Source organism: Aquimarina algicola (genome assembly GCF_006443095.1).
Classification (GTDB): domain Bacteria; phylum Bacteroidota; class Bacteroidia; order Flavobacteriales; family Flavobacteriaceae; genus Aquimarina; species Aquimarina algicola.
Window position 1 is genome coordinate 57,672 of the sequence record NZ_VFWZ01000002.1, and the last position, 115,343, is coordinate 173,014.

Sequence of the window (115,343 nt, forward strand, 5' to 3'; positions counted from 1 at the left end):
GATCTATCTTTTTGTTTTTGCAGTTCTTCTTCAAACGCTTTTTCATCTAATTCATATCCTTGCTCTCCAAGAATAAGAGCTGTAAGATCTATCGGAAATCCATAAGTGTCATAAAGCTCAAAGGCTTTTTCTCCAGAAACTGTTTTACCTTTTGTTTCTTTTATTACATTATCCAAAAGTGTTAATCCTTGATCCAATGTCCTTAAAAAAGACTGTTCCTCCTCTTTAATTACATTGATGATAAGGTTTTTTTGAGCTTTTAACTCTGGAAAAGCTTCACTCATCTGATTACAAAGCGTAACTACTAATTTATATATAAAAGGTTCTTTAGTATCTAAAAATGTAAAACCATATCGAATTGCTCTTCGCAGTATTCTTCGGATCACATATCCTGCTCCTGTGTTACTAGGCAATTGACCATCTGCTATAGAAAAAGCCACAGCTCTAATGTGATCTGCGATTACTCTTATTGCGACACTTACTTTACCATCTTTATCAGAAGGCAAGCTATTTTTGTCATACTTTGATTTTGTGATGGTTTCGATCTCCCTAATTAATGGTGTAAAAACATCTGTATCATAGTTTGATTTAACTTTCTGCAATACCATACACAGACGTTCAAATCCCATACCTGTATCTACATGTTGTGAAGGAAGTTTCTCTAAAGTTCCATCGGCTTTTCGGTTATATTGCATAAAAACCAAGTTCCAGATTTCTACCACTTGCGGATGATCAGCATTCACAAGTTCACGACCGGGTTTTGCAGCTTTTTCTTCTTCAGATCTAATATCGACATGTATTTCTGAACAAGGCCCGCAAGGCCCTTGATCTCCCATCTCCCAGAAGTTATCTTTTTTATTACCCATAATGATACGATCTTCAGGAACTATTTCTTTCCATAAATCATATGCTTCCTGGTCCATATCAAGATTTTCGTCTTTTGCTCCTTCAAAAACTGAAACATAAAGTATATCCTTATTTATACCATATACTTCAGTCAATAACTCCCACGCCCAATGGATCGCTTCTTTCTTAAAATAATCTCCAAAACTCCAATTACCCAACATTTCAAACATTGTATGATGGTAGGTATCCATCCCTACTTCTTCAAGATCATTATGTTTACCACTTACTCGCAAGCATTTTTGAGTATCTGTTATTCGATTATTTTTTGGAGTTCCGTTTCCTAAAAAGAATTCTTTAAATTGATTCATTCCGGCATTTGTAAACATCAATGTTGGATCATCTTTGATTACCATAGGCGCAGATGGCACTATACTATGTTTCTTTGATTCAAAAAATTCTAAAAAACGTTTTCTTACTTCTTGGGATCTCATGAGTTATAAACTACTATGGTTATACAAAGACTTTACAAACTAACAATCAGCAACTTGACTCATTCATTGTGATTTTAAGGCACATTGATATTTGTAAGTTTTTTCTGGACTTTGTAACAATTTACTATATTTGTTGCCATGTTGCGATTTTAATTGAACCGCAGCTTTTTGGTATCCTGCAAAAATAGTATATTTTATATTATGTCAAAGGTTAAATATTACTATGATAGTGACACTCTTTCTTATCGCAAAATAGAGCAAAAGAAAGGGAGAAAATTAGGTATAGCAGCTATAGGTATTTTAGGTGCCTTTTTAGCTGGCTTTATCTTGTTATTAATCTATTTAAACATTCCTCAACTAGAAACTCCTAAAGAAAAAGCATATAAGAGAGAGCTAGAGAATATGCAATTGCAATACGAGTTAATGAGTAAAAGACTCGAGCGTGATGAAAGTATTTTAAAAGAAATTGCCGAACGCGATGACAACATCTATCGATTGTATTTTGGAGCTCAAGCAATCCCTGAAGAACTTCGCAATGCCGGATTTGGTGGAGTAAATCGATATAAAAATTTAGAAGGTTTTGATAATTCTGAAATGATTATTGAAAGTAATAAACGAATTGACAAATTAACAAAGCAAATTGTAGTCCAATCCAAATCCCTTGATGAAATAGCAGAGTTAGCAGAGCAAAAAGAAGAATTACTAGCTACAATACCTGCAATTCAACCTATACAAAATTCTGATCTAAGACGTATGGCATCAGGTTATGGTTGGCGAACCGATCCTTTTACCAAGGCTAGAAAATTTCATTATGGTATGGATTTTTCTGCTGCTACTGGCACACCTGTCTATGCCTCTGGAAACGGAGTAGTAACTCGTGCAGATGCCAATTCTTCGGGGTACGGAAATCATGTTCGTATAGATCATGGCTTTAACTATGTAAGTCTTTATGCTCACCTAAGCAGATATAACGTAACGAAAGGTCAAAAAGTAAAACGAGGCGATATTATTGGTTTTGTAGGAAGCACAGGAAGATCAGTAGCTCCTCACTTACATTATGAAATATTTAAAGATGGCGAGCGAATTAATCCTCGTAATTTTTATTATGGAAGTTTGACTTCTGAAGAATTTAATGAAATGCTCAAGGCTTCGAATCTTATCAATGAAACTTTAGATTAAAATTTCTATGCAAAAAACCCTTCTTTTTGTCTCGATATTTGTGTTATCGTATTCGATACAAGCTCAAAAATATTCTAAAGAGGCAATAGATTCGATGTATAGCATCACAAAAATTACTCAAGAAAAATTAAAAACTCCTGAGTTTATCAAAGTAATGGCAGTCGGAGATATTATGATGGGAACAGATTTTCCTAATAATAGCTATTTACCTCCAGATGGCAAAGGACCTTTTGATGACGTAAATGAAATTCTCACTCAAGCAGATCTCCTATTCGGTAATCTTGAAGGTACATTAACTGACGAAGGTAAAAATGCTAAAAGTTGCTCTGATCCCTCAAAATGTTATTCTTTTAGATCACCAGAACGTTTTGGAAAATATCTCGAAGAAACTGGCTTCGATGTTATGAGTATTGCTAATAATCATATAGGAGATTTTGGTGCTAAAGGAATTAAAAACACTGCCAAAACACTCGAAAAGCACAATATTGCTTATGCAGGGATATTTGCGCAACCTTCTACTATTTTTGAAAAAAATGGAATTACTTATGGCTTCTGTGCTTTTGCGCCTAACAAAGATTGTATCAAAATACATGACTTGAAAAACGCAAAAAAGATTGTAACTGAACTTAAAGAAAAAGCAGATATTGTAATTGTTTCTTTTCATGGTGGTGCAGAAGGACATAAACACACTCATGTACCTAGAAAAACAGAACGTTTTTATGGCGAAGATCGTGGTAATGTGTATCTTTTTGCTCATACTATGATTGATGCCGGTGCAGATATTATACTAGGTCATGGCCCTCATGTTTCCAGAGCTTTTGAAGTATATAACAATAAATTTATCGCTTATAGTTTAGGTAATTTTTGCACCTATTCCAGATTTAATCTAACGGGTATAAAAGGTTATGCTCCTATTGCAGAAATAGAAATAGATAAAGAAGGAAACTTTATAAAAGGAAAATTACATTCTGCAAAACAAATCGATGAGATATATCCATTTATGGATAAAAATAAGAAAGCTTTATTTGAAATTAAACGTCTTACTGAAGAGGATTTTCCAGAAAGTCAACTTATCTTTAATGATGACGGAAGTTTTTTTCAACAAAAAGAATAAGTATGCACGTAGACTTACCCAACAAAATGTATTATGGTATTGGCGAGGTTGCCGAAGCATTTGGTGTAAATACATCTCTCATTCGCTTTTGGGAAAAAGAATTTGACATACTTAAACCGAAGAAAAATGCAAAAGGTAATCGTAAGTTTACTCAAGAAGACATCAAAAATCTTGAGCTTATCTACCACCTTGTTAAAGAACGTGGTTTTACCCTGGAAGGTGCTAAAACTCACCTAAAAGAGCAAAAACAAGAGTCTCTTAGTAGTTTTGACATCATTAGAAAACTAGAAGCTATCAAAGGACAGTTGATTAAAATTAAGGAGCAATTATAAGCTGAAATTAAAAGTAAAACTATCCTGATGAAAGCAAAAATGCAATGGATAGAAGAAGGGTACAAAATGTTCTCTCATCGAGGTCCTGAAGGAATCAAAATTGAAAAATTAGCTAGAGAAGTAGGGATAAACAAGTCCTCATTTTATCATCATTTTGCTGATGTCGAAATATTTACAGAACATCTTTTAGAACATCATTTAGGACACATCATACAATTAGCAGAAAAAGAAAAACAAGCTACCAATCTAGACGAACTGATCGAAATTTTTATTCAACATAAAACAGACCTTCTTTTTAATCGATATTTGAGGGTACATAGAAATAACCCCAGATTTTTAAAATACTTAATTACAACCAACGAAATCGCCGGTAATGCCATTTTAAATATTTGGGCACAAATACTAGAGCTAGAAGAAAATTCTTATCTCGCTCGTTTGGTTCTAAAACTTAGTGTCGAAAACTTCTTTCTTCAAATCACGGACAAAACAATCAATCAAAAATGGCTCAAAGATTATTTTAATCAGCTGAAAACAATGGTCAGGGAATTCAAAAAAAATAATCATAAATAGTTCAACAGACGGTACCGTCTAAAATTTAAACCTCACATCTTCTATATTTATGGTTTATAATACAGAGATTTAAACCATATGAATATTTATCTGTTCCTAGCCGGTATGTTATGTCTTTTATTAGGAATAGCACATTCTATTATAGGAGAACGTAACATTTTTAGTAGTAAAAGAACCAAAGGAAACATCGTACCTACACAGGCAGGGACATATATAACAGAAAAACATTTACAGATTATTTGGGTTGTGTGGCATTTTGTCTCAGTTTTTATCTTTTTTATTGGAGGAATAGTACTAAACATAAGCTTAAATAAAAATAAATACTATCAGGACAGTAATGAATTTATCATTCAGGCGATTTTATTGACATTAACAGCAACTTCAATTCTAATACTCCTTGGTACCAAGGGTAAACACCCTGTTTGGATAGCTTTTTTGATCATAATCTCATTATTACTTATCGGAATGTAAAACAAAAATAAATGTCTATATACAAAAAAATTGCACGGATAGGACCAAAATATATTGGTAAAAATAAGCTTTTCAAATACGGGTTTAATTTTTCGCCAATGTATCGAAGAAGTACTGCCAAAATTATTGAAGCATCAAAAGATTTACTACATATTAGAATTAAACTTCCTATCAGCTATAAAAACAAAAACTATGTAAATTCTATTTTTGGAGGAAGTATGTTTTCTGCGGTTGATCCAATTCCCATGGTACAACTAATAAACTTAATTGGAGAAGATTATGTGGTTTGGGATAAATCAGCAAACATTTTCTTTAAAAAACCAGCAAAAGAAAACTTATATGCAGACTTTGAATATAACTTAGAAGAACTTGAAGAGATCAAACATAAGGTTGCTCAACAAAACGAGATAGAAATTACAAAAACAACAACACTTACAGACAAAGATCGTAAAAAAACATACTGTGAAGTTCATAAAACTATCTATATCGCCGATAAATCATTTTACAAAGAAAAAATGAAACACAAACTTAAAACTGCATAGCTCTATTAGACGTTGGAGCGTATTTAAAGCATTTGCATTGCCATTCTATATATTACCTCCTCTTCTATTTAGAAACAGTGAGGGTATCAATAATTTCAAGCATCTATATTCTTCGTGATATTGGAGGAATTAGAGTGATTGTTATTTATTTTTTCCTTAAATATACTGAAACAGGCACCCCATTAAAATCAAATTCTTTGCGAAGCTGATTTTCTAAAAATCTTTTATATGGGTCTCTGATGTATTGAGGTAAATTACAGAAAAATGCAAACTGCGGTTGTGGTGTTGGTAATTGCGTGATATATTTAATCTTTACATATTTACCTTTGTATGCAGGAGGAGGGTTATGTTCTATAATAGGCAACAAAACATCATTAAGCTCGCTGGTTTTAATTTTTTTAGAACGGTTTTTATAAACTTCTACGGCAGTTTCTATAGCTTTAAAAATACGCTGTTTGGTTAAAGCAGAAATAAAAACGATAGGCACATCAGTAAAAGGTTCTATTTCTTTACGAATCATTTTTTCGTAATCTTTGAGCGTATTACTCTCTTTATTAGCAATCAAATCCCATTTATTCACCAAAATAACAATACCTTTTCGGTTACGTTCGGCTAGCCAAAATATATTCTGCACCTGCCCATCAAAGCCTCTATTGGCATCGAATAATAATAGACATACATCACTATGCTCTATGGCTCTTACAGAACGCATTACAGAATAAAACTCAAGATCTTCTTTGACTTTGGATTTTCGTCGGATTCCTGCAGTGTCTACAAGATTAAACTCAAACCCAAAACGATTATATTGTGTATCAATAGCATCTCTGGTAGTACCTGCAATATCAGTAACAATATACCTATCTTCTCCAATCAAAGCGTTGATAAATGATGATTTACCTGCATTAGGCCTTCCTACTACTGCAAATCTTGGTAGTTCTTCTTCGGTTTTTTCTTCTTTCTCAGGAAGCACTTTGACTAATTCATCCAAAAGTTCTCCTGTACCACTTCCGTTTATACTGGCAATCGTGTAGTATTCTCCAAGTCCAAGACTATAAAACTCTACTGCATCAGATGCTCTTTGCGAATTATCAACTTTATTTACAACCAAAAAAACAGGTTTATCTACTTTGCGAAGAATATTGGCAACATCTTGGTCCATGCCGGTTATCCCTGATTCTACATCTACCATAAAAATTATAGCATCTGCTTCATCTATTGCTAATTCTACCTGTTTATCAATTTCTGCTTCGAAGATATCATCACTACCTACTACATACCCACCTGTATCAATCAATGAAAATTCAACCCCATTCCAGTCACTTTTTCCATAATGACGATCGCGAGTTACACCACTTACAGCATCTACTATCGCTTCTCTTCTTTGAATTAATCGATTGAAAAATGTTGATTTTCCTACATTAGGTCTTCCTACGATTGCAACTATACCACTCATTAATATCTATTTCTAAAATTTGTGCAAAATTAGACTTTTTATTTTAGCAATACTATATAATATTCTGATTTGACAAGAAATAGGAGAGTCATAAAAATAAAAAGTCCAAAGGCCGATGTTTCAGGCCGATGGAACTTTTCATAATTGATAGTCAGTCAGTGAAATAATTACTTATATCAAAGATAACAAGTATTCAATCTAAGTTGGTTACTGTTAAACAACAAAGTTTTTATGGATGTCTTTTAGTTTTGATCCGGCTAATTCTTTTCTGTTGTTTATCAAAAGTTATTCTTATTGATTTTAATGTTCACAATTACAACACTTTATTTAATCATCTCCCTTACGGATCTCATAAATAGCGACGGTATTAGATACTTCATTGGTAGCAATAACCAAATCATTGCCTGTTGGACTATCTTCATCTTTTACTACAATAAGTCCTTCTGGAGAAATATCTTCTGTATCTCGTAACCACTCTAAAAACCTAGGGTGTGAAGGATTAGAGATATCATAGACCAAAATCCCTCCTGTTCTTTCTAAACCTACAAACAGCAATGTTTGTTTTCCAACTTTTAGGGTTGTAACTGCTTCTGGTTCTGCCCCTTTATCATCTGATCTTTTATCAGCCTCACTACCTTCATTATTATTAAAAGCATCTGGATCTAAATCAAAAATTGTTTTTCCGATTTCATCTCCACTATCATAGATTAAAGCCCCTGAAGTTGACCATATACTAAATGATCTCGCTCCATAAGCATAAATTACTTCGTGATTACCATCGCCATCTATATCTCCATTGGCAGTAGTAGTTTTTAGCCTTCCAAGATTCTCATCAAGTTGTAATGTTGCTGCGTTTGGAAAAATATCAGGATCAAGTGTTAAATCTTTGACTCTAGTTTCTTCAGAAAATCCATCATAATCTCTCGCATCACCTTCATTAGCAGTAATCAAATACCTGCCTCCATTTATTCTGGCAAAAGCAATGGCATCCGGATGATAAAATCCAAATACAGGCCAATTCTTAAAATTACCTACGATATCATCTTTATCACTAGCATCTATTTGATTGGCGGGTAGAGAATAATCTTTTACACCAAGACCAACAACATTTTCTATAGTTTTTGTTTCTAGATTTACAATAGCAATTCCATTATTTTCTTGTAAGGTGATATATGCTTTTTTTGAATTATTGGATATAGCTACATATTCTGGTTCTATATCTTGTGCGAGCGTTGCATTTGGTCCAAAAACCCTAAAATCGTTACCAATATTTCTACCATTGAAAGCTGTAAAACCAAGAGTAGAAACTTGTCCTGTAGCTACTTCTATTATTGTAACCGAACCTTCGGGGTCATTAGTATATAAATCATTGGGTTCTCCTTCGTTTGCCGTTACAATATATTTTCCATTTGGACTAAAGGTTACCATATCTGGCAGTGCTCCTGCAGGATATGTATTTAGAAGTGTCTGTGTATCTGAATCGTATGTTACTACAGTACCATTGGCTTGTTTGTTTGCTGCATTTTCTAAAGCGACTGCTACAACTCCATCATAAACAGCAACGCTATTAGGTATTCCTGTTAAAGTGATACCTGCTCCTCGTACCGGTTGAGCCGGGTTAGAAATATCCCAAACCGATAGTTCTGAATCATTAGGATTAACTATAAATAATTTACCAGTATTAGGGTCGAAAGCAGAAATCTCTGCAAAGCCTTCGTCTCCAGTACCATTGGTAAAGCCTCCAATTTTACTAAAAGTAAGTTTGTCATTGTCTCCTCCGCCTCCGCCTGTATAATCATCAGGTTCACAAGAACTTAAAATTAGTGAAGCCGCTAAAGAACAAAGAATAAATTTGTTGAAAATTTTCATTATAAGTGATTGTTTATGAAGTTAAAACTTCAAAAATTAACAACCCATATTTCTTTAACGTTATCTTAAGAATAAAAAATAACTATCAATGCAACGTATATGTTAGAAAATTAACAACAATAGAGGTAAAATATTTTTGCATTTAGTTCCGGAAAGAGAATTTACTGATTATATCCAAAACGTTTTAGTTGTTTTTGATTGCTGCGCCAGTTTTTATTTAATTTTACATACAACTCCAAATGAATCTTTTTTCCAAAGAATTTTTCTAGCTCTATTCGTGCCTCTGTCCCCACTCTTTTTAGCGCAGTTCCTTTATGACCAATTATGATTCCTTTTTGTGAGTCTCTTTCTACCATAATAACAGATCGGATTCTGATGATATTTTCGTCTTCAAAAAACTCTTCAGTTTCAACTTCTACTGAGTATGGTATTTCTTTTTTGTAGTGTAGTAATATTTTTTCTCGTATGGCTTCATTAACAAAAAACCGCTCCGGTTTATCTGTTAATTGATCTTTTGGATAAAAAGCAGGAGACTCTGGTAGTAGCTTTACAATTCTATCAAATACTTCTTTAACATTAAAATTCTCTAAAGCAGATATTGGATATACCTCTGCATTAGGTACTTTTTCTGCCCAAAAAGACACTTGCTCCTCTAAAGTCTCTTGATCAGACCGGTCAATTTTATTGATTAACAAAAGAACAGGGATTTGGGTTGTAGTAATTTTGGTAAAGAAAGCCTCGTCTTTTAATGCTTTTTCTCCTATTTCTACCATATAAACCAGTATATCTGCATCTTCAAAAGCTGATTTCACAAAATCCATCATAGATTCTTGCAATTCATAAGAAGGCTTGATAATACCTGGAGTATCTGATAAGAGAACCTGAAAATCTTCTCCGTTTACAATCCCTAGTATACGATGCCTAGTGGTCTGCGCTTTAGAAGTTATAATAGATAATTTTTCTCCAACAAAGGCATTCATCAATGTAGATTTTCCTACGTTGGGATTACCTATAATATTTACAAAACCTGCTTTGTGTGCCATAGCAACTATTTTAAGGCGTAAAAATAATGTATTCTATAGTATTACTCCTCATCATACTTCAAACTAATGTTAAAACCCAATCCAAAAATAAATATTTGTTTAATCATTTTGTAAATTTGTTAAACAATACTATATTCAATACATGAAAAAAACACATCTTCCTACAAAAGTTTGTAAGGTCTGTAATCGTCCTTTCACATGGAGAAAAAAATGGGCAAAAGTTTGGGAAGAAGTTCAATATTGTAGTGAACGTTGTAGAAGAAATAAAAATAGATAAATGCAAAAAACAGGTTTAGTTTGGTTTAGAAATGATCTAAGAAGTCAGGATAACGCTTCTATTACTGCTGCCATCAAAGAAAATGACAGAGTAATAGGTGTTTTTTGTTTTGACCCGGATCTATTCAAAACAAATACATATGGTTTTAAGAAAACAGAAAAATACCGAGCCAAATTCTTAATCGAGACGATAACACAGCTAAGAGATCATCTCGAGAAGCTCAATATTTCACTGCTTGTTTATTACAAAAAACCAGAGCATATTATTCCTGAAATTGTACAGCAACATCAAATACAACATATTTACCTTCAAAAAGAATGGACACAAGAAGAAGTAGACACTTGTAATCGTGTAAAGAACTCAAAAGACATGTCGCATATCCGCTGGGTTGAGAATTATGACCAATTTCTTTTTCATCCTGATGATGTTCCTTTTGAGATCGAGAATATTCCCAAAGTGTTTACCAATTTTAGAAAAAAATGTGAAAAATACAGCAGTGTAAAAGATGTGTTGCAAACCCCTGTTTTGTCGTCTGAAAATAAAGTTGACCACAATACAAAAATTCCGGAGCTTGCTGATTTAGATTTTGAAGATTTTACAGTAAGTACTAAATCCGCTTTTCCATTCAAAGGAGGAGAATATGAAGCTCAAAAAAGAATTCAATCTTACTTTTGGGATACAGAACGTCTTTCTTACTATAAAAAAACACGTAATGGATTAGTAGGCGTGGATTACAGCTCTAAACTATCTGCTTGGCTTGCTAACGGGAGTATTTCTGCAAGAAGCATTTATCACGAAGTCAAAAAATATGAACGTAATATCAAGAAAAATGATTCTACGTATTGGCTCATTTTTGAATTGATTTGGAGAGATTTTTTTAAATACATCTCTCTACAACATAATAACTCTATATTTCTTTTAGGAGGAATTCTAGAAAAAAAATACGAATGGAAAACCGATTCTAACCTAATAAATCAATGGATGAATGGCGAAACACATGAACCTTTTGTGAATGCAAATATGATAGAACTCAAAGAAACAGGGTGGATGAGCAATCGAGGAAGGCAAAATGTAGCTTCTTTTTTTGCAAAAGATCAAGAATTAGATTGGAGAATAGGAGCTTCTTATTTTGAATCACTTTTGATCGATTATGATGTTCATAGTAATTATGGTAACTGGATGTATGTTTCGGGTGTGGGTAATGACCCCAGAGATCGAAAATTTAATATTAAAGTACAGGCAGAACGCTATGATGCCAATCACAAGTTTCAAAACATGTGGTTACAACAAACATTATTTTAAATTATGATTTTAAGACTTATCCTTGGTGACCAGCTTAATGCGCAACATTCTTGGTTTGATGAACCAAACGATGATGTTTTATATTTTATGGCAGAAATGCGCCAGGAAACAGATTATGTAGCTCATCATATTCAAAAAGTAGTTGCTTTTTTTATGAGCATGCGCAATTTTAAAGATACACTTATAAAACAAGAATTTAATGTCAAATATTATACGATAGATGAAGTAGAAAACACTCAGGATTTAGCTGACAACTTATTACAAATCATTTCACAAAACAACATCACAAAATTTGAATATCAGCTTCCAGACGAATATCGTCTAGACCAACAACTACAAAAATTCTGTACTACTCTTGGTATTGATACAGAAGTTTTTGATACAGAACACTTTTTAACTTCAAGAAAAGAACTCACTGATTTTTTTGAAGGTAAAAAGCAGTACACGATGGAGTACTTTTATCGCTACATGCGCAAGAAATATGATATCATGATGATTACCGAAAAAGATCCCGAAGGCGGAAAATGGAACTTTGATCAAAGTAATCGCAAAAAATGGACTGGCAAAGATGCTATTCCTAAAGAAAAAAATACTGTAAAAGATGTCAAGAAAATTGTTGATCTCATCCAAAAACATGATATCAAAACGATTGGAAACATTGATTACAAAAGCTTCAATTGGCCAACATCAAGAGAAGAATGTTTATCAATCCTCAACTACTTTTGTAAACACTTATTAGTACATTTTGGTGACTATCAAGATGCTATGCATACCGAAGAAAAATTCTTGTATCACAGTCGGTTATCATTTGCCATGAATAGCAAAATGCTTCATCCTATGGAAGTGGTGCAAACTGTAATTAATTATTGGAGAGAACATAAAGAAAATATAGATATTTCTCAAGTAGAAGGCTTTGTGAGACAAATCATAGGTTGGAGAGAATTCATGAGAGGTATTTATTGGAAAGAAATGCCAGACTATCAAAAAAGCAATACCCTAGACAACACGAATACATTACCTGATTTCTATTGGACGGGCAAGACCAAAATGAATTGTATGCATCATGCAATTAAGCAAAGTCTCGATCATGCCTATGCACATCATATCCAGAGGTTAATGGTCACCGGCAATTATGCATTACTTACACAAACGCATCCAGATGAAGTTGATAATTGGTATTTGGGAGTCTACATAGATGCTATAGAGTGGGTAGAAATTACCAATACAAGAGGAATGAGCCAATTTGCCGATGGCGGTATCGTAGCAACCAAACCTTATGTTTCTAGTGGGAGCTATATTAATAAAATGAGTAATTATTGCAAAAGCTGTCATTATAAGGTAAGTAAAAAAACAGAAGATGATGCATGCCCATTCAACTCATTATATTGGAATTTTCTAGACGAGAAACGTTCTTATTTTGAAGGAAATCAGCGTATGTCGATGATGTTAAACCTATTGAATAAGATGGACAAAGAAAAATTAGAGGCTCATAAAAAGAGAGCTGATCATATTATACAAAACCCCAATGAATACTAAAAAAGAACAGGTAAATATCGTTTGGTTAAAAAGAGATCTCAGGTTACAAGACAATGAGGCTATTTATAATGCGCTGTCATCTGATATGCCTGTTCTTTTATTATACGTTTTCGAAAATTCTCTAAAAACTGATAAACATTACAGTCAACGACATTGGAATTTTATAAAACAATCATTAGCATGTCTCAATACCCATCTTTTATCGTATAATACAAAGGTAGTTACGGTATCTTCAGAAGTTATTCAGGCATTTAGCACCTTACAACAGTTTTGGAAGATTAACACCGTATTTTCTCACCAAGAAACCGGATTACGTATTACATATAATCGGGATAAAGCATTTGCCCGATTTTGTAAAAATAATCTTATCGAGTGGCAAGAATCTGTAAACAATGGTGTCTTCAGGGGTCTTGAAAATCGAAAAACATGGCGCAACGATTGGGAAGAGTATATGCAAAACCCTTTATTTGATTTTCAACCAAAATCAAATGTCTTTATCAATTTAGAGACGATCTCAAAGTTAGAGGAACTTTTTAAAGTGGAATCTTTAGAAACAGATACAGCTTCTACTTTTCAAAAAGGAGGAACAGATATTGGTTTAAAATATTTACATTCCTTCTTCAATGAACGTTACAAAAATTACAATCAACACATTTCTAAACCCGAATTAGCCCGAAAAGGTTGCAGTCGACTCTCTCCGTATCTGGCATGGGGAAACTTATCAGTACGACAAGTATGGCAATATGCAAAAGCTTTTAGAGAAACAGCAAAAAACAAAAGGGCTATAGATGGGTTTACTTCTAGATTACGTTGGCAAGCCCATTTTATCCAAAAGTTTGAGATGGAAGATATTATGGAGTTCGAAAGCATCAATAAAGGGTATCGAAGACTCAAAAAACAAATTTCTGAAGGATACCAAACCGCATGGCGAGAAGGAAAAACAGGGTATCCGCTAGTCGACGCCTGTATGAGATGTCTAAACGAAACAGGATATCTTAATTTTAGAATGAGAGCTCTGGTCGTATCCTTTTTTACGCATAACTTATGGCAACCCTGGCAAGAAGCTACGGCTCATTTATCACAAATGTTCCTTGATTTTGAACCCGGTATACATTTTCCTCAATTACAAATGCAAGCAGGCGAAACCGGAATCAATATGTTACGCATTTATAATCCGATAAAAAATAGTATTGAACATGATCCAGAGGGTATCTTCATCAAAAAATGGGTCCCTGAACTACGAAATATTCCAATAGCCTTTATACATGAGCCTTACAAGATGACACCTATGGAGCAAAAGTTTAATAATTTTACATTAGATAAAGACTACCCTTTACCCATAGTTGATATGATCAAAACAAGAAAAAAAGCAAGTGACACACTATGGAACATGAAGGACGATCAATTAGTGCTTAGAGAAAGCTATAGAATTCTAAAAAAACATACATTACCCGATCGCAATAATTTTGACTAACAGAATTAGATCTGAATTATGCATCTAGAAAATAAATAAAAATATGCAACATAAACTATCGATAAGAGACATCGACCGTATTATAGAAATGGCATGGGAAGACAGAACGCCCTTTGATGCAATTTTAATGCAATTTGGTTTAAAAGAACAAGAAGTAATAACTTTGATGCGTAGAGAAATGAAGCCCTCTAGTTTTAGAATGTGGCGTAAACGTGTACAAGGTAGAAAAACCAAACACAGTAAACGAAGGGATTTTGAAGAAGGAAGATTCAAATGCAGTCGCCAACGCCAAATTACTCATAATAAAATATCAAAAAGATAATGTCTGAAAAAAAGAAGCCCGATGCCGTTGTATTTGATGAAGAGCACCAAAAATATAATGCTTCCCTAAAACCATACAGTACTAACCTTGGCGCACCAAAGATCACAACAACAGACACTGTTGCATGGAAAAATGTGAGTATTCACAAAGTAAACAAACAGGTAAAAGCCAAATATGATGAGTTAAAGGCTGAATACGATGCTCTTATGGAACAATTTGAGTATAATAATCTCGTGTATAGTGCCAAATTTAATTTTGAGCCTATAGTAGGTGAAACGTATCACTTATACAAAGATAATGAGCAGCAACCTTTTTTATCTATAATTTCACCAAACGAATGCAATTTTAATCATATTGGAACATTCAGACTTAATGCAGAGAAAATGTGGGAAAAATTATAGAAAACTCTATTATTAACCAATACAAGTATATTTAGCAATAGATTTACATCTATTTCAGCATTATTTGTATTTCTATATACCGTTGGGTATATTTGTGACATGATAAGATCAGAAAAGACAAGACAATTTATTATTGAGAAGACTGCTCCTATATTTAATAAAAAAGGATATGTAGGAACGTATTTATCCGATCTTACCATTGCAACCGGGCTTACTAAAGGAAGTATTTATGGAAATTTCAAAGATAAAAATGAAGTAGCTTTAGAAGCTTTTAGATATAATTATAAATTTCAAACAGAAAACATTATATCTAAAATAGAAGAAGAAAACAAAGCTGTTGACAAACTATTAGCATTTTTGAATCATTATAAAACTACATTCAAAGCTATCTTTAAAAATGGTGGTTGTGCGATTCTAAATACTGCTACAGATGTAGACGACGGAAATGATTTACTAAAAAAAGAAGTTGTAAAAACAATTTACAACTGGCATCATAGAATTGTTTCTATTTTATTACAAGGGATACAAAACGATGAGTTTGATGAATATCTTGATACTAATGAATATGCATATAGAATGATAGCGCTAATCGAAGGCAGTATACTTCTTGCCAAAACATTAAACAAACCCGATATATTATTGAATAACATCATATTTCTAGAAAAAGAAATCAAACAAATATCATTAGAATAAAAAAATTTAAATCGCCATATACCTTACGGTATATAAAATAATTTAATAAACGATATGAGAAGAGTAGTTATAACTGGCTTAGGAGCAATAACCCCAATAGGAAACAATGTCAAGGTCTATTGGCAAAACCTACTTAAAGGGATATCTGGAGCAGAGAAAATAACCCGTTTTGATCCAAGTAAATTCAAAACTCAATTTGCTTGTGAAGTTAAAAATTATGATCCTTTGGTTTATTTTGACAAAAAAGAGGCTAGAAAACTTGATAGATTTAGTCAATATGGATTAATTGCTGCAGAAGAAGCTATAAAAGACGCAAAACTTGAATTTTCAAAGTTAGATACCAATAGGATTGGTGTAATTTTTTCAAGTGGAATTGGAGGGTTTGAAACATTTGAGGATGAAATAGTACAATACACTCAAAACAACTTCCGACCAAGATTTAATCCCTTTTTTATTACCAAAATTATACCTAATGGATTATCTGGTGCTATTGCTATCAAAAATGGATTAAGAGGAATCAATTATACTCCTGTAACTGCTTGTGCTTCTTCTACACAAAGTATTATTCACGCTTTTAACTATATTAAATTAGGGAAAGTAGATATTGTAATTACAGGAGGGTCTGAAGCTCCCATTACAGAAGCTTCAATTGGAGGTTTTACTGCAATGAAAGCTATGTCTACAAATAATGAAAACTATAGTATTGCATCAAAACCTTTTGATAAAAATCGAGATGGTTTTGTAATTGGTGAAGGTTCAGGGGCTTTAGTTATAGAAAGTCTAGACTCTGCTATAAGAAGAAATGCTACTATATATGCTGAGATTACCGGAGGTGGAGAAAGCTCAGATGCATATCATATCACAGGAACACATCCTGAAGGACTTGGGGCCTATCTCGCAATGGAAGGTGCCTTAAAAGAAGCTAATATTCTTCCTGAAAAAATCGATTATATTAATGCTCACGCAACCTCTACCGGAATAGGAGACTTATCAGAAATAAAAGCAATCGAAAAACTTTTTGAGCACAATCCAGAAAAACCACAAATTAATGCTACTAAATCTATGACAGGACATCTACTAGGAGCGACTGGAGCAATAGAAGCTATTGCAACTACTCTATCTGTAAAAACAAATATGATTCCACCAACTATTAATACTATAGATATTGATGAAAATATCTCTAAAGATTTCAATTTATCATTGCACAAAAAGTCAATAAAACAAATTGAATATGCGCTTAGTAACAGTTTTGGATTTGGTGGCCATTGTGCCACAATAGTATTCAAAAAATATAACAATTAAAATACTTAAAGAATAAGTGACACACATAAAAATTATAAAAAAATAAAACAGCATATTTTTTCGACTTTGATTTGTAATTTCATAGTTTAGAGTATGATGAACACATTCTCAGATTTTTTTGCTACATACGGCTTTCTCTCCAAAGAAGTCATTTCTGATATCGACAATATTTCTGTTAATATTTCATTTCCTGCAAATGAACTTATACTTACAGCAGGTAGTACTTCAAAAGATATATATTTAATAGTAAATGGAGCTGCAAGACTTTATTACTACAGCGAAGGAAAAGAAATTACAAATCAATTCTTTTTTGAAGGAGAAATCATTGCCGATATGGAAAGTATGTATTCAAAAAAAAGAAGTAATTACAATATTCAACTATTAGAACATTGTGATTTGATCAAAATCAGATATTCGGCATTAGAAAAATTATATCAACAATATCACGACCTGGAATCCATAGGTAGAAAGTTAGCTATAGAATGTTTTCTAGAGGAAAATGAACGTAATCGGTCTTATCAAATACAAACTGCAAAAGAAAGGTATCAAAGTTTAATCAAAAAACACCCTAACATATTAAATAGGATCAATCTTGGTCATATTGCATCATATATTGGGATTACTCAAGTACAATTAAGTAGAATTAGGTCAGAACTTTTTTCTTTTTAACAAATGTAAAAAGAAAAGGCTTTTTGGTTTTAGACATTTGGACCAACGAATAAAAATCTAAAAAAATTATCATGTCTAAAACATCAATTAATCCCAAAGAACTATATGACGGTTCTATATTTGGAATGTCACAATCTGTAATTGAAACTGATTCAAAACTTGTATTTATATCCGGTCAAGTCGATTGGAATCATCAACTTGAAACAACATCGCAGACAGTAGAAGAACAATTTAAGAACGCTCTAAAAAACCTTAGTATAGTGTTAAAAGCTTCAAAATCATCAATTGAAAACCTATTACAATTACGAATCTATATAAAAGGTGAACTCAATGATCATTTGAATGCAATCGGTCCTTTATTAACAGATTACTTAGGTACATCAAAACCTGCTATAACGGGTGTAGGAGTAACTTCTCTGGCTTCGCCAAGTACTCTTGTCGAAATAGAAGCAATAGCATCCTCAAAATAAAAATTTGATTAAAAATTTGCAAAAACATCTATAGGGTTATTTATAACAGCCAATTATCTTGATTTTTATCATTACATTTAAAAATCAGGTTTAGAAAAATGATAACAACTAATAGCATAATACAAAAAGAATATAATGACAGGATGAATCGGGTTTTTGAATATATTGACAAAAATCTTGATGCTGATTTGTCATTACAAACCGTTGCACAAGTTGCATTTTTCTCCCCCTTTCATTTTCATAGAGTATTCAAATTTATAACACAAGAAACACTAAATGAATACGTAACCAGACAAAGAGTAGAAAAGTCTGCATCAGACTTATTACATAAAAATAGTAGTATACAAGAAATAGCTATCAAATATGGATTCAATGATAACTCTTCTTTTACAAGGGTATTCAAAAAATATTATAATGTAAGCCCTAGAGAGTTTAAAAAACAAAATCCGAATAGATTTAGCAAGATTTGCCAACTTCAAAGCAAGAATAGCCAAGAATATCTTACCTACGACAAATACATTTGTGTCATTAATAATCTAAAAAACTGGATAAAAATGAACGCAAAAATCGAAGTAAAAAAACTTCCAAAAATGGATGTAGCTTATGTATCAAGTATCGGATGTCAACATCTAGAATCTGCTTATCAAAAATTAATACAATGGGCGACTCCAATAGATTTGATGAATGAACATACTAAAATGATTACTATTTATCATGATAGTTTTAAAATTACAGAAGCAAATAAAGTAAGAATGAGTGCTTCTATTTTACTTCATAAACCGGTCGACGTAAAAAAAGAAATAAGTCTCACAACTATCGAAGCAGGAAAATATATTGTGGGCCATTTTGAAATTGGACTCGACGAATTTGAAAAATCATGGACAGGGTTATTCATTTGGATGAACGAGAATGGATATCAAAAAGCAGATAATAATCCTTTTGAAATCTATCATAATGACTTTAAGAACCATCCGGAAAAAAAAGCAACTGTTGATTTTTGCATCCCAATCATATAAAGCATTTCAAATAATACAACCCAATGAAAAAAATATTAATAACAGGAGGTTTTGGAAAAATAGCAACACACTTTATTAAAAACTTTAGCGATCAATACGACATAACCGTTGCTGATTTGGTCGTTAATCATCATACTTTTTCAGACAAGGTTCAGGTGCAAAAAGTAAACTTATCAGATGCATCTGCATGTATAGGTTTATGTAATGATATAGATACTATTATACATTTGGCAGGAATAGCAAACCCAAACGCTACGTTTGATGAAGTGCTTAACGCTAATATTGTTGCTACCAGAAATATTTTTGAAACTGCGGTTCAAGCTAACTGTAAGAGGGTCATCTATGCGAGTAGCACCCAGACTATAGAAGGATATAAAGAAGACATTCAAATCAATAAAAATATGCCTCTAAGACCAAAAAATATATACGGTGTCTCAAAATGTTTTGGGGAAGCGTTAGGGCCATATTATGCATATCAAAAAAACATTTCTGTAATTTGCTTGAGGATTGGGGCATATGAATTTCCAAAAGACTTTACAGAAATGAATGCTCGGGATTTAAGTGCTTTTTTACATCCGGATGATTGTAACCAATTATTAACCGGATGCATCGAAACAGAAGGCATTCAATATGAAATTTTAAATGCTATATCAAACAATAGATATAAGAGACTTGACATAACCGAATCTATAGAAAAGTTTGGTTATCAACCAAAAGCAGATGCATTTGAATTATTCAAATTGGCTAAACCTTAAATCAATACAGATCAACTTTTCAGTTTTTCAAAATATATTTTTGCTTTAGCATTAACTTTTGGAGCCAACAACAACCCAGAAAATACTGTAGGGATAGCCATAAGTGCGAATGCACTGTCGATTAGGTTTATCGCTATATCAATCTTTACCCTTGCTGCTATAATTATGGAGAGGATATAAATATAATTATAGTATTTTCCATACTTGGGTTTGGTTAAAAAACCAAGACATGTCGTACCATAATACGAATATGAAAACAATGTAGATAAAGCAAATACCAATACCATAACAAGCACTACTGCATCTCCTAATCGATAAGGTAAGACAGCGTTAAAAGCTTGTAATGTAATAGAGATCCCATTATCATCTGTACTTTGCCAAACTCCTGTAGATAAAATCGCAAGGGCAGTAAGTGTACATATTAATAATGTATCTATGGCAGGACCTATCATAGCGACCAACCCTTCTCGTATTGGTTCATTTGTTTTTGCCGTACCATGCATCATAGGAGCTGTTCCTATACCTGCCTCGTTAGAAAATGCAGCTCTTTTAATTCCTGTTTTGATCAAATACCCTAATACTCCTCCTGCAGCGGCTTTACCCGAAAAAGCATCTTTAAAGATCAGCATAAACATCTCTGGTAATACTTCTATTTGGATGATTAAGACTGTAATGACCGTTATAAAATATAGTATCACCATAAAAGGTACCAACCTACTGGCAACAACTCCTATTCTTTTGATCCCTCCCAGAATAACCAAAGATGCAATAATAGATAACCCTATACCAATAAACCATTTGCTATCTTCTTCCCAATGCAGAACATCGACAAGAGTTTGAGTAAGTTGATTTGCTGTAAAAGCTGGTAGTGTTCCTACCAATCCTGCTAATGCGAATAGTACGGCCAAGGGTTTCCATTCTCTACCCAAACCACGAGTAATTACATACATTGGACCACTTAATGATGTTCCTTCACTATCTTTTGATCTATACATCACTGCAAGAGAGCATGTATAAAATTTGGTAGCCATACCAATAATAGCACTTATCCACATCCAAAATACAGCACCTGGACCACCAGAAACAATTGCAACTGCTACCCCACTGATATTGCCCATACCAACAGTAGCGGCAATTGCAGAAGATAATGCCTGGAAATGACTAAGCTGCCCGGGAGCATAATCTTGATCATATTTGCCACGCAATACACTAATAGCATGTGTGAAATACAAAAAAGGAGTAAATCGTGAATACACCAAAAAGAAAACACCTCCTCCTATAAGTAATATAAGCAATGGCCAATCCCATACCCAAGTACTAAAACCGGCCAGCAACCTATCTATAATATCTAACATACGATTATCTTGTTGTATAAATGTAATAACAAAAACTGTATTTTAACTACATGATGGTCAGATTAAATAATTCGAGTTTCCTATTTTAAATTATCTGTTTCATCTAAAAAGCCATTACAAACAAGATCACTATCAATATACATCTATTAGTGATAGCTACATATATATCCAAGCAAAGCATTTATCTATTAAAAAAAGTGGTCAACACCCAAAAAAGGTAATTGTAGGCCTTAGAAAGGTAGTTATAAGCCTTACTTTGATCCTTCGAACTACCTATACAGGTGCTCGAAGGATCAGAAAGGTGCTTCTAGGCCGCGCAAAGGTAGTTCGAACCACCTCTTTTTGGATCAGAACCCCTAATTTTATCAAAAATAACCCTTGACATAAGCCCTAGAAGCCGCAAAGGATCAAAAAAAAGTGTCAATCGATGGCTTCGAAGCGATAAAATATGGGTAAAAAGAAGTAAAGTGCGGCCTCGAACTACCTTTGCGTGGCCTCGACCCCTTCTTGGTAAGGGGGTACCCCCTACTTGATAATGGTATTTGACTTGCATTAAAACCTTTAATCAGGATAGAAACTATACATTCATGATACTAAAATGGAAGTCACGAAATAAAGAACTTTGAAGCAACCCCCAGAGCATTTACATCTCGATTATCGAGTAAATCATTGAATAAAAGTTTATTAAAAAAATGTTAGGTTTATTGTGACCTAATAAATCTTGGCTTATCAATTCCTCGATCATACATCACTATACTTCCCGCAACAGCCACATTTAGACTTAACTCCGAAGAAAATTTAACTAAAAAATGAGATTTTTCTATGGCTAATTGTGATAATCCATGATCCTCTGCTCCTAGCAGATATACACAACGTTTAGGATGTTTAAAAGTTTCTAGAGATGCTGCATCATCAGTAAGTTCTACTCCTACCAACATTGCTCCTTTAGGTAGGTGTCTATAAAAATCATCAAATGTATCATAGTGAAAATAGGGCATTGATTTTACAGCATTATGCGTATCACTAGCTTGTTTTGCATATCTGTTTCCTATTGTAAAAATAAAACTAGCCCCCATATTCTGTGCAGAACGCCAAAGTACTCCTAAATTTTCAGGGGTTTTGCCATTTTGAATACCAATACCGAAAAATTCATTTTCAAAATTATCTATCATACAGCAAAAATAGCAAAACCAAACCTGCAAATCCATACCTCTCTACATCGCACTATATTTTTGATATGCCTTACTCAATTTTGTATCGTATTTATTTTTTCGATATCCGGGACCGTTATATCCTTCTGCGAATCGAGCCCAGTTTTTTTCTTTGATCCAATCCAAAAGCTTTTTACCTCTAAAAGAAGTATTGGCTATAAATTTTCCAAAAGCGACAAGGTGTTCTCGTTCATGCTCATGCATCTTTGAAACAAATTGATCTACCGAAGAGTACCCCAGAGATTTATAATGAAATCCCATAATCTGAAAAGAACCCCATGATGCCGAAGTATGAGCTGCTTCATGAAATTCAGTCCGATCAGCAATTGCAACTGCTTTTGCCAATCTATCATACTCACCCGCTCCCCCTTTATAATGTACCTTAGTCCATTTTTTGTACAAAACATCCTTATTACTCTGATTAGCATGTTTTTTGGGGTCAATCCCTCTTTTATCTAATTCTCTCCAGAATACGTGTCCTTCAAATAATATTCTAGGTCTTCCATCAACCAAAAAACCTCTCCCATTACTCTCTATCTCATTTACTGCTTTTACCATAGCCAACTCTAGGCCAAACAAATTTGCAAAGTCTATCACGTCTTGTTCTGATAATAACTTGGTATTATGCGTTGTAAGATCATTTTTTGCTTCAATAAGCTTAGACCAGGTTTTTAATCCAACGATTCCATCTACTACCAGATTGTTTTTGCGTTGAAAATCTTTTACCGTCTGATCTGTATCTTTGCCAAAAAAATCAGAGACAAAAACAGTATAATCTAATTGGTTTAAAATTTCTTCTAGGTAGCGAACTTCTCTTCCTCGAGATCTGTAACGTATTGTCCTCATTTATAAAGTATATTTAGGTTTTAATTTATGTTTCTATAGTACTTGTTGGGCTTGTATATCTATAAAACACATGCGCCCGTAAAAAATTACCAGCCATTCTACCTTTTTGTAAAAAGCTTAACAAAAAACAATCTATTTTAACAGGGTATGTAAGGGATAAGTACTACATAATCGGGAAAACAAGTTTCAATCCCTTGATTACGTTAATCAAAGCTGAAGATACAAAAAATAGTTGATTAAGCCTCTTTTTTAATCTCGGATACTCTTGATTAGTTATCATGGGACATCTTATGATTTCAAATAGGACATACTTGGCTTATAATCGGGGATTTTTCAGTCTACAAAAAAAGATAAAATGCAGATTAATTCGATAAAAATCAAGCTGTTTTTGTATTCAAAAACGAATTCTAATTCATCCATTACGAATTCTAAAATCTGATTTTTAAAACATCAGTTTGAATGTACTTTTATATGAAATAGCCAACCTCAAAATAAAAATTGCTATGAAAAATATTGCTATAATTATTATCGTGTTTCAAAGCTTTCAATATTTGTACTCACAAAAAAGTTTTGCTAAATCAAATAAGTTTTTAGTAACAACTCAAATCGCTCACCAAGATTTAGAACGTTCCCCATATGTTTTGAATTTAGTGAATTCGGGTGATGCAACTAATGTTATATCTACCCTTACAATCGAGGATACTGAGCTTTTTGAGGATGTTTTTATTACTACCTTAGAGAACCCTGGACTTGAGGGGATCTCTGAGGTAGTTAAACTAGAAGTAGAATATTTGGCTTGTTGCGCCCATGTAGATGCTTATTATTATCTTATTAAAGAAGATAATACCGTTGTAGCTTTGCCTGAGCTCAAAAATGTATATTGTGAGGGTTCTGATACCGATTATCAATATACTTTTCCTAATCAAGAATATGGAATCAAAGGTAATATTCTAGAAACACAGACCTATTATAAAGAAGATATCGATGATACTATTAAATATGTGAACCTTAAACAAAGTTTCACATGGAATAATGGAGATGTCGACAAAACAAAAATGAATTCAAGCGCCTTAACAGGGTACTAAAAGTGAAGAATGTATTTTTTTTAATCTGATAAACAAAAAAGGGGGAAACTTTTGTTTATTATACCGATCTGTTTTAGAACAGATCGGTTTTTATATTTTAAAACATATAGCAATATCAAGTAAAAAAAACAGTTTAACTATATTTGTTCTTAACCCAGATTCTCTATTTCGTGAATTCAAAATACACTCTTCTCTACAGTATTTATTTCCTAGTCTTAGGATACACCACATCATCTCTGGCTCAAAATAGTCAACTTAGAGCATATACACTAGAAGACGGTCTGCCCCAATCTCAGGTTTATGATATTGTGCAAGATCAAATAGGATATTTATGGCTTGGTACTCAAGGAGGAGGATTATGTAGATTTAATGGCGATGAATTTAAGGTTTGGAACGAAAATGATGGTTTACAATCTAATTATATTCACTCACTAGCATTTATAAGAGATAGTCTTTTTATTGGTACCAAAAGTGGACTAAGTATCAAAACAAAATACAAGTTCACAAATATTGATGGCCCGAGAATTAACAAAATTTGTCAGTTAAACAACAAAACATACTTAGCAACAAATATTGGTCTATATGAGTATAAAAAAAGTAGAGGACTTGTTAAAATCAATCTGAATTCAAAAATCAACACCAGTATTATAAATGATATTGTTTTTGATGGAAAATTATATTGGATCGCTACCAACAGAGGATTATGGAAACTAAATGATATTAAACAAGATGCGAGTATCATAGTTAGGCATAGTGCTTATGATTTCACTTCCGCTTTTTTTTATGAAGACAAAGTATATGCCGCAGCATTTAATCGTGGAGTATTAGTATTAAACACCAATGCAAAAACATATGGAAATAATTGGGTTAGAACTCCTGTTCGCGTAACTAATATTGCTTTGCACAATAATGAAGAATTATGGTTTTCTACTGATAATGAGGGCATCATAATTCTAGATTCAGAATCAAATTCGCAAAAAAAGAGAATTAACCGCAGTAATGGTTTGGCGGTATCGCATATCCGAAAAAGTATCCTCGATCGACAATCTAATATCTGGATAGCTACGTCTGGAGGAGGGTTTTACAAATACTTTCAAAACAACTTTATGCATTATGACCAGTCAAATGGTCTTAAAGGAAATCGCGTATATGCTGTGCACAGTACAGATGATGAGATATGGGCTTCTAATTCTGAAGCCGGATTAATCAAAATAGACTCTCTCGGAAGCATTAAACATATCACACAAGATGAACGATTGTCTGATATCAAGATTAAATCAATAACTAGTGATCGATCTGGTAATATTTGGGTCGGCACAGATGGTAAAGGGATTTTATTTAAGCAAAAAAAACAAATAGATACCGTTATTGCAGATAGTACTACGTTACAAATTATTGGTAAAGATACTATTGTACAAAAAGATAGTATTGTAATAGATATTTATACCAATCACATTATAGATAGCGATAAAGGATTACCATCTGATTGGATCAATACTGTACTGATCGATAAAAATACGCAAGCTATCTGGGCTGCTTCGTACTCTACAGGAATTGTAAAATTCATGTACAATACTAAAAAAAAGCGTATTGCTCGTTTAAAGAAATTTCATCTAAGAAATGGTATAAAGGATCTACAAATAAGTTATATCACACAAGATGTAGAAGGAACAATTTGGTATGCTACTCAAAATGGACATTTAGGCTATATAAAAGATGATCTCGTCACGCATCTTGGCAAAATTCTAAATCAAAAAACAGCAATTAGAACATTACTGTTTCATAAAGACAAGTTATATATTGGTACAGAAGGACGAGGTATATGGTGGTCTTTGACCGAAAAAGAAATATCCTTCAAAAAACTAAAGGGAAGAAAAAGACCTTATTCTGATAATATTTATCAAATGATATTTGATGACAAAGATAATCTATGGGTAGGTAGTGAAAGAGGTGTAGACAGGATAGAAATGAACCCATCTTCTAATGAAATTGTAGATGTATTTCATTTTGGGCGTAATGATGGATTTCTAGGAATAGAAACATGCCTTAATGCAGTAACTAAAGATCCTAACGGTAACTTATGGTTCGGAGCGATCTATGGATTGACAAAATACCAGCCTACTACTACTACCAAAACTACAATAAAACCAAGTATTCATTTTGAAGAAGTAGAAGTAGATTATCAAAGTATTGATACTATTAGCCTAAGCGCATGGACGAATAGTAATCATGTCCTGCAATTGAATCCAAATCAAACCGAATTATCATTTAACTATAAAACAATTGATCTCGATCATCCCGACGATGTACAGTACCGCTGGAAACTTAATAATTCTGAATGGAGTCCGTGGTCGTCTGATCATAAACAAAACCTTGCTGGATTAGCGTTTGGTGAGCATATTTTTACAGCACAATCTCGAAACTACAGATGGCAAGAAAGTGATCCTATTACATTCAATTTTTTTATTGATAGTCCTATGTACGAGAAACCCTGGTTTCAAGTTGCCGTATTAGCAGGAATTCTGATTTTATTAGGAGGATACGCTTTATCATATATTCGTAGAGTTAAACGAAAGAATCGTGAAGAACGCAAACATCTGGAAATGCAAAACCATTTGCTATCGCTGGAACAAAAAGCATTACGCCTACAGATGAATCCACATTTTATATTTAATGCTCTAAATGGTATAAAAGCAATGGGAACGCGTAATCCGGCTCGGATGAATACAACCATTAATACATTTGCAACATTATTACGAGAAACTTTATATAATTCTCGAAAAGATTATATTACTTTAGATCAAGAAATGCAAACGTTAAAACATTACATAGAAATAGAGCAGTTAATGGCCAGCAAACCATTTACGTATCATATAGATGTAGATTCAGAGTTTGATCCCGAAGAAATCCTGATCCCACCTATGTTGATTCAACCGTTTGTAGAAAATGCAGTACGACATGGTATCCTAAAAGGAAACAGAGAGGGTGAATTGACTATAAAGTTTAACACCACAGAAGATTATTTATATTGTACCGTGCTGGATAACGGCATGGGGATTTTTCAATCACAAAAGGCAAAAACAAAAACAGATCATCAATCTATGGCGCTCACAGTAACTAGAGAACGACTTGAATCTATTTCAGGTAAAGATGCGTTAACGATAAAAGAGATCATGGCAAACGACAATAGTGTTGCCGGAACTGAGATTGCCTTCAAAATACCTTTACAAACCGATTATTAAAATTACTATGCTCACCGCGATTATTGTAGAAGACATGCCCGATGCACTCCAGCTTTTAAAAAGTGACCTAAAAGCAAATCATCCTGAAATAAAAGTTGTAGACACGGCTCAAAGCGTAGTAGAAGCTGCCAAATCACTTAGAAATACACAACCGGATATTCTCTTTCTTGATATTATGCTGGGAGACGGAACCGGTTTTGATATTCTGGAAATTTTTCCTGACTTAAAATCAAAAATCATCTTTGTTACCGCAAGTGATGAATTTGCCATTAGAGCTTTTAAATTTGCTGCTATTGATTATGTATTAAAACCCTATTCTAACGAAGAACTTGCACAGGCTATTGCTAGAGCAAAAGAACAGATACAACCAAATAAAGAACGACTTAGCATTCTCAAAAACACCCTATCTGCACCAGAACAAAAGCCTGATAAAATATCATTACATACATTAGACAAAATCATTATTGTAAGTCTTGATGATATTATACGTTGTGAATCTGATAGTAACAACACTATTTTTTATCTTCAAGATGGTCAAAAAATATTTGTGACGAAAACTTTAAAATATTTTGCCGATATGCTCAAGAACTATCATTTTCTTAGGGTACATCAAAGTCACCTTGTTAACTTACAATGTATTAGCGCATTTATTAAAACAGATGGTGGATATTTGATGCTAAAAAATGGAGAAAATATTCCTGTATCAGTACGCAAAAAAATAGAAGTCATGGAAATTCTAGATCATTTGCATAGATAAGAATTTTATTCCTTTATAAATTATTTTCTACTTTTTAATGCTTTAGCTTATCATTAATATTAGAGGTATTAGTTCTTTTCTGTCAAAGCAGAAAAAATTAAAATGGCCAAATTAAAGGCACAAGCAATAATGTTATAATAAAAAACAATAAAAGTAGCGGTACTCCTACCTTTAGGTAATCCATAAATTTATATCCTCCAGAAGACATCACCATTGCGTTGGTAGTTGTACCTACAGGGGTTAAAAAAGCTGTAGAAGCACTTACAGCTACTGCAATCATAAATGGTTGAGGAGAAATCTGCAAAGATGTAGCTGCCATAATTGCTATTGGTGCCATCAATACAGCAGTTGCAGAGTTATTGATGGTTTGGCTAAAACCTGTAGTTAATAAGAAAATACCTGCTAGTAATATAACAGGAGGCATTGTTCCTAAACCATCAACCAAACCATCTGCCGCTATTTTGGCAATACCTGTTTTTTGTAATGCTACTCCCATAGGAATCATAGCAGCAATCATAACCACACTACTCCAGCTTATACCTTTGTAAGCTTTTGCAACAGGTACGCATTTTGTAATTAAAATAACTCCGGCACTAATTAAAGCTGCAATAGCACCGGGAATTATATCAAACATCAAGAAAACAATCATCATTAATAGCGAACCAAGTGCGATATAAGACTTATAAGTAAGCTTATCAACATTCTTAGACATCTCTTCTGGACTTCCTGAAATTACTAAGTTTTTATGCACATTCTTTAATCCTTCAATCCGATCCCATGATCCTCTTATGATAAATGCATCGCCTGCCTTAATATTAACAGTTTTATCAATCAGTGGTTTATTATTACGAGAAGCTCCTAATAATTGTATTCCTGCTTGTTCCAAATACAATCCCATGGGTACTTTATGCCCTAAAAGCATAGATCTGGGGGTTACGACCATTTCTGCCATACCTACTTCTTGATTGATAAATTCTTTACGTAATTCTCCATTAGTTGGCCGTATAGGGATTACACCTAATCGAAAATCAAGGATCAACTTATCCACATCTTTTGTTTCTCCTTCTACTGTAATAATATCATGATATCGTAGCTCAGTATCCGGTTGCGGAAACTCTACAAAAGGTTTGATCCCTTTAAGGATATTTGGATGTCTTCTACGCAGTCTTATGATACATACATTATATTTTTCATCAAACTGCCATTGCTTAATATACGTATCTATCAAAGGAGACATAGAACGTATTCTTAACCTATAGATATTTTTCCCGATACTGTAATTCTCTATCCAGTCATGCATTTCTGAGTCTATATTTACAGGACGGTTTTCTGTAGTATTAGCAGGTAATATCTTATACCCTATATATTTGAAATATACGATTGAAGTTAACAACAAAGGAATTCCTATAAGAGAAAACTCAAAAAATGAGAATCCTTCAAACCCTTTTTCTAACAATGCATTGTTCGCAATAATATTAGGTGGTGTGCCGGTTAGCGTTAATAACCCACCTGTATTTGATCCAAAAGCAAGAGGAATCAGTAATTTTGATGGTAGTGTACCGATGTTCCAGGCTGCAGAAACTGTAACTGGTAACAAAGTAGCTACTGTACCTGTGTTACTAACAAAACCTGATAATAGCCCTGACCCCAATGTCACTAGAATTAGTAATTTGGTACTACTTTTTCCTGCCCAGTACACAAACTTCTGTCCTATAAGAGCTGTCCATCCTGTTTGCGAGAGCCCCTCTCCAATTATAAAAAGAGACGCTACCATAATTACAGTTGGGTTACTAAAACCGCTCAGCGTTTCTGTGACATCCAAAACCCCAAATAGAAACAAACTGAGCATCGATAGTAATGCCACTACATCTGGAGTAAATTTTCCCCACATGAATAAAACAATGGTTACGACCAGAATAACTAGTACTATATTCATACTACTTTTTATACATTGACATTAATAAAGATCAGAGTTGTCTTTTTTAATCCAATGTTAACAGAGGTACTTTGGTATGTAATGTTAACAATTTTGTAAGTCTTCCTTCTGATGGTTGTTGTTGTTTTGAATGATTAGAAGGTAAAATTGCTACCATATCAATCTTTTGATCTCTTACATAATCAAAAATACCTTGTTCTACATCTTGATTTTCTCTAAATGTATGATGTGAATAGAATTTTTCTAAATAATAAGCAATAGTATTTTCGTTTTTTTCATCGGCAACAGAATATCCATAGGTACCATCTTCATTTACAATTGTCAATACATGAACCTGGGCCTTAAATCTACGAGCGACTTCTAATAATACTGAGAGTACAGATGGATCATCGATCTCTTCCTTACCTAATACCAAAGCAATTTTATGAACTTCAAAACCTTTAGTTTGTTCTGGTACAACCAATACCGGGCAATTTGCTTCTAGAACCAATTCTGCTGTATTTGTTATGTGACCTTCATCTTTGGCAATACTCCCTTTTGTACCCATGATAACAAGATCTACACCATATTCTTTCTGTTCGTTTATAATGGTATCTATCAATACTTCATGTCTTAAAACCAATTCAACTTTTGATTTGGATACATACGGAAATTCATCTTTAATTACTGATATTTTCTCTTTTAGTGTTGTTACTAAAGTATTATCCTCTATAGCATTAGAAGAATGTACGATAACAATCTCGGGAGCATCATCTTTGGTGATAAACCCAAGAGCAAACTTAAGTGCCTGTTCTGAAGCGGCAGATACATCAAAGGGAACCAGAATTTTCTTTATATCATTCATAATATTCATGTTTTTTTGTTACTTAAGAGGATATTAAAGCATTATAAATCAGAATTTTCATGTAACAAAGTTTATATTATTATCAGTAGGATAAAATGATATTAATCATAGTTAAGACACAATTAATCAGGCATCTTTGATAGTAGTATGTAGTTACCTATTTTTTGTTGATAAGGGTACATACATTTTTTTAAAATTACTCCTCCTTATTACTGATATAATGTTGTATTTTGGAGGTAGCACAATCATGAGATATTAAAAATTTTGTAAATACATATTAAGTTAAAAACTATACTTGCATGGATATAGTAGTAGGAATTGATATAGGAGGTACAAAAACTAAAATAGGGCTTGTAACTCAAGATGGAAATAGTGTTACCCAAACATATTTTAGAACCAAAGAATATCCTGACTTAGATGACTTTCTTAACAAAATAACAACTACTATAGAGGAGTTAAAACAACATGCATCTCAAAAAATAAATGTATTGGGAGTAGGGATTGGTGCGCCAAATGCTTCTAGCAGAAGGGGGACAATAGAAAATGCTCCTAATTTGTTATGGAAAGGTAGTGTGCCATTGGTACAAAAATTAAAAGAACGTATTAAAAGCCCCATGAAAATGATGAATGATGCCAGTGCTGCTGCTTTGGGAGAAATGTTATTTGGCAATGCAAAAGGGATGAAAGATTTTATCGTTGTAACTCTTGGTACTGGATTTGGTGGTGGTATTGTAGCCAATGGTCAACTTATAGACGGTTTTGATGGATTTGCGGGAGAACTGGGACATATTGATCTAACTCTTGGAGACGGAAGACTAACAGGACTAGGGGTTCGTGGTGGATTAGAAGCTTATGTTTCTGCTACAGGATTAAAAAGAACCATTCTCTATATGCTTTGTAAATATATGGACGAAAGTAGATTTAGAAATATTGCATATACAGATTTACATGGAGAGGACATCACTAAAGCCGCAGAAGAGGGTGACCCTATTGCAATTAAAGCTTTTGAATATACAGGAAAAATATTAGGTTTTGCTCTGGCAAATTTTACCGCATTTACACAACCTGAAGCATTTTTTTTGATGGGTGGATTAACAAGCAGTGGGAAATGGATTTTTGAACCTACTCAAAAATATATGGAAGAAAACTTATTAGAAGTTTACAAAGGGAAAGTAAAACTCCTACCTTCGGGAATGGTTGGAAAAAGTGCTGCAATCTCTGGGGCTGCAGCATTGATATGGTCTGATCATACTTAATGCTTCAAGAGTATCTATCATTAAAATATGTATGTAAATGTAGAGAAGAATTTTATCCTTCTCTACATCACAAATTAATATTTAGTCTTTTACAAATGTAATTTCAAAGATTTCTGAAGCTCCAAGTCCATCTAAATATAAGTTTTTATTGCAAGTCATAGGACCTTCTCCATTTTCAGAACTTACTATATTTCCTGATGCAGGGCTTCGAATATATACATCTGTTGCTTCAAAAGGAATATAAAATCTTTCATAAATATCTATTTTATTTTTATTAAATCGCAAAAAAGACTTCCCTCCCGTTCCTAAACTTAAATATTTACCGTTATTACCTTTAATAGCTACGAATCCTTCTGATGGACCTACATTGATAAGTTCAAAACGTTCATTATTCCCTACAGTTGAACTATTACAAGTAATAGCATTGCCGTTGTTGTCGCTAACATATTTGCCATTATTACATTTAATTGTAATAATCCCCAAGGATTTTGATTCTGATTTTTGCTCTGATAAAGATCGTTCAGACTCTTGCGAATCATCTTCTATTGTTTCTTTTTCACAAGATAAAAAGCATAAGGAAAGTGCTAAGACAAAAAATAGTTGGTGAATTTCAAATAGTGTTTTCATGAGTAATATAATTTAAATTAATTCTATGTTCAGATATGTAATTGCGCAAGTAAAATTTGTTGGTTCTATTGGTGCAATAAAATTCAATGAATGAAGGCTAAGAAGCAAAAATGAAGCGTTACAATTTGGTTACAAAAGTATTTTTAATTGGATACAATAGGTATACAAAAGGTAGGATGTAATCGTTTGGGTTACATCTATTATCATCTAAATCCTTATTTTAAAATAAGATGAAGTAATATCAGTTAATCCATTTTTCTAATTTTATAGAACGAAATGTATGTTGTGTCTTTGTTCTATACTTTTTCGAAGTTGTCATTAAACAAATATCTAAAAAAAGCTTACAAGGAATTTTATTTATAAAAATTACAAATCAAAGAAGATATTACCTTAATAATTTTGCTTTGGTGTGACGAGCATTCATTTCTGCTATATTTAAGATTGAAATATTTTCTGGACATTCTACTTCACAAGCTCCTGTATATGTACAACTCCCAAATCCTTCTTGCTCCATTTGTTTTGTCATTTTGAGAACTCTGTTATTTGCTTCTGCTTTTCCTTGAGGTAAATTATTAAGGTGGTTAATTTTTGCAGAAGTAAATAGAGCCGCAGAAGAATTCTTGCAAGTAGCCACACAGGCTCCACAACCTATACATGCGGCAGCATTCATTGCTTTATCCGAAATCTCTTTAGGGATCAAGATAGCATTAGCTTCGGGTGCTGTTCCCGTTTTTGCGCTGATATAAGCGCCTTGTTCAATAATACGATCAAAAGCAGAGCGGTCTACAATTAGATCTTTAATCACCGGAAAAGAAGCAGCTCGCCAAGGTTCTACTATTATTGTATCTCCATCTTTAAAGCTACGCATATGTAATTGACAAGTGGTAATATGATCATGAGGACCATGAGCACGACCATTAATAAAAATCCCACATTGACCACAAATCCCCTCTCTACAATCATACTCATAAGCAATTACTTTTTCACCTTTGAGAACCAATTGTTCGTTAAGATGATCCAAAGCTTCTAGAAAAGACATATCCTCTGTGATACCGTCTACTTTGTATGCTTCAATCTTACCTTTTGTTTTTGGAGAATTCTGTCTCCATATCTTAAACGTAATTTCCATCTTTACTTTTGTATTACTTATAACTACGAACTGTAGGTGTTACATTTTCGAACTGTAATTGTTCTTTGTGTAATTTAAAATTACCTTCATTATATTCCCATGCTGACACATAAGAGTAATCTTTATCTATTCTGAGGGCCTCACCTTCATCTGTTTGATATTCTTCTCTAAAATGTGCTCCACAAGATTCCTCTCGTTGTAAGGCATCTGTACACATTAATATTCCTAATTCTATAAAATCTGCAAGGCGATAGGCTTTTTCTAACTCTGTATTCAATTCTTTATCATGGCCAGTTACTCTTACATCTTTCCAAAATTCATTTTTTAATGCTTTGATTTTATCAATTGCTTGCTCTAATCCTTTTTTATTTCTACTCATTGCGCACTCTTGCCACATAATTTCACCTAATGCCCTATGAAAATGATCTACAGTCTTACTTCCCTTAACATCCAATATTTGTTGGATACGTTTTTTTGCCTCGTTTTCAACTTTTTCAAATTGTGGATGGTCAATAGTCACAGTTTCTTCTTGTAGCGCATTCGCCAGATAATTATTTATTGTATTTGGTAAGACAAAATATCCATCAATACTGGCTTGTAATAATGAGTTTGCTCCTAAGCGATTCGCACCATGATCAGAAAAATTACATTCACCTACAGCATATAATCCCGGGATAGTTGTCATCAATTCATAATCTACCCATAGTCCTCCCATAGAAAAGTGTGCTGCCGGAGAGATTTGCATAGGTTCTTTATAAGCATCTATACCTGTAATTTTTAGATACATTTTAAATAAATTACCATATCGATCTTTTATTGTTTGTAAGCCAAATGTATTGATGGCATGCTTAAAATCAAGATACACTGCATTTTTAAGTCTTCCTACACCATACCCGGCATCTATACGCTCTTTTGCTGCTCTTGAAGCGATATCGCGTGGAGCCAAATTACCAAAACCGGGATAACGACGTTCTAGGTAATAATCTCTGTCTTCTTCAGGAATATCATTTGCTTTGCGTGAATCTGCCTTTTGTTTTGGCACCCAGATTCTTCCATCATTACGTAACGATTCTGACATCAAAGTAAGTTTAGATTGAGACTCGCTAGTTTGTGGTAATGCTGTTGGATGTATTTGTGTAAAACTTGGTCCTGCAAAAAAAGCTCCTCTTTTATGTGCTTTCCAAATTGCGCTTCCATTACAACCTATTGCCAATGTTGATAATCTAAATACTCTAGAGTATCCTCCTGTAGCCAACACAACGGCATCTGCTGCGTATTTCTTAATCTCTCCGTTACGTAAATCTCTAACAATGATCCCTTTTGCCTTACCATCAATAACCACCAAATCCATCATTTCACTACGTGGGAACATTTTTACTTTATTCAAATTGATCATTTTGTAAAGCTGAGAATATGCAGCCAATTGTAATTGCTGTCCTGTTTGCCCTCGTGCATAAAATGTTCTTTGTACTTGTACCCCACCAAAGCTTCTGTTTACCAAAACACCTCCATATTCTCTCGCAAAAGGAACTCCTTGTTGTACATAATGATCAATTAGTGGAGCAGATAATTCTGCTAGTCGATACACATTGGCTTCTCTAGACCTAAAATCACCTCCTTTTAGTGTATCGTAAAACATGCGCCAAACGCTATCACCATCATGCTGATAATTTTTAGCCGCATTGATACCACCTTGCGCCGCAACAGAATGGGCTCTTCTCGCAGAATCCTGATAACAAAAACATTGTACATCATAACCTAGTTCTGCCAGAGTAGCAGCAGCACCTGCACCAGAAAGCCCTGTGCCTACGACAATTACATTGAGTTTTTTCTTATTTGCAGGATTGATCAATTTGGATCTGATCTGATAGTTTCTCCATTTATCTTCTAATTTCCCTTCAGGTATTTTTGAATTTAATATCATAAACCTTTGTTATTTAAAATATACAACCAGAGGTATTATACCAAAACCTATAGCCATCAAAGCGCTATAAACAAGGGATATTCTTGCAATAATGCGTGTCCACTTTTTATGATAAAATCCCAGAGTTTTGAAACCACTTTTAAGCCCATGGTTAAGATGTAATCCCAACGGAATCATTAAAACACTGTACAATAACACATAATATATATTCTGAAACAAGCTATATGTGACCTCATATACATCTAAATGACCAGATGAATCAAGTGCTACATCTTCTCCTATCCCTAACTTAATTCTTGCCCAAAAATTAGCCAGATGTATTACAATAAACAGTAGAATAACAACTCCTATTAGTCCCATATTTTGAGAAGTCCAGGTACTGTTTGCTTTGGTATTATTGACAATATATTTCTGTGGTTTTGCTTTTTGGTTACGAATCGTAATCAATAAGGCATAAATGGTATGAAATATAATAGAAGCATATAGCAAATAGGCAACTATCTTAATCAACGGACTTTCTCTAAGAGTTGTAGAATATGAATTATAGATTTGTCTGGCAGTTTCTTCCGGTAGTACTAAAATACAATTTGCAGAAAGATGTACTATTAGAAATAAACATAAAAAAAGTCCTGTACTTGCCATAATCGTTTTCCTAAAAAACAATGTATTTACGGCCATGTTTTGATTTCTTTTATTGGTTGTATATGGTATATAAATTTAGCTCTTCAGAAAATAATGTTGTAAGAAGAAAAGAATAATTTTTTGTTAAAACACTATCTTATAATCAATACAATAAAATCCATTTTAAATCGATTTGTACGAATACTTTTTAGAATATTTATCCATAAAAAATTATTTATATAGTTTTGAATATATTTATTATACTGTTGAAAGTACGAAACTATTATGATAGAAAAATTATATCAGTATCGTTTTGAAATTTTCTTTTCCAGTCAAATTTCAATTCTTTTTGGGTCACTACTATTTTATTCTCCTTTTTTTGAAGGAGTTGTTACTTCTCTACTACTTTTGGTTAATCTTATTTCAGGAATATTATTGATATCGAATAAGAAGCCATTGATGTGGTTTTTTATTATTTTATTGGCCTCAGCCGGTTTAGTTTTTAGTGCAAATCTAATTGATCAAAAACACATTAAACCTCTTTATTTTTTAGATATAGCTATACATTTTCTTTTTTATATTGTAGTCACTATCGAAATTATCAAACAAATTTGGGAGACCAAAAAAGTTAATAGGAGTACTATTCTGGGATTAATGAGTGGTTATATATCTTTAGGACTAATCGGTTTTTTTATTTGTATTAGTATAGAAATATCTTCTCCTGGGTCTTTTCAAGGCATTAATACTGCTCTAGAAAACCCAGAATTACTTACCGAAGAACTACTATATTACAGTTATGTAACACTTTTGACTATCGGATATGGTGAAATTGTACCTGTCACTCCTTTATCTCAAAAAGCTGCTATCTTGATTAGTTTATTGGGGCAGTTCTATCATGTGATCCTTACCGCCATTATTGTTGGTAAGTATTTGAATAGTAAAAATGAGAGCGAATCAAAATAGTTAGTTTTTTTGAACTAGCTTGTCATTATATATTGTATTCGCCATATCTTTTGCCCAGGTTTGATATGCCAATTTTGAAGGATGTACACCATCGCTAAAAAATGCAGACTTTGGTGCTTCTATCTTCATTTTTTTTATCCATCTCTGTAATGTGATAACCTCATCAATATAATATACATTATCATACTTTTGTACTATCTCATTTAATTCTTTTCCTAAAAGTTCTACCAAATTACCGATTACAAATTTGATTAAGGGTGTAAATGCAGGAAACTCTTTGATTGGAGGCATATTACAAAATACAATAGTCGCAAATGGAAATTTTAATTTTAAGGCAGTGATAAGCATAGACATATCTTTTCGCCATGTATTTGGTCTATTCAAGGTAAAAGCATCATTGCCTCCTAGTCCTACAACGATTATATCTGCATGAGATTCTTGTATTTTAGGAATAATTTTTTGGTGCACTCTTCTAGCTGTATAGCCACTACGAGCATATACTTTCCAATCGACATTTGTACTCAAACGACTTGATAGTTCTTTTGCCAAAGTACCGGTAAAACCTTCTTCGTGAGTCTTAACTCCCACACCTGCGATTGTACTTTCTCCAATAGTGAGTAAATTAAGCGTCTTTTTTGAATTTGCATTAGTAGTACTACCCTTAATGCCCTTTGCTTCTGGCAATTCTGGCACACTAGCTTTTATTTTTTTTCCTTGAAAATACATCAAAGGTAAAAGAGGTATCGATAGTATTACGCCAAAAATGTATTTAAAATTCATATCCAAAAACATCTTTAAAATTGACAATTATAATTTTCATAATGAAATATTTTTGATTCATCAACAGTATACTATTTTGAATACACAAATCTTAGACCGTTAGTGAAACCAACTCCAAAAATAGTTCTATGAGTTTCATTATCTATAACTTCGGATTTTATATCTAAATCTTTGAGTTTTTTTGCTTTCAACAATGCTATAAAAGTAGTTTGAAGGTCATCTATTCGCCCTTCAAGCTCTCCTGAACCCATATACAGTTTGGTTTGATTAATATTTAATTCTTTGTGCTTTACCTGAGATATGAGCAGATTACTTTTATACCATAAAGAAGATCCCAGCAAAATATATTTATTAAATAAATGAGATTTTTCTAAAAGCACATATGATCCAAATAATCCACCATAAGAGTGTCCATACAAAGCTCTGTCTTGTTTTTTTACATTAAAATTTCCTTCAATAAAAGGAAATAATTCCTTTTCTAAAAAATCACAAAATTCTGAAGCCCCTCCTGTAGGGTCTGGCTTTTTAGCTCCTCCTATTTTTAATTTATTGTCTTCTACAGGGGTTAGATCTCTACTTCTTAATTTATAAAAAGTTTTATAATCGGTATCATAAGCTATCCCAACCACAATTATTTGGGGAATTAATTTGTCTTTAATTAATCTTTGCACAATATACCCTACGCCTCCAAAATTTGTCTCTGCATCAATAACATAGAGCACGGGATATTCTTCTCGACTATCATCTTTATACCCTCTGGGAAATTGAATTTTTATCTTATACTTCTGCCCATTAAATTTTGAAGTAATCTCTTTTACTGTTGTATTGGGTAATGCAACACTAGTGTTATTTTTCTGATATTCAATGGTTTTGCTTTGCTCTTTTGCTTCTTTTAATTGTTTTTCAAGAAGTTCATTTTTAATTCTCAATGCATTAATTTCTTTACTATCATTTTTACAGCCAGTAAATACTAAGACAAGGAATAGTATTATGATATGTTGGTATTGTATTTTCATATTTAAATTACATCTGCTTACATAAAATACATGAAGCTTCTTTAACTACTTTCTATACTAGCAAAAACTCTTGAAAAATCTTTTATTGCTAAATCTTTTTTATGGATACAATAGGTTAATGTTCCCGCATCCCAAAAATTAAATTCACCGGTACTTTCCATATTCAACAATACTATCCATTCTGAAGGTTCTCCTCCAAATCTTGCTGCTGCAAGTTCCTGTGGAGATTCATGTTGTGTAAACACATGACTATTGATACTATGAAAATGTAATGGTATGTTTGGATCACCTGATGACAAAGGAGAATCAATCACATTTTCTAAACTTTCTATACCATATTCTAAGTCATCAATTATATCTTCGTTACTCTCGTCTTCAAAAAAATCAGCATACTTTGGATACCGTTCACTACCATGATTATACAAATTATAAAATATTGGTATAGAAATTCCATTCTTAAAACTTATACGCACCGCTTCTCTAATATTGTTATCCAAATTACTATCTGTAAATTCAGTATTTTCATCATATTGGTAGCGTAATAAATCTTTTACATTTTCGGTATATAGTACTATTGGTTTTTGGGCATATTCTTCATCATTAACAAAAAAATATAGCATCCCTTTTCTTGGCAAATATTTTTGATATGAAGAAGCCTCTTCGCAATTGATCTGTGCATGAAAGACATAAAGACTACCTTTATTACTTTTGGGATGTTCCCATGTTTTTGGTAAATCAGGGTTACCGCCCACTTTTGATGCACCAACAGCTATATTTTTATCTTCTTTATCAGGCATCAAATAGGTAGCCATAGTAGTGTAATCCAAAATCAAATCTGAACATTCTGTTACTTCCGGAATACTCTCAATCGCATTTTTGAGTTTTATCTTTTCTTCCGGATAATAACTCAAATCAAATAATGATTCATCTATTGGATCAGGATTATTACTTCTATAACTGGTATCCATAAAAAGTTTTTGATATTTTCGATCAACTTTTATACTGGGAACAGCAGTAATACTTTTAGGAATCTTTTTAAAGTAATTACCTTCTATATTTATCATTTTTAAATTAGGTGTTGTTCCTATACATTCTGGTAATTCTATCAATTTATTATATCTAAAGCTTAAATCAGATAGAAGTGGTAACTCACAAATTGAATCCGGTATTGTTTTTAGTTGGCTGGATTCTATACATAGTTCTTCTAGGTTTTTAAGCTGGTTGACTTTATCAGAAATCTGATGAATTGAACTACCGTAAATCCTAATGGTATGTAATTGTACTAAAGAAAAGAGAGTATCGGGTAGTTCTTTTACATTAAATTGTGTTTGACCTCCTATCCAGAGGTCTTCCAGATTTTTGAACGTTAATAATTTTTCTGGAAATGCATCAAAAACGCCTTTACCAATAGCTAACCCGTATACTTCTAGAGGATTTTGTTGTAATGCTTGATTCCAGGTATATTGTGTACGAGGCGGTAACAAATCTTTCGGAATAAATTTTTTCAAAATATCTATAGGAATACTACAATCTTCGCTCCGGTATTCGCTTCTTAGCTCTCCTTTGATATGCACATATCCTTTTTGAACATCTATAACTCCATAAAATTTAAGGAGTTCAGGAAAACCATATACTTCAAACCCAACAGCAGTATCACCATAAGGACATTTAATTTGCGTATTATACTTTCCTTCAGGTATAACCAAGTCGTGATATGTAGTGAATCTAAGCCAGTCAATATGGTGGTTATTATCAACATCGGGATTGTTTAACATCCCATTGTGTAAATCTTCAGTAAGCTCCAAAGATGGCGTAAGTATATTGATCCTTAATTTACCTTTACGTATTAATACCTCAGTATCTAAAGCCCCTTTGAGATAAATAGTTCCTTCTACAGAATGGTTTGCAAAACCTACATTTATAGTATTAACCTTACAGTATTCTTTCATGATATGAGTTTAATTTTACAATACCTTTCTATGTCATGCTTATTCATTAGAAACTAAAGCCGTTTCAAATTCTTGAATCAAAGTTGTAACATCATCTTCTTTGTATCTTCTAGAAAAATGAACGGGTATGGCCTCTACAACTTCTGATAGCTTCATGATTTGTGCAGATATAGAAGCATAGCTATGATAATTTAATTCTGCTTGTTCCTTATCTTCATTTTTATAAAAACTTTCTATGTACACTTTATTACACTGATAAAAATGCTCTTTAATTTTAGTATGATTTGGCTCATTAGCTGCATGATCCATAATGATTCCAAGAGAATCTCCTTTTTGTACATGCAACATATGAAACAACTCTTTTGCGATATAACTTTTATCTCTTATTATAATCTCTTGATGTGCCGCATTAGTTAAGAAAGCTTCTTTGAGTGCCGCTATCCATTTTCCACCAGTGAAATCTGTAGTACTGATATCTATTTTTACAGTATCATTTTCTACAAACTTGTAGGCTATCGAAGGTATTTTATGATCTAATATAACTGCTGATACTACAAATGATTTTTCTTTAAATATTATGTTATCTTGAATTTTTGTAATCTTTTTTAACTCCCAATATGGTGGTTTGATTTCATAAACAAGAATATTATTTTCTGATAATATTTCTCTGATTTCATAAGTGATTGCATCTTCATTGATCAAATTCCAGGTATATCCTTTTATTTTTAACTGCACATGTTCTGCAATCCCTTTTGGCCCACAGATTACTACTCGTCTTTGTATCCCAATTTGATGCCTTAAAATAGTATCAAAATTCACAAAATGATCTATATGGGTATGACTTATAAATATTGCATTAGTATTCTGAATCTCTTTTACTGTTAAATCACTAGCATCACCACAATCACAAATGTAATTATAAGGGTGATTATCAATTTTGATCAAAATTGAAATATCTTCATATGTTTTACTTTTTATTTCTGATTTAAACATTAGCTATTTCATATAATAGAGTTATTACAATCCTTATTATTCATCTTACTAGTTTATTTTCTTTTCTTTTGGCTCAAAATAATATTGATCTCTATGATAGCTCCCACCCGCAAAGATGAAAATATTACCTCCATTTTCATATAGCTTGTCAATGACTAGTTCATTCTTTTTGGTCATACCTATTCTTACTCTGTCAATGTGTACATTACTGTAGAGAATTGAAAAAAACGGAGGAATTTCTATTCTTTGTTTTATAAGATACGCTTCAAAATACCCTCTTTTTGTGAATTTCCCCTCAAAATAGCTTGTTTTTGCCCCAGTCTCGTCAACATAAGATAGTTGCATTTGATTTTTTTTGGGAAAACTTATGCTAAATGAATCGGTGTTTGCATCGTATATATTAAATAGACTTAATATTCCTATCTCACTTTTAGCTTTCTCTTTGTATTGAAGTATATAAGATGTATTAGCAAAAGTGCCTGAAAAATTAGAAGTTATCTTTTGTTGGTGTTCTGAACTGATCTTTAATCCTGTTCCGCAAGAGCATAATAAAAATAGGCAGGATAAGAAAAAAATATGTGTCGTTTTCAATATCAAAAATCTTAATAGCAAACAATTTTTGTATGCTTTTTGTTTGTTAAGTTACTAAATAACGAATTGATCTATGATTCTCAAACAACATTCGATTATAAATTACTTTTTAAATACTTTTATCAACTACTTCTTCAGAAGTTAATCCAAAAATCGGTGGGGTTTGTACACCAAGAATTGCTAAGTACATATATAATTGTCCTCTATGGTGTACTTCGTGCTCTACCATTGCCCGTAACCATTTCCAGATAGAAATTTCAATCCCTGCTGGTGTCATACATTTTTTCATTAGATCTTGTTGAGGGATGTCCAAAAATATTTTTGCAGATTCTTGATGCATATCTTTATAATACTCTATAACATTTTTATGTCCTTCTGCAAATTCTATCCCACATCCGTTGTATTTACTTTCTTTGAATTGTACATTTTCTGCATACATATATCTTTCAATATTTGCCAAATGTCTTATAATATCACCAATTGTAAACTTATTGTCTTGATAAGACCATTCTATTTGATCTGCCGGTATGTAATCAAATAGCTTTACTGTTCTTGCTTTTATCTTTGAGTAATACCTCATAAAACTTTGAACATCTATAATTTCCATCTTTGCATTATGTTTTAAAATGATGATTTGAATTACGTGGTTACATTTATCGATAGATATCCAGATTCATGGGTTTGCCATCTGCGATAAACGTTTATTCGTCATTTAACCTTTAATAAGGTCTTACTTCTATAAAAATACAATAACGAATTGATTTGCAAGACAACTAATGTTCTTAAATCAATATCATTAAAAATATGTAATTGTTTTCAGCTATATAAATTCACTTTATTATTCATTATTTTCTTCAAAAAAATTATACCTGTTATAATTTATATATTGCTTCAAATATTTTTTGCACTGATGATATTAAAAGATTTATGAAAAAGAAAAAGAAGCCTTGGCCAACTAAAGATGCAATGAAACAGATTTATGAAATGAAACTTTGGGGTGGTAATACCTTTGATTTCTACTCTGGGACAGGATCACATGATCCTGAGATTGTGAGCCCATATCTAGAAGTTGTCATCTCATTTTTAACTTCTTTTAACTCCCCTATTACTGTTTGTGATTTAGGTTGTGGAGATTTTAATGTCGGAAAAGAATTAGTAAAATACACCAATAGATATATAGCTGTAGATATAGTACCTAATCTTATACAATACAATAAAGAAAAATTTAAGATCAAAAATCTAGAGTTTCATTGTTTGGATATAGCAACAGATTCTTTGCCTAAAGGAGATTGTGCGTTGATAAGACAAGTATTACAACATTTATCAAATATTGAAACACAAAAGATAGTCCAAAAATTAGCTGATTTCAAACATATCATCTTGACAGAACATGTACCCGAAGGGGATTTTATACCTAATAAGGATATTATATCCGGACAAGGGATTAGATTAAAAAAACAAAGTGGTGTCAACTTATTAGCTCCTCCATTTAATCTTGAAGTTAAAAAAGAGAGACAATTATTATCGACCACTTTACCTAATCATAAGGGAATAATCGTTACCACGCTTTATAATCTTTAAGACTTTATTGATGAATGTATAAAATGATTGAGTTAAACTAACCAGCTTTCAAGTTTTCTATTTTTATTTTGTATTCAGAAATAGTATCTAAATAATTTTTTGATTTTTCTGACTTTTCTATTCTAGATAACTCAAAAGAAGCTTTATCTACATTTTGTAAATCGATATAAGCTTCTATTTTATGAAACAAGTATACTATATCCTTAGTTTTATTGTACTGTATTTCTGTATTTTCAAGAAACATCGTATACACTTCTGCTTTACTTTTTTTATCTCCTTTCTTATCATATAGTTTAGCCTTGTGTGTGAGTAAATAAGAGTTTTCTGAATCTTTTTCAATTGCTTTGTCTAAAAAAATCAATGCGTTATCAAGTTCGCCAATTTTTTCATATGATTTTGAAATACTTAGATTAATCGTTGCATATGGATTAAAAAGATCATCTTCAAAATCTTCATCACTATTATCTAAAATTTCTATTGCCTTTTTAAGCACTTTTATACTATCATTATATTCTCCTAAGTTTGATAAAAACGTACCGATATCTTCATATACTTCATGAATATCTTCTTGCTCAGGAAAATTGTCTATTTGAGTATAAAGATGTCTTATATATGCCTCTAAAATTTCATTTTTATTTTTGAATGTATTAATCTCATAAAATCCATCCGAGCGTTCGTCAAAATATTTTGATCCATCATACAGTAATCTATTTAACTCGCTAAACAACAAAGATTTTTGTTTTGTGATTCTAATATTTTTAGGATCTAGTTGTATCGCTTTATCAATAGATACTAAGGCATCATCAAAATCTTTATTAGCTGATTGCATCGTTGATAACATTGCCCAACCTTTGATATTTTCTGGATATTGCTGTAAAAGTTCTTTAAATAACTCAATGGCTTTAGGATATCTATCTTCATTATATTGATGATAGATTTTTTCTGCCTTTTCTAATAGTTCTTTTTCTGTTTTTTTGTTGGACATAAACTATGAATGATATGGATTCGTGATCATTCAAATATAAATATTCTTATATTTTTAAGCTTGTAAACTTACAATACGATAATACTACAAAAACACATGTGCTTACTATACACTTTCTAATTATTTTTATGATGTTGATGATTTAAAAACAATTAATCATATCATTTCTGTTTTATATTCCATACCATATTTTTTGATTTTGCAAATTCTTGAATAGAACTTAATCCGATTTCTTTTCTCCGTTTATTAATCAATTCAGGATCTTTTATATCATAAAACTGTAACTTATTTTCATCATCAGACTTAATTGCAGTGCCATACATTTGTAATCTATTTGAATTAATTAACATCCAATCAATTAGACTAGCATAGTGATTTGCCCGAGACTCTTTATGAAGCACAGATTCTTTAAGTAACGGGGCATACTTTTCTTTAAGGTGTAAAGGCCCGTGTTGTAATACTGCCCATTGTGCGGTATTTGCCAAACGTCCTACTTGAGAAATTCCGAGCCAACCATAAGTATCTATAATAAGAGAAAGTTCTTTTTCTAATACTTTATCTTGGCCTTCTACAATTTGCCAGAAATATTCCATTTCGAAAGAATCTTTGCCTAATTTTTTTTCTGCTTCTTTATATATTTTTCTAAAGGCCTGATCTTTTTTAAAGAGGGTCTCTAATTGAATTTTCAGTGTGTCTAACTGTTCTTTAGATGGTATCTTATATTCTGAATTGATTTGAGAAAATATTGGTAGTGTTACGCAAAAACATATTAAAAGAAATGAATATTTCATATCTAAATTTTTAAAGTGAATTCAAATATAACTAAATTTTTAGTTAAAACTAAGAATTTAGTTATATAAGATATATCAAATCTGTTAAGTGCATTAATTTGTGATCAATTTTATTCTGATTTATCTTCTTTCCAATAAAGATCTACAATGTCAAATGTTTTATTCTTTTGATTGAGTTGAAATTTGATTGCATTTCCCTTCAAACAGTGTTCTGATTCATTTTTAGACAACAACCAGGAAGAAACTAAAACTATCTGGTCATCACTAAAATCATAATCATAACCTAGTTCACTTTCTTTTAATAGTTTAATACATTGTTTGGAAGTATTCGAAAGTAATTTTTGATCAAATTCACTAAACCAATTGATCATTTTTGTGGGAGTAAGTCTACCATTTTTGAGGCTAAATGTTCTAATATCATTACCATCCCCTACAATATCATTTGTAACTACAAAGTAGTCATCCTCACCAAAATCGTACGCAGACAATGTCCAAAACCCATCTACAACTTGAATTCCGATCGTATTTGGTTTAATATATTTAATCGTATTAAACATTTCGGTCGAATCGACTAAATGATCATACTTTTTTATATATTCAACGGTCTTTACCCTATCTTTTTTGCTCCATCCCCAACTTCCCATCGTTTCGTCTGGTACTATTTTTAAAATCTCAAGTATATTCTTGTTCTCAGAATACTTTATTTGTACTGTATCTCTGTATTGAGATTGACTAGTGCTCTCTGTATTCGACGAATTATTTTCTGAGGTTATTTCTTTGTGAGAAGCATCCTTGTTTGACTCATTAGTTTTTGTTCCTAACTGACAAGAATACACAAAAACTGAACATAAAATTATTTTTAAATACTTCATTATGTTAATGTATTTATGAGTATACTATTAAGTGAATATAAATAGCTTTTTTATTCTGTTTGATATTGTAATCCTACGTTTTCAGGCTTTTTTAAGTCAATCCAAAAAATATCAATAGGTTCATTTGATTCTATTTGTCCATTCTTGTTTTTATCTGCTTTGGCAAATACATACATAAAATCATTTGCAGAATCATATTCTGAACCTATAACAGAATATTCTTTGGGAATAAGGTTCCTTTTGTTTTTTCCGTCGATATCAAAGTAATAGAATCTCCTTAAATCTTTTACATTTATAAACCCATCTTTATTTGAATCTTCGTCATATACTGAAACCATATAGTATTTTCGATGTACGGGCTCAAAATTTAGAGTATCTTTTGAAAATGCAGGATAATAAAACGTTTTTATCAAAACAGGTTTATCGAATAATTTATTTTCTGCTTTAGTTTCATTATTGTAATGAGAGACATTTACAAAATTATATCCATAGACAGCCTCAAACCCCGGCATAAAATTATTATTCCAATTATTGCCTTCTTCATCGTTGTCTCTCCATTTGGTATGATAAGCGTTTGAACCGGTAAAAGGTTTTTTGGTTTTTTTATGGTAATTCACCTTATATATAGGTGTTATTCTATGTGTAGGGTTTTTTGTTAATAAAACATTTCTAGGTCTTGTTTCCAGTTTTAACGAATCAATATTGAGCCCAACAATTTTATTTCCATTTTCGTCTTCTGAAATTTCACTTACTTGAAATCCCTTTTTTTCTATTTTGTCATTAGAGCAACCTATCAGAAAAATCGCCAAAGTAAGTATTGTAATTATCTGTTTCATTGATATGATTCTATTTTTATATATGGTTATTTTACAATGTGTTCTTAGAAAGTTTACTTGATAATCGAGATGTAAATGCTCCGAGGTTCTTTACTTAGCCTCTATCTTCATTGATTGTTTTGTATTTCTTTTTACTTTCTGCTGTAAGATAAGAAATCGAAAGATTTTCAAGACTATTAACTGCTAAAAGAAATAGGTTCAATCTTCATCAATTATAAAGTTAATAGATAAAGTGCTTTTTCTATTTTTGTTAATATGCCGGAAGTGTCGAGTTTATTAGTTATGCCTCTATAAATGACTTTAATTTTGACTTCCCTTTTTTTATAAATTCTTCAAAGTCTCCTTCTAAAATTAGTACATAATTTAAAAAGTTTGCTAATCTTGCCAACATTAATATTTCTATATCACTATCCTTATATTCTTTTATTGGATTCACCTGAAGATAACCTTCCAGAACTCTATCTTTTACCAATTTATATGAGAATCTTTTATCTTCTTTATAGTAATATAGCATTATGGCCAGCTCATGTATTCGAGGTCCATATATAGCATCTTCAAAATCAAGTATGGATAATTTTTCTTTTTCTAATTTAATATTCCATGGATTGATATCTCCATGAAGTAATTGTGGGGGTTCTTGTATATAAATTCGTTTTAACTCAGTATCTAGTATTGGTATTGCATGCTCTATTACGTCTATAAATTCTTCATCTACCTTTTTACTATTTTTCTTCTTTTTATAGTTTGGTTCTTCATCTCGAAAATATAAAACTTTATCCCATTTTTTTGGTGTTATACCTTCGGGTAATTTAATATTTTTCAATATGAGATGTAATTCTCCCATCAATTTTCCCAAATTAATAAAAGCTAACTCACTTTCATTATCATTCAAATCCTCACCTTTTAACCATTTAGTTACGCTAATCCTTCTAGGGTTTGTAAATACAGCATCTTGATAATACGTAAGCTTTTCTCCTAGTCTATTTGTTATTATTTCGGGCGCTTGAATTGTTCCTTTTTCTTTTATCGCATCTAGAATTAATATTTCTATTTGATTATCATCTTCATTACTTGATGCTTCTTCATATATTTTTAAAGCATATTCCTGTTGATGAGAATCAACAACCTTATATATAGTTGATGTTTCTTTTGCGAAGAAATTTATAGACGAAAAAGTTCTTTCATATTGATGTAGTGCTAATCTTGCAAGTTGATCCAATTCCTTTTGTTCCACTTTTATCGATTTAGATTTTAGAGAATGTGTTGTATATATGAGTTGTAGTTGAACAAATCGTTACACAACTTTTAGTTTTTATATTGAGATCATGGTATTATGTGTAGCTATTGCAAGTTTCAAAAATTTAAAAGTTTTTATTTCTCAAACATCTCTTTTACTTATTTAAAAACAAACCAACATAAGTCAAACATTTAATCAAATTCTTATTCTAATCTATTCAATCTTTCTTCTAGTTCTCTTTTTCTTTTTAAAAACTCTTTTAAATGTATTTTCCCGAGGCTTTTGTCTTTTTTTAAAGTATCTAGTTGCTGTAAAAGTTCAGTTTTTTCTTTTTCTTCTTTTGATAATGTAGGAATTTTAATAGTTCCATTTTTCACCTGATATTCATAAATATCATCATCTATGTCATATGTTTTATTCAAAACCTCATCAAGTGTGTTTCCTAAAAAACATGTGTCTTCTTCAAAACCGATACAACTTGCATGAACACCACATATTATAGGTTTTTTGTCATTTCCTGAAAATTTGTATCCATAAAAAGTTCCTCCACCATTAAATGCGATAGGTAGTATATTGGGTGCATTTACTAAAAAACCATAATTGATATAAAACTCTCGTATGGTATTGATATCAAAAAACCCAAATTCTCTGTCTTTATTTATAATAGCACCCCCATTAGAATAGCGTAAAAGTTCGATATATTCATTTGGTAATTTGAGATCATCAGGTATTTTGAAGTCTTTATGAGTTTTACTATCATCATTATACTTCTTGTAGAATTCAAATTCTTCTTCTGTACAAGGTTTTGTAAAAAAATCAAATGGAATATCCTGATCCAATCCTTCATTTTTTGATTGTATATCATACTTATCAAACCACATTACAACCTATTTTAATTACTTTTTACTAGTTTTATTATCAACAACTTTCACTCCAAAATTCTTACACAAAACAAGTTTTCTCACCTACACAGCTTTAGCTTATAGTATTTATTTTCTCTTGTTCTTCATTTTATCTCTATGTTCATAATACAGTTCTGAACATCTTTCTGCATAATTAAAATAGACTGCTTCTTCAAAGTTGTCTAAATATATTTTATCAAAATACATTTTTGTTTTTATTGTAGGGATTTTAATCAATTCTCCTTCTGAGTTATTACTCTCAAGATCAAAATAATTCCAATCCCCCAGATAATCTCCTGTCAATAAGTTCACACTAGATTCTCCACTACCATCATTGGCAGCATTGCCAAACTCATATCTACTCATCCCAATAAGTCTAATTTTCTTTAACCGCTTATCATATCTAAATTGATTTGAATAGCCAGCACGCATCCAATGGTTCTCAAAATAAAATCCATCTCTTGCATCTTTTATTGCAGATTCTAGATTGAGTATTTCTATAGGTTTACTCACTATTTTTTTGAACTTTTCACTAGATAAAACACAGACAATAGTTGCGTTATCATGATCGACAAAGACAGTATCGATAATACCATCAAAGTCAATGTCTTTTTCGAGTTTATGTTGAGCAGAAACAGTAAAATTTATTACAATCAAGACTATCCAAAAAAAGTGTTTCATTAAGATTTTGTTTTAATTAATACCAATTTCTGTATCTCTCCAAACTCATTCCATCTCTTAAAGAGTCTTATATTTAAGAAATTTCAAAAATTCTCTTTTAATATCAGCAATATAAGAAGTGGTTTGAAAAAACCTAACAGTTTTGTATCTGAAAAATAGCATTTTTAGGAAACTATCTTTTCATTATTAAAACTAAAATAATAAAAAAGTGCAAAATGTTGAATCTTGCACTTTTTTAGCAATTTTTTGATTATTATACTATAACTTATGACAGGACGAACAGATTAAAAAACACCTATCCTATCAATAGTGGATTAACATTGGTTCCCCCATCTACATTAAATTCGGCACCTGTAATAAAAGAGGCTTTATCAGAGGCTAGAAAAGCTACCATTTCTGCAATTTCCTCAGGCTGTCCATATCTTTTTAGAGGAATTCGATTTTGCATCATATCTCCCAGTCCTTTGAGTTGCTCTTCTGACATTCCTGTTTTGCCAAAAATGGGTGTAGCAATTGGTCCGGGATTAACAGCATTTACTCTAATCTTCCGGGGCGCCAATTCTGTAGCTGCTGTTCTCGTATATGAATTTAATGCAGCTTTTGAAGCGCCATAAACAGCCGTATTCGGCATACCTGTATAGGCATTGATAGAGGATAAATTAATGATGCTACCACCATCATTAAGTATGGGCAAAAATTTCTCAATTGTAAATACTGCTCCTTTAAAATTAATATTCATGAGGTTATCAAAGATATCTTCTGAAATTTGTCCTATCGGTATCGGAGAGAAAATACCGGCATTTACAAATAAGACATCAATCTTCCCAAATTCGCTTTTTATTTGAGCAACCGCATTATCAATAGCAAATAGGTCTGAAACGTCTGCTGTAACTCCTTTAACACCAAGTTCTGTTGCTGCAATTTTAATTTTTTCTGTCGAACGGCCTATAATAATTACAGTTGCACCATCTTCTTTAAATTTTTTGGCTGTTGCGTAACCAATACCACTATTACCACCTGTAATAACAGCTATTTTCTCATGTAATGTACTCATCTTTATATTTTAATTTATTCAAATGTTATTTGATACAAATATCTGAGCAGATCACCTTTGTATAATTATCAATTTATTTTTTAAGATAGTCAATCTCTAATCGAGTTGATTTTTAATTTTTCTTGAAATTGTAGTGGAGTCATTTTGGTATATTTTTTAAAAAAGCGAACAAAGTTAGAAGGTTCTTTGAATCCCATTTTAAAAGCAATTTCTTGTGATGTATATCTCTTTTCTGAAATGTTTCGTTTAATTTCTAATAATAACCAGCCATCTATAAATTCTTTGGCTGTTTTATTTGCAATTTCTTTGCAGATCTCGTTCAAATAATTATAAGATACATTTAACTTTTCTGCATAATCTTTTGCATTATGTATTTCACTATAATGTTTACTAATTAGCTCTTTAAATAGGTAGAAGTTTTTAAATTTTTCACTGTCAAAAAAAGTATGTTGCTTACAAGCAAGTCGTTTGATTTGAAATAACAACGTCATAAAGGTAGAATGAATAATTTCTGACTTTAAATTAACATCTGTATCCTCAAGTAAATTTTCGATTAACTGTAAAATAGGGGTTAACAAAGCAATACTTTCTACACCTATTTGAATAGTTGCAGTGTGAAAAATCTGAAGAAAATGAAATAGGTTTTTATCGCTTATATTTTGAGTAATAAAGTGCTCTTCAAATCCAATCACACAGCCTTTTACAACCAGGTTTTTATTAAATGAATGAATTTGTCCTTTTCTTACCGGTAGAATTGTTCCGGGAGATAACACTTCCTCCTTAAAGTCTATAGTATGTTTGCTTTCTCCCTCAAATACAACAATCAATGCATGAAAATCAATGCGGTGTGGTTTTGATACATCAAAATTACCTTCAGAAACCCGTTGATACAACTCTTGAATTGAGATGTACTCAAAAGGAATATTTTGCGTTGCGAAGCGTGAAAAAAGAATATTTTCTATTTCATTTTGCATAAACTATTTCTGTTTATTTACACAATGCTTTGTCTATAGTATTACAATTATCCATTTTAAATCAAAGGTTTTAAATGTATTGTTACCTCTTGGACTTGATGATCTTGTTTAAATTTGATAGTAATTACTTTCCCATCCTGATGCAATAACTTTCTTAACTGTGTTAAAGATGTATTTGATGTTTTTACATTATCGATTTCTATAATTTCATCGCCGACTTTGAGCTTAGAGTTTGCTACCTCAGATTTTGGAATTATATAATCAACTATAATTTTTGATCTATCAGAATTCAATTTTAATTTCAATCCAGAATGTGAAATTTCAAAAGCTTCATTCAAAAATCTATCATTCAATTCCCAATAGCTCCTTTTTCTTTTATAATCAAAAGTAATATTGAATTTTTTAAGGATTTCATTTCCTATAACGCCGGCTATTACTTCATTAGCGAACACTCCAACATCAGTATTATATATGCTTGCCGGTATGTTTGCATATTCATAATCTAAAATCTTTAGCTTATGAATTTTTCCAACATATACATTCGCCACATTAGAAGAAAAACCGCTAGCATTATTAGGATATGTTTTACCTATACTACTTCTTAAATTATTTCTTTTTGAAAAAGGTGATGTAAATGCCAAAGCAAGACCGGCTCCATTATCTAAAATGAATTCTTCTTTTATATACCTTCCTTCTTTTAAAGCAATTGGAAAAACCGCCGTAGGAACATTACCCAAATCAATTTTAACCATTTCTCCATCACCTTGATACTTAAAGTTTTTAGCTTTAAAAACGACTAACTCAAAATCGTCATAATCAATTTCAACGACATACTTTTTTAAAAAATCATACCCAATTATGCCGTCTAAATTTCTACCAAATTTTTCCTCTAAATGACTAAGTGGAGCACTTTGCAAATCAATTTTATCCAATTTTATGGTCTTGATTCTTATTTGACTATTCTTAATTATTTTTGTTATTACTTTTCCTGATGCTCCTGTGTTTTCTGAGGTCTTACTCGCAATTAAGCCAAGTTTTTCTGCCGTTGTAGTATTGATAACTGTTCCTCCGGCGCCGGTATCAAATACAAATTCTAATGATTCTGATTCTTCTATTTTCAGTTGAATAAAAATATGATTTCCTTCAAGTTCAAATGGGATTTTGGTGATAGGTTCGGTATCTTTTTGTGCATGCATAAACGGCATAAAACAAAATATGCTTACTAGTAATATTATTTGCTTCATAACTCCTTATAATAATTTAATAACACTAAATTTTACTTTGTTTTTCAATTTTTCTGAATAATTAGTTACCTACTAACTTCTTTATTTCAATCCTTCTATTTTGATGAATTCTATATTTTCAGTATGCTTACCTAATTTACCATATTTATCACTGAAATCGAATAATTGAATTTTTGTTAGGTTTTTATTGAATTTACCTAAAAAATTAATCCCGTCATTTCTTGAAAATTTTATTAAATTATTCTCGATTGTATACTTACCTATTGATCCTTCTTCTTTGCTAAGCTCTACATTCTTTAAATTAATTATATCTATAAAATCCCAGATTGTTGTTGTACATGTTGCTGTAATTCTAATAAACATTCCGTTTGAGTAAAATCTATAATAATTTTTTACCTTATTACAAGTATTATTTTTATGATCGATTTTAATTTTCGTTGTTACATAAACCCCATTTTGACGACAGCTATTTTTAGCTTTTTGATTCGATATTTTCCAATTATTTCTAAGCTTTTTGCCTAAATGTCTAATCGTAACATTTTCTTGAAATTTATTTGAAATTTTAACAAGCCAATAGCCTTCAAGGTTTTTAAAAAGATAATAATCAAAATCTTCGGGAACACCACCTACCCCACAAAACAATCCATTAAATTTATAGATTCCTATTAACGATATGTCTTTACTGCTAATTATTTTTTTATTATAGTAATAAATATAATTTTTATCCTTCAGAAAAATATCGAATACTATTCCTAAGGTTTTATTATCAATACCTTCTACTTTAATTAAGCCTTTATTTTGCTTAAAGTAATATATATTTTCAATATCTTTAAACAGATATATAGACGATTTTTCATCTACTCTTTTAAATGTATCTGCATCTGCTATTGTTTCTTGATCTTGAAAATAAATTTTATCATTGTTTTTATATAATAGATCGGAGTAAAATTCTTGATCTAAGACTTTTTTTTCTATTATTACATGATTACCTCCTTTTTTGATGTTTAGCTTACTTTCTTTTGCTAACTGAACTTCTTTTGGAGTTAAATTTTCAAAATAAAACTCTAAATAATGGCCCAAGCATGCTTGTTGTTCATAAATCACATTTCCATAATCATCTAAAAATATACTAGATTCACTTATAGGTATTTTATAATTAAATGGGATTTTTCTGAAACCTACACCATTTGTATTTCTTCTATAAGTTCCATCATAAACACCATTTTTGTCATAGAAATATTTACTCCCTTCTAATACTCCAAAAGTTTTGGCGTCAATACCTTTTAATATATGGTCCCTAAAAAAAACATGTTCACCATCTGATACATAATATGCTCTACTATGACCGCTCCAAACCTTAATATTTTTTAATTTTTCTTTTTTTATGGGTAAGGGTACAGTAGGTGTTTCCAAATAAATATGATTTTTATCCATCATATAACAACCACGATATTCTTTAGTCCCCAAAAGTTTAAAGGAGTTAACATCTAACTGTGATAGATTCATGAATACACTATCATTTAATCTTAAAAGATGTTTGGCAGTTCTAAAATAATTATAATGCCCTATAGGAATTATTTTTTCGTTGTCATAAGTAATAATTTCTCCTTTCAGATAAGAATTGTTTTTATCATAAGCGAAATCATTATAATATTCATTTTTTATTGTTTTGGGGTCTGCTTGTTCTATTTTTGTTTCTTTATAATAAACATTGTTGTCGTCTTTAAAATAAACATTATATTTTATTGAGGTTAGATTGATTAATGTTGATGGGTCAGAAAAAACTTTTAATTTTTTAGTGTTTTTATAAACTGCATTTTTTGTTTTCCAATACACTTTTTTATTTTCGTCTAAATAGCTACCATCAAAGCCTATAATTTTAAAATCCGTAGAATTTGTTTTAATTTTTTTTCCTCTAAAATAAACAGCATCTTTATCTAAGGCGAAATAATTTTCTACGTTATCTTCTGGGATATGAAATGAATTCATATCTGGATATAGTTTTTTTTGTGTAGTGCAATTTGTAAATAAAACGAAATCTTCATTCACTGTATAAGTATCTTCACGAGTATATCTACATAATGTTGAAGAAGGTACTTTTATGTTATTATTTATAGTAGGCTCTTCTATTTTTAAAACTTTATTTACTTGCGAAAAAGATATAATGGGAAGTATACATAATATAATAAGATATTTTTTCATTCCATAATTTTAATAATGACTACTCTATTAAACATTTACATGTATTTACAATTGCTTGTGTTAGATTATTTAAAACTACAATATCCATTCGTTTTATCAACTAGTCATTATTACTTTACACCCTCTGTTTTAATTATTTTTTATTCCCAATAGTGATGCGCTATTTTCTCAATGATTTTCTGAGGAGAACTGCCTGTTAAATTTGTTAAAAGAATGATTGTCAACTTGTCTTTTGGATAAATAATTACAGATGCTCTTCCTCCACCAATAGGTGCAACACTCGAATGATTTTCTCGCATCATAATTGGCCATCCATAGCCGTAGCCATTTAGAAACCCACCGAAACCTCCATACTGACCATTATTCAACGGTACGGCAGTCCACATTTCTGCTATACTCTTTTTTGTAATAAATGTTTCATTTTCTAAAGCCATTATCCACTTTGTCAATGCTTCGGTTGTTGCAAATGCGCCAGCATCTGCCCAAACAAGAGGCGAAAAATCTTCTGAAATTTCAAATAACTTTTCTCCTTTTTCATATTCATTGGTCTGCTTGTTTTTTTTGTAGTAACTATAAGTAGAACTTTTGTTCTTTTCAACCTCAAAAGAGCTACCAAAAATAATCTCTTTGGATATCCCAATCTTGTCAAATTGTTTTTTTTGCAAAAATTGTACGTAATTCATCCCACTCATTTTTTCAATCAGTTTTAGAATCAACACGTAATTTGTTTGTATATAATCAAAGTTTTCACCTGCTTTAAATCGGATGTTGGCTTTTTTTACTTCTTCCCATGCAAATGCTTCTCCTTTGCCTCCTATGAGTCCACCATTCTCAATATCCTCAATATCAGGTAGTCCAGAAGTATGGCTCAATAGTTGTCGAATCGTAATTTTTTGCCACTCTGAGGGCAAGTCATCCAAATAATGTGAAATAGGGTTTGACAACTTCACTTTTTTACTTTCCACCAATTGCATTACAGCTGTACCTGCAAATATTTTTGAAAGTGAATTGATAGAAAAAATCGTTGTATTATCTACAGGAACGGAAAATGCAACATTAGCCAGACCCAAAGATTCAGAAATTATTGTTTTTCCATTTTTAATTACTACTATTCCGCAGCCTGGTATTTTTTCCCGTTGAATTTCTTGTTTTAATTCGTTTAAGAATTTTTTCTCTTTTTCTTGAGCAGTTAGTGCACTAACCATCACAAAAAAGACTAGCAAACCCCTGAGTGATTTATTCATATATTTTGGTTCTTTTTAAAAATAAATAGATTTTTTTTGGTTTGATATTTAACAGCTATATTTTATATGGCATTATATTAAAGTAGTTTTCATTTAATACAACCCTTTTTCATTTAGAATTTTCATGACTTTATCATTTTCCTTAATTCTTTTTAGTCTTTCTCTTTCTGTTTTTTCTGGATTATTTTCATAAACCTGATAGCCAAATTCCCATAAATTCTCTAATCCTTCTAAGCTTCCATCTGGCTTCAATCTCATATGTCTGCTATTTGTCATTCTGTGTACTGCAAAAAAATCGATATGATAAAGTTCTTGAGTTCCGTAGATTCTGGCTTTAATACTCCATCCCCCAATCCCTAAATCATATATTTTTTCGGTTTCCATTATTTCAGGAAGCTTAATTTCATTCTCAGAAAAGTAGTTTTCAAAACTAATTTTAACTTTTTTTGAAATTGTGATTATCACTTTTATGTATTAAAACTTCAAATTTTATTTTTGTCAATTGGTTATTTGCTATAGAATCCGAATCAAATAATTCCATATTTAACATGCAAAATTGCTGTCAACGATTCATATAACTATCTATTATGCCAAGGTATGCCTTGTTTTTGGATCTGGCAAAGATTTTAGCATTTCCAAATAGATGTAGATTTAGTAGAATTTGTTACAATTATTATATAGTATTGTTTCTAAATTTTTCAAAATCCAATACATTTAGAATAGGCTTTTAATATTCAATCTTTAATTATATTTTGTGATTAATTAAACTTAGTACAGTTTATTTAACTTTTTCAATTAATTAGACAACTATCTTTTAAGGTATAATATAAGATTGACATAGTCTATTATCGCATCTCCTTTTGTCAACACATCAGCACCTATGACACCATCTATTTTTTTAATACCCAAGGTTTCAAAGGCATTATTTACATATCCTAAATCCATAAGTGTAAGCGACTTATTTTCCATCTTTAAACTAGACAAAATAAGTTCGTTATTTTTAGAATCTTGCATTGCAATACCTGAGCCTCCTGCACCTGTAGCAACATTGTCTGTATTTATAGCTTTCATTTTAAACTTTTCTTTCTGTGTTCGTTCTATTACAGTTGCTCCAGCGCCCGTATCCAAAATGAATATCCCCTTTACACCATTTATGGAACCTTTTAGCTGTAAATGACCAGATATTTCTTTGGTCATAGGCACTTTTATGTAGCCATTGGCCAAAAGTGATTTTTCTAGATTAAACTCTAGAACAGTAGTTTTATTTTCATTTATGTTATTGGACTGTGCGCAAGAAGTAATTGTTGCGGTTAATGTCAAAACAGTTAGCATTTTAAGGGTTCTTCTCATGATTTCTCAAATTTTAAATTCTACGCGAATATTAGTTGAAAATTACAGATAGAAGTCCTAAAATGAGATTTCGCACCTATTTGGAAGTGCAAACTTTACCGAACTTTAGTGTATGTTTTTCGATATTGTGATGGAGTCATACCTGTTTTCTTTTTGAAAACGCTATTAAAAGTTGATTTTGAATTGAAACCATTAGCATACGCTATCATAATAATCTGTTCATTAGATTGAGTCAGTTCTTTTTTTACGCTTTCAATCCTATATTGATTTACAAAATCATGAAAATTTCCGTAGGTGTTCTTGTTTATAATGTAAGACAGTTCATTAGATTTTATATTAATCAAATTAGCCAGTTTGTTTAGAGTTAAGTCTACTTCGAGAAAGGGTTTTTCCTTTTCCATAAAAGCGAGTAATCTTTGGAAAATTTCTGCTTGTTTTTCAGAAAGCTTATTTTTTAAATTATTTGTTTTTGTCTCATCTTCTTGATGCACAATTCGGATATTTTCCTGCTCAATTACATTTGTGCCAAAATAGATTGCTGATAGTACTAAAGAGATAATAAGCCCCATTTCTAAGTAATGAATATTTACTATTGGGTATATGTAGTTGAAGAAATATATAGTCAAAGGGATTAAAAGTAGAAACATCCAAAACTTAACAAATTTTGACAACCAATTAACACCACTCTTGTTTATAGTGGAAAGATTGCTCAACATGACTTTTTTTATTTTTTTTACATCTTTAAGACTCAATAATGCATAAATGGCATTGTGGATTAATATGCAGTAGATAAAGACACTTTCTTCTACGGAAACTCTATAAATATTCTGCTTTGATTGGGATAACAATTGTTCAATTATACGAGGCCAATCTGCTTTTGGCACTTGAAAATACGTGTAAATGGTAACAGCAAAGGCCATTACTGCCGGAATAAAGTGCAATAAAGCTTTACAACGAATTCTATTAACCGAAAGTGATTTAGAATACAGAAACAATAATGGACCATCTACAAAAAAGAAACCTTGATCCAGAAAATATAACAATGGAAAAAATGATACATCTGTATTCTCTTTCACATAAAATAGCACAAAACGCAACGTCCATATGCCAAGAATAGCAGTTGCAATTTTCTCTGAAAACAAAGAATTTTCTTTTCTTGTGATTAAGATGATAGAAAAGATTGAGACTGTAAATCCTATACTGAACCAAATACTCATTCGTGGCAATCTTTAATTTTAAATTGTTCTTTTTGGTAAAGATTCATTGTTTTGGGTAATACTCGGTTTAGCTTATCACCAACATATTTTGTATAAAATGCATTTCAATGTATTTTTACGATATGTAAGGTTTTATTTTTCTTTTGATTTTTGAATGATCGATTCGACAAACTCTTTTGCCATAACTTCTTTCAGTTTAGCATATTCTTTTCTATTTTGATTTGTCATTTCGGCAATTTTATATTTTAACTTTTCATACTCTGCTCTTTCTTTTTCATTCTCTCTTAAGTAGTTACGAAAAATCATATGTCTCTGTAATTCGCTACTATTTATCTGGCAAACATATAAATGATGTTTGATTGAGTCTAATATGATGTGATTCTCTTCTTTTTTCTTTCGTTTAAAAACTTTTCTTCCATGTATCCCCTGATTGCCATTGTGATAGTAACCAAGTTTTTTCAAACTTATTTTTATTTCTTCGAATGATTCTGGTTTTTCATATACAATATCAATATCTATGATTGGTTTCGCGGCTAATCCTTTTATTGATGTACTCCCGATATGTTCAATTTTAATATCTTTTGTAAGAATATTATTTTCAAAAACTCTTTTTAATTTACTAAAATTTTTAAGCCACTCTCCTTGATATTCCTGTATTAGCATTTAATTTTATTTTTCGAGAAAGGCATGATATTTTTCTATCTTATTTTTGAGCCTCTTGGCTAAATAATCATTTCCATCTTTCAAATATTCATAAATCATTTTTGCCTCAGATATGTACTTTTCTTTTTTGTCGTTACTCCAATAGAAAGGTGGTTCATAAAGGTTACAAATTCTATCCGCCATTTTTACAGCCCATACCTCTTTGGGTTGCTTTTTTACTCTTTCTAAACTATCAATCATCATCTCTTGCTTGCCAGGTAGACTTTCATTTTTAGTAAGCGCAGAAACACCATCAGCTATTTTTTCTCCAAATAACTGTTTGGCTTTTGCATAATCAAAATCAGTATCCTCGATGGTATCATGCAGAACTGCACAATGCATGGCTAAATTGGTATCAAAATCATCGCTCAATTGTGCAGCATTAAGAACTTCAAAAACTACACTTCCTATATGGTTAATATACTCTACTTTTTCTCCTTTATTTGGCCCTCCGTATTTTTGTCCATCATGCAGTTTTGAAGCTATTTTCCAGGCATCTTGTAATTTATCTATAGACCATTTCTCATCCATAATCTTTTATTTAAGTGTATTTATAAGGCTAGCTTAACCATTGATTACATTAAGTTACATCAAAACTTTTTGGTTAGCAACCGAGTATTTAGCGTAGCATTTTATCAATTTTTCTTCTTTTCCTTTCTTTCTTTTAACTCTTTAAGTTCAAGCTCTAATATTTCCCAAAAATTCATATTGGTAGGTTCAATTATATTTTCCTCGTGGTTATATTTAACAATATTTCCGTTCTCATCAGTACAATAACAATTAGCATCACCAATTAATTTTAAAATAGGAACAGCCTTAATGCCAGTTTCTTCAATAAATTCTTTTCCTGTAATAGAGAGTGTCATCCAATCTTCACTTTCTTGACAAGCAGTGTAGGTATGAATTCCATATAAAAAACTCCATGCTTCTCCAACATCATAGAGCTTAGGTCTTTCCCAAATTTCTTCTTTAACTTCAATAAACAAGCCTCGTTCAGGTAATATTTCAGCATCTTTAGCAAGTAAATGAAATACATATTCTTCTGGAAATCTGACCCCTAAATCTTTTTCGACGCTATCAATATCTATTTTCTGTATTCGTTCAGGAGACATTGGAGAAACTCTAAAATCTCCATCTAGATATTTACTTAATAATGCTATCGTTTTGTCCATATTTTATTATTCAAGCGTATCTCTAAGTTCTTTAATAAATTTTATTGATTCTATTTCAATCTTTTGGGTTAGACTTCTTTTGTCATCAAAATTTGGATTTTCAACAATTATCTGGTCTATGATCGATAAACTGTTATCGATTGATTCTGCCAAATGATATTTACTCCAATCACTATCTTTGAAAATTTTCCAATACTTTTTTCGGATACTTTTGTTTTGACCTGACAGGCAAATTGAAAAACATAACGTTTTGTGGTCTAAGATAATAACAAATTTGAGTTTTTGTTTTTTTAACTCTTCTGTGGTTAGTGAAAAATAAGAGTAATCGGGGCTCTGAAGATAAATATTACCAAAAGAAAAGGAAGCTTCATATTGTTTACTAAAAAAAGTTCTTAATTCCTTCATGTATGCAATAAGCTGATGAAAATCCAAACTTTTTTTACTCTGATTATTATTCTCCTTATTGGATAATTCTACATTTCTTGTGGTATCCAATTTAATCTGCTCCGTTCTTTCTAGTGGAATACAAATATCTATGATGATTTTTTGCTCAGGGTGATTGCGGTGGTCATTATGATAGACTTCAAAATAATCTCCGTCTCTAAATTCATATCCATTCTCAATGACCCAAATGCACATGTTTTTCCATGCTTTTGAGATTTCTTCTGCTTTAATTTCAAAGTGTCCAACTGCATAAAGGCCTTTATCTAAATTTATCTGCCTGATTTCTCCATCTGGATTGATATTTTTACTAATAGTTACACAAGTACTGAATCTTAATTTAGGTGTATGAGTAACATTAGGATTATCGTGATAAACGGTAACAGCTTTAAAATTTGAAGTGTCTAATACTTGTTTCTGATACCCCCATTGCATTAATCTTTGAAACATCATATCGGCCTTATCAAAAACTCCTATATGGGATATCCCAGCAAGCTTTAGCTCTGGAAATTCTTTTATTGTTATTTGTGCATTCATGTTCATCCATTGTCTAATATGATCAATGGAACAAATGTATTTTTCAATTGAAAAAGACTCTATACCAATCTTGCTAAGTATTTCTTTTCCTTCGGTTCTAAATCTGGTTGGACTTATGCCATAATATTTTTTAAAAGCTCTCGAAAATGAGCTATCGCTATTAAATCCGTATTTATAAGCCAAATCATTAAAAGGAACATCTGGCTCAACAAGTATAATTGAAGCAATGCGTTCAATTCGCTTTCTGTTGATGAATTCGTTTAATCTCTCATTTACAACTGCCAGAAATACTCTGTGAAAATGATACGGTGAATAATGCGCTTTCTTGGAGATATAGTCGAGCGATAGGTCTATATCAAGATTATTTTCAATAAAGTCCAAGACGAAATTGATTCGTTTGAGGTATTCTCGCCTTGTTTCAGTCATTTAAATATCAGTTTTAAAATGCCGTATAAAATATGTTTTAATGCATTTTTGCGAATTGTTATCTGGTTTTTAATGCAGATTTTCAATAAAGCTATTTATTTCAGCTGTATATTTTTCTTCTTGCTCTAGCCATCCATAATGGCCGCATTCATTCAGCAACACAAGTTTAGAAGTTTTATAAACGTTATGTGCTTTAAAAGCCGTTTCGGAGCCAACTAAATCTTGTCGACCTTGTATGATAAGAACAGGTGAGTTAAATTTTGACATGGGACTACTCCAATCATAATTATTTTTGGATAAGTCACTGAGCATCAAATTTCTTATTTCTGGATTTGACTGCGTCAGTCTATGCGCAATTTGTTCTATATATTCATTTCCATATAAATAGGTAGGGGCTCTTAGTTTGCCTACTTTATATTTGGCAAGATAAGTGGTATCTCCTTCATTAATTTTTTTGCTCCAATATCTTAGAGAGTCTCTATCCATATCACTCATTCTAATGTGTATATTAGCGCTCATATAAGAAAAAATCTCCAAATCAATTCCTCCAGAGGCAGACAATATCATTCCCTTTATCCGATCTGAATGTTTGGAAGCATAGTGCTGTGCTACAAACCCGCCAAATGAATGCCCAAGTACGACCCATTTTTTAATGTTCAAATGATTTCTCAAAATCTCAATATCATCAATTAACAAATCCATGGACAAGGTAGTTGAATCAATGGTTTTTAAATTAGATTTACCAGTACCTCTTTGATCATAAATGATGGCCATGTATTTATCTTTGAACAATGTTGCCAAAGATGAAAAACCTTCAGAATCTATTCCTGGTCCGCCATTGATGATAAGAAGAGGCTCGCCTTTTCCAAAAGTTTTATAATGAATAGATCCAAAGCTTGTGGTTATCATATTGCTGGTTTGTGCAATAATTGTATAAAAACCAAAAATCATTAAGGCTAAAACTAAAACTCTATTTTTCTTCATTTTTTTCTTTTTATTACCAACAATTAGTGTATCGGTGTGTAGGATTTAGTCAACATGAACGGCATAAATATTACCTTATGCTGGTTTTTCTATTCCCAAATTGGTATTGTTTTTTCTTTATTTTTTCTTTTAGATGTCTTCACATACCAATTACAGCCTCTATTTCCTTGTTTACTTGATTCCGTTTTTTCATTTGGTTGTAATTGTGCAAAACATACCAGCTATGAGGAGTGCGGGATTAAATCCGCAAGATTCGTTACACCGTAGCGAAAAGATAACAAATTTGTCTCGAATTCTAATAAAAAATCAACTGTAATGGGTTACAGCATTTGTTGACGAATCTTTTTTATTTTGTTATGCTATTATACTTATTCAAAATTTCGGAATATTTACTTAAGACTAATCCTCCAATTGCTATTTCATAAGGAAGCTCTTTATCTTCTTTGTTCATTGAAAGAAAAAGTACCTTATTGTCTTTTTTCCATATTGAAAAAGCCCCATCAAATTCATACATAAATGGATTTCCCTCAGAGAGTTCATAATATTTATCCCAAGTACTATTATCTTCAAAGTCAATTTTTTTTGGAAGTAATTCGCTATGAGGCTCCTGATTTAATAAACTTGAAATCTCATCTTCGTATTCTTTAAATTTTTCTTGAGCAAATTGCTCCTGTTCTTCGTAAGATAAATTACCTGCATCTCCATTAAAACCGTAGAATGTGGTAGAAAAAGCCAGTGGATATTTTGGGTATATAAAATCATCTACTTCAATTTCTGTTTCGTCTTCTACTTCTTCATATTCGGTTTCATCTATTTCTGTTTTAATTGACCACATCATTTCAAGATTTTGAAGTATCTCCTCTACTTTTTCTTTTGAGTATTCTCCTCTAATTCCCTTTAGTCGAATAGATTGCCTCATTGCTTCTTTGTTACTTTCAGTAATATGGGATTCATTTAGAAGCTCTAGTTTATATTCAAGTCTATCTATAAAATTATCTATAGTATTTCGTTCTAACTGCAAAGGCAGGATATACCTTTGAGCAATGTTCCTGGCAAGTTCTTTGTATTTATCTGATAAGTCTTCGGTATATTGATCTTCTTCGGGTAATAAATACTCTTCGATCGCATCTATAAGCGACTCAATTTCTTTTTGTTTCAATTGGATTTGAACAAAATGATTTTTAACGATTTCATCGATTATTTTTTCTTCTCTTTGCAACCATTCTTTACTCAAATCTGCAGGTTCAACCCTTGAATAATCAGGCTCATAATTTTTAAAAACATCCCAAAAACTAGCACTAGAATTTTCCGGTAAAATAAACTCTGTGTAGAGTTGTTTCGGGCTTTTTTCTTCTATCCAAAATTTGTTTTTCATTTTTTTGTTATTATTACCAACAACTAGTAAACATGAACCCTAAAAGTATCTTTCTTTACTTTTTCGTTTTACAAACTCTTCTATTTTTATGTATACTCTAGTTTTATTTTTTTAAACTACGATAAATTATTGTGCAACTTGTTGATGGTAGTTTTTTTTTTAATCTTGATAATCAATCAATTTAAATTTAATTTTTTGTGTTTTAATATAATTTTTTAGATCACCAAGGTGATTCCACAAATAAGAAGAACTATATTGACAAACGTAAATTCCATCATTTTCAAAAATGATACTAATATTTGGCATTTCCCCATTATTTTCTGGTTGTCTGAAATCCCAAAACATTTTACTATTAAATTCATACTTTTTGTCAAATATTATATTGGTAACAAGTAAATCTTGAATTTCGGCAATTTGTTTTTCTGTAAGTTTTGTAACTATTTTATATTCATACCCCATAGTTAATCGCCTAATATTTCAATGTCATACTTTTTATTTGAAAAGTAGTTAATTAAAGCTCTAAATTCTAAAATATCAGTTGTTTTTTGTTTATCAGAATTCAGGTTTGATTTTTCAATATAGATGTCAATAATTTTTATTAATGTCTTTTGACCTTCAATGGTAAGTTTTGTATCATTATATAAGTCGATAATAGTACCTGTCCAGTTTTTATACTCAATGAATATTTCGTTAAGGTTTTTAAATCTACTATCATCAAGTCCAAATAAATATTCTCGATTGTTAAGCTTATGAAAATCTAATGCCATATCGTTTATTACATTATTGCCAACAGTAAATATGTGAATCGGAGCAATGAAAACATACCTGAACCAATCCATTTGTATACATATTTTTATTAATCTTATAAAAATTTAGTGTCTTCGCAAAAAGAGGATGGTCTTTTGATCCGATACTAAGCTTCTCTGATCTTATGCGTAAATGTTATAAGCTGGCTTTTTTAAATTGATGCTTTTTCCATTCCAATATTATTGAATTCAATAAAATCAGAAGAGAGCCGACCACTACAGAAACATCAGCCATATTAAAAATTCCAGTATGTAAAAAACCATATTCTAAATACATAAAGTCTGTCACTGAGTTAAATACTATTCTATCATAAATATTTCCAATACCACCCCCAATAATAAAAGAGAATCCGATGAGATTAAGTTTTGAAACCTTATTTTCTTTAACAATATAAATGAACATAAAAAGAAGAACTAGTAAAGGCAGAGCTTGTAAAAAAATTATCTTTAAGTTAGGAGTTAGGTTTTCTCCTAAACTCAGAGCCGCTCCAGTATTCTCCACTTTAGTCAAAATGAAGTTATCACCAATCACTTTTACAGTTTCATTTTCAGAAATTTCCTTTCTAACCTTTTCTTTTGTGATCTGATCACAGCTTATATTACCGAAAATTATGATTAAAGAAACAAATATTTTAATCAGTCTTTTTACTTTCATAGTTTTATTCTTTCTTGCATACTTGTAACATTTAATATATGTATCCTAACAGTACAAAATGTTACTCTTACTTATCGACTTTGCTCTACATTGATTACTAATCATTTTTCGTCTCGGCAAACATTAAAACTACAATCCTCATTTGATTAACCGTTTAATTGCTATGATCACATACATTGCTGTTAACAGTTTTTCAATGCTTTTTATTTGTCTTTACTCTTATTTTCTTTTCTATTTTATCTAAGTCGGCTTTGTACGTCTCCCATTCAAAGTTACCGGTTTTTTTAACCAAATCTAAGGCTATTTTGTAATTGTCTTTTGCTTTTTGTAATTCGCCAAGATTTTCATACGCCATACCCAAAAGGGAATAGGCATCATAAGAATTAGGACGCTCTTTTAAGTTTACTTTAAAAACATCAACGGCATAGGGTTTTAGATCTTCTATCTTCAATAAGTCATAACCCAAATCTATTAATGCACTTTCATTAGAGATTTCAAACCCATAAGTTTTGGAAGCATCATCAAAATGATTTAATACATTTTCAATAGCTTTTTTTGGACCTCCTTGTGCCATAATGGCTCTTTTGGTCTTAAATCTTTTGAACTGTATAATTGGCTCAAATATGTATCGTAAACCAAAAAATACCGAAGGTAACCCCACAGAAAGGTGTGACTCTTCTGGCATATGATGGTATTTAAATCGAAGACTTGTGTTTTTATTGGTATTAATATAATTCTCAAAATCTCCACCTAATTTAATAATATTACCCCGCATATTACCCGCAATTTCGGTAGCTAAAGTCATATAAAAGGCTTGTTTCATTTTAGTAGGATCAGGAAATATAGTATCAAACCCATCATTAATATTATCAATGGGATACCATAAACTTGGACTTATGGTTATATAGGCGTTAAATAATTCTGGATGTTTGAGAAAGGAATAAACATTAAAAAGACCACCTAATGAATGCCCTGAAATTATCTTGTAAGGAGCAGTTCTATAATTTTTTTCTATATGAGGCATTAGTTCTTTTTCAAGAAAAGCTATAAAGTTGTCGGCACCTCCAACATTACCCAATCTTTCTCGTTGTTTTGGGTCAAGATTAATAGATTCGGGAGTAAGGTCACGAACACGATGTGTATTTCTTATCCCTACAATAATTATTTCTGGAATACGATTATCAAAATTGAGAAATTCAGCCGAGGCTACTGCATGTCGAAAATTTAAAAAACTGTCGAGTAAATATAGTACAGGGTAATTTTTTGTAGATGTATCGTAATCCTTTGGGAGATAGATTTCCAATAAACGGTCTTCATCTAGTATTTGCGAATATATTGAGGAAGTATGCCCTATAGTAATGTTCTTTTGAGCAAAGATTGATAGACCGGTTAGAACAAAGCCAATAAATAGATTTAATTTCATGTGGAGCACTTTGATTTTGATTCTTTACAACATCTAATGTATATGTCATTGCAGCGCAAAATGTTACTCTTACTTATCAACTTTGCTCTACATTGATTGCTAATCATTTATGACTAAAGAGTAGACTTTTGAGTCTGTATCATTTGAAAAACAAAGATTATCACAGTCAAATTCGTCATCATCTTCTGAATCGTAGCAGTCTTCCTCAACACTTAAAGTTATTTCGACACTAAATACGCCTGCTTCATTTGGTACTCCTTGTAAAATTAGTTTGTTTTCAACTTCAAAAGAACGTATTCCATCAGGTAAATTTTCAACATGAAATGAATAAAAATAGTGACCAAATTCGTTTCGTACTTCCCCCACAATTACCTGATAGTATTCTATACCAACTCTACCTTCAGAAATTCTTTCAGTTCTTAAATTTGGTTTTGAAACAAAAAAAATACAATCTTCAAGGAATTCATCACAAGATATAAATTGTAAAATAAAAATTAGAGGTAAAACTTTTTTCATCTATAGTATTTCAAGAAATAATTACTGTTGTTTTCAGCACTTAATTTGTTTTCACCTCAACAACAAGAATTATACCACTATAAATTATTATGTAGATTATCGAAATGTGTGCTAGTAGAGTTGACTACTAATAATTATGGTCTAGCACTAATATTCAAAGCACATACTAAACTGAACATCTGTGAGAATTTGCAGAAGTAGTCGATAAGAAGCAATTACTTATAGTCGTTGTAGGATGTACGTTATTATCAACTTTCCCAAGCGATTCTTTTTTCTAAATTTTCATTAATGTAGATTCCTAGAACCTGATCAGATATTTCTTGGTTTAAAACATAATCAGGAACAATTTCATCATCATGAAATGCTATTGCTTTTAACTTTAAAGCATGTAATAGTTTTTGTGTTTTTTCGGATTTTGTGGAACTATCACCAATAATTTTGGTAAACTTTTCATGCATCTCTTCTAAATGGTATTCTAAATACTCTAGGACTGTTTTGTCTTCTGAATTATCAAATTCTTGATAAAGTAATGATAGATTGTTTTTATCAAAAGTATCTAAATCGTCAAGAATAGTTTTTGCATTTTGAAAATAAGTCTCATTAATTTCTTCTGCAAACCACATTAAGATAACTTTTCTGCCTTGAAAATCAATCTCCATATATTCTTGTTCTTCTGTAAGGCGATCAACATCTACTTTGCCAAAATATGGTAATTCAAATTGTTCCATTTTAATATTTTAAGTTGTATCAAATGATGCTTAACCTCTAGGGTATTGTGCCATAATTGACAAAAGAAAACTATGCACCATACCCTTTGTTGACATTTTGTTTTACTTTAATTCTTTTTATATAGTTTCATAAAAATTCTCAATAGACCGACTCCACTGTAACTGCGTTTACACCTTATTGTGTAACAAGTTTTTATTTAAATATTATTGGTAAATCAGAATTATGAATTTTTATAATATTAAAAGATTGCGTAATAACAGTTGTTGCACCACCTCCTTCTAGAACAAAACTAGTAACATTTACAATTACGTTTTCAGAATTCGATGTTATATCAAGTTTTAAGCTATAACCTCCGTTTCCTTTTATTGTATCAAATACTGCAATAACTGTATATTCAGAAAAATCTATATCAATTTCTGTAAAGTTATCAGAGACATTATTTACTGAATTCATTTTAGTTATTAAATCATTCCAAGTAGCTTGATCAGAAATAATTAAATTCTGCTTCATGATTCCTTCTTCTCCGTTTCCATAAAGATTATCTTTTGCAATTACAATAGATTCAACATCTGTCATTTCTAAATTTTTATCATCTGAACTGCAGCTCAAAGCAAAAATGGAAAGTAAAATAATTAAAAAATTGTTTTTCATGATAAATTAGTTTTATTGATAGATCACAAAACATTCAAAAGGTTGCATTAAATTTACTACAACGTTTACTGTAAAATGCATTTTATATAGTTTTAGTATCTTTCATTTGGTCAAATAACCTTTGAATTTAAGTTTTATTCAAAGCTCTCATTTTATACTTCGACTTTTCAATATCAAAAATGTTCTCCAAGCTTAATACAATGCAAATGAAATAGTTTTTTGAAGATACTTCATTTTCATTGTCACATAAGCAAGTTGGCATCTAAATACCGTTCCAACCTTCAGCTTCTTTTACAAAAAAGCCTTCAAAACCTGCTTTTTCTAGCGCTTGTTTTACATTATCATTAATAAAGATTTGATTTAGCATTTTAGATGCTCTGAAAACTTTAGCATCTTTTGGTACTGCATCGTAATCCACAATCATGTTATCCACATCAGCAATTTGGCTCTCATCTAAAGAAGACATATCATATTCAGATTCTTCCATATCGAAGATATCTATCTTGCTTAACACATTGCATATAAAATAATCCTTTGAAGACACCTCATGATTATGATCACATAGCCAGATAGGCAGATACTCGATACTGTCTACCCCAAGATCTTCAAATACTTCTTTTACTTCACTATTTACAATTAAAAGGTCATTAATATTATCCAGAAAATTGTACAACTGGATACCTTCAGGGTATTGAGGATCATAATAAATCTTACAATCTTCTACTGAGGGGTACTCATTAATCAAGCTAATGCCTTTATCGAACTTAAAAGACTCTGGCATCTTTGATGACAATCCAGAAAGAAACACGGCATCAGAAGGACCATAAAATTTTATAACCCAGTATTTCATTCTATCTTTTATTATATTAAATTTTTCATCAATCATAGTAACCTGTTCTTTAGTAAACCTTATATTTCCTATTAATCTCATTTAATTTTTTTGAGAGCTGTTCTAATGTTTTTTGAACATACGTAATGTATTTGGAATACTTACCATTTCCGGAATCTGCAAAATATAAATTTGCTTTTGTATGATTACTACCAGCATTAGGGGTGTAGTATGTTTAATACACTATATTTTATTTAGTTACTGTTTTTGTTTTTTTAAATATCCATCGTAACCCTTGTGTAATGAAAGTTGGATATACAGTTGCATGGTCTTTATTAGGAAAACAATACTTTTAATATTGAGGTTTTTGTACCATTGAGAACTTAATTTTTCCTAAAGCGTTCATATTTGGTCAATTTAAGATATTTACTTCTAGTCTGTATGAGTCTCAAGCAACCAATTTTCTATGAATTCTATTTATAAACTTGGACTTATAATATTTCATTAGTCATACCTCTATTTCTTCACCTACCCTATTATAAATTTTTCTTTCGTAAAACATAAAGTCCATAATAGTCTTGTAATTGTTCTCTATTTTTTTTTGAACCAACTTTTACAATAATTAAATCTTTTCCTTTCTCAATCATTGGATAATATAGTTCTATACCTGTTCTAATCACCCCATCTTCATTTTCGAAAGCTTCTAATTTAAATGGAAATGATATTGATCTAGATTTTAATTTTACGAATCCTGTACCGTACCAACCAGCATAACCATAACTTGTCATGCTAAAAAAAGGAGGTTTGAAGCGTTGCTTTTTTTCAAAGGCTTCGATTTGAATAGCACATTTTTTTTCAGGTGAGACGTGCTCTTCCTTTTTTAGTGTAGTGAACCTTTTTTTAAAAATCCCTAAATATTTCTCTAGTCTTATACTAAATGTCTCTGAATCTTCCATTTCAAACAATTCTTTTTTTCCTTTTGATTGGTAATCGTTTTCTTCTTCAACAGGAATTATTGCATTGTATAGTTTTTTAGACTTCAGACGGGTCCAACCACCTTCGCTAAGTAGAAAAAGCTCTAGTACTGTATTTTCTTTATTAGAATAATCCACACCAACATCAATCATAATCGCTTCATCTATATAGTTTTTTATTTCGTCTAAAGACAAATTTTCATCATCTATAATTCGTAAATACTTTTTCTTGGCTTTATCTCCAGTATTAAACCAATCTATGTAATAATCACTTTCAAAGAAAACACCACAGTTGAATAATCTTGGATCAACTACAGAAATAGAATCTATAACATCTCCTTGATTACTAAGTTTCCAGTAAGCAGTATGCTCTAGTTGTCTGTTTTTATCAAAACCTATGATATAATTACTATCATTTATCTGATCATAAAGAAGTGAATAAAAAACAAAACCTCTTCTTTTATTTTGGATAAATAATGGTACCATTTCATAATTATCTGAAACAAGTGGTGCTTCAGAAAGGCTTTTATATGAAGCTACCTCTTTTGGTAATGTTTTACTGGACAAGAAAGATATGACAGGATCTTTAGAGTATATATAGATTATAGAAGCAGAAATTATAAATACAACTATTTTTATAATGTTTTTTGCTTGAAATAGTGTAGAAATTTTAGTCTGCCCAAAAATAATGTATACTACAAAAGCTATAAGAACAAAAAAAATTATTTTAAAAAAACTTTCTGTGTCTATATTTATCATTAGTTAATAGTTTTTGTTAATGGTTTGTATACAAATATGTAGATCTAGAAACACTATATTTTTGGATTAAACCCAACCGTAAAGATATAATAAAGCGGTTTCGGTACTATATCGAAACCGCTTTATTTTTATATACTGTTCTACTTTTGTACTTTATTTATTATTTCTTTTATCACTCTCCATGATACATTTTAGAAAACATTTCAGCTAATCTTGAAGGTTCTTCTTTCCAAGTGTTATACATTTCAAGTCCCATTACGTCTGGTACAATATCTAGTTCTCCCACTTCTACTTTATCCAGTATTATTTTTGCAATACCATCTGGTGCAGGCATATCCCAATCACTCCCTTTATTCATGTCAGTATCAATGGCACCAGGGTTTACAGCATGTACAGTAATTCCCTTTTTTTCTAATTCAGTTCTAACTGAAAGTGTAGCCGAATATAAAGCTGTTTTTGAAGCAGAATAACCCGCAATGGAGGCTAAAGGAGAATAGGCTACAATAGAAGCTATATTAATTATTCTAGCAGGTGTATTTTGTTCTAAAACGGGTGCAAATGCTCGCATCATATTTACTGTACCATAATAATTAACTCTCATATCATCTTCCAACATACTAATTTCTCCTTTTAGAATATTTCCGTAACTTAAAATTCCCGCATTATTAATAAGGACATTTACATCTTTTGTATTCTTTGCAATTTCCAGAATTTGAGTATTATCTGTAATGTCCAATGCTAATGTCTCAATCCTTTTGTCTCCAAAATTTGGCATTTTGTTTACATCTCTGGATGTTGCATAAATTTTTTTTGCTCCTTTTTCTAATGATGCCTTTACAAGTGATTTTCCAATTCCTCTATTTGCTCCAGTAATTAGAATTACTTTCTCTTTCAATGTTTGCATGTTTTATATTTTATTTAAATGATCAGGATGCAAAAATATATTGAGGATAGTGCTTGTAAAACCCGTTACTTGCGGTCTTAAATGTCGATTGTTCTAAAGGTTAAATTTATTCTTGGATATTTTACTTTTTTTGTTGGTGGTAAACGATGAAGCCAATGTGTTTGTGTCTCTCCTTTCATAACCAACAAACTACCTTTTTCTAAAAGGACAGAAACCTTTTGTTTTGTCTTTTTGTGTTTAAACAAAAAATTACGTTCTGCTCCAAAGCTTAAAGAACCAATCGCTCCATTTTTTTTCAAATCTTTTTCAGCATCACTGTGCCAGGCCATTCCTTCGTTACCGTCATGATATAGATTAAGCAAACAAGAGTTAAATTTTTCTCCTGTTTCCTTTTCTACTATTTTTTTGAGATCTAAAAGTTCTTCTGTCCAAGGAAAAGCCAATTTGGTTGTTTTTGAATACGTGTAACTAAAGGGCTCATCTCCGCACCAAGCTACTTTTCGTTTTGTGACTATCTGTTTTCCCAAAACAACAGCTTTATCATTTTCCCATTGAATATTCTTTAACAATTGATCAAAATAATATTGAGCCTTTTTGATATTCATTATTGAACCGTAATACCTAACTTCTCCATCAAAAGGCAAGAGGTTGGCTTTTGGTGTATTAAACAAGTCCATTTTTCCAATTTTTATAGTCGGCACGCAAACAATGTCCACAAGGTCTATACCCGTTTTTTTTGGCTTGCTCTATTGTTTTAAAAAAAACACGGTTTTCTCTTTTCATTCTTTTCCCTGATTTGCATTGCAAAGTACCGTAAATCTTTAAGTTATGATTTCCGCCATATACAATTTCTTTTTGTTTTATTTTTTGATGAAGCGCTACATCATCAATGTCTATATGTTTTATCATTTTGTTAGTTAGTTGCTTCATGAAATATAACCCCTAAGGTATGACGTTCTCCACTAATTACTTCGCTTACTCCGTGTTTCATATTTACTCGATAGTAACCTCTTATTCCTTTAACTGGCCGGAAATTGGTAGTAAAAATAAGCATGTCTCCTTTTCTGGGTTTTAAGACAGTGGCTTTAGATTGTGCCCTTGGTGTTTGTTGTGTCAAGACAAATTCTCCTCCAGTAAAATCCTTGTCTGGTTCGTTTAAAAATAGAACGCATTGCATAGGAAAATAGACTTCTCCGTATAGATCCTGATGTAAAGTATTAAAGCCACCTTTTCCATATTTTAAAATCAATGGTGTTGGTTTTGATTGATTATTTTGATGGCAAAGTGACTGTAAATTTTCTAATGTCTCAGGAAATATTCTATCTATGTTTAGTACTCTCATCCAGAGGTTGGCAATGACTGAAAGTTTTGGATATATCATTTCTCTTAATATTTGGATAATTTCAGGGAGTGGATCATCAAAGTATTTATATTCACCCAAACCAAAACGATAGCGTTCCATTACTACGGTTTTTCGATACAAATTTTCGTTATCATATTTTTTTATGAATTCATTACACTGCTGGTCAGAAAGTATTTTTGGAATAGTGGCATAACCTTTTTGATTCATTGATTCTCTAACCGCTTGCCACTTGATCCTCGTCAGTCTTATTTTTAAATTTTCCATAACTAAACAGCTATTTTGAGAGGTTAGTTATCGAAGCTTCCCAACCAATAATAGCAGTTTTTCGAGTTGTTCCCCACATATAACCACCAAACATTCCTGTTGATTGAATTACTCTATGACAAGGAATTAAAAAAGCAATAGGGTTATTACCAATTGCTGTCCCTACTGCTCTTGACGCTTTTGGTCGTTGAATAAGATTTGCAATAGTTCCATATGTGGTTAGATTACCTACGGGTATTTTTAGTAAAGCTTCCCAAACTTTTAATTGAAAATCTGTTCCTTTAAGGTGTAGTTTAATAGTATTTATCGCACTCCAATCCTTATTGTAAATTTGTAATGCATTTTCTTGTATTTTGTCTGTTTGCAATGTAAAATGTGCTTTAGGGAAACGTTTTTCAAGTTCTGAAAAGGCTATTTTTTTGTCATCTGAAAACCCCATATAACAAACTCCTTTGTAGGTAGAAGCTACTAAAATTTGTCCAAATAGACTTTCAGAAAAACTGTAATTTATCTTGAGGTTTTCTCCCTTGTTTTTAAATTCGCCAGGTGTCATCCCTTCAATTTTCACAAATAAATCATGTAACCTACCTGTACCAGAAAGCCCTGTTTTGTAAGCAGTTTCAGATAGGGTAGCTTTAGAATTGTTCAAAATTTGTTTTGCATGTTGTATACTTATAAATTGTAAGAATTTTTTGGGGCTAACACCTGCCCAATCGGTAAACATTTTTTGAAAATGAAAAGGACTTAGGTTAATTTTTTTGGCAATATCTTCAAGACTTGGTTGATCTGTATAGTTATGTTGTATATATTCAATAGCGTCTGCTATTCGAGTATAATTTATGTATTCTTGCGCATTCATTATTTTCAAATTTTATAACAGCAAAAATAGAATTGATTAGACCTCTATAAAACCCAAAAATTGCTGAATGTATAGGTATTTCTTATATAACACACAACGTAAGATATAAAAACACGTTTCAATGTATTTTCATCCATTGTTATGGATTCACGGGTGATTTATTCAATCTTTTTTTAATTTAAGTCTGAGTACCGTATCCTTTTTTGACATCATGTTGTTCTAACCATTTTAAAATGGTTTGGGTAGTTTCTTTTGGTTTTTCTTGTTGAATACAATGACCACAATCAAGGCTAACCACTTCTACATTAGGAACAAAATCTCTAAGGTTCTTAGACTTAGGAATCATATCCTGTTCACCATATATCATCAATGTAGGATGTTTAATAATTGGGTTTACGTCTGCAAGTAAATGCCAATTTCGATCAAGGTTTCTGTACCAATTTATACCACCTGTAAATCCTGATGCTTCAAATGCTGAAATAAAAATGGCTAGTTCATCTTCACTCATTATTGGTTCTCCAAGTGGTTTTTCTGCTTTTGCAAGATTAATCATTAACATTCCCGGTTCGGGTGATGTAAGAGGTACATTTTTTCTGAATAAATTGCGAAGAAAATTAGAATTGTTTTTATCTAATATAGCATCTGCGACTCCTTGTTGTCGATTGAAGTGAACAAAATAATTATCTTCTCCAAATATCTCTTCCATCCACTCAATCCAAGGCTTTTTTCCACGAACTTGATATGGCAAAGCCAAATTTACTATTTTTCTTACTCGTTCCGGATGCAATAATGCAAGATTCCAAACAACATTTGCCCCCCAATCATGACCAATGAAAATGGCGTCTTTATACCCATAATAATCAAGTAGCGAAACTAAATCACCTGTTAAATGTTTTATGTCGTACTCCTTTACTTCAGTAGGACAGGATGATTTTCCGTAACCTCTTTGATTAGGAACAATGACATGATATCCTGCTTTGACAAGTTCAGAAATTTGGAAACGCCAAGAAAACGCATGCTCTGGGAAGCCATGGCAGAGTACAATGGGTTTATCTTTATTTTGTTTGCCTGCCTCAAATACTTCGAGCTCAATATCATTAACTGAAATCATAGTAGAACTTGGAAATTCGATTGAATTATTTTTTTTGTTCATTGCGTTTGTCATTTTTTTGTTTAAAAATTATTGTGATACAAAAGTAAAATCAGTCGGCGACAGCCTTATGGCAAGGGTTAATTATATTTGTCAAAATACTCTTGTAAAGTCATATTATGAGGTTCGAATTTTTCTGTTAGCATTTCCATTTTTTGAATTCTATCGGGTCTAAAAAACCTAAACTCATTGCGCAAACGACACCGTGCAATTAAATACCAATTTTCAGAATTTAATATCGCAAAAGGTTCTATCAATCTAATTGACATACAATTTTCTTTGTTGATATATTCTATTTTAACAAGTTTGTAATTAGTCAATGCATTTTGCAAATCTGATAAATTGTCGCTATTTCTTTCTTGATGTATAACTTGGTTGTATTGAGTCCTATCCTTTAATAAATTTGTTTTGTCTTTGACCGTATATTTTAGGATTGATTTTATTTTATCAATTGCTTCTGAATAGTCTTTTATAAATGATGCGTCTTTACTGTTTAATACTAATTGTTCTGCAAGTATTAAAGCATTTGCTTGTTTTTCGGTAAACATTACAGGTGGGATTTTATATCCGTCCATTAATGTATATCCTTTTCCTTCTTCTGTTAATACAGGAACCCCAGACTGTTCTAATGCTTTTATATCTCTGTAAATAGTTCTTTTACTAACATCAAATTTATTTGCTAATTCTGAAGCTGTCAAAATTCGTTTCGTCTGTAATTGAATTAAAATTGCTGTTAATCTTGATAGTCTATTTGTTTCAGAATAATCCATTTTTAAATATAGTTATTGTTTTTTTCAAATGGCTTACAAGGAGTTTGTATGTGAAAAGTAGCATGATATTAGTTTTCATTATAGAAACTACAGTAATAAAAAAGTGCAAAACTTTATGTCCTGCACTTAATGCGCTATTTTGTATACCTGTTGTTGTGCTCTGTCATTTTGTGACATGAAATATTCATTATTGTTAAAGTTTATAGCACACTTTGATAAAGGATTTTATCTATATACCAAGAACTATTTTCTTTAACAAGAAACAAATAATCACATCCTTTTCGATTTTCTGCCCAATACATATCTATTTTAACTACAGCTATTCTATCTTGAGTATTTAAAATTTCTATATCAATTTCAGATTCGGGCATGATTTTTTCTTTATTATATAACAAAACCCATTGTTTGATTTCCTCTATTCCTACTGTTGATAAATCAAGCCATTTTTGGGAATCATAGTCATAAATAAAACCAGTTTTGGTTGCATTTTTAGCAAAGTATTTGTCTATTAAATTTGTATCGAGTTCTTTAAAAGCCTTAGGATACATTTTAGAAACCTTTATAATTTCATTTTCATTCATTTCTATAAATATTTTATTTAATGAAATAAAAGTAGGGAGAGGATATGACAGCCCTATGTCAACTACGTTTAGAAACTTTCAAAATATTTTTTAAGTTTAAAATTGCTAGATTCAATTCTCCTATTTGCTTATTCTTGCTTATGAATTGAATGATAGATTATCTTCAATTGACATTAATTCTAAATTAATTTTCTATTAACAACTATTTTATTCTTTTTATTGTAGATAAATATTTCAAACAATATTCAGGTTCTCCTTTACCTAACTCTTTTTGATCAATCGAAACTATCTTAAACACCTCTTCTTGAGACTCTAGGATTCCTTCCATTCTATATTCAGTTCCACCGCTTCCACCTGCTTCACTAAACGTGTAATAGCTTAAAGTAAATCCATTTTCAAAAGTATAGGATTCTGTGTATTTCTCTTTTTTAATGTTTGATTGAAACTTAGCAATACCGAATTGCCTAATTGCCCTCCCGTTAGGATTTAAATCGATTGTTAGCCTATCCTCATTTTTAAAAATATGATGTTTTTGAGGAATCATTAATTTGATATTTAATGTTTTCGATTCTAACTCAAAAAGATTCTCTAAAAGCAATACTTGTTTAAAGTCTTTTTTATTTGAATTACAAGATAATAGCAAGGTTATCGCAAATAAGACTATTAATTTCACTTTCATTTTTTTAATTTTTGCTAGCATCATGATTAGTACTTTTGGACTAAGTATTTTCTAATTCGGTAGACAGAATTTCCCAAGAAAACTTTACTAACTCTGAGTTTTCCATATCAATAAAATCAACCAGTTCTAAATTATTAAAGATATAGTGATCACTAAATATACCAAGGCATTATCATGATCCCAAATTTTTACTTGAAGAAACTCACCGATAATTCCTTCTCTTGTAAATATCTCTTTTACTTTTCTGTTTATTACTAGCGCCCTATCAAGACGGCCTAAAATATCATATAATTTAATATTTTCTTTGAAATTAGGATCGCAACGCATAATGGTATTCTCTGGTTTTGGGAAAACACTTCTAAGGAATTTCCTTTTTGGTATTTATTAGATGTAGCCCTTCATCAGGAACACAAAATAGCGGTTCAAGTTGACATCAAAAACCGCTATTCTTTATACAAGTGTGTTCTAAACTGTTATTTTTCCTCTTTTCTTTCTTCTATGACTTCTTTCAACGTAAAAGTACCATTCAATGCAGAAGGAAAACCTGCATAAACCGACATCAAAATCATAATTTCTGAAAGCTCTTGTTCGGTAACTCCAACATTCAAAGCAGCATTAATATGGACTTTTAGTTGTGGACTAGCATTCCCCATTGCAACTAAGGCGGCGACAACTGCAATTTCTTTTGTTCTATTGTCCAAAATTTCCCTGCTGTAAACGTCTCCAAATGGATATTCGATGGTGTATTTTCCCAAGTCAGGCGAAACATTTTTTAAGCTTTCTATTACGTTCACGCCAGCTTGTCCGTCAATTTCCTTTAACTTTTCCCAACCTTTCTTAAATCGTTCTGTTTTTGTACTGTCCATTTTAGTTTGATTTTCTGTTTGTCCGTATCCACTTATAGTGATGAATAAAGAGAATAGTAGAATTGATAAATAATTCATTTTGTTTTTATACAAAACTAATGGTAGAAAGAAGTTCCTTTACAGGACTTTTTCGAGATTTTCAGACACTTTTGAAGTCTGTAGGCGAAAGGTTTGTTTTCTGTTTAAATATTCTTGAAAAATAGGAGCTGTCCTCAAAACCTAATCGAAATGCAATTTCTTTTACTGACAGATCCGTAAAATAAAGTAATCGTTTGGCTTCTGTAATTTTCTTTTCTAAGATGATTGTTTTAGGGCTTTGACCGTAATTTTCTTTACAGATTTCGTTGAGTTTATCAATAGTCAAATTCAACTTAGAAGCGTAATCGTTTACAGAAAGGTTTTTGTTTATGTTATCTAATACTAGTTTTGAAAACTTTAAGGTTGTTTTTGAATAAAATCCTTTGTTTTGAAGCAATTCGTTAGACAGCCTTCTTAATTTAAGTAGTAAAAATGAAATTCCTTGAATAATTGTTTTTTCACTCAAGCTATCATTATACTTGAATTCTTCGATAAGTTGTTCAAACAGGGGTTTTAAGCTTTTTTTATCTATAGATGACAAGTCCAGATATGGGATGTTGGTAAATTCTATTGTTGGTTCTTTTAGAAGATGCTTGTCAAAGACAACAATATATCCTTTTGAGTTTTTTGAATAAGACCAATTATGAACCTGTTTTGGTTGCATTAAAAACAATCTGTCGTGTTTGATTTCATATTCCTCAAAGTCGATTACATTAATTCCTACACTTTTTGTAAACCAAACAAGAGAATAAAAGTCGTGTCTATGTGGCCATTCAATATCTGGATCTTCTGTTCCCTCAAAAGTACCAATGTAGAAAAACTTTTCTTTTGGGTTAGAAACTATAATGTCTGATATAGAATATTCTTTCAGCAGGATGTTATGTGTTAAATAAATTTTCTAATACTCATCATATGACCTAAATGTAATCCTTCATGATAATTATTAAATTCGAAGGCATCCATTAGTGAACTTAAATAAAACCCTGTTCCTGTCATTCGTTCGTTGTAAGTATTAAAAATACCATTATAAAAATCTGTTTTTGTTTTTTCAATCATAGAAATTAACAAAATTTTCAGCGCTTCCATTTCGGATTCAGTTATTAATCCTGTAGGTTTTGTTCCGTGTTTATAAAGTTCGAATAGTTCATCTGAGATATATCCTTTGAGATTCGAACCTTTATAAATTAATGCTTGTTGGGCTACTATTATGTGTCCAATATTCCAAATTAAGTTATTATTAAATCCATTTGGTATTTTGTTAAGCTGTTCCAAAGTGTATTTGTCAAAATAATCCAAGTAGAGATTTCGACTTGTTTCCCAGACTGTGAATACAGATTCCATTTTAATTTCTGTTGTCATTTCTCAAATATTGGGTGAGTGTATGAGTAGTAGATTTACACTATTACTTTTCAATTTACAATATACTTAATTTAACGAAAAAGCGGTTCGAGTTGACACTTAAAACGGTTATTACTTACCCCCTCTTATTAGGCAATGTTTTATTTGATCAAAATCCCAATCCCAGCTAGTCTTTCTATATTTTGCTTAGCCATTTTGAGGTAATTTTTATAATCATTCTCAAATTTAGATTGAGTTATATCACCAAGTCGGTCTACATACTTCAAACAATTCTTAAACAGTTCTAATTCGTTTTGATTGGCTGGTTTAAAATTATTCCATTCTTGATATTGTCTGTCAAACTGAGCGTCCCAAGCTTCAAAAATCAGATTGTATTGATGGTTTTCTGCATCTTCATCATATTCATCTTCATTATCAATTTCTAATGGTTCTCTTCCTCCAAAATTTGGAACAGGCGAGCGTAATACGGTGAAATTAATCACTTCTTTATCCTGTAACTCTAGAACAATTAAGCCAGGACTCCACTCAATTAACCAATAACATTTATTTTCAAACAAAATGTAGCTCCATCTTGCAGCAGTGTGCAAAATTGCAGAAAACCCTTCTACATAATCAATTTCTTTTGCAGGTTTTAGGTTTGGTATGATGTACGTTCTAAAATATTCATTATCTGGCTTCTCAACTTCGGCTGTCAATGGATTATTATTCTCATCCCAAATAATATATTTCATGAATTCTGTGTTTTAAATATTGCCTTACGGTTTAGCTAAACGATATAGCAATACTATAAGCATTCTAACCATTATTGATAGTAGTGTTCTTTATTCAAATTGGTTCAAGATTTCAAGTGCTTCTTTCCAATTACCAAAACCAGAGTCTGCATTTATATGTCCCGCATCTCCTATATTTACAAATTCACTCCCCCAGTTATTTGAAAAATACTCTGCCCTATCGATTGACACCCAAGGGTCGTTGGAACTTGCTACGACGATAGTCTTAAATTTAATTTCATCTTTGGGGATAGGATCAAATCCTTTGGCCGGAAAAGTATATAGAGGAGCCTCGAGGTCACTTGGAGCAACGAGCAATGCTCCTTTTATTTGTCTTTGATATACTGTAGCCCATTTTGCAATTGTTGAGCAACCTAAACTATGACCTATCAAAACAACTGTTGATAAATCAAACTCTTGAACTTTTTCATCAATTCTTTTTATCCAATCTTCACAATTAGGAGCATCCCACTCGTCTTGTTCTATCCTATAGAAATTATTTCCCGATTTTTCGAGGTAAGTTTGCCAATGCTCCTCTCCTGAGTTACCCAAACCAGGAACAATTAAATAATTTATCATTATAGCTATTTTTTCACTTCTCAACAACAATACAGATGCCCTTATATTCAAGTAAATATGTATACAGCATTTACAATTATTTGTTTTTAGTTATGTGTAAAAATACAGGAATCATTTGATTAATCGCTTAGTACTATGAAGACATTTATCATGTTCGGTATGGTTTTTAATTTCTATTGGAATAATATTTTCAAAAGGTTCTTTGTCGGCTTTAAATTCTAATCGGTCAAATGCAATCACAGATTTACCATTTTCTATTTCCGAATTCACTAAATTTTCTAAAAATCCAATTCCATTAGCATCGACTCCATAATAATCCAAAATTATACTATCATTTCTGTCTAATAGTGCTTTTATTATTAAAGCTTTTCTATTGGTAAAACTCAAAAGCCCTAATTTATCTTTTAAATTAATTCCGATCTCTTCTACAATTTTTTTCGCTCTCAATTTTTCAATTCGCATTTTATGGACTAGGTATTTATTTACAGTCAAAGGACTCATTAATTCTATAAATGTCTTTTGTTGATAATTTTTTGCCCATGGAAGATTAGGTTCTTGATTTTGAAAACGTTTTATTAATTCTATAGTTAGGTCGAAACCTAATGGCATGTACTTTTTGTCAAAATTTGGGGTATAAATTCGGATAAGATTACCGCTTTTTAATTCAAACTCAGGTATGGAAATTCCATTTATTTTAAATTCTTGGTTATGAAAAATAGTATTTGTCATAATTGTGACTCAATAACACAATACGCGCGCATGTATGTATACAGCATTTACAATTGTTTGTTTTTAGTTATATGTAAAAATACAAGAATCATTTGATTGCTGTGAATGCGTATATCTTAATTGTTTGTTGTTTTTAAATCCAGAATTGCCACCATTTCTTATTTCCTTTTCTATCCAGTTCTTTAAGTTTCTATTGATGCAGCTCATCATGTGTTTTTTCTATTTGTATTAAATATTCAGTCCAAGAATGAGCTTATATGTTCATATGCTCATCTGAGCCTTCTAAGTCAAAAATATGGACTTTTTCTTCTCCATTAAGTTTAATGAAATAGTAATGTTCCTCTCCATCTGATCCAATAGAAAAACTTTTGTCTTCTTTGGTAAATACTCCATTTAAGTTTATTATCCTTTTAGGGTTATTACACAATAAAAATTCAGCTGCCCAAGAATCTTTGGAAAAAAGGTAGTTGAGCATTGTTGAAACATAAAACTCTGGTAATTTTATTCCAAGTTGCTCCTCTATTATTTTAATACCTTCAGGTTCCATTCAAAATTCTGTTTTTTTAGTAATCTTGTCTCTAGTAATAAAAAGAATTCTCTGAATAGATTTTATCAACTACTTTTCAATTTACAATATACTTAATTTAACGAAAAAGCGGTTCAAGTTAGTACTCAAACCGCTATTGCTTAAAAGACAAATTATTGTAGCATATTATTTACTTTTCTATTTTATTAAAAAGCTTGTACCAAAGGTGACCTGTTACAAAATAAATTAATAGGATACACAAAGAACCAAAGTACAATTTGTTAGTAAATATCTCATCTAATCCATATTGATATACGTAAAGTACTATAGAAATGACCAAACATAAAAAGCCATAAGCAATATTCTGTTTGTTACCAAAACCAAAAACACTAAACATTCGTCCTTTCCATATACCTAAAACTAAATGAGGCATAGCATTCATTAAGGTTACTCCTATTATAAAATCTATCATACTATTGCTTTAAATTGAATATTGTATTATCAGCTATTTTTATTTTGTCTTTATTGTATCTATAATTTCTGAAACCTCAACACGGTTTCTATAATCTCCACCTAAAGATTTTGCAAATAAGACGGTTGCATCTTTCTCTATGATAAACACTGCAGGAATTGGCAACTCTCTTGAATCATCTGGATAATGAGCATCAAAATCGAACCCTAATTCTGCCATTGTATTAACTGGTTTATCATTATTTATAAAAACAGTTGTATATTTTCTTGCCACGATATTACCATTATCGCTTAAGACCTCAAAATTGAGTTCGTTTTTCTCTTTTACATTTAGAGATTCATCAGGTGTTTGTGGTGAGATTGCTACTAGTTCTGCGCCCAAATCATGTATTTCGTTCAACGACTTTTGATAGTGCGACAACTGTAAATTACAATAAGGACACCAAGTACCTCTATAAAAAGTAAGGATAACTCTTTTGTCTTTTAGCAAATCTGAAAGTCTTATAGTTTTGCCTGTTGCATTAGAGAGTGAAAAGTCTGGTGCTTTGTCTCCTACTTGCAATTTCAAGATCGATTTATGATGATTATGTAGATGTTTTGCATCATTGTCAAATACTTCGAGTGCTTCTTTGGGAAGCATAGTTCCTAAATTCTCTCGTAAATCTTTTAAGTTTTCTTGATAGGATTTTTTTTCTGTGATCATTTTACCTTGTTTTAATTGAAGTCAAAATCGACAATACAAAGGTGTGACGATGTTACAACTTTAAAAATGAACTGGATTAGGAAATTATCTTGAAATAGATTAAGATTTTGTGGATAATCGCTTCCGTATTTTGCTCAAAAATTCGGGTGACATCCCTAGGTATGAAGCTAAAGCATATTGAGGTACACGTTGAACAATTGAAGGGTAAAGGTTTAGAAAATCCAAATAACGTTCTTCTGCAGATTTATCCAGGTTAGACAATATTCGTCTTTGTGAAAATGCAAATGATTTTTGGGCAACTAACCTAAAGAATCGTTCAAATTTTGGGTTCTCACTGCATAATTTTTCGACATCATCATATGATATCTGTTGTACTATCGAATCTTCGATTGCCTCAACAAATAATAAAGCTGGTGTTTGACTTATGTAACTATTAAAATCGCTTATAAACCAATCATCAATAGCAAATTGAATTGTATGCTCAATCCCTTCATTATTCACAAAATAACTACGAAATACACCTTTAAGGACATAGGTTTGATGTGTACATATAAAATTTGGTTGAACTATGAATTGTCTACGTTTTATGTTCGAGGTTCTTACAATTGATATAAATTGATTTTCATCCTCCTTATTCAAGGGGACATATCTTTTGATATTATCTAATATGTTTTTGTAATCTCTCAAGTTCATTTTAATGTTCAACAACGATAAGTGTAAAATTAGTCTTTAATGCATTTATAAAACACCTTATTGTGCTTAGTATTTTTTGTTACAATTATGATTCCTGTTGGACCAATTCATTTTAGTCAAATTAAAATCTTCTCAGTTTTCTAAATACTTAATTAATGTATCAACATCCTCTTGATGGCCATCAGTCCAATTTGGTTGAGTAAACATGCCATCAATACTGTAAAATCTAACTGCTTTAACATATATAAAGAATGTAGCAATATACTTGCTATTATTATCAAAAGTTACAATTACATCAGAGTTGTCATTTAATTCTTCAGCTCCTCCAATCATTGTTCCTTTGTCCTTACTCTCAATCTATATTTATTGGTATCTGCACTGATCATACATAACGTTGTGTTTATAATTTCGTTGCATTCATGAACACTAAATTTAGCAAATAAAAGCTGAATAGAAAATCTGAGAGAATTTTGATAAGTAAGCGAGAACTAGCAATGAATTCTACGCGCTGTTGCACTAGCTTTTTTTATCTTTCTGTTGTTTTAAATTCTTTTTCTATTAATTTTCTTAATTCTAAAATTGAAATTCCGTTCTCAACGTTTTTGTCCATTTCTAAATGATAAAAATCTATGTACCCGACTTTGGTGATTGTATTATATTCTCCAAGAATGTGGTCAAGATAAAGAAATGATAATGCTTGATGTTTTTTAACATCTGAATTCATATTTCTAATATAAACTTGAATATTTACTTTTCCTTGTTCTTTATCTAATCTAGGAATAATTTTAATATCTGAACTTGGATATTCAATTCCGTCATAATTCAGTTTGGTTTCGTCTGATGCTTGTCTAAATTTTTTGATTATCCAATTATCTAACTTAGGTTTTGAATCATATAATTTTTCTGTAGGTAAAATACCTTCTGACATTCCATCTGGTGTAATTATTAGAACAACTTCATTTTTTTCGGTCAAAGTCATTTCGGGAAAAAGAACAGAATTATATTTTTTCATTTCACTAGTCAGTTGATTATAAATGGTATAATCTTCGTGGTTAGAATTAATGAAATTTTCTAGTTCGACTTTATTTTCAGAAACCCAATTCCAAAATTTTTCTTCTTTTGTTTTTGTTTCAGATTTACATCCAACCAATAATACAGTTGAAAATAAAAATAATAATGTTTTGTTCATTTTTTATTGGAATTTGTTTTTCTAGCTTGTTGTTAACTTTTATCGTGTATAGCTTTCGCCACTATTCAGGAGGTATCGTTTATACGAAATTTGTTTTAATTAAAGGTAAATAAATTTTGTGTAAAAGTTTAGGCATTAACTATACACGTTGTTGGTAATAGTTTATTCTTTATTAATCAATTCTAAAGTGTACTTCAAAGTAGTATCTATGCCATTTAACCAATCTTCAATGGTTCTTACACTATAATGATGTGGTTGCACACCCCTTTCCTGTGAAATAGAATCGACATCATTTATATGTGTAAATCTTCCTACCAAATAAAAAACGTTTGTATTTTTAAGACAAAACATTTGTTGACCACCAGTATAAAAAATCCCTCCATTAGATTCTTCTCCTATTAAAGTGCCCAAGTTATGATGTTTTGCTAAAGCAAGTAATTGTCCAGTAGTAGAACCTGATCGACCGTCAGTTAAAAAATAAACATTACCCTTATACGTAGTTTTAAATGGTTTTAAAGGTTGTAATTTACTGTCATTTAGTGGAGCTACTTTAAAATAAGTAAAAGGTGTTTTTACTAAATATTGTAAAACATGTGCTGCTCCCCAAGAATTTCCCCCGCCATTCCCTCGAACATCAATAATTAAATTTTTTGGCATTTTTTTATTTATTTCCTCGAAACTATCATCGATAAACTTTTGAAGAATATGAAATTTATTACCATAAAAGTCCCAATGATTTATTGTCAAAAGCGCTATGTTTTCATTAATAAAATTGAAACAAAAAGCGTCTTTGCAAGTACGTAAACTCTTAAATTGAAATGTATACTCATCCAGCATTTTTAAAAAAATAGGTTCTTGTCGCCCTTTAATTATTACTTCATATTCTTTTGGAAATCCTAACGAATAGGGCACCATTGCTGTCGCTCGTCCATTAAACAAATGTCGTTTTGCAGGGTTTTCAACCTTGCCCTGTGATGAAGTGTGCTTAAAAATATCTTCTATAATTTCGAAACTACTTTTTCCGTTGATTGAAAATATTTCTATACCCACTTTTACTTGGTTTTTATTTATCAATGGGTCTATCACATAAAGCCTATTATCAATGTACGATAATTCCATTGGGAAACGCAAGGTATCTGGTAACATTTCACTCTCTTGTTGAAAATACATAGGAATTGCACTGTGTCCACAATTTATATTGGCTACCAATTCGCTACAATGCCAAATAAACTCTGCATAAGTGGTTTTATCTGTAATGAGGTCTTTTTTATCTTCTACTACTTTCCAAAACTCTTCTTTTGAGATAGATTTATACGGATGAGGATTAACTGTGGTTAAGCTATGTGCTAATTCATATAAATCATCTAAATACTGTTGCTTGGTATATATTTTATAAAACTTATTCTTGTCTCTATTCTCAAACTTTATTTTTGTTATAAACCGTTCGGCATTGGTGTTTTTTGGATTCAAATCGAGAGATTTTTGGTAATTAATAACGGCTTTTTCATAATTCTCATTCATGTAATATGCTTCACCTAAACTGTCATAACCATTAAAATCATTAGGAAATTCGAATACCAATAATTGAAAGATCTTTATGGCATCATCAACTCTACCATCATTCATGAGTTGATATCCTAGGTTGTTGAGCTCATTTTTATCATTAAAATTGTATTGTTTACTATTGTCTTTTTTAAGAATTTTATAATGACGAATAGCCTTGTCAATATTATTATACGCATAAGAAATCAATGTCTCTTTAATAGACTTTTGAGATTGAATTTGTGCATTGGAAATACTCGCAAAAAATAAGATTGAATTAAGGATTATAAATTGTTTAAACATCATTTTGTAATTTTTCGACAATTATAAAATGTATTAAATGAAATAATTTATAATTAAACACCAAATATGTGTTGAATTATAAAAGAGAACTTATAAACTTGCTTTGTATTTAGCAGGTGTAGTGCCTGTATGATTTTTAAATGCTTTGTAAAATGCTGATTTTGAATTAAAACCTGATTTTTGGCCAATTGCTTCTATAGTAAATTTATTTTCCGTTACTATTAGGTGTTTTGCTTCTTCAATTCGGTGTTCGTTTATAAAATCGTTAAAACTTCTGCCTAAATTATCATTAAGTAATTTAGATAATTCGTGTACAGATAATTCTAACTTTTCGGCAACATCTACAATTTTTAAGCTCGTATTTGTATAGAGTTTTTCGGTCTGCATCAATCCATCTAATTGTTTTCTTATCTTATTGAATTCAATAGATTGCGACACTGTTTTTTTTATTTTGTTTTTGATAAAAATTTTGTCCATTATCTTTTTGTTAAAAAGAAAAAACAAGAATAGTGTATAAAAGAAAACAGAAAAGATGATAGAACCACTTATAAAATAATCAAAATCGATAAGTGCAAAACTTGCCCAAATAATCAGATTTACACTAATAAAAGTAATAAACCACTTATATTGAATAAGATTTTTTTTAGGATATAACACCATTAATCCAGAAAGAATAATATAAATCAACAATTGAACGTTGATTATAGGTAAGATGATTTCTTTATTGAGTTGTACATTTTCTTTAAATGGTACAAAAATCATTAATGCAATAACAAGTAAACACCAAAATACAATATGGTATTTCCAGTTTTTTGCCCAAAAAGATTTTGGTTTTGATACACTAATTAAGTAGCTAAACAATAGAGGTCCGATAAGAAAAAAAAATGAAGGACCAGTATTAATATACCAAATAGAATCTGCTGTAGAGAATGCATAAAATATAGATTTTAAAACTCTAAAACTTAGTACAAAAAGGAATAATCCAAAAAGACGATTACTTTGTTTATTGTATGATTTACTAATTAAAAAATAAAGGGAAACAATTAAGCTGTTAATAAATCCAATTGCCCCAAGAGAGAATAATATTTGTGGTAAATAATTCACAAACACAAAGGTAAGCTTTCTTTTAGTTCATCGTCAAAATTACTGCCGACACCAATACACACGTACCTAAATCCAAATCAACATGTGTGCAAATTTACAATTATTCAATTTTAGCTATATGTAAAAATACAAGAATCATTTGAGTAATTATTTAGGTACAATAGGCTGTACATTTTGTACCTCATTGATTTATTGATCAAATTACTAAATTCTTGTTATTAGTTTATGAGTATTAAAATCTGAGTGTGTTTTTTGATTCCTTATCAAATCAGTTAAATCTTGATGCCATGATTTGTCTCTCCACATACCCACAAATTGAGGGCCGCAAAAGTTACTTGTTGAAATACCAACCCACCTGCCTGTTTTAACAGCCTCTCGAGTTCCTAGATCACATAATTCTTTTACCCAATCCCAATCCAAAAGAGGCCAGTCTTTATAATCAACTACACCCCAACACTCTGTTGTTACTAGAGGTTTGTTCACTTTTTTGGACCATTCTGCTGCATATTCGATTTGGCTCAACAACTGGTCTTTCCAATAATTCTCTTTTTGGCGATAAAGTTTTTCTCCTTTTAAAGCAAGATTATCATAACCTTCATACGTAAATCGTTCGTATTGGTAACCCACTTCTTTATAAAATTCTCCTCCATTTCCGTTAACCATCCATATATGTGGTTCAAGAAAATCAAGCATAGAGATATCCCCACGTGTCAAGGTCTCTTTGGTAACTTCTCCGGTAAACGAGAACGTATAGGGCAGCTTTGGATACTTATCTTTCAAAACAGCAATGGATTCACGCATCCATCGTGCAGACTCTTGAGTATCCCACCAACCTAAATCAGTTTTGTAGGGCGTCCAAACTTCCAAGGGCCATTCATTACTCAAGTCAACATAAAGGATTTGATCCATCAGATCGTGATCTTTGACTAGATCTAAAACAGAAAGCCAAACCATCCCCAATTTTTGAGGGGTAGTAATTACATTGAAAGATTTATTTTTATCCTCACGCCACCAAGAAGATAATCCAAGTTTTACATTGAATTTTTTACACTTTTTGATAAAATCAATGAAATGAGGTTGGAGTCGGACTTTAGTTATTGCAGGACTGCCCCAATCTTGGGTGTCCCAATGTGGATTGATCAAGAACTCTTTTTGCAGATCGTTATAAATAAGGTGCGGAAAAGCATCGATGCGTATCGCATTATATCCTCGTTCTACTAATTCGGCAAGAGCAGTATCCCAGTCTTCATAGCCTGCACCAGGCCAACGACGCTCAAGCCAACTAAACTCCCACATGGTAATGGCAAAAGTTTCTTTTTGAATACCAGAATTAGGTACAGAGGCCGTTGCATGTTGAGTATTGCCTAACAATAAAGAACCTAATCCGGCTACCGTTGATTTTTTTATAAAATCTCTTCTGTTTTTTGATGTATCCATATTTTTCATTAATCTAGTATAACAACAATACACACGCACCTACATCCAAATAAACACGTGTGCGAATTTACAATTGTTGAGTTTTAGCTATATATAAAAATACGAGAATCAATTGATTGGTCGCTTTTCTGCTATTAGCACATGTATCTTGTTGTAAACTGCCTTTTAGTAATTTATTGTTGCTTCTCTTATTCCTGCAATTACTTTATTTGGATTACAAGAATTTAATCCGGCACCCCAACTAGAATTAAATTCTATAACAAACCACCCATCTACTTGATTATATCCTAAGTCAATAACATATGTTTTAGGCAAATCAATTGTGAGCTTTTGTAAAAAGTCCACTAAAAATTCTTTTGCAAGATGTAGATCACAATTCCCCTCATAAATTGCAAGATCAAGTATTTCATTATTTAATATAAATGCACGGACTTCACCTTCAATCTCTATGATATTAGATTTTATGACTTGTTCGTTTTGTTCAATACCTCTTATTTCTTTAGTAAAGCTTTTGAAATCACTGTAAATACCTGATTTAAATGTCTTAGGTTTGACTGGTTTGATAAAGATTGGAAAATCAGTTTCTTTAATTTTAGAAATTTCCAGAATCTGAATCTTACGTTTGATCCATTTAAAATCTAATGTACTAATTAACTCATCTTTAGGTTCGATCAATTTTAATCCAAGTACCTGAGCCAAAACAAGACTAAAAGTATCAATCCCGTATATCGTTAATCTTTTTTTAGCATCAATTTTTGGAGACTCCCAAAACTTTCCGATTCGTTTAACATCACCGCCATTCTTGATCCAGCTATCTGCAATCGAATTCCTTTCAACATCGTCTTTGTCAGGAATTAATAAGATTTCGTTCTCCATTTAAGCTAGATATTTATTTTGGTTACTGCCGGCACCAATACACATGCATCAATAATCAAATAAGCATATACATATATTTACAATTGCCCGTATTAGGTTGTATGTAAAAATACAAGAATCAATGGATTAATCAACGATTAGTTATACCTACGTATAGGCATTACTATGTCTTTGATTTTTGAATAGCAAATAATCTCGTTAAAGTTCTACAAGATAATTTAATCGATAATAGCAATCTTCTGTTAATACTTTTAAGGTTTCGCCATCATTGGAGAAACATTTTTTCCAACTTTAAATCTCATGAATTTATGTTCTTTGAATGTATAATAAATACACTATATGAATTATTACAACCATTTACTTTATCAACTCTTTTGAACGATCAAATTCTAGTACGCATTCTTTTAAGTTTTCAAAATCCATATCATAACAATAATGAATCCCATTTAAGTTAAAATAGCGGATAAATTTATATCTGTCGTATTCAAAATACATATAACCAGAATTATCATGTTCAATTAATTTATAACTCGAAGTTGATTTATAAATATTGGAATCAATAAATTTGTTAACAATTTCCTTAATACTACAGCTTGTATTTTGATCTTTTAAAACATTTAAGACACCATTAGCTTTATCATCTATTTGGTCGAATTCTACATATAAAGTATCTTTTATTTGATATTGAATAAGATCTTCATCATAGATATCGAAACTAAGGTCGTTACACAAATTAACACTATAGTATTCTTCGGATTTTTCTTTTATTATCTCATATTTCGAAGGAAAATTTATGCTTAGATCTTTGCTAACCTTCAAAGCACTTGTATTACTTCGATTATTTTCAGCTCTTATTTCTTCTAGTATTGGTAAATACTCTTCGTTGTATGCAATTTCTTTTTTTGAATTTACTTCTTTCAGTACATATTCATTCAATGTACCATCTAAAGATTTTATTTGCTCTAGACGATTTTGCAAAGCTTTAATTTCATTATCATACTCAGATATACTCTTGTATGGATAATCATAGCGAGTTCCATTTAACATTTCTATCTTGCTTGGTGTAATTTTTACGTACAAGTCAAAATCACTTAAATTTTTAATTGGAGATTCAGCTTGTTCTAACTGTTTTACCAGGCGTTTGCTTCTTCTGGTTAATAGTGCTAGAGTGGTTGATAATGTAGGGAAATAGTCATCTTTTCCTTTTGAAATTCCAGAAAGATTAGAGCGTCCCAAGCCTACATGTTCGATAATTCGGTTTTGAGAAATTGAATAAATTTTAATGTCAAACATAAATGAAGTTATTCCTGTTAGATCACCCTTATTTTGAATTTTAATTTTAAGAGAGGGGTCATCTGATTTATATTTCTGTATATAAACTTCGGTAGGTTTAAAATCATTAAGAATAGTAATTATTGAATCAGAATTTTTGCGATTCAATTGTAATTCAGAAATTTCGATCTGAATCTTTTCTATTTCCTTTTCATTTTCTTTTTTCAGAAAATCTTCGGCAAATCTTACTAATTCTTTGTAAGTTTTATTATCGAGAGCATCAAGTGTTATTTTGTTGATAGGCGTATCCCAATATTTACCATAATTCTCTTTTTTCTCCAACTTAGAATACGAATCAACGACATGTAGTGCAATTTCTAATTTTTTTTGCTTATCAGTTGGTAAGCCTCTTAAAACTTGCGCTTTAGATATTTTAAATTGTTCTTCTGAAGTACCATTAAGTTTGACCTTACAGCCGATAAAGCTAAATACTATGAGAAAGAAAAAACAAGTTTTAAGTTTCATATTCTTAATGTTTATTAGCGTGTTTGCTTTTCAAAGGGAGCATATTCGATACAAACAAATTGTTAACCATTTTTTATTATTTCGATATTGTTACAACTCGAACACCACCAATATTCTTTTTCTTTGTCTTTTAATTTTGTTTCAGACTTCTTTCCACATTTTCTACAATTCCGTTCATCTGATTCATTTTCTAACGCTTCATAGTTACATTGATAACAACCCCAAACTGTTAAATTTAATTTTTCATCATCTACGAACCAAGTAAATGAATTGTTTTGACATTTTGGGCAAAGTTGTATTGCCATTTATTGTTCTATAATTTGATTAAAAATTAGTTAATTGACCAATAATAAAGGCAAAAGCAATGAGACCTAGATCTAATAATATACCTTTTTTGATTGACCATTTTGATGTATATACTTTGTTACCAATAAAAATTCCAATTAGCCCAATCAAAACCAAACAGAATAAAATTAAATCAGGAATCTTATATGAGAAAAGTATCATAGTAAAATGATACTGGTAAAACAAATTAATGTACATCCAAACAATATAAATATTGAATAAAATAATAATCAATCCGATTACCTTATTGAATTTTATCATTCTTAAATTTAATTCTTAATTGCATCAAAGCTAAATATATGAATCGAAATAAGGTAAATATTACTCTGTTTTTCGGTTTTTCTGAGCATTGCACCTTACCAAAAATACAACGACCATTTGATAGATCACCTATTTACTATGACATCATATATAGTATTATTTGCTGTTTTCATTCCATATTAATTTTTCGGAGTCTAAGAAGTCAAATTCCGACTTTACTAGTTTTACTTTTCCTTTCTCTTTAAGATAATCTAACGTTTGAATTAATTTAGGAGTATTATCTATATAAATAGAACTTATAGATTTAAACTCATTTGTGGTTTGCATAAAATATTGGAAAAACCATAAATCTATTACTCCATAAAAACCATTATATTTGAGATTAATATCAACAATTTGCCCTGATTTAGAGTTAGAGAAACAAATATCTCCACCGTGAAATCGATAACTCCAATTTTCTGATAATTGATTTTTATCTTGTTCTATTTGCCCTTTTATTTTTGCAAATGATTTATTTGTATCAGTAAAACTATAGTTATATTTTTCCTCAAATCTCTTTATTAATCTTTCTGAAATTAATCTGTAGCTTTTGATTGCTTCTTCTAATCGTTCCGAAATTTTTTTTACTTCATTTTCAGAGAAAAGATTATAGAGATTATAAAATTTCAAGTCTTTAAATTCTCCTTTTTGAATCTCAACATTCAATAAATCTTCAATATTTCTTATTTGTCTTTTTAAATTTCTAATAAAAAGAAAATTGAATTTAGAATTGTAATCTATTCTAATTCTGTCATTTCTACTTAATTCTTCTTTAATTGTTTCTAAAGAAGGTATTTCTCTCGTTCTACTGCAGAATATTTTTTTCAATTCTTTCATTATTGGAATTGCACATAACGTTTAATATATATGTCGTAGCAGAACAAATTGTCACCCTGTTTTTCGATTTTTCTGAGCATTGCACCTTACCAAAAATACAATAACCATTCGATTTGATTACTTAGACTCTATTAGTAAATACATCTTGTCATCATTATTTTTTTAAATTCAGAAGACGTATCATTATATGCCAGAAACCATAGTAATCATGCTTTTTATTTAACCAAACATCTATTGAATTCCCATTAAGATAATTTATAGTTAATATTTCATATTCAAACTTTCGAAGCATCCTATCAGGTTGATTTTGTTTTGCTTTTTCGAATTCAGATTTTGGAACTTTAAATCCTTTAATTTGTTCAATTCTAATTAAGCTCAGTGTATCACTTTTAACAGCAAGTTTTTTAGTTCCTACTATTAACCAATTACCATTTTTATGTCCATATTTAACTATTGGAATTCCAAATTCAGATTGATCAATACTCCTTTCGAATTCCTTTTTAAAATTACTGGATAAATCATCATATAAAAATGAATAATCTGTAGGTATTCCATACTTAATGGCTTTCTCACTTACATTTTTTTTGATTTCTAAGTCCGTCATATTTATTCATAATAATGCTTAGTTATGAGTAGTTGCGTGTTTTAGCACTTAACCTTTCAAGGTACGTAAACCAGTTTTACATCAGTTATATATTTTCCCTCAACTTCTCTTACCTCTGCATTAAGTGTTAAATCACTAAGGCCTTCATTTTTTGTGAACAGATCAATCAGAATATTCCAATAGTTTCCATAGTAGATATATATTGAAGTGTCCCATGTTGCTTCAGGCAGTTCAGTCAATTCTTCTCCATAATCCTCAATATATTCCTTTATTTGGTTGGCTGTATTTTCTGAAATAGGATTAACATTTGTTATTGGCGTACTAAGCCGATAATCTTTTTCTACAAAAGCATTCACAATATTTTTAAAAGTAGAGCGCCACACATGAGGTATAGCCCCTTCCTCTTCTTCATTCTTTTCAACGGTTATCTCATTCATTGCATGTATATTTATTATTTGTAATCATCAAAGTCAATGACTTCCTTTTCAAAATTTATATTTCCATTCAGAATTGAGTCTATTTCAGTAATTATAATTTCATTGTCTTTTGACATGATAAAAACAAAACCCAAGAGTCAATCGATATTAAAAATGTCCCCAAGTCGATACGATTACATATATAATGCTAAACAATGTTTTAATTGTATTCAATTTTTCTCTCCCAAACACAATCTAATCTATTATTAGAATACCTTTTTCTAGTAACCCAGTTATTGTTTTCATCATATTCATAAGAAAACGAATTCCAATGTTTTTGACTTCCATCTTTGTCAAACCAATATTCGGAGATTACATTATTATTTTTATCATATTCAGAAACGAATTTCGTATACTCTCCGTTAGATCTAGTCAAGTCAGACTTTATTTCGTTACCCATATTATCATACTTAAAAGTTCTAACATCCTCAATCGAACCGTCAGGCTTAAAATCTATTTCTTCTATAAGTTGATTTTTTGAGTTGTATTTACTTGTAATCTTAAAAGTTTTATTAGAAGAAGTAATGGTTAGCGAGATTGATAATAGATTACCATTCGAGTCATATTCATTGCTTTCTGTTGAAGTCAGTTCATTATTTTTGTTATACGATTTATACTGTACAATATTTCCATAATTGTCAAATTTTGTATTTGTATAACTTTTTAAGTTCCCCTCACAACTATATGCTGTTTTTTTAATCAGCTTACCTTGTTTATTTTTTTCCAGTTTTACTTTTTCATAATATAAGCTATCTTCTACGTATACATAATCCCAATATTCAATTAATTCTCCATCATTATCATAAAAACTTTTTCGATCAAGGCTCTTTCTAGTCAATTCGCCACTTTCTTTTACACAATATGAAGCCTCAGTTATAGTTTTGAAAGTCCTTTTTTTTGAAATTATACAAGTTTCTGTAGATGAATAGAAGGACATAAGTCCTAGTATAATTGTGCTAATTAAAATTTTCATATTCTTAATGTTTACTAAAAACAATATACCCACACCGATAATCAAATAAACATATATACGCGTTTACAATTGTTGAGTTAGTTTTAGCTATTTGTAAAAATACAAGAATCAATGGATTAATCAACGATTAGTTATACCTACATAAAGGTATTAATATACCTTTGATTTTTGAATAGCAAATGATCTTGTTAAAGTTCTACAAGATATTTTAATCGATAATAGCAATCTTCTGCTAATACTTTTAAGGTTTCGCCATTAGAAGTAATCTCATAATTGATTGCCATACTCATAAACGAAGCATATGTTTCTGATAAGTAATCGTTCCTTTTTTCATGAGAGATATCCATTAACTGATATATGATCTCTAAGATTTCTAAATGATGCATACTAGATGATGATAACCCTAATTGCTCTAACCCATATATCAATTGGCAATGTTTAAGGTCTTGTTGTATCAAATCAATAATTAATTGCTCGTTTTGTTTATACATGCGCTTGGTTTTTAGGTTTTAGTATTGATTCATCACAACACTTGTTCGTAATACCGAACACAAGATATGGATAATTTATCGAAATTCGGTATAGTGAACAGGAAAGAAGAGAAATATTTTCAAAAACTAGGTGCTAGAATCAAGCAATTAAGAGAAGAAAGGGAGATTGACCAAAAGTCCTTTGCTTTTGATTGTGAGATTGGTCGAACTCAATTATACATGATCGAAAAAGGTAGAACAAATCCTCGTTTGCTTACGCTTATGAAAATCGCTGATGGTTTGGAAATTTCTATTGCTGAACTTCTTAAAAATTAATGAATACTATTCACACGTATTACTCTATTGTGAATTTCTAAAAAGTTTATTATTCATCGTTTTTTTGATATTTATATTGTGTGTTAAATAAATCATTTTTATTTTTTAGCAGTAGTTCTTTATTGTCAACTCTAACTATTATATACTTTCGGTTTCCCATTGTCAATATCGAGTCACTTATTTTAAAAGTTGAATTAGATTCATCTCCCATTTGAATGACAAGTAATGAATTATCAGGTTTAAAAATCAAAGTTATTTCAGGCACAGTCTCTACATCAGAATCAGTCCCTCCAATTGAAAGTTTATCAATATCATCGGGAAATGAGTCTGATTCTGCAATCAAAGTCCACTTTCCGATTAATTTATCCTTTACATCAGATTGAGCCAAACAGGAATTGAATCCAAAAACTAAGGTTAGAAGCAATAACAACCTCTTTAAGTTATTTATTACCAACAAATTCATAGTTTGAATAATATTCGTTAAGACTTTTGTCATAAACAGTTTTATTTATTTTTGATTAATGAATTTTGATAATCTTTCTCGTATTAATTTAGCCTCTTTATAGCTTACTCTCAATTTGATTAATGAAAAAGAATAATGTTGTTCCAGATCAGTAATTTCAAAAGAAGGTTGAATCCCATTATAAGTCAGCCTTTCAGTTCCATTTAAAATTTTGTTTTCAATAATCTTGTTCCTTATAATAAAAAGAATTCTCTTTTCCGTGACTATTAAATAATCGTTTTTTTGTCTAAGTAAAGCATAGATAAAAGTTAAAATAGATATTTGTTTGAACACAATTTCCCAAAATTTATCTTCAGAGTCTTTATCAAGTAAAATCATTCCCGATTCTTTCTTAATTAACTTATCAACTTCTTTTTTGGTCATTCAATTTTTCGAATTATTTATAAAGGCTCGAGTATGTTACGTTTGCTTCTTCAACGGAACATATCGCAATACAAACTTTGTTATCTTCTTTTATTTTTCAAATATTTTCCATTTATCACCAATATTCATTCGTTCAGCTGATTCTCCATAATTTAGATAATAAATCTCGTTAAGGGTTTTGTCTTTTTTGACAAGTTCTTCCAAACAGACAAGTTTTGCATTAGTTAAATCTGGGTCTTCTTCTGAATGAAATTGCCAATCCCCGTCTTCATTATGATAAACAAACTTGATAGGTTTGCCTTCTAACACTTCAGAAGTTGTAAATACTCCAAGGTTTCTTTCTTCAAGAAATTTGAACTCCGTATTTCTATCCAGAAGTGGTTGTTTGAATTTGAAATTCTCATTGAACTCTGTTTCCCAAGGAAATTTTCCTTCTCTATCCGGCCAAACTAGTTGAAGTGTTGGAAAATTTATGGAATTATCATTGTACCATCCTGCATAACCTAAATAGTCTGGATAATGTTCTTTTTTCACATCTACAAACTGAACTGGAAGTTCTACCAAAAAATCTGGATAATTGATTCCCTCTATAAATCTAGTTCCTTTCTCAATTTCGTCTTTTGCATTATTAATTATTGCTCCGGTCGATTCAGGGTCTAATCCAATTATTATTAGTTCTGGATGATTAAATTCCTTATACAGTCCGATAGAATATCCAAACCTTGGACAATACCCATCACTTTCTACAAAAGCAATGTGTACTCTATACTCTTCTATATCTTTGAGGATATTGGTAGTTATTTGTTTGTCGTGTTCGTAGTGTTCACTCATTTCTTAATTGAAGTTATCGTTTTAGGAAATATGTCATAATATAGTGTTGTGGTGTCGTTTTTAATAGTCAATATCTTCAAATATTAATTCATCTTTTTGCTTATAAATTTTAATTCTTCGATAAGTAGGAGCAGAACCATCTCCATTAGGTTTCATGTATTCTCTAACAAAAGAATCTTCAGTTTCATAATTTTGAGTTCGTTTAGTACCTTTATATATGTTTTCAGTATCAAAATATAAGTCCAAAATTGGTTCTCCGATTTTTTTGAAATTATCTGACTTTTTAATTGTATTAATAATTTTCATCTTGTCTGTTCCTGATATTCGCAAAGTAAATGTATGATAATAGTCTCCGATTGAAGACATTGATTCATTGTTGATTAATTCAAATTCATCTACCAGCTCAATACCTTGTTCTTCTACTAATTCCTTTGCATCAATTTTTGAAAATAATTGGTCTTCAAATGCTACCAATAAAATAATTAAGAAGACAATTACTCCATACGAGACTGTTAAATACTTTGAAACTTTTGGGTATCCCATTCGCTTAGGAATGAAATAGAGCAAAAGTCCAATTCCAATAGGTATCACAATAAAAACAAAAACTAAAAATCCTATTAATAGTATTTCACTCATTTTGTTAATATAAAACAACAACAATCCACACGCACCTATATCCAAATAAATATATCTACGCATTGCAATTGCCTGTATTAGGGGTTATATGTAAAACTACAAAAACTAATACTGGGTATCATATAGAGCTCAAAAAAAATTCAAAATGCCTACCAGCATCAAAAACAGCAATAAAAAAATTTAAAATCCAGTTCTACGTACGTAGAGAACCATAAAAAAATTTCAAAATGCCTCCCAGCACCAAAAACAACAATAAAAAATTTTAAAATCCAGTTCTATGCACATAGAGAACCATAAAAAAATTTCAAAATGCCTCCCAGCATCAAAAACAACAACAAAAAATTTTAAAATCCAGTTCTGCGTACGTAGAGAACCATAAAAAATGATCCTCTTATTTAATATGTTTTAGGAAAAAAATGGATTTTTTTTAACCTTACTTTTTTCGAAAAAAAGGTAATTTATCAACTATTCCTAAAACCAACATATTATGAAAACACTCAAAAATATTAGTGTTACCCAATCTACACACTCAGAACTCTCTGAAGTAACCAGTAATTATCTTTCTATTATTAATTCGCATTTATCAGCTAATCCTTTTTTGATCAAACTTGTTGAATATATTCAACCTAAACTCGAAAATCTACGTACAGCACTAGCAGCTGTTCGAACCAATAGCCTTGTTGAAGAGGTAATGCAATTAGATCAAGCGAGAGATTATGCTTTTATCGTATTTAGAGATATGATCAATGCTTTTGAAAAAACAGATGATACCAAAGAAAAAGAAGCGTATGAGCTACTATACGAATTACTAAAAAAAGTAGGTACTACACTTAATAATGAAGGGTATATGGAACAATCAGGGCGGTTAGAAACGATGTTTCAAGAAATGGATAAAGACCAATATCAATTGGCAATACAGTCACTAGGGCTTGTAAGTAGGTATAAAAAAGTAAAGAAGACCGAACAGCAGTTCAAAACCGCATATACCAATCGCCTGGAAGAAGATACCAAAAAGAATTACCCGACTATTGGCGAGGCTCGTGCAGCATTAACACCACTAATCAACGACCTAATCCCTACACTACGCAATGTGATCAGGGTTGCCGATACCAACGATACTCTGGGTTGGGTGGATTTGATCAACGAACAAACCGATACCGTAATGACGCAAATAGCTGCTAGAAGAACACGAAAAGAAAATGAGCAAATTACAGAGTAGTAGAGCATACTTATTATAACATTAAACCTGTCGAAGGGATATCTCTTTCGACAGGTTTAATATCACAGTATACTAATTCAGTTTTATCCTATATATCTACACCGTTTGTAATCGCCAACGATTCAACGCAGCAATCAATACTCCGCTTATAGCTACCATCCAGCCCAATACAATAATCTCTGAGGTGTTTGATGGCTCGTGCATGATGGCTTCAATCACATGATACACGTTGAATAATCCCAACAACACTGCCCAAACCATAGAGGTGATTTTGAACCATTTTTTGGTAATCTCCAAACTTGCCAATGCCAGCATCAAAATGATAATTTCAAAAAGAATACGATAATAGTGCGCCCATCCGGGGGTCTCGCCCGTAGCGCCTTCTATTTTGAGTTCTTTTCCAAAATAGATCCCTGCTAATCCATAGATATGATGCAGAATAAAACCTACTGCAAGGAACAACCATAATAAAGCGATCTTATTTTTCATTTCTTCGATATTTTGTGTTGCTGTGGCCTCATCATCAGACACCTCAACAACAACTTTGTTTTTCTTCTTTTTCTTTAATCTATTCAAATACAACATCAGCCCGGTAATGGGTAATGATGCTCCTATCAAGCCTGCCAAAAACACGAGTAGTTTACCGCCAAAACCCAAAATACTACCGGTATGGATATCATAATAGAGGCTGTTTAGTTTTTGACCCGCATTTTTTTCTTCGTCAAATCTGGTGGTAATCAATGATCCCGTATCTGCATTTGCATAATAATCATCACTATTACCAAATTCATCATCATCAATAGAACTCATCACTCTAATGGGTTCTGTATCTTTGGTCGGTAAAAAATAAATAAAAAGGTCTTTGTTATCTCTTTGAGGAACGACATCTTTCTTTAAGCGATCCAATGCAATACGATCAAAGGTAGCAGATGCTGTTGTAACAGGTTTTTCTTCTGTTTTTTCTTCAAAAGTAACCGAGGCATAGAGCAAATTATCTACCCATGTAAATGTCCATGCAATCCCAGTGATCGCCAATAAGATGAGTATGGATGCGGCATAAAACCCTAATACATTGTGTAAATCATACAATACTCTTTTTTTGGACCCCTTGATTTTGACACCAAATCTGGATTTTCTTCCTTTTTTGCTTTTAAATACTTTGAGACTTCTCGGAAACCACAACACCAACCCGGTAATCAACGAAAATATAAAGAGGACTACTGACCAACCGATAATCTGTGTTCCCACTTCTCCCAACAGAAGGTTCATGTGTATATAGAGAATTATCGTAAAAAAATCTCTTGCCAGAAATACTTCTCTTAGGATTTCTCCCGTATACGGATCAACAAACGAATAATAATATGCCTTATCCTTTACCGTAAGCAACATCGACGATCGTGTGGGTGTATTAAAATCATAAATACGCATCACGTCATGATCAGATTGCTGCTGATATTTATGTAAAAGCTCAGACAAAGGCATTCTTTCTGCAGCATCATGGTGTTCTACCGTATAATATGGATACACCAGCATTTTGATCTCTTTCTGGAATGCATATATCGATCCTGTAAGACATACAATGCAAATGACCAGGCCTGTTACCAGACCCAGCCATAAGTGGATAATTCTAATTGTTTTTTTAAAGGTATTCTTCACTAGTATAATTTAAAAGAACAAAAGCGTTTAATTAATGGTATACACAGCGCAATGCCATGTAAATTGATACTTGACACCATCATATGATCCGGGTAACTCATCTTCATGAGTGGCTTCTACAACATAGCGAGTAGCAAAAGGCTTAGAAAATGTGATCACCCCATTACTATCGGTCTTGATTTTTTTTGACCAATCTTCTTTTATAAATACCGTAACCTCTTTATCTGCCAAAGGTTTATTTTTGAAAAGCACCTGTAGTTTTGCAGTATCTTCTTGCGTAGATACATCTATGATTGTGATGCTTTCAGGATTTGCACTTGCCGTTTTTGGAGCACGCTTATCTCCTACTTCTACTTTGGCTACCGAGTGATATTGTGGGCGAAAGATCCCATAATCATATTGTGTGTAGTCTAATACCTGATATTTTTTGTTGTCTAATATAATCGAATATGTACCTTTTGATTTTGGTGTAAAACTCGAAGCATAATATGATGCTTCTGCCTGTGGTTGTAGCTGTTCTTTGTTACCGTTTTGATCTACAACCCATATTGTAAAGTTTTGCGCATTTTGAAACACTTCTCCATCTGTTTTTTCGATTTCACCACTGGTAAACTCTCCAAAGTAGATGCGTATTTCGTGTTGTTCACCAATCTGTCCTTTGGGTGCGGTCTCAATCCAAAAGAAATGTCCAAAAGATTTTGTAGTACCTATCAAAGCTAAGCATACGGTTAGAAATACTAATTTCATATTCATCATATTCACGTACATTTTTAAAATTTATAAGAAATACTTGCTAGTAAACTTCTTGGTTGTTGTGCATTAAGTGTTGACCAACCTCTAAAATAGGTTTCATCAAGAGCATTGTTCAGTTTTAATGACACTCTATAGTTTTTGTGTTGATAAAATACCGAAGTATTTACTACAGTATAACTAGGGATAATAAACGTATCGGTAATAGAACTGTCCAGAGTATTGCGATCTCCTGCGTAGTTAAATCCTGCTCCCAGTCCAAATCCTTTGAGCGCAGAAGATTCTTGAAATGTATAACTTGCCCAAAAATTAGCTAAATCTTCTGGCCCCGCAGTATCTGGTCTTCTTCCTACCTCATCAAAAGGACCCGGGTTATTTGTAGAAACTAATATCTCACTATCATTATGGCTATATCCCGCAATAATATTTAATCCCGGGATTGGATTTGCGATCACTTCTATCTCAAAACCTTTGCTCTCTACTTCTCCTCCTTGTATAGACACACTACCTAGTGGAGCTCCTGCATCGTCAAGAATGATATTAGAAAATACTCTGTCTTTTACCTGAATATCATAATAGCTAGTCACTATAGAGAGTTTATCGTTAAATAAATTGGCTTTAATCCCAAACTCAAGCTGGTTTCCTTGCTCCGGATCAAAATTAAGTGTCTCGCCGGTTGGAGAAACTTCTGGGGCAATGTTTCTAAAACTATTTTGGTAGTTTCCAAACAAAGATAACTTGTCTTTGATAGGCTGATAGATCAATCCAAATTTTGGAGATACTGCAGTTTGATCATAATCATCTTCGTCATCAAACGTATTTCCTTCATTATCAAAAATATCTACTCTCAACCCTGCTATTGCGGATAATTGTTGTTTTCTATCTTCTGGAAAGAAATCTACCTGGTCAGAAGCATAAAAACCATAGATATGCTGGTTAGTCTTAATATTATTCACAACTACATCCGGGTTTGCAGCCATATTTTGCGCAATAGCAGCATCTACAGAAGCTCTATTCAAAGGAACATTAGGCACAGAACCATCTGGTGCTCTTCCTACAGCGGTTCCATCAGGTCTGAAAATACCTGTAAATACAAATCCAGAATCAGAATTATTAGTTGTTGATTGATTATAATAATCAAAACCTGCTATTACACGATTTCTCACTTGACCAATTTTAAAATCTCCTCTGAAATTTTGCTGGATATTGGTCGTTCCTACAGAAAAGTTTTCATTTCTAATAGATTGCGAAAAATTAAATTGTCCATCTATATCAAAAAGGAAAGAGTAATATCCTTTGGATTCTGCAAAACTTCTTGAAACCGCCGTTTGAGAACTCCATTGGTCAGAAATTTGATAATTCGCCTGTGCTTGTAGGTTGAATGTTGGGCTCTCTATTGTAAGATCATTGCTGGTAAACGAGCGGTCTCTATCGATCCCTACATCATCCGAATTAAGTACTGCAGATGGCGCTGAACGATTTAAGAATAACAAAGGCGTATTGGTTTGCTCTGCATCATTAAATTCTGCCATAACCAAAAATGATAGTTTATCGCTAGCTTGATAGGATAATGTTGGGGCCACAAAAAATGATTTTTGAAAACCTGCATCTTGCCAACTCCCTCTATACTCATACGCACTAGTTACACGTAATAGATATTTACCCGCAGCATCAAGATTCGTATTTACATCGGCTGTAACTCGGTTAAGACCGTATGTTCCTGTAGTATAAGAAACTTCACCACCAAATCCCTGATATGGTTTTTTGGTCGTAACATTAATAATTCCTCCGTAATTAGTAAGAGGGCCTCCAAACAACGTTCCCGAAGGTCCTTTGATTACTTCAATTTTTTCTATATTGATAGGATCAGGACTTCCAAAATTAAGTGCCGGTAACCCATTAGAAAAATTAGGCTGTGCTTCAAAACCTCTAAGTGCAAAATATCCTGCACCATCGTTACCACGACCTGTAGACTCCCACAAGCGATCTAACCCTGTAACACTATTTAAGGCATCATCAAAGTTGGTAACCACCTGATCTTTGATCAATTCAGAACTTATAGTATTATACACCTGAGAGTTTTCTATATTTTTTAGTGATAGTTTTGATACCACCTCGCTTGTTTTTCTAGAAAACTTATTAGCTCTTTCTCCATTGACCATCACCTCATCAAGTGATTGTATAGATTTGATTAAGATAATATCTGATACTTCTTGTGTCTGATTTGATGTTACTTTAACCCCAATTTGTTGAGAAAGATATCCCACAGCACTTATGACAAGTGTATAGGTTCCTTCTGGTACATTTGTGATCTCAAAAGTACCATCACTCATAGTTTGACTACCCAAACTTGTTGTACTTAGTGCTATATTAATATCATCTAATGGAGTATTTGTATCCGAGACCACTCTCCCTTTAATGGTACCCGATTGAGCAAGAATTATTTGTGTTGCAAATAAAAATGCTACGGTAAACAACCAATTTACTTTTTTCATTTTGTTTGTCTTTTTATTGGTAAAATAATGTGGTAAAAAAAAATTTATCCCCTGAGTAGAGTATTGTTTTGTACTATTAAAAAGCACCAAAAAATATTTTTAAATGTTTTTTAAAATAATGACTTGTGTTATGCGTTTTCATTTAACTATATTTGTTATTTATAATTGATCTAAATAAAATTAATGCAAAAATAATGTCTGGGAAAAGATAAAAATGACGCATTATGGATAAAAAAAGACGCAAAAAAACGTCGTTATCAAATACAATATCAAACGAACCAAAATACCGATCGTTACATGCTATCATACAACTCATTAGTAAAAAACAACATTGCGGATTGTACACAAAAAAGTTTCAGTTTCTACCAGAATATGGAGAGGGGTATTTAGAATATCACCGATTTGAAGGATTGCAAGTCAGTATTTTTGATGCCATGCTTCATCAGGATTTTAATATCTCAAGAAAACAAACTGTAGATGCTTTAGAGCTTTCTTTTTTGATAGATGGCGAACAGATCATAAAAATTGATGGAAATAAAGATGATTTTATTTATGAAAATCAAGAAAGTTATTTGGTGTACATTCCCAACGTTTCCGGGTCTGTCAAATACCACAAAAACAAACCGCTCAAAGAAGTAAAAATACGGATGACTCAAGATTTTATCAAAAAATACGAACTCGATACTTCTTACGAAATAAAGACCAAATATGCTTTACGACAGTTCAAAAATAGTTTTATAAAACCATTATGTACAAAAACTCAGGAAATACTGGCAGAAATATTAATAGACAATAGACAAGGGTTATTAAAAAGATTGTTTCTCGAATCCAAAGTATTAGAACTGCTTTCTTTACAACTCGATGCAACACCTAAAGATAAGCCTGAAACTCAAAACACAGATCATCTTATCAAAAAGTTATATAACGTACAGGTGATCATCAATGAAGATCTTACCACTCAGCATTCTGTTTATGAGCTTGCACGTAAAGTTGGTATCAATGATTTTATGCTAAAAAAAGAATTTAAACGTGTATTTGGCACTACGATCTTTGAATATACCCTTGATCTTAGAATGACCAAAGCAAAAAAACTGTTGAGATACAGTAAGAAACCCATCTATGAAATCTCAGAATTAGTAGGATATAAAAATTCTACTCATTTTACCGCTGCTTTCAAAAAGATAGAAGGAATTACCCCAAAAAAATATAGAAAAGAAATTGCAGAAAGTTTATGATACTTCTGAAGTTTGAAGTTTAAAATTAGATTTTAGATGTTTGAAGTACAAAGTAATGAGTACAAAGTAATGTGTACAAAGTACGAGAAAAAAAATTTTCTTGGATCTCACCCTTCACCCTTTCAAAAGCTAATTTTCACTTTTACATTTTACATTTAGACTTTTACATTTTTAATCATTCTTCATGTCACAACAGCATAAACTAGAGACCAAAAACAATAAAAAAATCCCCCAAATGTGGAAATCCGTAAAAATCATAAAGAAAGATTGTTGATTTTTGAGAATCCTAATAATATAATATTAATGCAATTCTCAACTTAGTACAAACAAATGTAAATGTTTGTAATTTTGAATTAACACTAATACTCAAAATAAACTTCTATGACTGAAAATATTTTATCTCTAATTATCGGTGGAGGAATTGCAATTATATCTGGAGGGTTGAGTCATTTTTTAAATAACTATTTTAAATCAAAAAATGAAAAGCAGAAATATGTATTTGAAAAATTAGAAGATATAATCGAAAGTGTAAGTAATTTGGAACAAAACTTTCAAACTGATATAGCTGGAATTTTAAAACTATCAAACCCAAAGGACGGTGAAAAGATTCTAAATCTAACTTTTGAACAAAATAAACTAGAATGTCTTGTTAAAATATATCATAACGATTTATCAAAACCTTTTTTCGAATTAAAAAATGCAATGAATGCATATCATAAAAGAAAAAGGGAGATAATTAACTTTGAAAGAAATACAAAGATAGATAAAGAAAAAATTACAAATGAATACAATAGGTTAGTAGTTGACTTTGAAAATTTTATTAAAAAAAGTAATGAATTTATAAATTGCTTATCTAAGTATGGTAATAAGAAAATAAAATAAAAACGAGTGTTAATAGACATTGTAAAAAATTAAAACCTGTTTTGAAAGTAAAATCAAAAAAACATTGGTATTCATATACCGGAAATCTATTTTCAATCCTATTCTTAGGAATTCCTTGTCTAATATTTTATTACAAAAAAGAAGTAATACCTGAAATTCACCCATATCTTAGAATTGGAGTTTTAGTTTTTGGAGTTTGGTTATTTTACAAAATGCTTAGAGGAATTATTTTAAACTCAAGAGTCGAATGGATATTTGAAAACAATGTCCTAACTATTAAATCAGGCTTATTGCCTTGGAGAAGAACAGTTTTTGGAATTGATATTTCTCAAATTTATGAGGCTTACTATTCAAAATCCTTTATGGGAACGCTTTTAGGCTTTGGGGGAATTTATATTAGAAGAACTGATGGGGTTACATCTAAGATATATCAGCTCACAATGAATAATCATAAAAAGATGGTCTCAGAAATAAATAACGCAATATCATTATATAAAAATGATCAAAATGAAAAGAATGAAGTCTTAACCTCAAAAGAATCTTTATCAGACGAATTGAGGAAGCTTGCAGATTTAAACAAAGACGGTGTAATTTCTGATGAAGAATTTGAAAAACTAAAAAGAAAATTATTGAATAATGTTCTTGATTAACACTTATTCTTATTTAACTCTTAACCTCTAAACAACCTTTTTGATTCGATATATATTTACAAAATTATGTATTATCACACGCAACTATCCATAACTAGTACCTTCAAACTGAACTTGTCACCTTATTAAAAACCCTATAAAACTTTTACTTTATATCATCCAATAAGTTAGTTTTTTAGAGATACAGTGCGTTTTATGAAGACAAACTAACCTTTACTTTTCTTGCCTGTGCATTGCCTAATGCTTCCATCTTACGAAGATCAAATTTATGAACATTCATACAAGCCTCTACCCATAAGTCTGTGATTTTGATAAGCTCTTCTTTCGACAACGGAAAAACGATTTTTTGGCACTGCCGATGGTAATATTCAAAGTTAAATTTTTCTCTAATGCTATCTATATGAGACAGTAAAGAAAAGGTTGCATCTTCAAATCCAATTAAATGATCGATACAACCTTTTTGATATAAATCTCTAGCAGTATAGATTTGTCCGTTTTTTAATATGATGTCAGCGTCTTTATGGTTTAACTTTCTGTACAAAAAGCTATAGGCTCCCATTCCAGGAAAAAGATTGAATTTATTTTCAGGAAGGCAAAACTTAACTTGCTCTTCTGCTACGATCAGATCATGCGCCAAAACACATTCAAAACCTCCTCCATAGGCATTGCCTTCTACCAGAGCAACCGTCAATACGTCTAAACCAAAAGAAGTATAGATCTCAAAAATAGCATCGATACATAAATGGGCATATTTACGAAGTTCAGAAAGATTACCAGATGTAATATTTCTTATAAAAAATGGCAAATCGCCTCCCATATTATAAATCCCATGATGTTCTGAGGCAGATACAATAAATTTAAGTGGTCTATCTGGTGTAGAAAAATAGTCTCTAACCCATCCCGCAAACTCTTTGAATTCTTGTAGTCCTTTCAAACAGAAGTTTGGCATTCCTGTATTTTTAATTTTCCAAAGTAACATCTCCTGTTCTTTGTAATATGTGACATCAAGGCAACCAAAACTTCTCATCTCTTTTGCTATTACTATTAAACTATCGATTTTTTTGAAATGACTTTGCTTGTTTTATCTTTCTTTATTGAAAAAAGCTTGTCAAGGCCTTTTTGTATCATTAGGGTAAGTGATAGAAAAACAGGAATTAAAATCAAAACTCCCACAACTCCAAATTGTTGATATCCTAGCACTCCCATACCCCAACAAATAATAACCCATTGTATGATATATATGGTGGTTACTCTTTTACTACAATAAAATAAGAACTCAAATATTTTGTTTGATTTAACTTTGGAAGTTACTGTATGTGAAATCCATAACAGTACAAGATTAAATCCTGCCAAATATAATACCCCACCTGGTCCCAGATGAAAATAATCTCCAAAATGATACTCAAAGTTATAGTAACACAATCCTCCTCCCGCAATCATTAACACAATTCCAAAAAAGAGCATCCTTGTAAAAACAAACTTTTGGTCTTTATTTCTTTCATTGTACCATTTTCCAAAAAACATTCCGAGTAATATAAAAGAAAACCAAGGAAATACAGCAAAATACACATTCCATCCGGCTCCCCACATAAGATCTAAGACATAATCCAATCCTGAAATACCTAAGCGGAAACCATGTATCTCCTTGGTCGTAAAAGCAATAACAAGTGAAAGTAATAATGGAATATATTTGTTTTTACCAAATTGATTGATAATGCCCATAAATAGCAATGAAACTCCTGCCAGTTGTAAAATATCGCCTGTCAATAACATATAAACCATGTTATCAAAAGTAGCCGGAGGTGTCCAGCCATAAGCTTCTATAAAATTATCAGGCATTGTTCCTAATGCTGTAGGCAACACAAATTTTAAAAAATTCATGAGATACCCTGCCAACAATAAATAAATCCCCCTTTTAATTGATAATATAGCACTTTGATTTCTGGATAAAGTAAATGAGATCCCCATTGCTACCAAAAACATAGGAGTACCTTTTCCAATAAAATGGATGGCTTCTCCTAACCATGTTTCACTTTGTGTAGCAATACTACCATAAATCCATAGTGTATGTACCAAAACGACCATAAGAACACTAACTCCTCTGGCAAAATCTACTGCAAGGATTCTTTTTGAATTTGTAATTGTTTTCGTTTCTATTTTTTGATGCTCCATAATAGCTTTTTGTCTAATAGTTTTCTTTTTATTCGTGTATTTTTTTCATTAATATCCAGCTGGTTATGCATCAACATTCTGGATATCTTCTTTGATAAACATTATATTTTGGGTTTTAAATCTTGCAATTGGGTTTTGCAACATTCCATCTAGAATTAAACTCTCAATAGGATCGCCAAGATTGAGCATTTGCTTCGTATTTCGCAACTGCAATCTATTTAAGCAACATCTATCAAACTCTGGAATAAAAAGATCATACTTATCATATTTTTCCTGAAACTCTGGGTGCTCTGATTGATAGATTAGAATACATTCTGCCACCAATTGCCAAAAGTGATCTTCTTCAAATCCTGAGTGTTTTTCTAAAATTGAAGACATAAATCTGAAGAAACAATCAAAGACATCTGTGAAAATGGTAAGCACTTTCATCTCATCAGAGGTTTTGGTGTACAACCGTTCTGCTTCACCAAACAATTTTTCTTTGTTAAAAACAATCACTTCTTCTGTGATATCTTTCATCAAAATATGAACAGGGGTATGATCCTCCATCACCATAATGATGTTTTCGCCATGAGGCATAAATACCAATTCATGTTTATAAAAACAATGCAACAATGGGCTTAGATATGCATGTAAGTATCTGCGAACCCATGTTAATGTGTCATTTCCGGAAGCATTAATTAGTGCTGCAAGAAAAGAATTGCCTTGATTATCTATATGCAAAAAGGCAGCCATTGTCATTAGGTTTTGGTGTGCTTCAATCTTATTATGAGGACTTTCTCGCCATAAGGCGGACAACATTTTATTATGAGCATTTGTTTTTCCTAACACTTCGTAATATGTATTCTGAAAACCAACAGTAGCCACTTCGCCAAGCATTGTAAAACCAGTACTTTTAAGATACGGATCATTTTCAAGCAACTTCGTAATCCAATTTGTGATGTGTGGAGTACTTTTCATATAATACGGCGAAAGTCCTCTCACAAATCCCATATTCAAAATCGATAGCGCAGTTTTGGTATACATTTTTTCGGGATTGCTACAATTATATAAGGTACGTATTGACTGTTGCGCACTATAATGATCTTCACTCTCTCCTAAAAAAACAAGGTTTTGATTTGCTATATCAGCCGCAAACACATGTTGGATCTTATTGTTCCATTGCCAGGGATGTACGGGGATAAATGTATAGTCTTCTATATCCAATCCAAGTGCTTGAAGCTTTGTATTAAATTTTGCGATACTGCTTATTCCTATTTCTTTTCGCATCAAAGGCTTATATCCAAATTGTTTTGTGGATGTAAAAGTTGTTTTACTGTTATGCCCTGCCAACCATATGATCGTAAAAGGATGATTCGCTTCTGGAGCATACTTCATATAGTCTTCGCTGTCGAATCCTATTCGTCCGTTATTGGCAACAAAACAAGGATGCCCCTCTGTCATAGCATGCTCTATCATCTGAAAAGAGGTATGTATTAATTCTTGAGCAGAAAATTGTTGATTCGCATACTTATATGCTGCACCAGACAATGTGCTTGTGATTTCTTCTAAATACACAGCAAGTAAATCTTCTGGGATACCTAAAGTATTTTTGAATTCTACAATAAATGTCAGTGCTTCTATAGGTTGTATGATCTCAATTTTCTTTTTTACAATGGTTTGTTCATCTATATCCCAATGATCTAGTGCTCTTTTTGTAGCGTTAAATTCGTAGGTAATATCTGATGTATCTGAAATAAGGACATAAGTGTTTGAAGCCTTTTCTTTTTCAATTTTTTGAGGAATAAAAACACGTTCATGAGCAAATTCACTGATGGCTTTGCGTACCAGTGCCAGATTAACCTTTTTCCATATTTCAGGAGATAGGTGCATCATGGTAGATTTGGATTGGTCAGTTAGTTGTACGCTTGTCATTGTGTTTGATTTTTGTTGTAACCATTTTGCTTGTTGATACACTTGTTTTTCACAAAATGCTAATGCTGCTCTTTTTTCGGGCAATTCAATTTCTTTTTGATATTGAAAACCTGCTTTTTTATTGAGTTTATGAATCTTTTCATTTCTCACATCTGGTTCGACCACAATCCTATCGATATTAGGTTGATCAAAGAAGAAGTCTAAAACGGTACTAAATACATTCCATGTAAAGTTTTTTATTTTTTGTGTAGGTGGGGCTACCAAAATATGCATTCCATAATCTGTATCTTTTGCCTTGTAATACTTTGCAATTCGATCTGCTGTAGCTTTGTATTTCTCCATTAAAAAAATAGGTTTGCCCTCATGCTCTCCTATAAAAACATCATAGTATTTTTGGGCAACTAGCTTAGCATATTCTTCTCGTACTTCATGTATTGTACTATCCAACATCCCCCAATATGACGCATACGGTTTGGTCACCCATTCATGCAAAAAACCTGCATCTTGTTCTACATTAAGATAACGTAAATGAATGGTTCCAAACCCTTGGATAGATTTTGAAAACACATATTTTGATATTTCTGTATGAATATTCATAAAATTAGTATCATGTTTAAGAAGCTGCTTCTACAATATCTTTTCTGTAACTCGCAATAGGGTTCTTCAATCGACCTGCAAATTGA

Annotated in this window: 122 protein-coding genes (2 of these 122 cut by a window edge); 29 read left to right on the plus strand and 93 right to left on the minus strand. The window is 31.4% G+C overall.

Features of this window, described 5'->3' with window-relative positions; genetic code table 11:
* On the minus strand, positions 1-1,337 hold the 5' portion of the coding sequence (alaS, locus tag FHK87_RS03880; RefSeq protein ID WP_140590019.1) for an alanine--tRNA ligase. The gene continues 1,297 nt to the left of window position 1, outside the view; only the first 1,337 of its 2,634 coding nucleotides appear in the window; its start codon is at positions 1,335-1,337; its stop codon lies off the left edge, out of view.
* A gap of 201 nt (positions 1,338-1,538) precedes the next feature.
* Here alaS and FHK87_RS03885 point away from each other — a divergent pair, with 201 nt between their 5' ends.
* The 6 genes from FHK87_RS03885 to FHK87_RS03910 all read left to right on the plus strand — a co-directional run bounded on the left by FHK87_RS03885 (position 1,539) and on the right by FHK87_RS03910 (position 5,545).
* Complete coding sequence (locus FHK87_RS03885; protein WP_140590021.1) at positions 1,539-2,516, plus strand: M23 family metallopeptidase; 978 nt, start codon at positions 1,539-1,541, stop codon at positions 2,514-2,516.
* 7 nt (positions 2,517-2,523) lie between these two features.
* Positions 2,524-3,630, plus strand: coding sequence for a CapA family protein (locus FHK87_RS03890; RefSeq protein WP_140590022.1), 1,107 nt, complete (start codon positions 2,524-2,526; stop codon positions 3,628-3,630).
* A 2-nt stretch (positions 3,631-3,632) separates the two neighbouring features.
* Positions 3,633-3,962, plus strand: a complete 330-nt coding sequence (locus FHK87_RS03895) for a MerR family transcriptional regulator (RefSeq protein ID WP_140590025.1) — start codon at positions 3,633-3,635, stop codon at positions 3,960-3,962.
* A 27-nt stretch (positions 3,963-3,989) separates the two neighbouring features.
* On the plus strand, positions 3,990-4,532 hold the full coding sequence (locus FHK87_RS03900; protein WP_140590027.1) for a TetR/AcrR family transcriptional regulator: 543 nt from the start codon (positions 3,990-3,992) through the stop codon (positions 4,530-4,532).
* Between the two features lie 78 nt (positions 4,533-4,610).
* Positions 4,611-5,003 (plus strand): hypothetical protein, encoded by a 393-nt coding sequence (locus FHK87_RS03905; protein ID WP_140590029.1) that lies wholly within the window; start codon positions 4,611-4,613, stop codon positions 5,001-5,003.
* An 11-nt stretch (positions 5,004-5,014) separates the two neighbouring features.
* Complete coding sequence (locus FHK87_RS03910) at positions 5,015-5,545, plus strand: PaaI family thioesterase (RefSeq protein ID WP_140590031.1); 531 nt, start codon at positions 5,015-5,017, stop codon at positions 5,543-5,545.
* Positions 5,546-5,690: 145 nt separating this feature from the next.
* On the opposite strand, the gene der is transcribed toward FHK87_RS03910, so the two are convergent.
* The 3 genes from der to era all read right to left on the minus strand — a co-directional run bounded on the left by der (position 5,691) and on the right by era (position 9,910).
* Positions 5,691-6,998 (minus strand): ribosome biogenesis GTPase Der, encoded by a 1,308-nt coding sequence (gene der, locus FHK87_RS03915; protein ID WP_140590033.1) that lies wholly within the window; start codon positions 6,996-6,998, stop codon positions 5,691-5,693.
* Between the two features lie 327 nt (positions 6,999-7,325).
* Entirely contained in the window at positions 7,326-8,867 is a 1,542-nt protein-coding gene (locus FHK87_RS03920) for a choice-of-anchor I family protein (RefSeq protein ID WP_140590035.1), read from the minus strand.
* A gap of 161 nt (positions 8,868-9,028) precedes the next feature.
* Positions 9,029-9,910 carry a GTPase Era gene (gene era / locus FHK87_RS03925; protein WP_140590037.1) on the minus strand — a complete coding sequence of 294 codons (882 nt, stop codon included), beginning with the start codon at positions 9,908-9,910 and terminating at the stop codon, positions 9,029-9,031.
* 142 nt (positions 9,911-10,052) lie between these two features.
* Here era and FHK87_RS03930 point away from each other — a divergent pair, with 142 nt between their 5' ends.
* From FHK87_RS03930 to FHK87_RS03985, 12 genes are all read left to right on the plus strand, one after another.
* Positions 10,053-10,187: a DUF2256 domain-containing protein gene (locus FHK87_RS03930; RefSeq protein ID WP_140590039.1), complete on the plus strand. Its 135-nt coding sequence runs from the start codon at positions 10,053-10,055 to the stop codon at positions 10,185-10,187.
* Positions 10,188-11,489 carry a DASH family cryptochrome gene (locus tag FHK87_RS03935; RefSeq protein WP_140590041.1) on the plus strand — a complete coding sequence of 434 codons (1,302 nt, stop codon included), beginning with the start codon at positions 10,188-10,190 and terminating at the stop codon, positions 11,487-11,489. It begins immediately after the preceding gene.
* Positions 11,490-11,492: 3 nt separating this feature from the next.
* Positions 11,493-13,025: a cryptochrome/photolyase family protein gene (locus FHK87_RS03940; protein ID WP_140590043.1), complete on the plus strand. Its 1,533-nt coding sequence runs from the start codon at positions 11,493-11,495 to the stop codon at positions 13,023-13,025.
* Complete coding sequence (locus FHK87_RS03945) at positions 13,015-14,499, plus strand: cryptochrome/deoxyribodipyrimidine photo-lyase family protein (RefSeq protein WP_140590045.1); 1,485 nt, start codon at positions 13,015-13,017, stop codon at positions 14,497-14,499. Before FHK87_RS03940 ends, FHK87_RS03945 begins: the two co-directional genes overlap by 11 nt.
* A 43-nt stretch (positions 14,500-14,542) precedes the next feature.
* Positions 14,543-14,821: a TIGR03643 family protein gene (locus FHK87_RS03950; RefSeq protein WP_140590048.1), complete on the plus strand. Its 279-nt coding sequence runs from the start codon at positions 14,543-14,545 to the stop codon at positions 14,819-14,821.
* Positions 14,821-15,222, plus strand: a complete 402-nt coding sequence (locus FHK87_RS03955; protein ID WP_140590052.1) for a DUF2452 domain-containing protein — start codon at positions 14,821-14,823, stop codon at positions 15,220-15,222. The genes FHK87_RS03950 and FHK87_RS03955 overlap by 1 nt, the downstream gene beginning before the upstream one ends.
* Positions 15,223-15,321: 99 nt before the next feature.
* Entirely contained in the window at positions 15,322-15,915 is a 594-nt protein-coding gene (locus FHK87_RS03960) for a TetR/AcrR family transcriptional regulator (RefSeq protein ID WP_140590056.1), read from the plus strand.
* Between the two features lie 54 nt (positions 15,916-15,969).
* On the plus strand, positions 15,970-17,217 hold the full coding sequence (gene fabF / locus FHK87_RS03965) for a beta-ketoacyl-ACP synthase II (RefSeq protein WP_140590059.1): 1,248 nt from the start codon (positions 15,970-15,972) through the stop codon (positions 17,215-17,217).
* Positions 17,218-17,310: 93 nt separating this feature from the next.
* Positions 17,311-17,886 (plus strand): Crp/Fnr family transcriptional regulator, encoded by a 576-nt coding sequence (locus FHK87_RS03970; RefSeq protein WP_140590062.1) that lies wholly within the window; start codon positions 17,311-17,313, stop codon positions 17,884-17,886.
* A gap of 71 nt (positions 17,887-17,957) precedes the next feature.
* Positions 17,958-18,356 (plus strand): RidA family protein, encoded by a 399-nt coding sequence (locus FHK87_RS03975; RefSeq protein WP_140590065.1) that lies wholly within the window; start codon positions 17,958-17,960, stop codon positions 18,354-18,356.
* A 98-nt stretch (positions 18,357-18,454) separates the two neighbouring features.
* Positions 18,455-19,372: an AraC family transcriptional regulator gene (locus tag FHK87_RS03980; protein WP_140590068.1), complete on the plus strand. Its 918-nt coding sequence runs from the start codon at positions 18,455-18,457 to the stop codon at positions 19,370-19,372.
* 23 nt (positions 19,373-19,395) lie between these two features.
* Positions 19,396-20,127 (plus strand): NAD-dependent epimerase/dehydratase family protein, encoded by a 732-nt coding sequence (locus FHK87_RS03985; protein ID WP_140590073.1) that lies wholly within the window; start codon positions 19,396-19,398, stop codon positions 20,125-20,127.
* Between the two features lie 11 nt (positions 20,128-20,138).
* On the opposite strand, the gene FHK87_RS03990 is transcribed toward FHK87_RS03985, so the two are convergent.
* The 3 genes from FHK87_RS03990 to FHK87_RS04000 all read right to left on the minus strand — a co-directional run bounded on the left by FHK87_RS03990 (position 20,139) and on the right by FHK87_RS04000 (position 23,539).
* Positions 20,139-21,482, minus strand: a complete 1,344-nt coding sequence (locus FHK87_RS03990) for an alanine/glycine:cation symporter family protein (protein WP_140590078.1) — start codon at positions 21,480-21,482, stop codon at positions 20,139-20,141.
* Positions 21,483-22,183: 701 nt separating this feature from the next.
* Positions 22,184-22,654, minus strand: coding sequence for an RNA methyltransferase (locus FHK87_RS03995; protein ID WP_140590081.1), 471 nt, complete (start codon positions 22,652-22,654; stop codon positions 22,184-22,186).
* Between the two features lie 42 nt (positions 22,655-22,696).
* Positions 22,697-23,539 carry an N-acetylmuramidase domain-containing protein gene (locus tag FHK87_RS04000; RefSeq protein WP_140590084.1) on the minus strand — a complete coding sequence of 281 codons (843 nt, stop codon included), beginning with the start codon at positions 23,537-23,539 and terminating at the stop codon, positions 22,697-22,699.
* A gap of 503 nt (positions 23,540-24,042) precedes the next feature.
* Between FHK87_RS04000 and FHK87_RS04005 the strand changes: the two genes are divergently transcribed.
* The 3 genes from FHK87_RS04005 (at position 24,043) to FHK87_RS04015 (ending at position 28,623) form a co-directional block, all read left to right on the plus strand.
* Positions 24,043-24,624: a hypothetical protein gene (locus FHK87_RS04005; protein ID WP_140590087.1), complete on the plus strand. Its 582-nt coding sequence runs from the start codon at positions 24,043-24,045 to the stop codon at positions 24,622-24,624.
* A gap of 170 nt (positions 24,625-24,794) precedes the next feature.
* The gene (locus tag FHK87_RS04010) at positions 24,795-27,866 is read left to right on the plus strand and encodes a sensor histidine kinase (RefSeq protein ID WP_226294071.1); all 3,072 of its coding nucleotides are present in this window, start codon (positions 24,795-24,797) and stop codon (positions 27,864-27,866) included.
* Positions 27,867-27,873: 7 nt separating this feature from the next.
* Positions 27,874-28,623 (plus strand): LytR/AlgR family response regulator transcription factor, encoded by a 750-nt coding sequence (locus FHK87_RS04015; protein ID WP_140590093.1) that lies wholly within the window; start codon positions 27,874-27,876, stop codon positions 28,621-28,623.
* 97 nt (positions 28,624-28,720) lie between these two features.
* Here the strand turns inward: FHK87_RS04015 and FHK87_RS04020 are convergent, their stop codons facing one another.
* Both FHK87_RS04020 and FHK87_RS04025 read right to left on the minus strand, forming a co-directional pair.
* Complete coding sequence (locus FHK87_RS04020) at positions 28,721-30,559, minus strand: SLC13 family permease (RefSeq protein ID WP_140590096.1); 1,839 nt, start codon at positions 30,557-30,559, stop codon at positions 28,721-28,723.
* A 46-nt stretch (positions 30,560-30,605) separates the two neighbouring features.
* Positions 30,606-31,403, minus strand: a complete 798-nt coding sequence (locus FHK87_RS04025; RefSeq protein WP_226294072.1) for a universal stress protein — start codon at positions 31,401-31,403, stop codon at positions 30,606-30,608.
* A 299-nt stretch (positions 31,404-31,702) separates the two neighbouring features.
* Here FHK87_RS04025 and FHK87_RS04030 point away from each other — a divergent pair, with 299 nt between their 5' ends.
* Positions 31,703-32,659, plus strand: coding sequence for an ROK family protein (locus FHK87_RS04030; protein ID WP_140590101.1), 957 nt, complete (start codon positions 31,703-31,705; stop codon positions 32,657-32,659).
* Between the two features lie 81 nt (positions 32,660-32,740).
* Here FHK87_RS04030 and FHK87_RS04035 read toward each other — a convergent pair whose 3' ends face one another.
* The 4 genes from FHK87_RS04035 to FHK87_RS04050 all read right to left on the minus strand — a co-directional run bounded on the left by FHK87_RS04035 (position 32,741) and on the right by FHK87_RS04050 (position 37,017).
* Complete coding sequence (locus tag FHK87_RS04035; RefSeq protein WP_140590103.1) at positions 32,741-33,286, minus strand: fascin domain-containing protein; 546 nt, start codon at positions 33,284-33,286, stop codon at positions 32,741-32,743.
* 385 nt (positions 33,287-33,671) lie between these two features.
* Positions 33,672-34,415 carry a succinate dehydrogenase/fumarate reductase iron-sulfur subunit gene (locus tag FHK87_RS04040; protein WP_140590105.1) on the minus strand — a complete coding sequence of 248 codons (744 nt, stop codon included), beginning with the start codon at positions 34,413-34,415 and terminating at the stop codon, positions 33,672-33,674.
* A 13-nt stretch (positions 34,416-34,428) separates the two neighbouring features.
* Positions 34,429-36,339, minus strand: a complete 1,911-nt coding sequence (locus tag FHK87_RS04045; RefSeq protein WP_140590107.1) for a fumarate reductase/succinate dehydrogenase flavoprotein subunit — start codon at positions 36,337-36,339, stop codon at positions 34,429-34,431.
* A 9-nt stretch (positions 36,340-36,348) separates the two neighbouring features.
* Positions 36,349-37,017 carry a succinate dehydrogenase cytochrome b subunit gene (locus tag FHK87_RS04050; protein ID WP_140590109.1) on the minus strand — a complete coding sequence of 223 codons (669 nt, stop codon included), beginning with the start codon at positions 37,015-37,017 and terminating at the stop codon, positions 36,349-36,351.
* Positions 37,018-37,245: 228 nt separating this feature from the next.
* On the opposite strand from FHK87_RS04050, the gene FHK87_RS04055 reads away from it, so the two are divergent.
* The gene (locus FHK87_RS04055; protein ID WP_140590111.1) at positions 37,246-37,923 is read left to right on the plus strand and encodes an ion channel; all 678 of its coding nucleotides are present in this window, start codon (positions 37,246-37,248) and stop codon (positions 37,921-37,923) included.
* Here FHK87_RS04055 and FHK87_RS04060 read toward each other — a convergent pair whose 3' ends face one another.
* From FHK87_RS04060 to FHK87_RS04085, 6 genes are all read right to left on the minus strand, one after another.
* Positions 37,924-38,703, minus strand: a complete 780-nt coding sequence (locus FHK87_RS04060; RefSeq protein WP_140590114.1) for an SGNH/GDSL hydrolase family protein — start codon at positions 38,701-38,703, stop codon at positions 37,924-37,926.
* A 71-nt stretch (positions 38,704-38,774) separates the two neighbouring features.
* Complete coding sequence (locus FHK87_RS04065) at positions 38,775-39,719, minus strand: alpha/beta hydrolase (RefSeq protein WP_140590117.1); 945 nt, start codon at positions 39,717-39,719, stop codon at positions 38,775-38,777.
* Between the two features lie 41 nt (positions 39,720-39,760).
* Positions 39,761-41,668 (minus strand): DUF1963 domain-containing protein, encoded by a 1,908-nt coding sequence (locus FHK87_RS04070; RefSeq protein ID WP_140590123.1) that lies wholly within the window; start codon positions 41,666-41,668, stop codon positions 39,761-39,763.
* Positions 41,669-41,707: 39 nt separating this feature from the next.
* On the minus strand, positions 41,708-42,661 hold the full coding sequence (locus tag FHK87_RS04075; RefSeq protein ID WP_140590127.1) for an MBL fold metallo-hydrolase: 954 nt from the start codon (positions 42,659-42,661) through the stop codon (positions 41,708-41,710).
* Positions 42,662-42,709: 48 nt separating this feature from the next.
* The gene (locus tag FHK87_RS04080; protein WP_140590152.1) at positions 42,710-43,252 is read right to left on the minus strand and encodes a hypothetical protein; all 543 of its coding nucleotides are present in this window, start codon (positions 43,250-43,252) and stop codon (positions 42,710-42,712) included.
* A 109-nt stretch (positions 43,253-43,361) separates the two neighbouring features.
* Positions 43,362-43,859, minus strand: a complete 498-nt coding sequence (locus FHK87_RS04085) for a DinB family protein (protein WP_140590156.1) — start codon at positions 43,857-43,859, stop codon at positions 43,362-43,364.
* A 320-nt stretch (positions 43,860-44,179) separates the two neighbouring features.
* Here FHK87_RS04085 and FHK87_RS04090 point away from each other — a divergent pair, with 320 nt between their 5' ends.
* Positions 44,180-44,833, plus strand: a complete 654-nt coding sequence (locus FHK87_RS04090; protein ID WP_140590160.1) for a class I SAM-dependent methyltransferase — start codon at positions 44,180-44,182, stop codon at positions 44,831-44,833.
* Between the two features lie 37 nt (positions 44,834-44,870).
* Here FHK87_RS04090 and FHK87_RS04095 read toward each other — a convergent pair whose 3' ends face one another.
* From FHK87_RS04095 to FHK87_RS04405, 63 genes are all read right to left on the minus strand, one after another.
* On the minus strand, positions 44,871-45,818 hold the full coding sequence (locus tag FHK87_RS04095) for a tetratricopeptide repeat protein (RefSeq protein WP_140590165.1): 948 nt from the start codon (positions 45,816-45,818) through the stop codon (positions 44,871-44,873).
* Positions 45,819-45,979: 161 nt separating this feature from the next.
* Positions 45,980-46,609 (minus strand): DUF6624 domain-containing protein, encoded by a 630-nt coding sequence (locus FHK87_RS04100; protein ID WP_140590168.1) that lies wholly within the window; start codon positions 46,607-46,609, stop codon positions 45,980-45,982.
* 110 nt (positions 46,610-46,719) lie between these two features.
* Positions 46,720-47,481, minus strand: coding sequence for a hypothetical protein (locus FHK87_RS04105; RefSeq protein WP_140590173.1), 762 nt, complete (start codon positions 47,479-47,481; stop codon positions 46,720-46,722).
* 50 nt (positions 47,482-47,531) lie between these two features.
* Entirely contained in the window at positions 47,532-48,317 is a 786-nt protein-coding gene (locus FHK87_RS04110) for a hypothetical protein (protein ID WP_140590177.1), read from the minus strand.
* Positions 48,318-48,597: 280 nt separating this feature from the next.
* Positions 48,598-49,551 (minus strand): phosphotransferase enzyme family protein, encoded by a 954-nt coding sequence (locus tag FHK87_RS04115; RefSeq protein WP_226294073.1) that lies wholly within the window; start codon positions 49,549-49,551, stop codon positions 48,598-48,600.
* Positions 49,552-49,757: 206 nt separating this feature from the next.
* Positions 49,758-50,435 carry an SMI1/KNR4 family protein gene (locus FHK87_RS04120; RefSeq protein WP_140590185.1) on the minus strand — a complete coding sequence of 226 codons (678 nt, stop codon included), beginning with the start codon at positions 50,433-50,435 and terminating at the stop codon, positions 49,758-49,760.
* Positions 50,436-50,543: 108 nt separating this feature from the next.
* Positions 50,544-51,137 carry a hypothetical protein gene (locus tag FHK87_RS04125; RefSeq protein ID WP_140590189.1) on the minus strand — a complete coding sequence of 198 codons (594 nt, stop codon included), beginning with the start codon at positions 51,135-51,137 and terminating at the stop codon, positions 50,544-50,546.
* A gap of 295 nt (positions 51,138-51,432) precedes the next feature.
* Entirely contained in the window at positions 51,433-52,191 is a 759-nt protein-coding gene (locus FHK87_RS04130) for an SDR family NAD(P)-dependent oxidoreductase (protein WP_140590193.1), read from the minus strand.
* An 89-nt stretch (positions 52,192-52,280) separates the two neighbouring features.
* Positions 52,281-53,165 carry an AraC family transcriptional regulator gene (locus FHK87_RS04135; RefSeq protein ID WP_140590197.1) on the minus strand — a complete coding sequence of 295 codons (885 nt, stop codon included), beginning with the start codon at positions 53,163-53,165 and terminating at the stop codon, positions 52,281-52,283.
* Between the two features lie 56 nt (positions 53,166-53,221).
* Positions 53,222-54,409 (minus strand): aspartyl protease family protein, encoded by a 1,188-nt coding sequence (locus FHK87_RS04140; RefSeq protein ID WP_140590201.1) that lies wholly within the window; start codon positions 54,407-54,409, stop codon positions 53,222-53,224.
* 81 nt (positions 54,410-54,490) lie between these two features.
* Positions 54,491-56,611: a DKNYY domain-containing protein gene (locus tag FHK87_RS04145; RefSeq protein ID WP_140590204.1), complete on the minus strand. Its 2,121-nt coding sequence runs from the start codon at positions 56,609-56,611 to the stop codon at positions 54,491-54,493.
* Positions 56,612-56,751: 140 nt separating this feature from the next.
* Positions 56,752-57,855: a serine hydrolase domain-containing protein gene (locus tag FHK87_RS04150; RefSeq protein WP_140590207.1), complete on the minus strand. Its 1,104-nt coding sequence runs from the start codon at positions 57,853-57,855 to the stop codon at positions 56,752-56,754.
* 93 nt (positions 57,856-57,948) lie between these two features.
* Entirely contained in the window at positions 57,949-58,320 is a 372-nt protein-coding gene (locus FHK87_RS04155; protein ID WP_140590210.1) for a hypothetical protein, read from the minus strand.
* Positions 58,321-58,662: 342 nt separating this feature from the next.
* Positions 58,663-59,205, minus strand: coding sequence for a retropepsin-like aspartic protease (locus tag FHK87_RS04160; protein ID WP_140590214.1), 543 nt, complete (start codon positions 59,203-59,205; stop codon positions 58,663-58,665).
* A 95-nt stretch (positions 59,206-59,300) separates the two neighbouring features.
* Entirely contained in the window at positions 59,301-60,422 is a 1,122-nt protein-coding gene (locus FHK87_RS04165; protein ID WP_140590217.1) for a helix-turn-helix domain-containing protein, read from the minus strand.
* Between the two features lie 132 nt (positions 60,423-60,554).
* Complete coding sequence (locus FHK87_RS04170) at positions 60,555-61,085, minus strand: GrpB family protein (RefSeq protein ID WP_140590221.1); 531 nt, start codon at positions 61,083-61,085, stop codon at positions 60,555-60,557.
* A gap of 6 nt (positions 61,086-61,091) precedes the next feature.
* The gene (locus FHK87_RS04175) at positions 61,092-61,655 is read right to left on the minus strand and encodes an HD domain-containing protein (protein ID WP_140590226.1); all 564 of its coding nucleotides are present in this window, start codon (positions 61,653-61,655) and stop codon (positions 61,092-61,094) included.
* Positions 61,656-61,759: 104 nt separating this feature from the next.
* Entirely contained in the window at positions 61,760-62,296 is a 537-nt protein-coding gene (locus FHK87_RS04180; RefSeq protein ID WP_140590231.1) for an SMI1/KNR4 family protein, read from the minus strand.
* A gap of 6 nt (positions 62,297-62,302) precedes the next feature.
* The gene (locus tag FHK87_RS04185) at positions 62,303-63,700 is read right to left on the minus strand and encodes an AraC family transcriptional regulator (protein WP_140590235.1); all 1,398 of its coding nucleotides are present in this window, start codon (positions 63,698-63,700) and stop codon (positions 62,303-62,305) included.
* Positions 63,701-63,769: 69 nt separating this feature from the next.
* Positions 63,770-64,609 (minus strand): alpha/beta fold hydrolase, encoded by an 840-nt coding sequence (locus FHK87_RS04190; RefSeq protein WP_226294074.1) that lies wholly within the window; start codon positions 64,607-64,609, stop codon positions 63,770-63,772.
* A 421-nt stretch (positions 64,610-65,030) separates the two neighbouring features.
* Complete coding sequence (locus FHK87_RS04195) at positions 65,031-66,059, minus strand: hypothetical protein (RefSeq protein ID WP_140590243.1); 1,029 nt, start codon at positions 66,057-66,059, stop codon at positions 65,031-65,033.
* A 159-nt stretch (positions 66,060-66,218) separates the two neighbouring features.
* Positions 66,219-66,518, minus strand: coding sequence for a hypothetical protein (locus tag FHK87_RS04200; RefSeq protein WP_140590247.1), 300 nt, complete (start codon positions 66,516-66,518; stop codon positions 66,219-66,221).
* Between the two features lie 2 nt (positions 66,519-66,520).
* Positions 66,521-66,898, minus strand: a complete 378-nt coding sequence (locus FHK87_RS04205) for a hypothetical protein (protein ID WP_140590251.1) — start codon at positions 66,896-66,898, stop codon at positions 66,521-66,523.
* Positions 66,899-67,001: 103 nt separating this feature from the next.
* The gene (lspA, locus tag FHK87_RS04210; protein ID WP_140590255.1) at positions 67,002-67,520 is read right to left on the minus strand and encodes a signal peptidase II; all 519 of its coding nucleotides are present in this window, start codon (positions 67,518-67,520) and stop codon (positions 67,002-67,004) included.
* 193 nt (positions 67,521-67,713) lie between these two features.
* Positions 67,714-68,943, minus strand: coding sequence for an alpha/beta hydrolase-fold protein (locus FHK87_RS04215; RefSeq protein ID WP_140590258.1), 1,230 nt, complete (start codon positions 68,941-68,943; stop codon positions 67,714-67,716).
* Positions 68,944-69,042: 99 nt separating this feature from the next.
* A complete protein-coding gene (locus FHK87_RS04220; protein ID WP_140590263.1) occupies positions 69,043-69,459 on the minus strand; it encodes a hypothetical protein in 417 nt (138 codons plus the stop codon).
* A gap of 248 nt (positions 69,460-69,707) precedes the next feature.
* Positions 69,708-70,187 carry a DUF2004 domain-containing protein gene (locus tag FHK87_RS04225; RefSeq protein ID WP_140590267.1) on the minus strand — a complete coding sequence of 160 codons (480 nt, stop codon included), beginning with the start codon at positions 70,185-70,187 and terminating at the stop codon, positions 69,708-69,710.
* Between the two features lie 193 nt (positions 70,188-70,380).
* Positions 70,381-70,839 (minus strand): hypothetical protein, encoded by a 459-nt coding sequence (locus FHK87_RS04230; RefSeq protein WP_140590271.1) that lies wholly within the window; start codon positions 70,837-70,839, stop codon positions 70,381-70,383.
* Positions 70,840-71,101: 262 nt separating this feature from the next.
* Positions 71,102-71,770: an imm11 family protein gene (locus FHK87_RS04235; RefSeq protein ID WP_140590275.1), complete on the minus strand. Its 669-nt coding sequence runs from the start codon at positions 71,768-71,770 to the stop codon at positions 71,102-71,104.
* A gap of 434 nt (positions 71,771-72,204) precedes the next feature.
* Complete coding sequence (locus tag FHK87_RS04240; RefSeq protein ID WP_140590278.1) at positions 72,205-73,401, minus strand: hypothetical protein; 1,197 nt, start codon at positions 73,399-73,401, stop codon at positions 72,205-72,207.
* A 172-nt stretch (positions 73,402-73,573) separates the two neighbouring features.
* Complete coding sequence (locus FHK87_RS04245; protein WP_140590283.1) at positions 73,574-74,305, minus strand: SDR family NAD(P)-dependent oxidoreductase; 732 nt, start codon at positions 74,303-74,305, stop codon at positions 73,574-73,576.
* A gap of 77 nt (positions 74,306-74,382) precedes the next feature.
* Complete coding sequence (locus FHK87_RS04250) at positions 74,383-74,982, minus strand: alpha-ketoglutarate-dependent dioxygenase AlkB family protein (RefSeq protein ID WP_140590287.1); 600 nt, start codon at positions 74,980-74,982, stop codon at positions 74,383-74,385.
* Complete coding sequence (locus FHK87_RS04255) at positions 74,969-75,214, minus strand: Ada metal-binding domain-containing protein (RefSeq protein WP_140590292.1); 246 nt, start codon at positions 75,212-75,214, stop codon at positions 74,969-74,971. The genes FHK87_RS04250 and FHK87_RS04255 overlap by 14 nt, the downstream gene beginning before the upstream one ends.
* Positions 75,215-75,218: 4 nt before the next feature.
* On the minus strand, positions 75,219-75,932 hold the full coding sequence (locus FHK87_RS04260) for a 2OG-Fe(II) oxygenase (RefSeq protein ID WP_140590295.1): 714 nt from the start codon (positions 75,930-75,932) through the stop codon (positions 75,219-75,221).
* Between the two features lie 10 nt (positions 75,933-75,942).
* Positions 75,943-76,791 (minus strand): bifunctional helix-turn-helix domain-containing protein/methylated-DNA--[protein]-cysteine S-methyltransferase, encoded by an 849-nt coding sequence (locus FHK87_RS04265; protein ID WP_140590298.1) that lies wholly within the window; start codon positions 76,789-76,791, stop codon positions 75,943-75,945.
* A gap of 178 nt (positions 76,792-76,969) precedes the next feature.
* The gene (locus tag FHK87_RS04270; RefSeq protein ID WP_226294075.1) at positions 76,970-77,944 is read right to left on the minus strand and encodes an alpha/beta fold hydrolase; all 975 of its coding nucleotides are present in this window, start codon (positions 77,942-77,944) and stop codon (positions 76,970-76,972) included.
* A gap of 77 nt (positions 77,945-78,021) precedes the next feature.
* On the minus strand, positions 78,022-78,711 hold the full coding sequence (locus FHK87_RS04275) for a helix-turn-helix transcriptional regulator (protein ID WP_140590307.1): 690 nt from the start codon (positions 78,709-78,711) through the stop codon (positions 78,022-78,024).
* Between the two features lie 200 nt (positions 78,712-78,911).
* Positions 78,912-79,292: a nuclear transport factor 2 family protein gene (locus tag FHK87_RS04280; protein WP_140590311.1), complete on the minus strand. Its 381-nt coding sequence runs from the start codon at positions 79,290-79,292 to the stop codon at positions 78,912-78,914.
* 202 nt (positions 79,293-79,494) lie between these two features.
* The gene (locus FHK87_RS04285) at positions 79,495-79,971 is read right to left on the minus strand and encodes a hypothetical protein (protein WP_140590316.1); all 477 of its coding nucleotides are present in this window, start codon (positions 79,969-79,971) and stop codon (positions 79,495-79,497) included.
* A 126-nt stretch (positions 79,972-80,097) separates the two neighbouring features.
* Positions 80,098-80,298 carry a hypothetical protein gene (locus FHK87_RS04290; RefSeq protein ID WP_140590321.1) on the minus strand — a complete coding sequence of 67 codons (201 nt, stop codon included), beginning with the start codon at positions 80,296-80,298 and terminating at the stop codon, positions 80,098-80,100.
* 146 nt (positions 80,299-80,444) lie between these two features.
* Positions 80,445-80,915 carry a carboxymuconolactone decarboxylase family protein gene (locus FHK87_RS04295; RefSeq protein ID WP_226294076.1) on the minus strand — a complete coding sequence of 157 codons (471 nt, stop codon included), beginning with the start codon at positions 80,913-80,915 and terminating at the stop codon, positions 80,445-80,447.
* Between the two features lie 61 nt (positions 80,916-80,976).
* Complete coding sequence (locus tag FHK87_RS04300) at positions 80,977-81,810, minus strand: AraC family transcriptional regulator (RefSeq protein ID WP_317133542.1); 834 nt, start codon at positions 81,808-81,810, stop codon at positions 80,977-80,979.
* A complete protein-coding gene (locus FHK87_RS04305) occupies positions 81,801-82,274 on the minus strand; it encodes a DinB family protein (RefSeq protein ID WP_226294077.1) in 474 nt (157 codons plus the stop codon). Before FHK87_RS04305 ends, FHK87_RS04300 begins: the two co-directional genes overlap by 10 nt.
* A 140-nt stretch (positions 82,275-82,414) precedes the next feature.
* A complete protein-coding gene (locus FHK87_RS04310; protein WP_140590329.1) occupies positions 82,415-83,005 on the minus strand; it encodes a hypothetical protein in 591 nt (196 codons plus the stop codon).
* A gap of 90 nt (positions 83,006-83,095) precedes the next feature.
* Complete coding sequence (locus tag FHK87_RS04315; protein WP_140590333.1) at positions 83,096-83,623, minus strand: RBBP9/YdeN family alpha/beta hydrolase; 528 nt, start codon at positions 83,621-83,623, stop codon at positions 83,096-83,098.
* A gap of 111 nt (positions 83,624-83,734) precedes the next feature.
* Positions 83,735-84,352 (minus strand): hypothetical protein, encoded by a 618-nt coding sequence (locus FHK87_RS04320; RefSeq protein ID WP_140590338.1) that lies wholly within the window; start codon positions 84,350-84,352, stop codon positions 83,735-83,737.
* A 253-nt stretch (positions 84,353-84,605) separates the two neighbouring features.
* Positions 84,606-84,899 (minus strand): hypothetical protein, encoded by a 294-nt coding sequence (locus tag FHK87_RS04325; protein ID WP_140590341.1) that lies wholly within the window; start codon positions 84,897-84,899, stop codon positions 84,606-84,608.
* Between the two features lie 169 nt (positions 84,900-85,068).
* A complete protein-coding gene (locus FHK87_RS04330) occupies positions 85,069-85,350 on the minus strand; it encodes a hypothetical protein (RefSeq protein WP_140590345.1) in 282 nt (93 codons plus the stop codon).
* 39 nt (positions 85,351-85,389) lie between these two features.
* A complete protein-coding gene (locus FHK87_RS04335) occupies positions 85,390-86,052 on the minus strand; it encodes a peroxiredoxin-like family protein (RefSeq protein ID WP_140590349.1) in 663 nt (220 codons plus the stop codon).
* A 99-nt stretch (positions 86,053-86,151) separates the two neighbouring features.
* Positions 86,152-86,745: a Crp/Fnr family transcriptional regulator gene (locus tag FHK87_RS04340; protein ID WP_226294078.1), complete on the minus strand. Its 594-nt coding sequence runs from the start codon at positions 86,743-86,745 to the stop codon at positions 86,152-86,154.
* A gap of 132 nt (positions 86,746-86,877) precedes the next feature.
* Positions 86,878-87,078, minus strand: a complete 201-nt coding sequence (locus tag FHK87_RS26030) for a hypothetical protein (RefSeq protein ID WP_226294079.1) — start codon at positions 87,076-87,078, stop codon at positions 86,878-86,880.
* Positions 87,079-87,271: 193 nt separating this feature from the next.
* Positions 87,272-87,934 carry a hypothetical protein gene (locus FHK87_RS04350; protein WP_140590353.1) on the minus strand — a complete coding sequence of 221 codons (663 nt, stop codon included), beginning with the start codon at positions 87,932-87,934 and terminating at the stop codon, positions 87,272-87,274.
* Between the two features lie 162 nt (positions 87,935-88,096).
* Complete coding sequence (locus FHK87_RS04355) at positions 88,097-89,782, minus strand: S41 family peptidase (RefSeq protein ID WP_140590357.1); 1,686 nt, start codon at positions 89,780-89,782, stop codon at positions 88,097-88,099.
* A gap of 87 nt (positions 89,783-89,869) precedes the next feature.
* The gene (locus tag FHK87_RS04360; protein ID WP_140590361.1) at positions 89,870-90,883 is read right to left on the minus strand and encodes a helix-turn-helix domain-containing protein; all 1,014 of its coding nucleotides are present in this window, start codon (positions 90,881-90,883) and stop codon (positions 89,870-89,872) included.
* A gap of 204 nt (positions 90,884-91,087) precedes the next feature.
* Positions 91,088-92,320, minus strand: coding sequence for a cellulase-like family protein (locus FHK87_RS04365; protein WP_140590363.1), 1,233 nt, complete (start codon positions 92,318-92,320; stop codon positions 91,088-91,090).
* 165 nt (positions 92,321-92,485) lie between these two features.
* Positions 92,486-93,196, minus strand: coding sequence for an ATP-grasp domain-containing protein (locus FHK87_RS04370; protein WP_140590366.1), 711 nt, complete (start codon positions 93,194-93,196; stop codon positions 92,486-92,488).
* 357 nt (positions 93,197-93,553) lie between these two features.
* Positions 93,554-94,993, minus strand: a complete 1,440-nt coding sequence (locus tag FHK87_RS04375; protein WP_140590370.1) for a hypothetical protein — start codon at positions 94,991-94,993, stop codon at positions 93,554-93,556.
* Positions 94,994-95,055: 62 nt separating this feature from the next.
* Entirely contained in the window at positions 95,056-95,298 is a 243-nt protein-coding gene (locus FHK87_RS04380; RefSeq protein WP_140590377.1) for a hypothetical protein, read from the minus strand.
* Positions 95,299-95,755: 457 nt separating this feature from the next.
* Positions 95,756-96,475, minus strand: coding sequence for a DUF6896 domain-containing protein (locus tag FHK87_RS04385; protein WP_140590380.1), 720 nt, complete (start codon positions 96,473-96,475; stop codon positions 95,756-95,758).
* 154 nt (positions 96,476-96,629) lie between these two features.
* Complete coding sequence (locus FHK87_RS04390) at positions 96,630-97,079, minus strand: hypothetical protein (RefSeq protein ID WP_140590383.1); 450 nt, start codon at positions 97,077-97,079, stop codon at positions 96,630-96,632.
* Between the two features lie 56 nt (positions 97,080-97,135).
* Positions 97,136-97,516 (minus strand): DUF7668 domain-containing protein, encoded by a 381-nt coding sequence (locus tag FHK87_RS04395; protein ID WP_140590386.1) that lies wholly within the window; start codon positions 97,514-97,516, stop codon positions 97,136-97,138.
* Between the two features lie 199 nt (positions 97,517-97,715).
* Positions 97,716-98,528 carry a hypothetical protein gene (locus tag FHK87_RS04400; protein ID WP_140590389.1) on the minus strand — a complete coding sequence of 271 codons (813 nt, stop codon included), beginning with the start codon at positions 98,526-98,528 and terminating at the stop codon, positions 97,716-97,718.
* 188 nt (positions 98,529-98,716) lie between these two features.
* Entirely contained in the window at positions 98,717-99,019 is a 303-nt protein-coding gene (locus tag FHK87_RS04405) for a hypothetical protein (RefSeq protein WP_140590391.1), read from the minus strand.
* Positions 99,020-99,085: 66 nt separating this feature from the next.
* Here FHK87_RS04405 and FHK87_RS04410 point away from each other — a divergent pair, with 66 nt between their 5' ends.
* Positions 99,086-99,334 carry a helix-turn-helix domain-containing protein gene (locus FHK87_RS04410; RefSeq protein WP_226294080.1) on the plus strand — a complete coding sequence of 83 codons (249 nt, stop codon included), beginning with the start codon at positions 99,086-99,088 and terminating at the stop codon, positions 99,332-99,334.
* 49 nt (positions 99,335-99,383) lie between these two features.
* Here the strand turns inward: FHK87_RS04410 and FHK87_RS04415 are convergent, their stop codons facing one another.
* The 4 genes from FHK87_RS04415 to FHK87_RS04430 form a co-directional block, all read right to left on the minus strand.
* A complete protein-coding gene (locus tag FHK87_RS04415) occupies positions 99,384-99,830 on the minus strand; it encodes a hypothetical protein (RefSeq protein WP_140590393.1) in 447 nt (148 codons plus the stop codon).
* 12 nt (positions 99,831-99,842) lie between these two features.
* The gene (locus tag FHK87_RS04420; protein ID WP_140590394.1) at positions 99,843-100,220 is read right to left on the minus strand and encodes a hypothetical protein; all 378 of its coding nucleotides are present in this window, start codon (positions 100,218-100,220) and stop codon (positions 99,843-99,845) included.
* Between the two features lie 90 nt (positions 100,221-100,310).
* On the minus strand, positions 100,311-101,051 hold the full coding sequence (locus tag FHK87_RS04425; protein WP_140590398.1) for a DUF4262 domain-containing protein: 741 nt from the start codon (positions 101,049-101,051) through the stop codon (positions 100,311-100,313).
* A 60-nt stretch (positions 101,052-101,111) separates the two neighbouring features.
* Complete coding sequence (locus tag FHK87_RS04430; RefSeq protein WP_140590400.1) at positions 101,112-101,687, minus strand: hypothetical protein; 576 nt, start codon at positions 101,685-101,687, stop codon at positions 101,112-101,114.
* Between the two features lie 487 nt (positions 101,688-102,174).
* On the opposite strand from FHK87_RS04430, the gene FHK87_RS04435 reads away from it, so the two are divergent.
* Complete coding sequence (locus FHK87_RS04435; RefSeq protein WP_140590402.1) at positions 102,175-102,906, plus strand: DUF6261 family protein; 732 nt, start codon at positions 102,175-102,177, stop codon at positions 102,904-102,906.
* A gap of 96 nt (positions 102,907-103,002) precedes the next feature.
* On the opposite strand, the gene FHK87_RS04440 is transcribed toward FHK87_RS04435, so the two are convergent.
* From FHK87_RS04440 to FHK87_RS04450, 3 genes are read right to left on the minus strand one after another with little or no spacing between them, the layout of a single operon-like run.
* A complete protein-coding gene (locus tag FHK87_RS04440) occupies positions 103,003-104,562 on the minus strand; it encodes a PepSY-associated TM helix domain-containing protein (protein WP_226294081.1) in 1,560 nt (519 codons plus the stop codon).
* Between the two features lie 27 nt (positions 104,563-104,589).
* On the minus strand, positions 104,590-105,309 hold the full coding sequence (locus tag FHK87_RS04445; RefSeq protein WP_226294082.1) for a DUF4198 domain-containing protein: 720 nt from the start codon (positions 105,307-105,309) through the stop codon (positions 104,590-104,592).
* A gap of 23 nt (positions 105,310-105,332) precedes the next feature.
* Positions 105,333-107,807 carry a TonB-dependent receptor gene (locus FHK87_RS04450; RefSeq protein WP_140590411.1) on the minus strand — a complete coding sequence of 825 codons (2,475 nt, stop codon included), beginning with the start codon at positions 107,805-107,807 and terminating at the stop codon, positions 105,333-105,335.
* Between the two features lie 224 nt (positions 107,808-108,031).
* Between FHK87_RS04450 and FHK87_RS04455 the strand changes: the two genes are divergently transcribed.
* From FHK87_RS04455 to FHK87_RS26035, 3 genes are all read left to right on the plus strand, one after another.
* Positions 108,032-109,042, plus strand: a complete 1,011-nt coding sequence (locus FHK87_RS04455) for a helix-turn-helix transcriptional regulator (protein WP_140590414.1) — start codon at positions 108,032-108,034, stop codon at positions 109,040-109,042.
* A gap of 381 nt (positions 109,043-109,423) precedes the next feature.
* Complete coding sequence (locus FHK87_RS04460) at positions 109,424-109,924, plus strand: hypothetical protein (protein WP_140590418.1); 501 nt, start codon at positions 109,424-109,426, stop codon at positions 109,922-109,924.
* Between the two features lie 41 nt (positions 109,925-109,965).
* Positions 109,966-110,574 carry an SHOCT domain-containing protein gene (locus FHK87_RS26035; protein ID WP_226294083.1) on the plus strand — a complete coding sequence of 203 codons (609 nt, stop codon included), beginning with the start codon at positions 109,966-109,968 and terminating at the stop codon, positions 110,572-110,574.
* Positions 110,575-110,767: 193 nt separating this feature from the next.
* Here the strand turns inward: FHK87_RS26035 and FHK87_RS04470 are convergent, their stop codons facing one another.
* The 4 genes from FHK87_RS04470 to FHK87_RS04485 form a co-directional block, all read right to left on the minus strand.
* Positions 110,768-111,601 (minus strand): crotonase/enoyl-CoA hydratase family protein, encoded by an 834-nt coding sequence (locus FHK87_RS04470; protein WP_140590421.1) that lies wholly within the window; start codon positions 111,599-111,601, stop codon positions 110,768-110,770.
* A 17-nt stretch (positions 111,602-111,618) separates the two neighbouring features.
* A complete protein-coding gene (locus tag FHK87_RS04475) occupies positions 111,619-112,746 on the minus strand; it encodes a heparan-alpha-glucosaminide N-acetyltransferase domain-containing protein (RefSeq protein ID WP_140590426.1) in 1,128 nt (375 codons plus the stop codon).
* Between the two features lie 63 nt (positions 112,747-112,809).
* The gene (locus FHK87_RS04480; RefSeq protein WP_140590429.1) at positions 112,810-115,257 is read right to left on the minus strand and encodes a GNAT family N-acetyltransferase; all 2,448 of its coding nucleotides are present in this window, start codon (positions 115,255-115,257) and stop codon (positions 112,810-112,812) included.
* Positions 115,258-115,273: 16 nt separating this feature from the next.
* On the minus strand, positions 115,274-115,343 hold the final stretch of the coding sequence (locus FHK87_RS04485) for a GNAT family N-acetyltransferase (RefSeq protein ID WP_140590434.1). Its footprint extends 2,390 nt past the window's final position; the window shows 70 of its 2,460 coding nt (coding positions 2,391-2,460); its start codon lies beyond the right edge, outside the window — the gene reads right to left on this strand; its stop codon occupies positions 115,274-115,276.

Bases quoted from the DNA above. Each gene is read 5' to 3' on its own strand.
- FHK87_RS03885 (WP_140590021.1), top strand. From the start codon at position 1,539: ATGTCAAAGGTTAAATATTACTATGATAGTGACACTCTTTCTTATCGC.
- FHK87_RS03890 (WP_140590022.1), top strand. From the start codon at position 2,524: ATGCAAAAAACCCTTCTTTTTGTCTCGATATTTGTGTTATCGTATTCG.
- FHK87_RS03895 (WP_140590025.1), top strand. From the start codon at position 3,633: ATGCACGTAGACTTACCCAACAAAATGTATTATGGTATTGGCGAGGTT.
- FHK87_RS03900 (WP_140590027.1), top strand. From the start codon at position 3,990: ATGAAAGCAAAAATGCAATGGATAGAAGAAGGGTACAAAATGTTCTCT.
- FHK87_RS03905 (WP_140590029.1), top strand. From the start codon at position 4,611: ATGAATATTTATCTGTTCCTAGCCGGTATGTTATGTCTTTTATTAGGA.
- FHK87_RS03910 (WP_140590031.1), top strand. From the start codon at position 5,015: ATGTCTATATACAAAAAAATTGCACGGATAGGACCAAAATATATTGGT.
- der (WP_140590033.1), bottom strand. From the start codon at position 6,998: ATGAGTGGTATAGTTGCAATCGTAGGAAGACCTAATGTAGGAAAATCA.
- FHK87_RS03920 (WP_140590035.1), bottom strand. From the start codon at position 8,867: ATGAAAATTTTCAACAAATTTATTCTTTGTTCTTTAGCGGCTTCACTA.
- era (WP_140590037.1), bottom strand. From the start codon at position 9,910: ATGGCACACAAAGCAGGTTTTGTAAATATTATAGGTAATCCCAACGTA.
- FHK87_RS03930 (WP_140590039.1), top strand. From the start codon at position 10,053: ATGAAAAAAACACATCTTCCTACAAAAGTTTGTAAGGTCTGTAATCGT.
- FHK87_RS03935 (WP_140590041.1), top strand. From the start codon at position 10,188: ATGCAAAAAACAGGTTTAGTTTGGTTTAGAAATGATCTAAGAAGTCAG.
- FHK87_RS03940 (WP_140590043.1), top strand. From the start codon at position 11,493: ATGATTTTAAGACTTATCCTTGGTGACCAGCTTAATGCGCAACATTCT.
- FHK87_RS03945 (WP_140590045.1), top strand. From the start codon at position 13,015: ATGAATACTAAAAAAGAACAGGTAAATATCGTTTGGTTAAAAAGAGAT.
- FHK87_RS03950 (WP_140590048.1), top strand. From the start codon at position 14,543: ATGCAACATAAACTATCGATAAGAGACATCGACCGTATTATAGAAATG.
- FHK87_RS03955 (WP_140590052.1), top strand. From the start codon at position 14,821: ATGTCTGAAAAAAAGAAGCCCGATGCCGTTGTATTTGATGAAGAGCAC.
- FHK87_RS03960 (WP_140590056.1), top strand. From the start codon at position 15,322: ATGATAAGATCAGAAAAGACAAGACAATTTATTATTGAGAAGACTGCT.
- fabF (WP_140590059.1), top strand. From the start codon at position 15,970: ATGAGAAGAGTAGTTATAACTGGCTTAGGAGCAATAACCCCAATAGGA.
- FHK87_RS03970 (WP_140590062.1), top strand. From the start codon at position 17,311: ATGATGAACACATTCTCAGATTTTTTTGCTACATACGGCTTTCTCTCC.
- FHK87_RS03975 (WP_140590065.1), top strand. From the start codon at position 17,958: ATGTCTAAAACATCAATTAATCCCAAAGAACTATATGACGGTTCTATA.
- FHK87_RS03980 (WP_140590068.1), top strand. From the start codon at position 18,455: ATGATAACAACTAATAGCATAATACAAAAAGAATATAATGACAGGATG.
- FHK87_RS03985 (WP_140590073.1), top strand. From the start codon at position 19,396: ATGAAAAAAATATTAATAACAGGAGGTTTTGGAAAAATAGCAACACAC.
- FHK87_RS03990 (WP_140590078.1), bottom strand. From the start codon at position 21,482: ATGTTAGATATTATAGATAGGTTGCTGGCCGGTTTTAGTACTTGGGTA.
- FHK87_RS03995 (WP_140590081.1), bottom strand. From the start codon at position 22,654: ATGATAGATAATTTTGAAAATGAATTTTTCGGTATTGGTATTCAAAAT.
- FHK87_RS04000 (WP_140590084.1), bottom strand. From the start codon at position 23,539: ATGAGGACAATACGTTACAGATCTCGAGGAAGAGAAGTTCGCTACCTA.
- FHK87_RS04005 (WP_140590087.1), top strand. From the start codon at position 24,043: ATGAAAAATATTGCTATAATTATTATCGTGTTTCAAAGCTTTCAATAT.
- FHK87_RS04015 (WP_140590093.1), top strand. From the start codon at position 27,874: ATGCTCACCGCGATTATTGTAGAAGACATGCCCGATGCACTCCAGCTT.
- FHK87_RS04020 (WP_140590096.1), bottom strand. From the start codon at position 30,559: ATGAATATAGTACTAGTTATTCTGGTCGTAACCATTGTTTTATTCATG.
- FHK87_RS04025 (WP_226294072.1), bottom strand. From the start codon at position 31,403: ATGAATGATATAAAGAAAATTCTGGTTCCCTTTGATGTATCTGCCGCT.
- FHK87_RS04030 (WP_140590101.1), top strand. From the start codon at position 31,703: ATGGATATAGTAGTAGGAATTGATATAGGAGGTACAAAAACTAAAATA.
- FHK87_RS04035 (WP_140590103.1), bottom strand. From the start codon at position 33,286: ATGAAAACACTATTTGAAATTCACCAACTATTTTTTGTCTTAGCACTT.
- FHK87_RS04040 (WP_140590105.1), bottom strand. From the start codon at position 34,415: ATGGAAATTACGTTTAAGATATGGAGACAGAATTCTCCAAAAACAAAA.
- FHK87_RS04045 (WP_140590107.1), bottom strand. From the start codon at position 36,339: ATGATATTAAATTCAAAAATACCTGAAGGGAAATTAGAAGATAAATGG.
- FHK87_RS04050 (WP_140590109.1), bottom strand. From the start codon at position 37,017: ATGGCCGTAAATACATTGTTTTTTAGGAAAACGATTATGGCAAGTACA.
- FHK87_RS04055 (WP_140590111.1), top strand. From the start codon at position 37,246: ATGATAGAAAAATTATATCAGTATCGTTTTGAAATTTTCTTTTCCAGT.
- FHK87_RS04060 (WP_140590114.1), bottom strand. From the start codon at position 38,703: ATGAATTTTAAATACATTTTTGGCGTAATACTATCGATACCTCTTTTA.
- FHK87_RS04065 (WP_140590117.1), bottom strand. From the start codon at position 39,719: ATGAAAATACAATACCAACATATCATAATACTATTCCTTGTCTTAGTA.
- FHK87_RS04070 (WP_140590123.1), bottom strand. From the start codon at position 41,668: ATGAAAGAATACTGTAAGGTTAATACTATAAATGTAGGTTTTGCAAAC.
- FHK87_RS04075 (WP_140590127.1), bottom strand. From the start codon at position 42,661: ATGTTTAAATCAGAAATAAAAAGTAAAACATATGAAGATATTTCAATT.
- FHK87_RS04085 (WP_140590156.1), bottom strand. From the start codon at position 43,859: ATGGAAATTATAGATGTTCAAAGTTTTATGAGGTATTACTCAAAGATA.
- FHK87_RS04090 (WP_140590160.1), top strand. From the start codon at position 44,180: ATGAAAAAGAAAAAGAAGCCTTGGCCAACTAAAGATGCAATGAAACAG.
- FHK87_RS04095 (WP_140590165.1), bottom strand. From the start codon at position 45,818: ATGTCCAACAAAAAAACAGAAAAAGAACTATTAGAAAAGGCAGAAAAA.
- FHK87_RS04100 (WP_140590168.1), bottom strand. From the start codon at position 46,609: ATGAAATATTCATTTCTTTTAATATGTTTTTGCGTAACACTACCAATA.
- FHK87_RS04105 (WP_140590173.1), bottom strand. From the start codon at position 47,481: ATGAAGTATTTAAAAATAATTTTATGTTCAGTTTTTGTGTATTCTTGT.
- FHK87_RS04110 (WP_140590177.1), bottom strand. From the start codon at position 48,317: ATGAAACAGATAATTACAATACTTACTTTGGCGATTTTTCTGATAGGT.
- FHK87_RS04120 (WP_140590185.1), bottom strand. From the start codon at position 50,435: ATGTGGTTTGATAAGTATGATATACAATCAAAAAATGAAGGATTGGAT.
- FHK87_RS04125 (WP_140590189.1), bottom strand. From the start codon at position 51,137: ATGAAACACTTTTTTTGGATAGTCTTGATTGTAATAAATTTTACTGTT.
- FHK87_RS04130 (WP_140590193.1), bottom strand. From the start codon at position 52,191: ATGAGTACATTACATGAGAAAATAGCTGTTATTACAGGTGGTAATAGT.
- FHK87_RS04135 (WP_140590197.1), bottom strand. From the start codon at position 53,165: ATGCAAAATGAAATAGAAAATATTCTTTTTTCACGCTTCGCAACGCAA.
- FHK87_RS04140 (WP_140590201.1), bottom strand. From the start codon at position 54,409: ATGAAGCAAATAATATTACTAGTAAGCATATTTTGTTTTATGCCGTTT.
- FHK87_RS04145 (WP_140590204.1), bottom strand. From the start codon at position 56,611: ATGAAAAAATATCTTATTATATTATGTATACTTCCCATTATATCTTTT.
- FHK87_RS04150 (WP_140590207.1), bottom strand. From the start codon at position 57,855: ATGAATAAATCACTCAGGGGTTTGCTAGTCTTTTTTGTGATGGTTAGT.
- FHK87_RS04160 (WP_140590214.1), bottom strand. From the start codon at position 59,205: ATGAGAAGAACCCTTAAAATGCTAACTGTTTTGACATTAACCGCAACA.
- FHK87_RS04165 (WP_140590217.1), bottom strand. From the start codon at position 60,422: ATGAGTATTTGGTTCAGTATAGGATTTACAGTCTCAATCTTTTCTATC.
- FHK87_RS04170 (WP_140590221.1), bottom strand. From the start codon at position 61,085: ATGCTAATACAGGAATATCAAGGAGAGTGGCTTAAAAATTTTAGTAAA.
- FHK87_RS04175 (WP_140590226.1), bottom strand. From the start codon at position 61,655: ATGGATGAGAAATGGTCTATAGATAAATTACAAGATGCCTGGAAAATA.
- FHK87_RS04180 (WP_140590231.1), bottom strand. From the start codon at position 62,296: ATGGACAAAACGATAGCATTATTAAGTAAATATCTAGATGGAGATTTT.
- FHK87_RS04185 (WP_140590235.1), bottom strand. From the start codon at position 63,700: ATGACTGAAACAAGGCGAGAATACCTCAAACGAATCAATTTCGTCTTG.
- FHK87_RS04190 (WP_226294074.1), bottom strand. From the start codon at position 64,609: ATGATAACCACAAGCTTTGGATCTATTCATTATAAAACTTTTGGAAAA.
- FHK87_RS04195 (WP_140590243.1), bottom strand. From the start codon at position 66,059: ATGAAAAACAAATTTTGGATAGAAGAAAAAAGCCCGAAACAACTCTAC.
- FHK87_RS04200 (WP_140590247.1), bottom strand. From the start codon at position 66,518: ATGGGGTATGAATATAAAATAGTTACAAAACTTACAGAAAAACAAATT.
- FHK87_RS04205 (WP_140590251.1), bottom strand. From the start codon at position 66,898: ATGGATTGGTTCAGGTATGTTTTCATTGCTCCGATTCACATATTTACT.
- lspA (WP_140590255.1), bottom strand. From the start codon at position 67,520: ATGAAAGTAAAAAGACTGATTAAAATATTTGTTTCTTTAATCATAATT.
- FHK87_RS04215 (WP_140590258.1), bottom strand. From the start codon at position 68,943: ATGAAATTAAATCTATTTATTGGCTTTGTTCTAACCGGTCTATCAATC.
- FHK87_RS04220 (WP_140590263.1), bottom strand. From the start codon at position 69,459: ATGAAAAAAGTTTTACCTCTAATTTTTATTTTACAATTTATATCTTGT.
- FHK87_RS04225 (WP_140590267.1), bottom strand. From the start codon at position 70,187: ATGGAACAATTTGAATTACCATATTTTGGCAAAGTAGATGTTGATCGC.
- FHK87_RS04230 (WP_140590271.1), bottom strand. From the start codon at position 70,839: ATGAAAAACAATTTTTTAATTATTTTACTTTCCATTTTTGCTTTGAGC.
- FHK87_RS04235 (WP_140590275.1), bottom strand. From the start codon at position 71,770: ATGAGATTAATAGGAAATATAAGGTTTACTAAAGAACAGGTTACTATG.
- FHK87_RS04240 (WP_140590278.1), bottom strand. From the start codon at position 73,401: ATGATAAATATAGACACAGAAAGTTTTTTTAAAATAATTTTTTTTGTT.
- FHK87_RS04245 (WP_140590283.1), bottom strand. From the start codon at position 74,305: ATGCAAACATTGAAAGAGAAAGTAATTCTAATTACTGGAGCAAATAGA.
- FHK87_RS04250 (WP_140590287.1), bottom strand. From the start codon at position 74,982: ATGGACTTGTTTAATACACCAAAAGCCAACCTCTTGCCTTTTGATGGA.
- FHK87_RS04255 (WP_140590292.1), bottom strand. From the start codon at position 75,214: ATGATAAAACATATAGACATTGATGATGTAGCGCTTCATCAAAAAATA.
- FHK87_RS04260 (WP_140590295.1), bottom strand. From the start codon at position 75,932: ATGGAAAATTTAAAAATAAGACTGACGAGGATCAAGTGGCAAGCGGTT.
- FHK87_RS04265 (WP_140590298.1), bottom strand. From the start codon at position 76,791: ATGAATGCGCAAGAATACATAAATTATACTCGAATAGCAGACGCTATT.
- FHK87_RS04270 (WP_226294075.1), bottom strand. From the start codon at position 77,944: ATGAACAAAAAAAATAATTCAATCGAATTTCCAAGTTCTACTATGATT.
- FHK87_RS04275 (WP_140590307.1), bottom strand. From the start codon at position 78,711: ATGGATTATTCTGAAACAAATAGACTATCAAGATTAACAGCAATTTTA.
- FHK87_RS04280 (WP_140590311.1), bottom strand. From the start codon at position 79,292: ATGAATGAAAATGAAATTATAAAGGTTTCTAAAATGTATCCTAAGGCT.
- FHK87_RS04285 (WP_140590316.1), bottom strand. From the start codon at position 79,971: ATGAAAGTGAAATTAATAGTCTTATTTGCGATAACCTTGCTATTATCT.
- FHK87_RS04290 (WP_140590321.1), bottom strand. From the start codon at position 80,298: ATGCGTTGCGATCCTAATTTCAAAGAAAATATTAAATTATATGATATT.
- FHK87_RS04295 (WP_226294076.1), bottom strand. From the start codon at position 80,915: ATGAATTATTTATCAATTCTACTATTCTCTTTATTCATCACTATAAGT.
- FHK87_RS04305 (WP_226294077.1), bottom strand. From the start codon at position 82,274: ATGACAACAGAAATTAAAATGGAATCTGTATTCACAGTCTGGGAAACA.
- FHK87_RS04310 (WP_140590329.1), bottom strand. From the start codon at position 83,005: ATGAAATATATTATTTGGGATGAGAATAATAATCCATTGACAGCCGAA.
- FHK87_RS04315 (WP_140590333.1), bottom strand. From the start codon at position 83,623: ATGATAAATTATTTAATTGTTCCTGGTTTGGGTAACTCAGGAGAGGAG.
- FHK87_RS04320 (WP_140590338.1), bottom strand. From the start codon at position 84,352: ATGACAAATACTATTTTTCATAACCAAGAATTTAAAATAAATGGAATT.
- FHK87_RS04325 (WP_140590341.1), bottom strand. From the start codon at position 84,899: ATGGAACCTGAAGGTATTAAAATAATAGAGGAGCAACTTGGAATAAAA.
- FHK87_RS04330 (WP_140590345.1), bottom strand. From the start codon at position 85,350: ATGATAGATTTTATAATAGGAGTAACCTTAATGAATGCTATGCCTCAT.
- FHK87_RS04335 (WP_140590349.1), bottom strand. From the start codon at position 86,052: ATGATCACAGAAAAAAAATCCTATCAAGAAAACTTAAAAGATTTACGA.
- FHK87_RS04340 (WP_226294078.1), bottom strand. From the start codon at position 86,745: ATGAACTTGAGAGATTACAAAAACATATTAGATAATATCAAAAGATAT.
- FHK87_RS26030 (WP_226294079.1), bottom strand. From the start codon at position 87,078: ATGATTGGAGGAGCTGAAGAATTAAATGACAACTCTGATGTAATTGTA.
- FHK87_RS04350 (WP_140590353.1), bottom strand. From the start codon at position 87,934: ATGAACAAAACATTATTATTTTTATTTTCAACTGTATTATTGGTTGGA.
- FHK87_RS04355 (WP_140590357.1), bottom strand. From the start codon at position 89,782: ATGATGTTTAAACAATTTATAATCCTTAATTCAATCTTATTTTTTGCG.
- FHK87_RS04365 (WP_140590363.1), bottom strand. From the start codon at position 92,320: ATGGATACATCAAAAAACAGAAGAGATTTTATAAAAAAATCAACGGTA.
- FHK87_RS04370 (WP_140590366.1), bottom strand. From the start codon at position 93,196: ATGGAGAACGAAATCTTATTAATTCCTGACAAAGACGATGTTGAAAGG.
- FHK87_RS04375 (WP_140590370.1), bottom strand. From the start codon at position 94,993: ATGAAACTTAAAACTTGTTTTTTCTTTCTCATAGTATTTAGCTTTATC.
- FHK87_RS04380 (WP_140590377.1), bottom strand. From the start codon at position 95,298: ATGGCAATACAACTTTGCCCAAAATGTCAAAACAATTCATTTACTTGG.
- FHK87_RS04385 (WP_140590380.1), bottom strand. From the start codon at position 96,475: ATGAAAGAATTGAAAAAAATATTCTGCAGTAGAACGAGAGAAATACCT.
- FHK87_RS04390 (WP_140590383.1), bottom strand. From the start codon at position 97,079: ATGACGGACTTAGAAATCAAAAAAAATGTAAGTGAGAAAGCCATTAAG.
- FHK87_RS04395 (WP_140590386.1), bottom strand. From the start codon at position 97,516: ATGAATGAGATAACCGTTGAAAAGAATGAAGAAGAGGAAGGGGCTATA.
- FHK87_RS04400 (WP_140590389.1), bottom strand. From the start codon at position 98,528: ATGAAAATTTTAATTAGCACAATTATACTAGGACTTATGTCCTTCTAT.
- FHK87_RS04405 (WP_140590391.1), bottom strand. From the start codon at position 99,019: ATGTATAAACAAAACGAGCAATTAATTATTGATTTGATACAACAAGAC.
- FHK87_RS04410 (WP_226294080.1), top strand. From the start codon at position 99,086: ATGGATAATTTATCGAAATTCGGTATAGTGAACAGGAAAGAAGAGAAA.
- FHK87_RS04415 (WP_140590393.1), bottom strand. From the start codon at position 99,830: ATGACAAAAGTCTTAACGAATATTATTCAAACTATGAATTTGTTGGTA.
- FHK87_RS04420 (WP_140590394.1), bottom strand. From the start codon at position 100,220: ATGACCAAAAAAGAAGTTGATAAGTTAATTAAGAAAGAATCGGGAATG.
- FHK87_RS04425 (WP_140590398.1), bottom strand. From the start codon at position 101,051: ATGAGTGAACACTACGAACACGACAAACAAATAACTACCAATATCCTC.
- FHK87_RS04430 (WP_140590400.1), bottom strand. From the start codon at position 101,687: ATGAGTGAAATACTATTAATAGGATTTTTAGTTTTTGTTTTTATTGTG.
- FHK87_RS04435 (WP_140590402.1), top strand. From the start codon at position 102,175: ATGAAAACACTCAAAAATATTAGTGTTACCCAATCTACACACTCAGAA.
- FHK87_RS04445 (WP_226294082.1), bottom strand. From the start codon at position 105,309: ATGAAATTAGTATTTCTAACCGTATGCTTAGCTTTGATAGGTACTACA.
- FHK87_RS04450 (WP_140590411.1), bottom strand. From the start codon at position 107,807: ATGAAAAAAGTAAATTGGTTGTTTACCGTAGCATTTTTATTTGCAACA.
- FHK87_RS04455 (WP_140590414.1), top strand. From the start codon at position 108,032: ATGGATAAAAAAAGACGCAAAAAAACGTCGTTATCAAATACAATATCA.
- FHK87_RS04460 (WP_140590418.1), top strand. From the start codon at position 109,424: ATGACTGAAAATATTTTATCTCTAATTATCGGTGGAGGAATTGCAATT.
- FHK87_RS04470 (WP_140590421.1), bottom strand. From the start codon at position 111,601: ATGAGAAGTTTTGGTTGCCTTGATGTCACATATTACAAAGAACAGGAG.
- FHK87_RS04475 (WP_140590426.1), bottom strand. From the start codon at position 112,746: ATGGAGCATCAAAAAATAGAAACGAAAACAATTACAAATTCAAAAAGA.
- FHK87_RS04480 (WP_140590429.1), bottom strand. From the start codon at position 115,257: ATGAATATTCATACAGAAATATCAAAATATGTGTTTTCAAAATCTATC.